This is a genomic window from Devosia naphthalenivorans, from assembly GCF_003056355.1.
Lineage (GTDB): Bacteria > Pseudomonadota > Alphaproteobacteria > Rhizobiales > Devosiaceae > Devosia > Devosia naphthalenivorans.
Window position 1 is genome coordinate 396,959 of the sequence record NZ_PYVW01000002.1, and the last position, 111,492, is coordinate 508,450.

115 protein-coding genes and 1 pseudogene (2 of these 116 only partly in view) are annotated in these 111,492 nt (G+C 61.6%); 57 read left to right on the top strand and 59 right to left on the bottom strand.

The genetic code is table 11. The annotated features are described in order from the left end of the window. Both C8264_RS05010 and C8264_RS05015 read left to right on the top strand, forming a co-directional pair. Window positions 1-228, top strand: the end of a protein-coding gene (locus C8264_RS05010) for an O-antigen ligase family protein (protein WP_245892953.1). The gene continues 1,080 nt to the left of window position 1, outside the view; the window shows 228 of its 1,308 coding nt (coding positions 1,081-1,308); the start codon falls outside the window, past its left edge; the stop codon is at window positions 226-228. Window positions 229-443: 215 nt separating this feature from the next. Continuing rightward, window positions 444-1,436, top strand: coding sequence for a glycosyltransferase family 4 protein (locus C8264_RS05015; protein WP_245892939.1), 993 nt, complete (start codon window positions 444-446; stop codon window positions 1,434-1,436). 90 nt (window positions 1,437-1,526) lie between these two features. On the opposite strand, the gene C8264_RS05020 is transcribed toward C8264_RS05015, so the two are convergent. The 4 genes from C8264_RS05020 to C8264_RS05035 are packed head-to-tail and all read right to left on the bottom strand — an operon-like array spanning window position 1,527 to window position 5,230. Then, window positions 1,527-2,189, bottom strand: coding sequence for a polysaccharide deacetylase family protein (locus C8264_RS05020; RefSeq protein WP_108459858.1), 663 nt, complete (start codon window positions 2,187-2,189; stop codon window positions 1,527-1,529). Window positions 2,190-2,201: 12 nt separating this feature from the next. Next, a complete protein-coding gene (locus C8264_RS05025) occupies window positions 2,202-3,158 on the bottom strand; it encodes a glycosyltransferase (RefSeq protein ID WP_108459994.1) in 957 nt (318 codons plus the stop codon). 12 nt (window positions 3,159-3,170) lie between these two features. Beyond that, complete coding sequence (locus C8264_RS05030) at window positions 3,171-4,142, bottom strand: glycosyltransferase family 2 protein (protein ID WP_342748683.1); 972 nt, start codon at window positions 4,140-4,142, stop codon at window positions 3,171-3,173. After that, a complete protein-coding gene (locus tag C8264_RS05035; RefSeq protein ID WP_245892954.1) occupies window positions 4,070-5,230 on the bottom strand; it encodes a glycosyltransferase family 4 protein in 1,161 nt (386 codons plus the stop codon). The genes C8264_RS05030 and C8264_RS05035 overlap by 73 nt, the downstream gene beginning before the upstream one ends. Here C8264_RS05035 and C8264_RS22055 point away from each other — a divergent pair. Both C8264_RS22055 and C8264_RS05040 read left to right on the top strand, forming a co-directional pair. Continuing rightward, the gene (locus tag C8264_RS22055; RefSeq protein WP_162783429.1) at window positions 5,174-5,347 is read left to right on the top strand and encodes a hypothetical protein; all 174 of its coding nucleotides are present in this window, start codon (window positions 5,174-5,176) and stop codon (window positions 5,345-5,347) included. The two genes, C8264_RS05035 and C8264_RS22055, sit on opposite strands and share 57 nt — an antisense overlap. Before the next feature lie 200 nt (window positions 5,348-5,547). Continuing rightward, a complete protein-coding gene (locus tag C8264_RS05040; RefSeq protein WP_108459860.1) occupies window positions 5,548-7,248 on the top strand; it encodes an FAD-dependent oxidoreductase in 1,701 nt (566 codons plus the stop codon). Here the strand turns inward: C8264_RS05040 and C8264_RS05045 are convergent. Genes C8264_RS05045 through C8264_RS05070 form a run of 6 tightly spaced genes read right to left on the bottom strand, consistent with a single transcriptional unit; the run spans window position 7,164 to window position 12,649 of the window. Continuing rightward, a complete protein-coding gene (locus tag C8264_RS05045) occupies window positions 7,164-8,348 on the bottom strand; it encodes a DegT/DnrJ/EryC1/StrS family aminotransferase (protein ID WP_108459861.1) in 1,185 nt (394 codons plus the stop codon). The two genes, C8264_RS05040 and C8264_RS05045, sit on opposite strands and share 85 nt — an antisense overlap. Beyond that, the gene (locus C8264_RS05050) at window positions 8,330-9,316 is read right to left on the bottom strand and encodes an SDR family oxidoreductase (protein ID WP_108459862.1); all 987 of its coding nucleotides are present in this window, start codon (window positions 9,314-9,316) and stop codon (window positions 8,330-8,332) included. The genes C8264_RS05045 and C8264_RS05050 overlap by 19 nt, the downstream gene beginning before the upstream one ends. Further along, window positions 9,309-10,019 carry an acyltransferase gene (locus C8264_RS05055; protein WP_108459863.1) on the bottom strand — a complete coding sequence of 237 codons (711 nt, stop codon included), beginning with the start codon at window positions 10,017-10,019 and terminating at the stop codon, window positions 9,309-9,311. Before C8264_RS05055 ends, C8264_RS05050 begins: the two co-directional genes overlap by 8 nt. Further along, the gene (locus C8264_RS05060; RefSeq protein WP_108459864.1) at window positions 10,009-11,115 is read right to left on the bottom strand and encodes a DegT/DnrJ/EryC1/StrS family aminotransferase; all 1,107 of its coding nucleotides are present in this window, start codon (window positions 11,113-11,115) and stop codon (window positions 10,009-10,011) included. Before C8264_RS05060 ends, C8264_RS05055 begins: the two co-directional genes overlap by 11 nt. Beyond that, entirely contained in the window at window positions 11,112-12,149 is a 1,038-nt protein-coding gene (locus C8264_RS05065; protein ID WP_108459865.1) for a Gfo/Idh/MocA family protein, read from the bottom strand. Before C8264_RS05065 ends, C8264_RS05060 begins: the two co-directional genes overlap by 4 nt. Beyond that, window positions 12,146-12,649 (bottom strand): acyltransferase, encoded by a 504-nt coding sequence (locus tag C8264_RS05070; protein WP_108459866.1) that lies wholly within the window; start codon window positions 12,647-12,649, stop codon window positions 12,146-12,148. The genes C8264_RS05065 and C8264_RS05070 overlap by 4 nt, the downstream gene beginning before the upstream one ends. Before the next feature lie 329 nt (window positions 12,650-12,978). On the opposite strand from C8264_RS05070, the gene C8264_RS05075 reads away from it, so the two are divergent. From C8264_RS05075 to rfbD, 5 genes are all read left to right on the top strand, one after another. After that, window positions 12,979-13,716, top strand: a complete 738-nt coding sequence (locus C8264_RS05075) for a helix-turn-helix transcriptional regulator (RefSeq protein WP_108459867.1) — start codon at window positions 12,979-12,981, stop codon at window positions 13,714-13,716. Window positions 13,717-13,828: 112 nt separating this feature from the next. Beyond that, entirely contained in the window at window positions 13,829-14,707 is an 879-nt protein-coding gene (gene rfbA, locus C8264_RS05080) for a glucose-1-phosphate thymidylyltransferase RfbA (protein WP_108459868.1), read from the top strand. Continuing rightward, entirely contained in the window at window positions 14,704-15,279 is a 576-nt protein-coding gene (rfbC, locus tag C8264_RS05085) for a dTDP-4-dehydrorhamnose 3,5-epimerase (RefSeq protein ID WP_108459869.1), read from the top strand. The genes rfbA and rfbC overlap by 4 nt, the downstream gene beginning before the upstream one ends. After that, window positions 15,276-16,343 carry a dTDP-glucose 4,6-dehydratase gene (rfbB, locus tag C8264_RS05090; RefSeq protein ID WP_108459870.1) on the top strand — a complete coding sequence of 356 codons (1,068 nt, stop codon included), beginning with the start codon at window positions 15,276-15,278 and terminating at the stop codon, window positions 16,341-16,343. The genes rfbC and rfbB overlap by 4 nt, the downstream gene beginning before the upstream one ends. Further along, the gene (rfbD, locus tag C8264_RS05095) at window positions 16,340-17,206 is read left to right on the top strand and encodes a dTDP-4-dehydrorhamnose reductase (RefSeq protein WP_108459871.1); all 867 of its coding nucleotides are present in this window, start codon (window positions 16,340-16,342) and stop codon (window positions 17,204-17,206) included. The genes rfbB and rfbD overlap by 4 nt, the downstream gene beginning before the upstream one ends. 16 nt (window positions 17,207-17,222) lie before the next feature. Here the strand turns inward: rfbD and C8264_RS05100 are convergent, their stop codons facing one another. From C8264_RS05100 to C8264_RS05115, 4 genes are all read right to left on the bottom strand, one after another. Further along, a complete protein-coding gene (locus C8264_RS05100; protein ID WP_108459872.1) occupies window positions 17,223-17,987 on the bottom strand; it encodes an META domain-containing protein in 765 nt (254 codons plus the stop codon). 60 nt (window positions 17,988-18,047) lie between these two features. Beyond that, complete coding sequence (locus C8264_RS05105) at window positions 18,048-18,539, bottom strand: ureidoglycolate lyase (protein WP_108459873.1); 492 nt, start codon at window positions 18,537-18,539, stop codon at window positions 18,048-18,050. Beyond that, window positions 18,536-19,357, bottom strand: coding sequence for a bifunctional allantoicase/(S)-ureidoglycine aminohydrolase (locus tag C8264_RS05110; protein WP_108459874.1), 822 nt, complete (start codon window positions 19,355-19,357; stop codon window positions 18,536-18,538). The genes C8264_RS05105 and C8264_RS05110 overlap by 4 nt, the downstream gene beginning before the upstream one ends. Window positions 19,358-19,428: 71 nt before the next feature. Continuing rightward, on the bottom strand, window positions 19,429-19,773 hold the full coding sequence (locus tag C8264_RS05115; protein WP_108459875.1) for an ArsR/SmtB family transcription factor: 345 nt from the start codon (window positions 19,771-19,773) through the stop codon (window positions 19,429-19,431). Window positions 19,774-19,824: 51 nt separating this feature from the next. Between C8264_RS05115 and C8264_RS05120 the strand changes: the two genes are divergently transcribed. Beyond that, window positions 19,825-20,286, top strand: a complete 462-nt coding sequence (locus C8264_RS05120) for an SRPBCC family protein (protein WP_108459876.1) — start codon at window positions 19,825-19,827, stop codon at window positions 20,284-20,286. A gap of 232 nt (window positions 20,287-20,518) precedes the next feature. Here the strand turns inward: C8264_RS05120 and puuE are convergent, their stop codons facing one another. Continuing rightward, window positions 20,519-21,934 (bottom strand): allantoinase PuuE, encoded by a 1,416-nt coding sequence (puuE, locus tag C8264_RS05125; protein WP_108459877.1) that lies wholly within the window; start codon window positions 21,932-21,934, stop codon window positions 20,519-20,521. A gap of 150 nt (window positions 21,935-22,084) precedes the next feature. Here puuE and uraH point away from each other — a divergent pair, with 150 nt between their 5' ends. The 11 genes from uraH (at window position 22,085) to C8264_RS05180 (ending at window position 37,219) form a co-directional block, all read left to right on the top strand. Then, on the top strand, window positions 22,085-22,441 hold the full coding sequence (gene uraH, locus C8264_RS05130; RefSeq protein ID WP_108459878.1) for a hydroxyisourate hydrolase: 357 nt from the start codon (window positions 22,085-22,087) through the stop codon (window positions 22,439-22,441). 266 nt (window positions 22,442-22,707) lie between these two features. After that, complete coding sequence (xdhA, locus tag C8264_RS05135; RefSeq protein ID WP_108459879.1) at window positions 22,708-24,165, top strand: xanthine dehydrogenase small subunit; 1,458 nt, start codon at window positions 22,708-22,710, stop codon at window positions 24,163-24,165. Between the two features lie 139 nt (window positions 24,166-24,304). After that, a complete protein-coding gene (xdhB, locus tag C8264_RS05140; RefSeq protein WP_108459880.1) occupies window positions 24,305-26,635 on the top strand; it encodes a xanthine dehydrogenase molybdopterin binding subunit in 2,331 nt (776 codons plus the stop codon). A gap of 241 nt (window positions 26,636-26,876) precedes the next feature. Next, window positions 26,877-27,737, top strand: a complete 861-nt coding sequence (gene xdhC / locus C8264_RS05145; RefSeq protein WP_108459881.1) for a xanthine dehydrogenase accessory protein XdhC — start codon at window positions 26,877-26,879, stop codon at window positions 27,735-27,737. Window position 27,738: 1 nt separating this feature from the next. Continuing rightward, a complete protein-coding gene (locus C8264_RS05150) occupies window positions 27,739-29,271 on the top strand; it encodes an ABC transporter ATP-binding protein (protein WP_108459882.1) in 1,533 nt (510 codons plus the stop codon). After that, window positions 29,255-30,337, top strand: coding sequence for an ABC transporter permease (locus C8264_RS05155; RefSeq protein ID WP_108459883.1), 1,083 nt, complete (start codon window positions 29,255-29,257; stop codon window positions 30,335-30,337). Before C8264_RS05150 ends, C8264_RS05155 begins: the two co-directional genes overlap by 17 nt. After that, window positions 30,337-31,260, top strand: a complete 924-nt coding sequence (locus C8264_RS05160; RefSeq protein ID WP_205245612.1) for an ABC transporter permease — start codon at window positions 30,337-30,339, stop codon at window positions 31,258-31,260. The genes C8264_RS05155 and C8264_RS05160 overlap by 1 nt, the downstream gene beginning before the upstream one ends. A 54-nt stretch (window positions 31,261-31,314) precedes the next feature. Next, complete coding sequence (locus C8264_RS05165; protein WP_205245613.1) at window positions 31,315-32,400, top strand: BMP family ABC transporter substrate-binding protein; 1,086 nt, start codon at window positions 31,315-31,317, stop codon at window positions 32,398-32,400. Window positions 32,401-32,485: 85 nt separating this feature from the next. Continuing rightward, complete coding sequence (locus tag C8264_RS05170; RefSeq protein WP_108459884.1) at window positions 32,486-33,712, top strand: urate hydroxylase PuuD; 1,227 nt, start codon at window positions 32,486-32,488, stop codon at window positions 33,710-33,712. Further along, a complete protein-coding gene (guaD, locus tag C8264_RS05175) occupies window positions 33,709-35,013 on the top strand; it encodes a guanine deaminase (protein ID WP_108459885.1) in 1,305 nt (434 codons plus the stop codon). Before C8264_RS05170 ends, guaD begins: the two co-directional genes overlap by 4 nt. Before the next feature lie 43 nt (window positions 35,014-35,056). Continuing rightward, window positions 35,057-37,219, top strand: coding sequence for a malate synthase G (locus C8264_RS05180; protein ID WP_108459886.1), 2,163 nt, complete (start codon window positions 35,057-35,059; stop codon window positions 37,217-37,219). Window positions 37,220-37,319: 100 nt separating this feature from the next. Here the strand turns inward: C8264_RS05180 and ade are convergent, their stop codons facing one another. After that, window positions 37,320-39,029: an adenine deaminase gene (gene ade / locus C8264_RS05185; RefSeq protein WP_108459887.1), complete on the bottom strand. Its 1,710-nt coding sequence runs from the start codon at window positions 39,027-39,029 to the stop codon at window positions 37,320-37,322. A gap of 116 nt (window positions 39,030-39,145) precedes the next feature. Between ade and C8264_RS22060 the strand changes: the two genes are divergently transcribed. From C8264_RS22060 to C8264_RS05205, 5 genes are all read left to right on the top strand, one after another. Continuing rightward, entirely contained in the window at window positions 39,146-39,304 is a 159-nt protein-coding gene (locus C8264_RS22060) for a hypothetical protein (protein WP_162783470.1), read from the top strand. Between the two features lie 5 nt (window positions 39,305-39,309). Next, a complete protein-coding gene (locus C8264_RS05190; protein ID WP_108459888.1) occupies window positions 39,310-40,305 on the top strand; it encodes a DNA topoisomerase IB in 996 nt (331 codons plus the stop codon). A 100-nt stretch (window positions 40,306-40,405) separates the two neighbouring features. Continuing rightward, window positions 40,406-41,452: an NAD(P)-dependent alcohol dehydrogenase gene (locus tag C8264_RS05195; protein WP_108459889.1), complete on the top strand. Its 1,047-nt coding sequence runs from the start codon at window positions 40,406-40,408 to the stop codon at window positions 41,450-41,452. A gap of 6 nt (window positions 41,453-41,458) precedes the next feature. Beyond that, entirely contained in the window at window positions 41,459-42,241 is a 783-nt protein-coding gene (locus C8264_RS05200) for an SDR family NAD(P)-dependent oxidoreductase (protein WP_108459890.1), read from the top strand. Between the two features lie 88 nt (window positions 42,242-42,329). Further along, entirely contained in the window at window positions 42,330-42,830 is a 501-nt protein-coding gene (locus C8264_RS05205; RefSeq protein WP_108459891.1) for an MgtC/SapB family protein, read from the top strand. Between the two features lie 19 nt (window positions 42,831-42,849). On the opposite strand, the gene C8264_RS05210 is transcribed toward C8264_RS05205, so the two are convergent. The 4 genes from C8264_RS05210 to C8264_RS05225 all read right to left on the bottom strand — a co-directional run bounded on the left by C8264_RS05210 (window position 42,850) and on the right by C8264_RS05225 (window position 46,756). After that, the gene (locus tag C8264_RS05210; protein ID WP_108459892.1) at window positions 42,850-43,182 is read right to left on the bottom strand and encodes an SMR family transporter; all 333 of its coding nucleotides are present in this window, start codon (window positions 43,180-43,182) and stop codon (window positions 42,850-42,852) included. Further along, complete coding sequence (gene murD, locus C8264_RS05215) at window positions 43,179-44,480, bottom strand: UDP-N-acetylmuramoyl-L-alanine--D-glutamate ligase (protein WP_108459893.1); 1,302 nt, start codon at window positions 44,478-44,480, stop codon at window positions 43,179-43,181. The genes C8264_RS05210 and murD overlap by 4 nt, the downstream gene beginning before the upstream one ends. Next, window positions 44,470-45,798: a MurL-like N-terminal domain-containing gene (locus C8264_RS05220; RefSeq protein ID WP_108459894.1), complete on the bottom strand. Its 1,329-nt coding sequence runs from the start codon at window positions 45,796-45,798 to the stop codon at window positions 44,470-44,472. Before C8264_RS05220 ends, murD begins: the two co-directional genes overlap by 11 nt. A gap of 67 nt (window positions 45,799-45,865) precedes the next feature. Then, complete coding sequence (locus C8264_RS05225; RefSeq protein WP_108459895.1) at window positions 45,866-46,756, bottom strand: metallophosphoesterase family protein; 891 nt, start codon at window positions 46,754-46,756, stop codon at window positions 45,866-45,868. A 110-nt stretch (window positions 46,757-46,866) separates the two neighbouring features. Here C8264_RS05225 and C8264_RS05230 point away from each other — a divergent pair, with 110 nt between their 5' ends. Next, on the top strand, window positions 46,867-47,343 hold the full coding sequence (locus C8264_RS05230; RefSeq protein ID WP_108459896.1) for an NUDIX domain-containing protein: 477 nt from the start codon (window positions 46,867-46,869) through the stop codon (window positions 47,341-47,343). A 5-nt stretch (window positions 47,344-47,348) separates the two neighbouring features. Here C8264_RS05230 and C8264_RS05235 read toward each other — a convergent pair whose 3' ends face one another. After that, window positions 47,349-48,308, bottom strand: a complete 960-nt coding sequence (locus C8264_RS05235; protein ID WP_108459897.1) for a glutathione S-transferase family protein — start codon at window positions 48,306-48,308, stop codon at window positions 47,349-47,351. Between the two features lie 351 nt (window positions 48,309-48,659). On the opposite strand from C8264_RS05235, the gene C8264_RS05240 reads away from it, so the two are divergent. The 3 genes from C8264_RS05240 to C8264_RS05250 all read left to right on the top strand — a co-directional run bounded on the left by C8264_RS05240 (window position 48,660) and on the right by C8264_RS05250 (window position 51,097). Continuing rightward, window positions 48,660-49,208 (top strand): GNAT family N-acetyltransferase, encoded by a 549-nt coding sequence (locus C8264_RS05240; protein WP_205245614.1) that lies wholly within the window; start codon window positions 48,660-48,662, stop codon window positions 49,206-49,208. 96 nt (window positions 49,209-49,304) lie between these two features. Further along, window positions 49,305-49,931 (top strand): CoA pyrophosphatase, encoded by a 627-nt coding sequence (locus C8264_RS05245; protein WP_108459898.1) that lies wholly within the window; start codon window positions 49,305-49,307, stop codon window positions 49,929-49,931. After that, the gene (locus C8264_RS05250) at window positions 49,928-51,097 is read left to right on the top strand and encodes a CCA tRNA nucleotidyltransferase (RefSeq protein ID WP_108459899.1); all 1,170 of its coding nucleotides are present in this window, start codon (window positions 49,928-49,930) and stop codon (window positions 51,095-51,097) included. Before C8264_RS05245 ends, C8264_RS05250 begins: the two co-directional genes overlap by 4 nt. Here C8264_RS05250 and C8264_RS05255 read toward each other — a convergent pair. The 4 genes from C8264_RS05255 to C8264_RS05270 form a co-directional block, all read right to left on the bottom strand. Continuing rightward, window positions 51,094-51,294, bottom strand: a complete 201-nt coding sequence (locus C8264_RS05255) for a DUF1059 domain-containing protein (protein ID WP_108459900.1) — start codon at window positions 51,292-51,294, stop codon at window positions 51,094-51,096. The genes C8264_RS05250 and C8264_RS05255 overlap by 4 nt on opposite strands. A 68-nt stretch (window positions 51,295-51,362) precedes the next feature. Beyond that, window positions 51,363-52,475: an AAA family ATPase gene (locus C8264_RS05260; protein ID WP_108459901.1), complete on the bottom strand. Its 1,113-nt coding sequence runs from the start codon at window positions 52,473-52,475 to the stop codon at window positions 51,363-51,365. Between the two features lie 9 nt (window positions 52,476-52,484). Next, on the bottom strand, window positions 52,485-53,381 hold the full coding sequence (gene hemF, locus C8264_RS05265) for an oxygen-dependent coproporphyrinogen oxidase (protein ID WP_211197769.1): 897 nt from the start codon (window positions 53,379-53,381) through the stop codon (window positions 52,485-52,487). Next, complete coding sequence (locus C8264_RS05270) at window positions 53,378-53,848, bottom strand: tRNA (cytidine(34)-2'-O)-methyltransferase (protein ID WP_425430662.1); 471 nt, start codon at window positions 53,846-53,848, stop codon at window positions 53,378-53,380. The genes hemF and C8264_RS05270 overlap by 4 nt, the downstream gene beginning before the upstream one ends. Before the next feature lie 233 nt (window positions 53,849-54,081). On the opposite strand from C8264_RS05270, the gene petA reads away from it, so the two are divergent. The 5 genes from petA (at window position 54,082) to C8264_RS05295 (ending at window position 57,622) form a co-directional block, all read left to right on the top strand. Further along, on the top strand, window positions 54,082-54,606 hold the full coding sequence (gene petA / locus C8264_RS05275; protein WP_245892940.1) for a ubiquinol-cytochrome c reductase iron-sulfur subunit: 525 nt from the start codon (window positions 54,082-54,084) through the stop codon (window positions 54,604-54,606). Between the two features lie 14 nt (window positions 54,607-54,620). After that, the gene (locus C8264_RS05280; protein ID WP_108459904.1) at window positions 54,621-55,871 is read left to right on the top strand and encodes a cytochrome b; all 1,251 of its coding nucleotides are present in this window, start codon (window positions 54,621-54,623) and stop codon (window positions 55,869-55,871) included. 16 nt (window positions 55,872-55,887) lie between these two features. Next, entirely contained in the window at window positions 55,888-56,730 is an 843-nt protein-coding gene (locus C8264_RS05285) for a cytochrome c1 (RefSeq protein ID WP_108459905.1), read from the top strand. Between the two features lie 136 nt (window positions 56,731-56,866). Beyond that, window positions 56,867-57,061: a hypothetical protein gene (locus tag C8264_RS05290; RefSeq protein ID WP_108459906.1), complete on the top strand. Its 195-nt coding sequence runs from the start codon at window positions 56,867-56,869 to the stop codon at window positions 57,059-57,061. A gap of 27 nt (window positions 57,062-57,088) precedes the next feature. After that, window positions 57,089-57,622, top strand: a complete 534-nt coding sequence (locus tag C8264_RS05295; protein WP_108459907.1) for an adenine phosphoribosyltransferase — start codon at window positions 57,089-57,091, stop codon at window positions 57,620-57,622. Window positions 57,623-58,042: 420 nt separating this feature from the next. Here C8264_RS05295 and C8264_RS05300 read toward each other — a convergent pair whose 3' ends face one another. From C8264_RS05300 to C8264_RS05330, 7 genes are all read right to left on the bottom strand, one after another. Further along, window positions 58,043-58,444 carry a GFA family protein gene (locus C8264_RS05300; protein WP_108459908.1) on the bottom strand — a complete coding sequence of 134 codons (402 nt, stop codon included), beginning with the start codon at window positions 58,442-58,444 and terminating at the stop codon, window positions 58,043-58,045. An 88-nt stretch (window positions 58,445-58,532) separates the two neighbouring features. Beyond that, window positions 58,533-58,934, bottom strand: a complete 402-nt coding sequence (locus tag C8264_RS05305; protein ID WP_108459909.1) for a VOC family protein — start codon at window positions 58,932-58,934, stop codon at window positions 58,533-58,535. Between the two features lie 127 nt (window positions 58,935-59,061). Next, window positions 59,062-60,081 (bottom strand): TerC family protein, encoded by a 1,020-nt coding sequence (locus C8264_RS05310; RefSeq protein ID WP_108459910.1) that lies wholly within the window; start codon window positions 60,079-60,081, stop codon window positions 59,062-59,064. 162 nt (window positions 60,082-60,243) lie between these two features. Continuing rightward, window positions 60,244-60,624: a hypothetical protein gene (locus C8264_RS05315; protein ID WP_162783471.1), complete on the bottom strand. Its 381-nt coding sequence runs from the start codon at window positions 60,622-60,624 to the stop codon at window positions 60,244-60,246. After that, window positions 60,621-61,178, bottom strand: a complete 558-nt coding sequence (locus tag C8264_RS05320; protein WP_162783472.1) for a MaoC/PaaZ C-terminal domain-containing protein — start codon at window positions 61,176-61,178, stop codon at window positions 60,621-60,623. Before C8264_RS05320 ends, C8264_RS05315 begins: the two co-directional genes overlap by 4 nt. Further along, complete coding sequence (locus tag C8264_RS05325; RefSeq protein ID WP_108459913.1) at window positions 61,175-61,648, bottom strand: MaoC family dehydratase; 474 nt, start codon at window positions 61,646-61,648, stop codon at window positions 61,175-61,177. The genes C8264_RS05320 and C8264_RS05325 overlap by 4 nt, the downstream gene beginning before the upstream one ends. 177 nt (window positions 61,649-61,825) lie before the next feature. After that, entirely contained in the window at window positions 61,826-62,698 is an 873-nt protein-coding gene (locus C8264_RS05330) for an AraC family transcriptional regulator (RefSeq protein WP_108459914.1), read from the bottom strand. 103 nt (window positions 62,699-62,801) lie between these two features. Between C8264_RS05330 and melA (C8264_RS05335) the strand changes: the two genes are divergently transcribed. Further along, window positions 62,802-64,256 (top strand): alpha-glucosidase/alpha-galactosidase, encoded by a 1,455-nt coding sequence (gene melA, locus C8264_RS05335; protein WP_108459915.1) that lies wholly within the window; start codon window positions 62,802-62,804, stop codon window positions 64,254-64,256. A gap of 837 nt (window positions 64,257-65,093) precedes the next feature. Here the strand turns inward: melA (C8264_RS05335) and C8264_RS05340 are convergent. The 6 genes and pseudogenes from C8264_RS05340 to C8264_RS05365 form a co-directional block, all read right to left on the bottom strand. Next, window positions 65,094-65,291, bottom strand: a pseudogene (locus C8264_RS05340) (helix-turn-helix domain-containing protein); the annotation flags it as partial. A gap of 178 nt (window positions 65,292-65,469) precedes the next feature. Continuing rightward, window positions 65,470-66,837, bottom strand: a complete 1,368-nt coding sequence (melA, locus tag C8264_RS05345; RefSeq protein WP_108459917.1) for an alpha-glucosidase/alpha-galactosidase — start codon at window positions 66,835-66,837, stop codon at window positions 65,470-65,472. Between the two features lie 9 nt (window positions 66,838-66,846). Next, window positions 66,847-68,517, bottom strand: a complete 1,671-nt coding sequence (locus C8264_RS05350) for an ABC transporter ATP-binding protein (protein WP_108459918.1) — start codon at window positions 68,515-68,517, stop codon at window positions 66,847-66,849. Between the two features lie 11 nt (window positions 68,518-68,528). Then, window positions 68,529-69,716 carry an ABC transporter permease gene (locus tag C8264_RS05355; RefSeq protein ID WP_108459919.1) on the bottom strand — a complete coding sequence of 396 codons (1,188 nt, stop codon included), beginning with the start codon at window positions 69,714-69,716 and terminating at the stop codon, window positions 68,529-68,531. Then, window positions 69,713-70,723, bottom strand: a complete 1,011-nt coding sequence (locus tag C8264_RS05360) for an ABC transporter permease (protein WP_108459920.1) — start codon at window positions 70,721-70,723, stop codon at window positions 69,713-69,715. The genes C8264_RS05355 and C8264_RS05360 overlap by 4 nt, the downstream gene beginning before the upstream one ends. 167 nt (window positions 70,724-70,890) lie before the next feature. After that, on the bottom strand, window positions 70,891-72,978 hold the full coding sequence (locus C8264_RS05365; RefSeq protein ID WP_108459921.1) for an ABC transporter substrate-binding protein: 2,088 nt from the start codon (window positions 72,976-72,978) through the stop codon (window positions 70,891-70,893). A 178-nt stretch (window positions 72,979-73,156) separates the two neighbouring features. Here C8264_RS05365 and C8264_RS05370 point away from each other — a divergent pair, with 178 nt between their 5' ends. Beyond that, complete coding sequence (locus C8264_RS05370; RefSeq protein WP_162783473.1) at window positions 73,157-74,062, top strand: helix-turn-helix domain-containing protein; 906 nt, start codon at window positions 73,157-73,159, stop codon at window positions 74,060-74,062. Between the two features lie 242 nt (window positions 74,063-74,304). On the opposite strand, the gene ychF is transcribed toward C8264_RS05370, so the two are convergent. From ychF to lgt, 7 genes are all read right to left on the bottom strand, one after another. Further along, window positions 74,305-75,402: a redox-regulated ATPase YchF gene (ychF, locus tag C8264_RS05375; RefSeq protein ID WP_108459923.1), complete on the bottom strand. Its 1,098-nt coding sequence runs from the start codon at window positions 75,400-75,402 to the stop codon at window positions 74,305-74,307. A gap of 101 nt (window positions 75,403-75,503) precedes the next feature. After that, window positions 75,504-76,205, bottom strand: coding sequence for an aminoacyl-tRNA hydrolase (gene pth, locus C8264_RS05380; protein ID WP_108459924.1), 702 nt, complete (start codon window positions 76,203-76,205; stop codon window positions 75,504-75,506). Between the two features lie 66 nt (window positions 76,206-76,271). Then, window positions 76,272-76,898: a 50S ribosomal protein L25/general stress protein Ctc gene (locus C8264_RS05385; protein WP_108459925.1), complete on the bottom strand. Its 627-nt coding sequence runs from the start codon at window positions 76,896-76,898 to the stop codon at window positions 76,272-76,274. Between the two features lie 155 nt (window positions 76,899-77,053). Then, a complete protein-coding gene (locus C8264_RS05390) occupies window positions 77,054-77,986 on the bottom strand; it encodes a ribose-phosphate pyrophosphokinase (protein WP_108459926.1) in 933 nt (310 codons plus the stop codon). A gap of 114 nt (window positions 77,987-78,100) precedes the next feature. Beyond that, on the bottom strand, window positions 78,101-78,871 hold the full coding sequence (gene pgeF / locus C8264_RS05395; protein WP_108459927.1) for a peptidoglycan editing factor PgeF: 771 nt from the start codon (window positions 78,869-78,871) through the stop codon (window positions 78,101-78,103). Beyond that, window positions 78,868-79,950 (bottom strand): class I SAM-dependent methyltransferase, encoded by a 1,083-nt coding sequence (locus tag C8264_RS05400; RefSeq protein WP_245892941.1) that lies wholly within the window; start codon window positions 79,948-79,950, stop codon window positions 78,868-78,870. Before C8264_RS05400 ends, pgeF begins: the two co-directional genes overlap by 4 nt. 152 nt (window positions 79,951-80,102) lie before the next feature. After that, entirely contained in the window at window positions 80,103-80,927 is an 825-nt protein-coding gene (gene lgt, locus C8264_RS05405) for a prolipoprotein diacylglyceryl transferase (protein WP_205245616.1), read from the bottom strand. A 112-nt stretch (window positions 80,928-81,039) separates the two neighbouring features. On the opposite strand from lgt, the gene C8264_RS05410 reads away from it, so the two are divergent. From C8264_RS05410 to proC, 3 genes are all read left to right on the top strand, one after another. Beyond that, on the top strand, window positions 81,040-81,291 hold the full coding sequence (locus tag C8264_RS05410) for an accessory factor UbiK family protein (RefSeq protein ID WP_108459929.1): 252 nt from the start codon (window positions 81,040-81,042) through the stop codon (window positions 81,289-81,291). Window positions 81,292-82,258: 967 nt separating this feature from the next. Next, window positions 82,259-82,759 carry a type III secretion system chaperone family protein gene (locus C8264_RS05415; protein WP_108459930.1) on the top strand — a complete coding sequence of 167 codons (501 nt, stop codon included), beginning with the start codon at window positions 82,259-82,261 and terminating at the stop codon, window positions 82,757-82,759. Further along, a complete protein-coding gene (proC, locus tag C8264_RS05420; protein WP_245892942.1) occupies window positions 82,756-83,574 on the top strand; it encodes a pyrroline-5-carboxylate reductase in 819 nt (272 codons plus the stop codon). The genes C8264_RS05415 and proC overlap by 4 nt, the downstream gene beginning before the upstream one ends. A 74-nt stretch (window positions 83,575-83,648) precedes the next feature. Here the strand turns inward: proC and C8264_RS05425 are convergent, their stop codons facing one another. Further along, a complete protein-coding gene (locus C8264_RS05425; protein ID WP_108459931.1) occupies window positions 83,649-83,858 on the bottom strand; it encodes a cold-shock protein in 210 nt (69 codons plus the stop codon). 100 nt (window positions 83,859-83,958) lie between these two features. Here C8264_RS05425 and C8264_RS22065 point away from each other — a divergent pair, with 100 nt between their 5' ends. The 3 genes from C8264_RS22065 (at window position 83,959) to ltaE (ending at window position 86,291) form a co-directional block, all read left to right on the top strand. Then, window positions 83,959-84,162 (top strand): hypothetical protein, encoded by a 204-nt coding sequence (locus tag C8264_RS22065; RefSeq protein WP_162783474.1) that lies wholly within the window; start codon window positions 83,959-83,961, stop codon window positions 84,160-84,162. Between the two features lie 73 nt (window positions 84,163-84,235). Further along, window positions 84,236-85,288, top strand: coding sequence for a class I SAM-dependent methyltransferase (locus C8264_RS05430; protein ID WP_108459932.1), 1,053 nt, complete (start codon window positions 84,236-84,238; stop codon window positions 85,286-85,288). Next, a complete protein-coding gene (ltaE, locus tag C8264_RS05435; RefSeq protein WP_108459933.1) occupies window positions 85,269-86,291 on the top strand; it encodes a low-specificity L-threonine aldolase in 1,023 nt (340 codons plus the stop codon). The genes C8264_RS05430 and ltaE overlap by 20 nt, the downstream gene beginning before the upstream one ends. Window positions 86,292-86,351: 60 nt before the next feature. On the opposite strand, the gene carB is transcribed toward ltaE, so the two are convergent. Together carB and C8264_RS05445 are read right to left on the bottom strand one after the other, a co-directional pair. After that, a complete protein-coding gene (gene carB / locus C8264_RS05440; RefSeq protein ID WP_108459934.1) occupies window positions 86,352-89,663 on the bottom strand; it encodes a carbamoyl-phosphate synthase large subunit in 3,312 nt (1,103 codons plus the stop codon). A gap of 205 nt (window positions 89,664-89,868) precedes the next feature. Beyond that, window positions 89,869-90,252: a VOC family protein gene (locus C8264_RS05445; protein WP_108459935.1), complete on the bottom strand. Its 384-nt coding sequence runs from the start codon at window positions 90,250-90,252 to the stop codon at window positions 89,869-89,871. A 216-nt stretch (window positions 90,253-90,468) separates the two neighbouring features. Between C8264_RS05445 and motA the strand changes: the two genes are divergently transcribed. Together motA and C8264_RS05455 are read left to right on the top strand one after the other, a co-directional pair. Beyond that, entirely contained in the window at window positions 90,469-91,329 is an 861-nt protein-coding gene (gene motA / locus C8264_RS05450) for a flagellar motor stator protein MotA (RefSeq protein WP_108459936.1), read from the top strand. 21 nt (window positions 91,330-91,350) lie between these two features. Further along, complete coding sequence (locus C8264_RS05455; RefSeq protein ID WP_108459937.1) at window positions 91,351-92,271, top strand: flagellar motor protein MotB; 921 nt, start codon at window positions 91,351-91,353, stop codon at window positions 92,269-92,271. Here C8264_RS05455 and C8264_RS05460 read toward each other — a convergent pair. The 5 genes from C8264_RS05460 to C8264_RS05480 form a co-directional block, all read right to left on the bottom strand. Beyond that, on the bottom strand, window positions 92,268-92,540 hold the full coding sequence (locus C8264_RS05460) for a DUF2277 domain-containing protein (RefSeq protein ID WP_108459938.1): 273 nt from the start codon (window positions 92,538-92,540) through the stop codon (window positions 92,268-92,270). The two genes, C8264_RS05455 and C8264_RS05460, sit on opposite strands and share 4 nt — an antisense overlap. Before the next feature lie 3 nt (window positions 92,541-92,543). Next, window positions 92,544-92,849, bottom strand: coding sequence for an ATP-dependent Clp protease adapter ClpS (gene clpS / locus C8264_RS05465; RefSeq protein WP_108459939.1), 306 nt, complete (start codon window positions 92,847-92,849; stop codon window positions 92,544-92,546). A gap of 65 nt (window positions 92,850-92,914) precedes the next feature. Next, window positions 92,915-93,382: a GNAT family N-acetyltransferase gene (locus tag C8264_RS05470; RefSeq protein WP_108459940.1), complete on the bottom strand. Its 468-nt coding sequence runs from the start codon at window positions 93,380-93,382 to the stop codon at window positions 92,915-92,917. Continuing rightward, window positions 93,379-94,914 (bottom strand): permease, encoded by a 1,536-nt coding sequence (locus tag C8264_RS05475; RefSeq protein WP_108459941.1) that lies wholly within the window; start codon window positions 94,912-94,914, stop codon window positions 93,379-93,381. The genes C8264_RS05470 and C8264_RS05475 overlap by 4 nt, the downstream gene beginning before the upstream one ends. Further along, entirely contained in the window at window positions 94,911-95,654 is a 744-nt protein-coding gene (locus tag C8264_RS05480; RefSeq protein ID WP_108459942.1) for an ABC transporter ATP-binding protein, read from the bottom strand. The genes C8264_RS05475 and C8264_RS05480 overlap by 4 nt, the downstream gene beginning before the upstream one ends. Before the next feature lie 160 nt (window positions 95,655-95,814). Between C8264_RS05480 and C8264_RS05485 the strand changes: the two genes are divergently transcribed. Continuing rightward, window positions 95,815-96,015, top strand: coding sequence for a hypothetical protein (locus C8264_RS05485; protein WP_108459943.1), 201 nt, complete (start codon window positions 95,815-95,817; stop codon window positions 96,013-96,015). A gap of 61 nt (window positions 96,016-96,076) precedes the next feature. Here C8264_RS05485 and C8264_RS05490 read toward each other — a convergent pair whose 3' ends face one another. Further along, the gene (locus tag C8264_RS05490; protein ID WP_108459944.1) at window positions 96,077-96,511 is read right to left on the bottom strand and encodes an organic hydroperoxide resistance protein; all 435 of its coding nucleotides are present in this window, start codon (window positions 96,509-96,511) and stop codon (window positions 96,077-96,079) included. A 137-nt stretch (window positions 96,512-96,648) separates the two neighbouring features. On the opposite strand from C8264_RS05490, the gene C8264_RS05495 reads away from it, so the two are divergent. After that, window positions 96,649-97,062, top strand: coding sequence for a MarR family winged helix-turn-helix transcriptional regulator (locus tag C8264_RS05495; RefSeq protein ID WP_108460002.1), 414 nt, complete (start codon window positions 96,649-96,651; stop codon window positions 97,060-97,062). A gap of 3 nt (window positions 97,063-97,065) precedes the next feature. On the opposite strand, the gene C8264_RS05500 is transcribed toward C8264_RS05495, so the two are convergent. Together C8264_RS05500 and C8264_RS05505 are read right to left on the bottom strand one after the other, a co-directional pair. After that, complete coding sequence (locus tag C8264_RS05500; RefSeq protein WP_108459945.1) at window positions 97,066-97,779, bottom strand: ribonuclease T2 family protein; 714 nt, start codon at window positions 97,777-97,779, stop codon at window positions 97,066-97,068. A 56-nt stretch (window positions 97,780-97,835) separates the two neighbouring features. After that, a complete protein-coding gene (locus C8264_RS05505) occupies window positions 97,836-99,812 on the bottom strand; it encodes a bifunctional 2',3'-cyclic-nucleotide 2'-phosphodiesterase/3'-nucleotidase (protein ID WP_108459946.1) in 1,977 nt (658 codons plus the stop codon). 579 nt (window positions 99,813-100,391) lie between these two features. Here C8264_RS05505 and ypfJ point away from each other — a divergent pair. Continuing rightward, on the top strand, window positions 100,392-101,321 hold the full coding sequence (gene ypfJ, locus C8264_RS05510; RefSeq protein WP_108459947.1) for a KPN_02809 family neutral zinc metallopeptidase: 930 nt from the start codon (window positions 100,392-100,394) through the stop codon (window positions 101,319-101,321). A gap of 135 nt (window positions 101,322-101,456) precedes the next feature. Here ypfJ and carA read toward each other — a convergent pair whose 3' ends face one another. Then, the gene (gene carA / locus C8264_RS05515) at window positions 101,457-102,707 is read right to left on the bottom strand and encodes a glutamine-hydrolyzing carbamoyl-phosphate synthase small subunit (protein ID WP_108459948.1); all 1,251 of its coding nucleotides are present in this window, start codon (window positions 102,705-102,707) and stop codon (window positions 101,457-101,459) included. 90 nt (window positions 102,708-102,797) lie between these two features. On the opposite strand from carA, the gene C8264_RS05520 reads away from it, so the two are divergent. Continuing rightward, entirely contained in the window at window positions 102,798-103,250 is a 453-nt protein-coding gene (locus tag C8264_RS05520) for a GatB/YqeY domain-containing protein (RefSeq protein ID WP_108459949.1), read from the top strand. 36 nt (window positions 103,251-103,286) lie between these two features. Here the strand turns inward: C8264_RS05520 and C8264_RS05525 are convergent, their stop codons facing one another. Beyond that, window positions 103,287-104,465, bottom strand: coding sequence for an MFS transporter (locus C8264_RS05525; RefSeq protein WP_108460003.1), 1,179 nt, complete (start codon window positions 104,463-104,465; stop codon window positions 103,287-103,289). A gap of 190 nt (window positions 104,466-104,655) precedes the next feature. Here C8264_RS05525 and C8264_RS05530 point away from each other — a divergent pair, with 190 nt between their 5' ends. The 8 genes from C8264_RS05530 (at window position 104,656) to C8264_RS05565 (ending at window position 110,808) form a co-directional block, all read left to right on the top strand. Next, window positions 104,656-105,219 (top strand): HdeD family acid-resistance protein, encoded by a 564-nt coding sequence (locus C8264_RS05530; RefSeq protein WP_108459950.1) that lies wholly within the window; start codon window positions 104,656-104,658, stop codon window positions 105,217-105,219. A 67-nt stretch (window positions 105,220-105,286) separates the two neighbouring features. Then, complete coding sequence (gene dnaG, locus C8264_RS05535; RefSeq protein ID WP_108459951.1) at window positions 105,287-107,221, top strand: DNA primase; 1,935 nt, start codon at window positions 105,287-105,289, stop codon at window positions 107,219-107,221. Between the two features lie 189 nt (window positions 107,222-107,410). After that, a complete protein-coding gene (rpoD, locus tag C8264_RS05540) occupies window positions 107,411-109,480 on the top strand; it encodes an RNA polymerase sigma factor RpoD (protein WP_108459952.1) in 2,070 nt (689 codons plus the stop codon). A 17-nt stretch (window positions 109,481-109,497) separates the two neighbouring features. Then, window positions 109,498-109,698 (top strand): type II toxin-antitoxin system HicB family antitoxin, encoded by a 201-nt coding sequence (locus C8264_RS05545; RefSeq protein WP_108459953.1) that lies wholly within the window; start codon window positions 109,498-109,500, stop codon window positions 109,696-109,698. Beyond that, window positions 109,695-109,904: a type II toxin-antitoxin system HicA family toxin gene (locus C8264_RS05550; protein WP_108459954.1), complete on the top strand. Its 210-nt coding sequence runs from the start codon at window positions 109,695-109,697 to the stop codon at window positions 109,902-109,904. The genes C8264_RS05545 and C8264_RS05550 overlap by 4 nt, the downstream gene beginning before the upstream one ends. Next, complete coding sequence (locus C8264_RS05555; RefSeq protein WP_108459955.1) at window positions 109,891-110,190, top strand: DUF2442 domain-containing protein; 300 nt, start codon at window positions 109,891-109,893, stop codon at window positions 110,188-110,190. Before C8264_RS05550 ends, C8264_RS05555 begins: the two co-directional genes overlap by 14 nt. Window positions 110,191-110,211: 21 nt before the next feature. Beyond that, a complete protein-coding gene (locus C8264_RS05560; RefSeq protein WP_108459956.1) occupies window positions 110,212-110,502 on the top strand; it encodes an HlyU family transcriptional regulator in 291 nt (96 codons plus the stop codon). 84 nt (window positions 110,503-110,586) lie between these two features. Next, window positions 110,587-110,808, top strand: coding sequence for a hypothetical protein (locus C8264_RS05565; RefSeq protein ID WP_108459957.1), 222 nt, complete (start codon window positions 110,587-110,589; stop codon window positions 110,806-110,808). Window positions 110,809-110,913: 105 nt separating this feature from the next. Here the strand turns inward: C8264_RS05565 and C8264_RS05570 are convergent, their stop codons facing one another. Next, a protein-coding gene (locus tag C8264_RS05570; protein WP_108459958.1) for an LLM class flavin-dependent oxidoreductase crosses the window boundary here: on the bottom strand, window positions 110,914-111,492 show its 3' portion. The gene runs 459 nt beyond the window's last position; the window shows 579 of its 1,038 coding nt (coding positions 460-1,038); its start codon lies off the right edge, out of view; the stop codon is at window positions 110,914-110,916.

Below are 111,492 nucleotides of genomic sequence, written 5' to 3' on the forward strand. Positions count from 1 at the left end.
TGGGCAGTGCATTTTTGGAACGCGACCTACGTGTTGTTCACATTTCTACTCGGTAGTGGAATTTGGATTCTGGATGCTTCAGGTGGAGCTGCTGCGAATCCACCGGTGAACGCGCGTCAAGGAAACAGCAATCGACTGGGTAATAGCCGCGTACGCCCAATCAGAGTCTCCCGCCAAAGCTACGTACAAAGTGCAGGAAATCTTTCCTCACACAAGGATCTTGGATGAGAGTGCTTCTTGTTGCGCCGACCTGTGACGGGACCGATGTGGGGGAATCGTGGGTGGCGTGTCAGTGGGCGTCCGGTCTGAGCGCATGTCATGACGTCACGCTATTGACCTATCGAAAGCGGGATCGACCTTCGGCTCGAGATCAATTGAAGAACTGCCGCGTCGTCGAATGGACTGAACCTCCATTCTTGGGCAGAGCCGAACGGCTCAATAGCATGATGGCGCCGGGCTACTTGCCGTTCTATTTCCGTGCCAGGCGCTGGATAGCGGCGGCACTCCGACGCGGAGAACAGTTTGACGTAGCGTTCCAGCCGGTGCCAGTCGCAATGCGCTATCCTTGTCCGGCGGTTGGTTTCGGAATCCCGGTGATCTTGGGACCGGTAGGCGGAGGGCTGAGTTCGCCGCCGGCATTTGCGGCGAAGGAGGGAACCGATCCCTGGTTTGTTCGCTTGCGCCGGCTGGACAGTATGCGGTTGAAGTACGACCCCCTTCTCAAGGGCAGTTATGAGAGCGCAAGCTGCGTATTGGGTATCGCGCCCTATGTCGCTGAAAAGCTCGCTGACCTTTCGCTCAAGCGCTTCGAGATCATGAGCGAAACCGCCATCAATGAGGTTCCGTCCCCGATTGATCGATCGGGACGGCTGGATCCCGTAAGAGCATTGTTTGTGGGTCGACTGGTTCGAACCAAGGGCGCGCGAGAAGCTATCGGGGCTATGGCGCTCTGTCGGGATCTACCCCTCGTGCTCGACATCGTTGGTGATGGTCCCGACCGTGCAGCCTGTGAGGAAATCACGCGGGAAGCTGGTTTGGCAGACCGTGTTCGGTTCTGGGGCTACCAGCCTCGAGAGACGGTGATGCAACACTACAGGATGGCCGACATATTCGTATTTCCTAGCTATAGGGAACCTGGTGGGAACGTGACATTGGAGGCAATGAGCAACAGCCTCCCGCTGGTCGTGTGCGGTCGCGGCGGCCCGGGCGCTGCCGTTGATGAGGCATGCGGTTTCAAGCTGCAGGTCACGACGCCCGATGAACTCACACGTGACGTGGCGGAGGCTCTTCGCAAACTTCTTTCCGACGACGACTTGCGCCACCGCATGGGGCAGGCCGCATGGGAGCATGTTCAGCGCACGGCATTGTGGAAGCACAAGATCGGTCGCATCAATGAAATTTTCGAGGAACTGGTGGTTCGCAGGGATTATGCCTGACACATAACCGGTTGCGCCTCCACATAGGCGCACTCCAATGATGCTGGAGCTGGGGCCGCTAAGCGGGCTGCCACGACAGCTTGCGGCCCTCTAGCTCAATTGTTTGAGTTGCATACCGGCAGCACGTCGTAAGCGCTTCAGGACCGGCAGTCGGCCGCTCAGAGCGCTCTCGATCTCCTGTGGTGACATTTGGTTGCGGATCGAGCGGCGCGGCTTGAGGAAACTTTGTTCGCGAGCGATGCCGCCATCCGAGGTGAAAGCAGCGCTGAAACCGGCTCTGCGTAAGGAGTGCAACACCTCTCGATTGTAGCGTCCAAAGGGAATGGCAAAAGTGTTCACCTCCGAACCGCAAATTTCCTCCAGCATTGCCCTGGACTGTGCCAGTTCGGTGGCAAGCCGCGTGGCGGAAAGCTTTGTGAGGTCGGAGTGATCAACCCCGTGGCTACCGATGGCCATGCCACAGGCATGTAGCTCGGCGACGTCCGCTGCCGCGAGTGAGCCGGGGTGGCCTAGTCGCCCGGTGAGAACGAAGAAGGATGCGGAAAGTCCGCGTTTCAATAGTTCGGGAAGGGCTATAGTCAGGTCCGAAATGTTGCTGTCGTCGAAAGTAATGGCCAGGTTTCCCCGATCGGCGTGGCCGGCAATTTGGTCGAGCAAGAAGCGGAATTGTTCTGTTCCCAGCCAGAAAGGGCCTTCGCCTGGCTCGAGCACGCGCTCCGGACGCCCTACACCGTGAAAATTGATGATCTGCATTGCACGCCTAGCTCACTTCCCGCTTTCCGCATAAACATACGTCCGTACCGGTCGCAGGGGGGATAGAGCTACCTTTAGTACCGCCCGATGGGCGCCGCTGCGCCAGGCTCGCAACAGCCCAAAAGTGGCAAGCGCACCGCGAAACATCGCCGTACTCACGGTGCCGTGATGGCGAGAAAAGTAGCGAATCTGGTTACTGGTCATAATGGAGGTAAGGGCGGAACTTTGTTTGTAGTCCCCGCCGGCGTGAAACACCTGGGCCTCGGGCACGAAGACGATTTGAAGTTCCGCGCATCGGACACGGCGCTGATAGTCTACTTCTTCGCTGTATAAAAAGAAGCTCTCGTCCCAGTCGCCGATGCGCCTGCGGGCGCGGGCGGCCACGAGAAGGATCGCTCCGGTTGCCCAGTCTATGGACCGACCCCGATCGTATGCAGACTTGGCGGTGATCATCTCGCCCAAGCCTATTCGGCTGGCAAGGGTTGGACCGAGCAGCGCCTGCCACCAGGTTGTCGAAAGCGTTGGTTCGCGTCGCAGAGAGTTGGCGCGAGATCCGTCTGCGTTGAGGATCAGGGGAACCACAACGCCGATACTTTCGCCAGTGGCGCGTTCGACCAGCTTCTCCACCGAGCCAGGCAGCAGCCTTATGTCGGGATTGAGTATAAGCATGTTGGCATCGGCCGGCAGCGTGGTGGCAGCCAGATTTATGCCGGCCGCATAGCCTGCATTGGAACTATTGCGAATAACAAGAGCGCCAATCGAATGAGCCTGGGCGATCGCTACTGACCGGTCGCTGGATTTGTTGTCAACGACAACAACCTTGTATGGCCCGGCACCTTCCAGCCCCGCTGCAAGCGAGTTCAGCAGGTCAGGGAGGACATCAGCACTATTATAGGTCACGATTACCACGCCTAGTAGCGCCTGGCTCGCCAGTCCGGACGTTTGACCGGTGTGTTCCGAAACACTCATACACTTATCCATTCAGGACCTGTTCCACCTTGCCGCAGCGCCTGATCCCCCCGCATTTTTCGCTTCGTTCAGCATGGCGATGCCGCGATAGAAGCGGATGCGCGTGACGCCAAGCATGGCCAGGGTACGGGCGCGCAATCCGCTCAGGCGATCAGAGGCGGCAATACGAGGAATTTCGGTGAGGGGGGAAACCAGCACCGCAAAGGCGCGCAAGGTCCAGCGCGAGCGCCAGTTGGCGGATTGCCGGATTTCGCGGAGGTCATGCGCGATGTGGCGGTCCCACTTGTCGACGAGTTCGGCAAAGTTCCGGCGAGCGGGATGCTGCACGATCATCTTGGGTTCGTAGCGGACGCGATAGCCCATGGCGCTGGCGCGTTGACCCCATTCGGTATCCTCGGCGATGTTGATGCCCAGAAAGCCGCCGACTTTGCGGAACACCCAGGCACGTACGGCAAGGTTGCCGCCGCCTGTGAAGCCCTTCTCATCGATGTACTTCTTCATGCGGAAGGCGAAGACGCTTTCATACGCTTCCAGCATGGTGGGACGGCCTGGCTGCTGCTGCAGGATCCGCACGTCACCACCGATGACCGAGGCATCGGGCGCGTTGTGGAAGTGCCCTTCGATCGCTGCAAGCCAGCCTGGGCCCGCCACGCAGTCGGCGTCGATAAAGGCCAGGATGTCGCCTCTCGCCGAGGCAACGCCCAAGTTCCGCGCGGGCCCGGGTCCCGGGACCGGTTGGCTCAGCAACGATACTTGATCATAGGAAGCGCAAATCTGGGTTGGTAGCTGGTGTGAACCATTGTCGACAACGATGATCTCGAAGGGCAGAGAACACCCTTCCTGCCTCTGCAGTGCCGCCAAACCACGCCTCAGGGCTTCGGGTTGGTTCAAGTGCGGTATGATAACGCTGATCATGTGCGTGCCTCCCGAAGGGCGAAGATGGAGTCGATGGCGCTGACATAGCGCTGCGCCTGGGTGGACCATTGGAATTCACGCCCGGCGATATCGCGGGCCGCCCCCGCCATCTGCTTGCGACGAAAGCTGTCGTCGGCAAGGGAAATGATGCTGTCTGCCAGAGCTGAGGCGCTGTGGTCATGGGCGACGAGTGCCGCTCCACCAGCTTCGCTGCGCGCCTGCTTCAGGTCGAACTGCACAATCGGGATCCCGAGCATCATGTACTCGAACACCTTGTTCATGGAGAGTTTCTCGTTGCAGCCATCAGGCGGGTCGGGGATGACGCCGATGTCCAGAGCGGAGAGGTGGCGCATCAGCGCCGTGCCGCTGAGATAGCCAGTGAACTGCACGGCGTTGCCCAACTTCAAGGTTTCGGCCAGTCGGCGCAGCCGCTCGAGCTCCGGCCCGTCTCCGATCAGCACAGCCTTGATATCGGCGCGACCCCGCGCATAAACGATGTGATCCATCGCGCGCACCAGGGTCTCGACCCCATCCTGGATGCCCATGATCCCGATGTAGCCAACAATGCATTTCCCATCGCCCACCAGCGCCGGCTCTGGCGCCTGACGGTGCATCTTGGCGGGATCGGGGTAGCTCTTGACGACAAACACTCGGTCGGCCGGCATGCCCCCGCGCTCTACGGCGATGTCCCGGAAGGTTTCGTTCGTGGCAATGCTGGCATCAGCCAGCCGAAAGGTCTGACGCTCCAGCAGGGTCAAGAACTTGAACAGCAGGTCCCGGCGGCCGAAGCGGCTGAAGTATAGCTCCGGGCTGAGGTCATGGTGATCGAACAGGAAACGTGTACCGAACAGGACCCGATGCACCAGAGCGATCAGGAACAGCAGGTCAGGTGGGTTGCAGGCCTGAATGACGTCGATGTGCTGACGTTCCCGCACGCGAAGCGAAAGTCGGAACTGGCTGATTAGGGCCGTCGTATATTCTGCGGGGTAGCCGCGCGCCGATGTGGCCTCGATCAGGTCGTGGCGGTAGACATGGACGCCTTCCAACACTTCGTATTGTGCGGTGTAGCCTTTTCCCTTCGGGCATATGACCGAGACGACATGACCCGCAGACTTGAGCGCGAGGGCTTCTTGCCAGACCCGCCGGTCAAATGGCACGGGCAGGTTTTCGACCAGAATGAGTATGTGCCGCGACTTGCCGATCTCAGCCTCCCCTGTCTTGCCAAGGAGAGCTCGGGCCGCGTCGCCACGGCCGCGCAGGCTCCTCTTGCATGACGAGGATGCGAAAACCCGCCGCACCGGGCCATAGTCCGTTCGGTATATTCCAGTACCGGGCCATCTAGTTGGACAGTCAGGGACCGCGGCATGGATTTGCCTGAGTGAATAATCACGCTTGAATCGCGCGCTGGTGTTGGGGCCTTCGCTTGGCGATTGCTGGCTGGGTCGATCTTGCCCTACCGAGGGAAGATAATGTCATGACAATACGCGACCTGTCGGATGCGGCAGAAGGCTTGGGCTCAACCAACTACGAATACTGCATCATTGGCGGTGGCATGGCGGGCCTGTTCATAGCGCGACGGCTTGCCGAAGCAGGCCGCCGGGTCGCTGTGCTGGAAAGCGGTAGGCTTGGATTTGATCAGCAAATCCATGAACTCAATACAATTGTCGATTCATATGGGTACTACAGCAGGGCTCTAGACGGCCGGTATCGCGGACTTGGTGGCTCTTCTTCGCGATGGGGTGGGCGCCTTGTCCCGATCTACGGGCATGAGACCGCAAAACGAGATCATCTTGGCCTGGAAGGCTGGCCACTGGATTATCGGGAACTCCAGCCATATGGGCGGGAAATCGAGGCGGCCTTCGGGCTCCCTCCTGGCTCCTTCGGAAAGGAGGCCCTTGAGCGTTCGAAGCTTCATGCGGACTTCCCCACGGATGATCCCGATTTTACCGCACGTTTTGCGAAGTGGATCAACTATAGGCAGTGCAATCTGGGCCAGTTGTGGCGCCGTGCGTTGGAAAAGCTCCAGGGGCTGGATATCTGGCTGGGCGCCACTGTTACCAATTTTGTTTATGACACAGCGCAGGGCAGGCTTGATGGCGTCCAAGCCAGTGACTTCTCCGGCAACAGGATCAGCGTGAATGCCGGGCATTTCATTGTAGCGGCCGGAACGATTGAGACAACGCGGTTGCTGTTGTGGTTGGATGCCCAAACGGCGGGTCGGGCCTTTGGCAAGACCCAGGCGCTTGGACACTATTTCCAGGATCATCTCAAAGCCGAAGCCGCGACCATCGCACGCAACGACGTGGCAGAGAGCAACCGGCTATTCGGCTATCATTATATCGACGGCGCACGTCGCAGCTTGCATATCGACTTGACCCAATCCGCCCAGGAGGCAGATGGTTCAACAAGTGCCTTCGCCTATGCGGCGATGGATCTTTCCAACAGCCCTCTTGTACGAATCAAGGCATTGGTCCGGGCGATGCAGGCGGGGCAGCTAAAGCTGAGCGATGCGATAGCCCTGGTCGACCAATTGCCATTGCTGCTGAACGTTGCCTTCTGGCGGCTGGTGCGCAAACAGGTCTACATGCCGGAGAATGTGCGACTCGGCCTGCAAATTGCCATCGAGCAGCGACCAAACTGGGACAACTACATAAAACTGTCAGCTGAAAGAGACAGGCTTGGCACTCCTAGGGCAGAGCTTTGGTGGCAGCCCAAGGTGGAGGACGAACTGACGTTTCGCGCCACCGCAAAGCGACTGAAGAACTATTGGGAGCGATCCTCGTTCGGACAGGGTTCTCCGCTTTCCTGGCTCGTGGGTGAGGATCGTGACGATTCACGGTTCATTGATGTCGCCAGTGCCTATGCCCATCCTTCCGGCAGCACGCGGATGGGCACGGACCCGACCAGCTCTGTAGTGAGGCCGGATCTAACCTGTCACGGTGTGCCCAATCTTAGCGTGGCAAGCGCGTCAGTATTCCCCTCCGCCGGCAGCGCCAATCCCACCTATACGATCTTGCAACTTGCCCTCTGGCATGCCGACAAACTGTTGAAGGTGAAAAAGGTCGCTGCCGCGACGATTGAACCGGCTCCCTACACCGCCTCGGAGACCCGGACGATGGCCAGTGCTTCTCTCAATACGTCAGCGACCCGGGCAACATCCTCTTCTTCCATCTGAATGGAAAGCGGCAGCATGATCGAACAATCCTGGGCCGCTTCGGAACGGGCGAGGCTCGTGCCGATGCGGGCGCTGGCGGGGGCGGCGTAGGCGGGTTCGCGATGGGCGTTCATCACGCCGCGGCGGGAGGATACTCCGGCATCGAGCAGGAATTGCATGACCGCTCGCTGCTCGACATCCCTTGGCAATGTCACGCAAAAACTCTGCCAATTGCTGCGGGCCCAGGATGGCTCGCCTGGCAAGATGAGTTCCGGAACATCGCCCAGATACTGCCAGTACAAGGCGGCGAGATTCCGGCGTTGGGCGATGATGTCGTCGAGCCGGCGCAGTTGCACGCGTCCGACCGCCGCCTGAATGTCGGTCATGCGGTAATTGTAGCCGACGGATAGATAATTCTCGAAGATTACCGAGCTGGAGCCGTGACGTTCGCGATCCGAGACGCTCATGCCATGCTGGCGCCAGAGCCGGAATTTCTGGTCATACTCGGCGCTGGCGGTGGTCAGCATGCCGCCGTCACCGGTGGTGATCACCTTGCGAGGGTGGAACGAGAAGCAGGCGATGTCGCCGGCGGGCGCGCCGATTTTCTGCGAGCGTCCGCTCCAGTTGAACTCGCTGCCGGCAGCACAGGCCGCATCTTCGATAACGGGCAGGCCAAGGCGCCGGCCGATCTCGACAATAGAGACCATGTCGCACGGCATTCCCAGTTGATGCACGCACAGGATTGCCTTGGTGCGGGAGCCCACGGCTCGCTCGATCAGCAACGGATCGATATTGAACCCGTTGGGCTCGATATCGATGAACACCGGGGTCGCGCCACAGTAGCGAATGGTATTTGCCGTGGCGATGAAGCTGTGGCTGACCGTGATCACCTCATCTCCCTCGCTCACTCCCACGGCAAGAAGGGCCAGATGTAGCGCCGTGGTGCAGTTGGAAACGGCGCAGGCGTGCGGGCTGCCGACATAGTCGGCAAATTCTCGCTCGAAGGCGGCGACTTCCGGACCCTGGGTGACCCAGCCCGAGCGGATAACGCGCGCCGCCGCCTCAGCTTCCTCTTCGCCGAGGACGGGCAGGGCGATCGGGATCATGCCTTTTGAGTCCATGGGAGGACGCCTTTCTGTGCTTGTTCCTGGCGCCACCAGGCCACGAGATCGCTTAAGCCCTGCTCGAGCGAGATCTGGGCGGAGAAGCCGAGCATGTCGCGCGCTTTGCTGGCGTCAGCCAGGCGCCTCGGCACGGGATTGACCTTGCGCTGTTCGGCGAATTCGGGGGCGATATCGACGTCCATCGCGACTGCCAAGGCGCGCGCGAGGTCCGTCAGGCTGGTCTCGGTGCCGGATGCGACGTTGAAGACTTCATCGGAAACGTCCGAAAGCGCTGCAGCGATATTGGCGCGGGCAATGTCACGGACATCCACGAAATCCATGGTTTGGGTTCCATCGCCGAAGATGATGGGTGCCTGGCCACGCTCCAGCCGTTCCATCCAGCGGATCAGTACTTCAGTGTAGGCGCCGAACACATCCATCCGGGGGCCGTAGACATTGAAGTACCGCAGGGCCACGTAGCGCAGGCCGTACATCTCGGCGAAGCTGCGCAGCAGGGCTTCGTTGAAGGCTTTGGCCGCGCCATAGATGGTGCGATTGTTGTAGCTGTGGTGGTTCTCCCCGGTGGGGAAGCTGTCGGCCATGCCAAGCACCGACGCCGAGGAAGCTGCCACGACCTTGCCGACATTGGCCTTGGCTGCCGCTTCGAGCACGTTGAAGGTGCCCGTTGCCAGCACCTCCATTGCAAGCCGAGGTTCTTCGGCGCATTGGGTGATGCGGATTGCCGCCTGGTGGAACAGGATGTCGATGCCATCCATGACTTCGGCCAGTTGTTTGGTGTCGCGAATGTCGCCGTGGATCACGGTCACCTTGCCGCTCGACAGGGCGGTCGTCAGGTTCTCCATGCGTCCGCGCACGAAATTGTCGAAGATGACGATTTCGCGCGGATTGTGGTCGGCGACGAGATCGGCAATGTGCGAGCCGATCAGACCGGCACCGCCGGTAATAAGCACTCTTTTGTCACGCATGATGTCCCCCCTTAGCCTGATCTGCCCCATCGGTGCGCCAGCGCATGAAGCGTGCCGGCACCCCGGCGACGATGGCGAATGGCTCCACGTCGGTGGTCACCACCGCGCCCGCGCCAACGATTGCTCCCTTGCCGATCGTCACGCCTGGCAGGATGACGGCATTGGTGCCGATATCGGCCCAGTCACCGATGCGGACGGGCCGTATATCGAGGTCGGTTTCGATGATCGGCACATCGAGTGGGTAGCCGGTGTGTTCAGACCCCAGCAGCTTGGCGCCGGGGCCCCAGCCGACATGTTCGCCGATCACGAGGTCTCGGGCATCGATGAACGCCTGCGGGCCGATCCAGCTATGGCGCCCGATGCGGCAAGTGCCGTCGTAGCGGCCCTGGATGTTGGCCTGCGCGCCAATGAAAACGCCGTCGCCTATTTCGAAGGTTTCCAGATGCTTGAAGGCAACGCCGCTGCCCACATTGACGCCGCTGCCGCAACTGCGTGCTGCCGCCCGGACGATGGAGCGCCGCATCATGGCGTCCACCATGCCGTCGCCGTTTGCGAAGCGGCCGTAGAGTTCCACTAGGCCTCGGGCTGAATAGTCCTGGCGCAAGGCCTCGGCGAGGCCGGGTTCAAACGCTGCCTCCTGCGCCTTGGCGCGACCGTGTACTGCCCTGACGATGCGCCGCTCCAGCAGCGTTTCAGTGGACATGGATGTCTCGCGCGACAGCGGCGGCCACGGTTTCGATCTGGGCCGGAGTCAGTTCGGGATACATGGGCAGCGACAGCACCTGCCTTGCCGCCGTCTCGGCCTCCGGAAAATCGCCGCGCCGGTAGCCGAGGTCGGCATAAGCGCGCTGCAGGTGAACCGGGATGGGGTAGTGCAGGCCCGTCTGCACGCCCGCGCTGGCGAGCGACGCCTGGAGCGCGTCCCGCTCGCGGCTGCGGACGGCATAGACGTGGTAAACATGGCGCCGGTCGCTCAGAGCCGTGGGCAGTTGCATGGTCGGGTTTCCGCCCAGCAACCGGTCATATGCCCCGGCATGACTGCGCCTGCGCTCCGTCCAATCCTCCAGATGCGTGAGCTTGACGCCGAGCACCGCGCCCTGGATGGCGTCCATCCGGTAGTTGAAGCCCTTGGCGACGTGGTGATAGCGCTCCTGCTGGCCCCAATCGCGCAGGCAGCGCGCGGCGGTGGCGAGTGCCTCGTTGTTGGTGACGAGGATGCCGCCCTCGCCGCAGGCGCCCAAATTCTTGCCGGGATAAAAGCTGAAGCAGCCGGATAGCCCCAGGCTTCCCGCACGCCGCCCCTTGTATTCCGCGCCGTGCGATTGGCAGGCATCCTCGATGACCACCAGCCCATGGCGATCCGCCAGCATCAGCAGCGGGTCCATGTCGGCCATCTGGCCATAAAGATGAACCGGAATGATTGCCTTGGTGGCCGGTGAAATCGCGGCTTCCACCAATGCCGGATCCAGGGTCATCGTCACGGGATCGATGTCGACCAGAACGGGCCTGGCGCCGGCATAAAGAATGGCTGCCACGGTGGCGACGAAGGTGAAGGGGGTGGTGATGACTTCATCCCCGCGCCCAATGCCTGCCGCGACCAGCGACAGGTGAATGGCACTGGTGCCGGTGTTGACGGCAATGCCGTGGCGGACGCCGCAATAGCTGGCGAAGTTGCGCTCGAATTCCGCCACCTCCTCACCCAGGATATACCGGCCCGAACGGAGCACGCGCAGAACCGCCGCTTCAAGATCGGCACCGATCTGTTCGTACTGGGCGTTGAGATCGAGCAGAGGGATCATGCGAGCACCCGTTCCTGTTGCAGTTCGACGACGGCGCCACGCTGCGCCAGCGATTTGGTGGCCGCCTCGAGGATTCTGACGACGCGCAATCCGGCCTGGCCGCTCGCGGTGGGCGCAGTGCCGTCGCCGATGCAGGCGACGAATTCCTTGAGTTCGCGGGAGAGCGCTTCGACGGTATCGAGCTGCGGCGCGGTCATGTCCCCGGTGCGATAGCCCACGCGCATCTGGCGCAGCTTCTCGCCATGCCGGGCCGCAGGCCCCGCCAGCGTGATGCCCTTGTCATAGACCTTGATTTTCTCGCTGGGCTCGAGATCGTCATAGACGATCATCTTCTCGCTGCCCCCGACCAGCGTCCGGCGCACCTTGACCGGCGCCAGCCAGTTGACATGAACATGGGCGATGAAGTGGCTGGCGAAATGCAGGGTCAGATAGGCTATGTTCTCGGGCTCGCCGGGAACATGCCCCATGCCCATGGCGGACACGGCAACCGGGCGCTCCGGCAGCAGATAGTCCATGATGGCGAGGTCGTGGACGGCCAGGTCCCAGATGACGTTCACGTCATGCTGGAAGAGCCCGAGATTGATGCGCACTGAATCGTAATAATAGAGCTGGCCCAGCGAGCCATCGATCAGCTCGCGCATTTTGCGAACGGCTGCCGTATGCACAAAAGTGTGGTCCACCGCCAGGGTCAGTCCGCGCCTTTCGGCTTCCTCCACCAGGCGTTCAGCGTCCTTCGTGCTCGAAGCCATTGGCTTTTCGACAAATACGTGTTTGCCGGCCTCCAGTGCGCGCAGGGCCATGGCGAAGTGGGTCGCCACCGGCGTTGCGATCGCGATGGCGTCCACCAGCGGATCATCGAGCAGGGTCTGGTAGTCTTCGGTGATTTCAACCGAAGGATAGCGGCTGCGCACGCCCGCCAGGCGCTCCGTCGCCAGATCGCACACCCACCGAAGCTTGACGTCGGGCAGCTCGCACAGATTGCGGACCAGGTTCGGACCCCAATAACCGTATCCCACAACGCCGATGCCGATCATGACCGGACTCCCGCGCTGCGCTTGCTGTTCTTCTGCTCGACGGTTTGGCCGACTATTCGCGCCGGCACGCCGACGACGATGGCGCAATCCGGCACGTCGCGGGTGACCACTGAACCAGCGCCGACAAGGGCATATTCTCCGATCGTGATACCCGGCAGGATGGTGGCGTTGCTGCCGATGGAGGCCCCGCGACGGACCAGCGTTGGCTCCAGCGTCCAGTCATTGGCGGACTGCAACTGCCCATCAGTTGCCACGGCGCGCGGATAGCGGTCATTGGTGAACATGACGCCATGACCCAGAAACACGCCGTCCTCGATCGTGACGCCTTCGCAGATGAAGCAGTGGCTCGAAATCTTGCAGCGCGCGCCAATTGCCGCGCCGCGCTGAATCTCGACGAACGTGCCGATCCGCGTTTCAGGGCCGATGCTGCACTCATAGAGGTTGATTAATTCGGGGTGGTAGAGAACGACATCCTTGCCCAGCGCCACATCGGTGATCATCGCATCGCTTCCTTGCATCCGTTGCAGGAAGCTTAGGGAAGGAACAAACGCTTGTTGCTAGCCCTCATGGTCTAGCGATTCCGGGGCGTTGCAGCCGGTACGGCAGGCGGGGTTTGATAGATCCGAAACGTCCCGACGCAGCGAGATCACGATCCTGCGAAAGCGCGGGATACTTCAGTAGACCTACTACGGAAGGCGTAGTCCGGCGATCTTTCTACATACAACTACCCATATTGGGCTAAGGCTTGGCACATCCATCAGGCGAATAGTGCCAATTGGCGACGGTTAATATTGTGTTCCCATAGTTTAGCACTTTGAGGGGCTACATCATGAACTACGTCGCAAGTTTCCCATCTCGCGCTTTCATGCCCAGCCGCCGGGGCCAGGAACGCATGCGCACGATCGTGGTCATCGCGCCAACCGGGACAATGCCGCCAGCATTCAAGCAGGCCGCAGAGGACGCCTTTCCATGGGCGGTTATAGAAGAGGTAGGGCATGTCGATGAGGCAATCCGCATCTTCCCAAACACCGTTTCGCTCCTGCTGGTCCACCCTGATTTCGTCAAGGATGCGGAGCGCAGCGCGTCCGATCTGTTCCGTTATCACCCGATGGCCATGACGGCCGCCATCGATGAAGGAGCTGGTACCCAGCGCGATGCAGCTGTCAGCCTGTTTGCGTCGCCGCTGGTGCGCAGCGTCCTGCCCATCCATGTGCGGAGCGAGATTTCCCTGTCGATCTTGGCGCTGCTGTTGCAGGGGATCGAGTATTTCCCGCGCTCGCTATTGGGCTCGGCACTGGTCCAGGTCGAGCAACCCGCCCCACCGGCGCCTGCCGAAACCGACAATACCATTCCTGCGCATCTGCGTGTCCTGACCAAGCGTGAATTGCAGGTGCTTGAGCTCGTCCAGCGCGGTCTTCAGAACAAGTCCATCGCCTGCGATCTCAACCTTTCGGGCCATACGGTGAAAATCCACCTGCACAACATCATCAGCAAGCTTGGCGCGCGCAATCGTACCGAGGCCGCAGCAATTTACCGCCGGACGGGCAGGGAGGTCGCGCTCCACTAGCCCGAGATCACCGGGTGGCGGCTAGCTCGTGGGAACTATTGCCGAAATGGCTGGCTGGGTGACGATTTCACCCGGTTAACAGGCCAGGGAGATTGCTGGCGGGGAGGGCGCTTTGAAGGGTATCGTTCTGGCCGGCGGCAGTGGAACGCGGCTCTATCCGCTGACACTGGCCATATCCAAGCAGATCTTGCCGATATTCGACAAGCCGATGCTCTATTATCCCTTGAGCATCCTGATGCGCGCGGGCATCCGCGACATCCTGATGATCTCGACACCGCGAGACTTGCCGGTGTTTGAGGCCCTGTTGGGCGATGGCGGCGAGTTCGGCGTTAATTTCAGCTATGCCGTACAGGCGGCGCCTAAAGGGTTGGCTGAAGCCTTCATCATCGGCCGCGAGTTCATTGGCGACGACAGCGTCGCCATGATCCTGGGCGACAATCTCTATTTCGGCGATGGTCTCACCGATCTCTGTCGCGCTGCAGCCGACCGCGACGACGGGGCCAGTGTTTTCGCCTATCAGGTCGAAGATCCGCAGCGCTATGGCGTGGTCAGCTTCGATCCTTGCACCGGCAAGGCCATCCGCATCGTCGAAAAACCCCAGTTCCCCGAGTCCGACTGGGCAGTTACGGGGCTCTATTTCTATAACAATGATGTGGTGCGCATCGCCGCCGGCATCACCCCCTCCGAGCGTGGCGAGCTGGAAATCACAGCGGTCAACAACGCCTATCTTGAGCGTGGTCTGCTGCAGGTGGCGCAACTGGGCCGGGGCTATGCCTGGCTCGATACCGGCACGCACGAAAGCCTGCACGACGCTGCATCTTTTGTTCGCACCATCGAGCACCGGCAGGGCATGCAGATCGCGTGCCTCGAGGAAATCGGGCTGGAGATGGGCTGGCTCGATCCTGATCGAGCCCGGACCCGCGCGGCCATGCTCGGCAATACGCGCTATGCCTCCTACTTGCACAGGCGCATCCGGGATCTGGTGTCATGAGCCTGCAGATCCGCCCGCTAGCGCTACCCGGCGTTCTGGAGATCGTTCCCAAACGGTTTGGCGATGACCGTGGCGTGTTCTGCGAAACCTGGAACGCCGAGAGCTTTCGTGAAGCCGGGCTAGACCTCGACTTTGTCCAGGACAATCATTCCATATCCGCTGCGCGCGGCGTAGTCCGAGGGCTACATTATCAATTGCCGCCGCATGCGCAGGACAAGCTGGTACGCGTGGTGCGCGGTGCCATATTTGACGTTGCCGTCGATATCCGAAGGGACTCGCCCAGTTTTGGCAAATGGGTTGGGCTAGAGCTATCGGCCGACAAGTGGAACCAGCTGCTGGTTCCAAAGGGCTATGCGCATGGCTTCCAGACGCTCCAGCCTGATACCGAGGTAATCTACAAGGTCACCCATCGATATAGCCCGAGCCATGACCGTTCGATCCGCTTCGATGATCCCCAACTGGCTATCGCCTGGCCCATCGGTCCTGCCGAGGTTCAACTGTCGGACAAGGATGCACGGGCGCCACTGCTGGCGGATGCAGAACTGCTCGCGCGCGGCGCGGTGCCGGCATGAAGATCCTTGTGACAGGCGGGGCGGGGTTTATCGGCTCGGCCGTGTGCCGCCTCCTGGCGCAGGACCCCGCCAATACGGTGGTCGTGCTCGACAATCTCACCTACGCGGGCAATCTCAGCTCGCTCGACGCAGTGCGCTCGACGCCACGGTTCTTCTTCGTGCGCGGCGATATCGGCGATGAGGCGCTGGTCAGCAAGACGCTTAACTATCACGGAATCGATCACGTCATGCACCTGGCGGCGGAAACGCATGTGGACCGCTCCATCGATGCGCCCGCCGCCTTTCTCAATACAAATGTGGTCGGCACCTTCCACCTGTTGCAATCGGCGTTGCGCTATTGGCGAAGCCTGCCCGCCGACAGGCGCGAAGAATTCCGCTTCCACCACGTCTCGACCGATGAAGTGTTCGGGGATCTGCCGTTCGACGGAAGCCTCTTCACTGAAACAACACCCTATGCTCCTTCGTCGCCCTATTCGGCGTCCAAGGCCGCCTCGGACCATCTGGTCCGTGCCTGGCACCACACCTTCGGCCTGCCGGTGGTGCTGACCAATTGCTCCAACAATTACGGGCCATACCATTTCCCCGAGAAGCTGGTGCCGCTCACTATTCTCAATGCTCTCGAGGAAAAACCGCTGCCGGTCTATGGCATTGGCAGCAATGTGCGTGACTGGCTCCATGTCGAGGACCACGCCCGCGCCCTGGTGCTGGTCAGCCAATCGGGGCAGGTGGGGGAAAGCTACAATATCGGCGGCCGTGCAGAATGCACCAATCTGCAATTGGTCGAGATGCTGTGCCAGCTGCTTGACATCAAGCAGCCACGCGCCAGCGGCGGACCCTATGGCGATCTCATCAGTTTCGTTGCCGACCGCCCGGGCCATGACCGGCGCTATGCCATGGACATCGGCAAAATCGAACGCGACCTTGGCTGGCAACCGCAGGAGACGCTGCAAACGGGCATGGCGCGAACGGTTGATTGGTACATCGACAATCCCGGCTGGTGGAAGCCCTTGCGGAAAAATCGCTACGCGGGCCAGAGGCTGGGCGTCGGAGTGCCCGCCCAATGAAAATCCTCGTCACCGGCAGAACGGGTCAACTGGCACGATGCCTGGCCCAGATTGCCTGGGACGCTCCGGGGGTAGAGGTGGTGACGGTTGGTCGCCCCCAATTCGATCTGCTTGACGCCGCGAGCATCGCGCGGACGTTTCTCGCGGTACAGCCGGACCTTGTGGTTTCCGCTGCTGCCTATACCGCAGTCGACAAGGCCGAAAGCGAAGAGGAGGAAGCCTTCGCCGTCAATGCCACCGGCGCAGGGCTGGTTGCCGAGGCCGCCTTCCGACACGCCATCCCCATTATTCATATCTCGACGGATTATGTGTTCAACGGCGACAAGGGCGCGCCTTACGAGGAGAGGGACCCCGTGGACCCGCTCAATGTCTATGGGCGCACCAAGCTTGAGGGGGAGTTCAGGGTCGCGTCGGCCAATGACCGGCATGTCATCCTGCGCACGGCATGGGCCTATAGTCCGTTCGGGCGCAATTTCGTGCGCACCATGCTCGATCTTGCCGCCAACCGGGAACACATCAATGTCGTAGCGGACCGGTTTGGCAGCCCGACATCCATGCTGGATCTTGGTGGCGCGATCCTGGCCGCTGCCCGAAATCTCGCACCCGGAAAATACGGCATCTACCATCTGGCGGGCAAAGGCCGCACCAATTGGGCCGATCTAGCCCGGGAGGTGATGGAAGCAAGCCGCGAGCTTGGCGGACCGCACGCCGAAATCGTCGGTATTGCGGCGGCCGATTATCCGACGCCGGCGGTTCGCCCGGTCGACTCCAGCCTCTCCTGTGCCCTGTTCGAGCGCAAGTTCGGCTGGATCATGCCCAATTGGCACCACAGCGTGCGCAATGTCGTGGAACAACTGGTCTAGATCATCAACGCCGGATTTAGGGGCGGCGGACCAGACCCACCAGTGGGACCCCAGCCGCATCCAGCAATTGCAGGGCTGCGCCGTCCTGACGATAGTCTGAGGTGGCGCCCAGGGCCGCAAACAGCGCGGCTTCCTGGTCCATTACGTCGGGTGCGCAGGCCATGCGGGTTGCGGCAACGGCCCCAAAGCTGAGCGGGCTCGCTTCGAAATCGGCCTCGGTGAAGAAATTATTGCAGCCGCCATGGCCGCCCGCCCGATGATCGGGCGCAATGGAAAGTGTCACCCTGGTTTCGGCCAACACCGGCTTGCCGCCAATGCTCGTGACCATCCAGGCAGTATCGAGCAGGGAACTGGACGGGACTTCGGGCACTGCTGTCCTGAGGGGGGGTGGAACTGGCTCGGGCGAGAAGCTGACGATAATGAGCGTTGGTTCGGCCGGCGGAATGTCCACCGGCATCGCCGGCGCATTGCGGAACAGCGTCCGGCCTCCTGAACGGATTTCCGCCACGAGGCCAAACAGGCCACCCGCTTCGACGACATTGCTGCGGACATCGAGGGTGAACTGGAGTGGCACGCCTCCCCGGCTGCCGACAGGGGCGGCGGCGCTGGCGATGACGCTTCCACCCGGTAGGGAAACCAGGCTCACCCAAAGCTCGGCGTCGGCGGGCAACGCGATGCGCTCGCGATAGGTCACGTCGCCGGTAAACGTAAAATCGTCCGCAAGGGCGAAATGCACGAACGACAACAAGGCAAAGGCCGTTAGCACCAGTTTCCTGAACATGGTTTCCTCCTGCCGCAGGGCAAGACTAGCGCGTTTTGTTACCGGAGGCGAGGGGAACGGCTACTGCATCATGACCGTGTGCGGGACATCGAAGTGGTGCTCCTCCAGATTGTTGCCATCGCCCCCGCGGTCCACCACCAGAAACTCGCTGACCCCATGCAACGGCGTCAGCACGCCATGCCAGGTGTTCATGGCAATATTGACGCCTTGCCCCGGCGCCGTGAGGAACGCCCGCGGCACGTCCGGAATGCCCGAAAGATCACCCGCAACAATGACCAGGAACGGCAGATCGCCGAGCGGAAAAAACGCTTGGCTCCCGAGCGGATGACGCTCCACAAGTCTGAGGCTCAGCGGCAGCTCATAAGGCTTACCCCGAAAGATGGAGATCAGCGGCCGCGGATGAACGCCGCCCAGCTCCACGCGCGCGAGATCGTGGTAGCGTTCCGTCATCCCCCCATTGATGGGGTAGTGATTGGCCCCCTCTTTCTGGATCACCTGCCCGAATGGGGCAAAGGCCTCGGGCGTCAGCGGTTCGATCAGGATCGTGCTCATGGCATCAGCTTCATGTGGCGGTTGACGTCCTTGTAGAGCAGATAGCGGAACCGTCCCGGCCCGGCGTAGCAGGCTTGCGGGCAAAACGCGCGCAGCCACATGAAATCCCCGGCCTCCACCTCCACCCAGTCGCGGTTCAGCCGATACACCGCCTTGCCCTCGAGCACGTATAACCCATGCTCCATCACATGGGTTTCCTCGAATGGAATGACCGCGCCCGGCTCCAGCGTCACGATATTGACGTGCATGTCGTGCCGGACATCGTCGGGCTCGACGAAGCGCGTGGTCCCCCAGCGATCGTTCGTTCCCGCCATCCAGTTGATCGGCTGCTCGCGTTCATTGGCCACGAAGGCGCTGGGCGCTTCGATCCCGTCGACCGCTTCATAGCGCTTGCGGACCCAGTGGAAACGCACCGGCGCCGTGCCCTTGTTATACAGGCTCCAACTCACCCCCGGCGGCAAGAACGCATAGCCGCCTTCTTCCAGCAAATGGCTTTGCCCCTCGATGGTCAGCGTCGCCTGGCCGGCGACCACGAACAACACGCCCTCGGCGCCCTTGTCGGGTTCTGGCCGCATGCTGCCGCCGCCGGGCAGCACCTCAACGATGTATTGCGAGAAGGTTTCGGAAAAGCCCGATAGCGGCCGCGCGATCACCCAGGCGCGCGTCTGGTCCCAATGGGGCAGATAGCTGGTGACGATGTCGGTCATCACCCCGCGCGGGATCACGGCATAGGCCTCGGTGAATACCGCCCGGCCGGTATGCAAAGTCGTCTGGCCGGGCAGGCCGGCCGCCGGGGTTGCATAGGTGGAAGTGGACATTGGTCTCCTGACGCGCAGAGCAGTATCGGTAGCCAATGAGATAGCGCAGTTTACCGGCGCCCAAAAGTGGGTCAGGCGCTTCCCTGCTGCTCTGGCGTTTCCAGGTTCCGCTGAAGCTTGCTCAGCATCATGCTGGCATAGGCGGCATAGGGGCCGATCCAGCGTTCGTGGATGGCCTGGATCGGCAGCGCGTCAAGATGGTTCCAGCGCTCGCGCCCACGCCGTTCGGCGATGACGAGCCCCGCCTGCGCCAGCACGCCCAGATGCTGCATCACCGTGCAGCGATCCAGCTCCGGCATCAGCTCGCAGAGCGCTCCGGTCGTGCGCGGCTCAACCTTGAGCAGGTCCAGCAATTGCCGCCGGACGCGGTGGCTCAGGGCCTTGAAAATGAGATCGTCCTGGTCGTCTGTTGACATGTTATGTTTCTATAACATATTGTGTTGCGGGTCAAGTAGAGGATGTGAACGATGGCATATGAATTCACGGTAAGCGGACGCATCGCCAAGCCGGTGCATGAGGTGTTCGAGGCAGTGGCTGATCCCGCCAGCCTCTCGGGCTATTTCACCACCGGCGGCGCCAAGGGGCGTCTCGAAACTGGTGCCACGGTGACCTGGGACTTTGCCGATTTTCCCGGCGCCTTCCCTGTCGAGGTGGTGGAAGTCGAGCAGGACAAGAAGATCGTCCTGCGCTGGGACGCGGACGGGGGTGACAGTCCGGGTGAGGCTGCGACCAAAACGACGATAACGATGACCTTCGCCCCACTCGAAGACGGTCGGACGCGCGTGTCGATCAAGGAGGAAGGCTGGCGCGAAACGCCCGCCGGGCTCAAGTCATCCTACGGCAATTGCGAAGGCTGGACCGGCATGATCTGCGCCATGAAAGCCCGTCTCGAATACGGGATCAACCTGCGCGAAGGCTTGTATGTGTAGGTCTTTCGTTCAGCCGGATCCGGTAGCAGAGTAGCCCTCATGGTGAGCCTGTCGAACCACGAGGGCGTGGCACTGATGCCTCCGCATCAGGATGCGTTCATCCCCACGGTGTCATTCCCGCGAAAGCGGGAACCTCACTACCCCGCCACAGAAAGTGAGATTCCCGCGTTCGCGGGAATGACGCCGTGGGGGAACTGACACCGCATCGCAGCGCGTTGGACTGCGACCGCGCCTACCCCAACAACGCCTGCAACCGCAAAAGCGCGATCCGCTCCACCTGCGTGCTGGCGGTTGCCAGTTCCGCTTCCGCAGAATTGCTCAACCGGCTCTCAAATGCCTGGAGGATGGACGCCTTGGTATTGTCGCGCACCGCAATGATGAACGGAAAGCCGAACTTCTCGACATAGGCGGTATTGAGCCTGTTGAACCGGTCGCGTTCCGCATCAGTCAGGGCGTCAAGTCCGGCAGATGCCTGTTCCGCGCTCGAAGCTTCGGTCAGGCGTTTGGCGGCGGCGAGCTTGCCGGCCAGATCGGGATGGGCGCGCAGCACGCTCAGGCGCTCCTCGGGCGTCGCCATGCGGAACTGCGTGCGCAAGGCAAAATGCAGCCCGATGGCGGTATCATGCGCTGGCCCCAGTTCGCTCTCCCAGGCGCGTTCGGCAATCCATGGCGAGTGTTCGAAGATCGAGCCATAGCGGTGGACGAACTCTGCCTTGTCGAGCGTATGCGGCCGCACTTCGGGCGCAACATAGGGGTGCTCGCCGGCCCAATGCTCGGCGATCTGCAGCCGGGTAGGGGTCCAGACACCATCGAAGCTCCTAATGTATTCAACGAACTTCCTGAGCCCCTGGAAACGTCCGGGCTGGCCCACGAGGCGGCAATGCAGGCCCAGCGACATCATCTTGGGCGAGCCCGCCTGGCCTTCGGCATAAAGGCAATCGAAGGTGTCCTTGAGGAACTGGAAATATTCCTCGCCCGTATCGAAGCCCGGTCCGGTGACGAAGCGCATGTCGTTGGTGGAGAGGGAATAGGGAATGATGAGGTGCGGCCTGCCCTCGAAAACCCGCCAATAGGGCAGGTCGTCATCATAGGTGTCCGAGATATAGGCGAAATTACCGATTTCGCAGACCAGGTCGATGGTGTTGAGCGAGGACCGGCCAGTGTACCAGCCCCTAGGGCGTTCGCCCGTTGCTATGGTGTGAAGGCGGATCGCTTCGGCGATCTGCTCGCGCTCCTGCTCGGGCGTCATGTCCTTGTGCTGCACCCATTTGAGCCCATGGCTGGCAATTTCCCAGCCGGCGTCCTGCATCGCCGCCAGTTGCGCCGGCGCGCGCATCAGGGCCGTGGCCACGCCATAGACCGTCACGGGAACCTGGGTTTCGGTGAACAGGCGGTGCAGCCGCCAGAAACCGGCGCGGGCGCCATATTCATACATGGATTCCACATTGGCGTGGCGCTGGCCGGGCCAGGGCGCCGCGCCCAGCACGTCGACCAGGAACGCTTCGGAAGCGGCGTCGCCATGCAGGATATTGTTTTCGCCACCCTCCTCGTAGTTCAGCACGAACTGCACGGCGATGTGCGCACCCCCGGGCCAATTGGCGTTGGGTGGGTTGGAGCCATAGCCGTGCATGTCGCGGGGATAACGCATTGTTGTCTTCCGGTTTTCCGTTAGGCGAATAGTACGGTTTCGTGCATCGAGAACAAGGTGCACAAAAGTGGACCAGATGGTAAAAAATGGGCATTGCGCAACGGCGGTGATGCGATAGTCTGTTTTTCGGGGACGACGACGGAGCAGCAAATGGCAGGTGGTGCACGCCTAACCACGCATGTGCTGGATACAATGCACGGCAAGCCGGCGCGCGGCATGCGCATCGAATTGTTGTACGTGCATGGCGACCACACGCACCACATCACCGACAGCTACACCAATGCGGATGGCCGCGTGGATCAGCCGCTCCTCGATGAGCAGCAGTTCCAGCATGGCGAGTTCGAGATTCACTTTCATGTCGGTCAGTATTTCGAGCGCCTCGGTGTCGAGCTCGAAACGCAGTTTCTCGACGTGGTGCCGATCCGCTTCACCATATCCGAGGACAAGCACTACCACGTGCCGCTGCTGGTGAGCCCGTTCGCGTATTCAACCTATCGGGGGAGCTGAAACATGGACACCTCTCCCGGCATCGCACCCCTCACCTCAGCCCTCAAGGGCACCGTGTACCTTGGCCCCACGACGTTATTCCCGCGAACGCGGGAATCTCACTTTTGGAGAGCAATGAAGGGAGATTCCCGCGTTCGCGGGAATGACGCCGCGGGTGAATTGGTGATGCAAGAAGCGTTCGACCCAAACACTCCCTCCCTCAGGGGAGGTCCGCCCACCGCGTCATTCCCGCGAAAGCGGGAATCTCACTTCAGTGAGGGGCGCACATGGTAGAGATCACCACCGCCATCCGCTTCATCCTCAACGACGAGGAAATCACCCTCACCGACCTCAAGCCGGAAACCACTTTGCTGGACTGGCTGCGGCTGGAGCGGCGGCTGCGCGGCTCCAAGGAAGGCTGTGCCGAAGGGGATTGCGGCGCCTGTACGGTGTTGGTCGGCCGGTTGATGGACGACGAGATCATCTATGACTCGGTGACGGCCTGTATCCGTTTCGTCGGCAGTCTGCACGGCACCCATGTCGTTACCATCGAGCACCTGCGCGGCAAGGACGGGGCCCTTCATCCCGTGCAGCAGGCAATGGTCGATCATCATGGCTCGCAATGCGGTTTCTGCACGCCGGGGTTCGTGATGAGCCTTTATGGGCTCTGGATGCGCGATCCGCAGCCGGGCCAGCGCGCCATCGAAAAGGCGCTGCAGGGAAATCTCTGCCGCTGCACCGGCTATGCCCCGATCATTCGCGCGGGCAAGGCGATTTCCACCTATGGCCAGCCACAGGGCGACCCGCTCTGGGCGGAGCGCATCGCGCTCAAGAACAAGATCACAGCCATCACCGATGGGCGCCGGGTCGAGATCGGCGGGCAGATCATAGTGCCCGCGACGCTTGACGATTTCGCCCAGGTCTATGAAGCCAATCCCGGCGCAACCATTGTTGCCGGCTCTACCGATGTCGGACTTTGGGTGACCAAGTTCATGCGGTCCATCGGGCCGGTCATCTTTATCGGTCACCTGCCCGAGTTGCGGCGCATCGAGGAACACGAAGGCGCCTTGCGGTTCTATGCGGGTGTTTCCTACTCGGAAGCTTTGCCGCTGCTCACCCGGCATTTCCCTCACATGGCCGAGCTGTGGAACCGCATAGCGGGCGAGCAGATCCGCAATATGGGAACAATCGGCGGCAACATCGCCAATGGCTCGCCCATTGGGGACACGCCGCCGCCGTTTATCGCTCTCGGCGCCCGGCTCCATTTGCGCTGCGGCGAGCAGCGCCGCGAAATCGATCTGGAAGATTACTTCCTGGCCTATGGCAAGCAGGACCGCCAGCCCGGCGAGTTCGTCGAGGCTGTCACCATCCCTCATCTGCCGGTGGGGGACAAATTCGCGGTCTACAAGATCTCCAAGCGTCGCGAAGAAGACATCTCGGCGCTATGCGGGGCTTTCAGGGTATCCCTGGACGAGGCCGGCGTGGTGAGCGCGGTACGGATCGCCTTTGGCGGCATGGCGGCAACGCCCAAGCGTGCAGCGACGGTCGAGGCGGCGTTGATCGGCCAGCCATGGAATTTGGACACGGTCGATGCCGCGATGGCATTGTTCGCCCAGGACTACCAGCCGATCTCCGATATGCGCGCCAGCGCCGAATACCGTTTGTTGACCGCACAGAACTTGCTCAAGCGCTTCTATCTTGAGACAATCGGGGAAGCACAACGCCTCAAGCGGGAGGTTGCATGATGCAGAATGTTCTCGCAAGTCTCGCCCACCCGCGACGTCATTCCCGCGAAAGCGGGAATCTCCCTTCACTGTCCGGTGAACGTGAGATTCCCGCTTTCGCGGGAATGACGTGGTGGTTCCCTGGCGAGGAGTTCAGACCATGAACAAGCACCAGGCCCCCATCGTACTAGCCAGTCTGCATACGCCGGTTCGCCACGATAGCGGGCCCAAGCATGTTGCCGGTTCCGCCGAATATATCGACGACATGATCGAGCCGGCTGGCACCATGCACGCCTATCTGGCGCTCTCGACCAGGCCACATGCCGAGATCGTCTCGATCGACTTCCAGACCGTTGAATCCGCGCCCGGTGTCATCGGCGTTCTGACGGCGGATGATATTCCCGGCGAGAACGACGTCAGCCCCAGCCACAAGCATGACGAACCGATCTTTGCCAGGGGCAAGGTGCATTTCTGGGGGCAGCCGCTCTTTGCCGTGATCGCCGAAACGCGCGACCAGGCGCGGCGTGCAGCGCATCTGGCCAGGGTCGAATATCGCGACCTGCCGTTTGTAACCACAGTCCGGGATGCGCAGGCAGCGGGTCGCAAACTGGTGACAGAGCCACTCAAGCTCGAGCGTGGTGAAGTGGAGGCGGGGCTTGCCGCCGCGCCGCGCCGCGTCAAGGGCAGCATCGAGATCGGCGGTCAGGACCACTTCTATCTCGAAGGCCAGATCGCCATGGCCGTGCCCGGCGAGGATGAAGACGTGACCGTCTATTCCTCCACCCAGCACCCCAGCGAGGTGCAGTTGATGGTGGCGCAGGTGCTCGGCATTCGCCATCACGCCGTGACGATCAACGTGCGCCGCATGGGCGGTGGTTTTGGCGGCAAGGAAACGCAAGGCAACCTTTTTGCCGCCGTCGCGGCGCTCGCCGCGAAAAAGTGGAATCGTACCTGCAAGATCAGGCCGGACCGCGACGACGACATGACGGCGACCGGCAAGCGGCACGATTTCGTGGTCGATTACGACGTCGGTTATGATGACACCGGCAAGATCCATGCGGTGGATGCGGTTTACGGCGCCCGTGCCGGGTTTTCCTCCGACCTTTCAGGCCCGGTGACGGACCGTGCCCTGTTTCATGCCGACAACGCCTATTGGTATCCGGCCGTGCGGGTGCGCTCCGAGCCGCTTTACACCAACACGGTTTCCAACACCGCTTTTCGCGGTTTTGGCGGACCGCAGGGCATGCTGGCGGCCGAGCGCTGGATCGAAGATATCGCCTATGCCCTTGGCAAGGACCCACTCGATATCCGCAAGGCCAATTTCTACGGCACCGATACCGACAACATAACGCCCTATCACCAGCCGGTCGAAGACAACATCATTCATCGGGTCGTGGAAGAACTCGAAACCTCGTCGGACTACCAGGCCCGCCGCCGCGCTATCCTGGAATACAATGCCGGAAGCCCAATCCTCAAAAAAGGTATCGCGCTGACGCCGGTCAAGTTCGGCATCTCCTTCACCGCAACCTGGTACAACCAGGCCGGTGCACTGGTCCATGTCTACAAGGATGGCTCGATCCATTTGAGCCATGGCGGCACTGAAATGGGGCAGGGGCTCTATATCAAGGTGGCGCAGGTCGTGGCCGATGCCTTCGGAGTGGGACTCGACGTGGTCAAGATCATGGCGACCACCACGGGGAAAGTGCCGAACACGTCTGCGACGGCAGCGTCGTCGGGTTCGGACCTCAACGGCATGGCGGCCGCCGACGCGGCGCGCCAGATCAAGGAACGGCTCCTCAAGCATGCAGCCAGGGTGCATGGCGTAAGCGAAAGCGAAGCAAGTTGGGTGCAAGGTGGGGTCCAAACGCAAGCAGGCTTCATACCATTTGCGGAGCTTGCTGCCTCTGCTTATCTCAACCGCGTGCAACTTTCGGCCGCGGGTTTCTATGAAACGCCAAAGATTCATTGGGATCGCGCCACCGGACGCGGGCACCCATTCTACTATTTCGCCTACGGCGCCGCCGCCAGCGAAGTCACCATAGATACATTGACCGGCGAATACACCGTCGACCGCGTGGATATACTCCACGACGTCGGCAAATCCCTCAATCCAGCCATCGATATAGGCCAGATCGAGGGTGGTTTCATTCAAGGCATGGGCTGGCTGACCACCGAAGAACTATGGTGGGACACCAAAGGCCAACTCCGCACCAAAGCCCCCTCCACCTACAAAATCCCCCTAGCCTCCGACACCCCCCCCATTTTCAACGTCCGCCTCGCGGAGTGGTCGACCAACAAGGAACCCACCATTGGCCGCTCCAAGGCAGTAGGCGAACCGCCGCTAATGCTGGCAATGAGCGTCGTTGAGGCGCTGTCGATGGCGGTGGCGAGCGTGGCGGACTACAAAATAGCGCCCGGCCTCAACACTCCCGTCACCCCCGAACGCGTGCTGATGGGCTGCGAGCGGTTGAAGCGGGAGGCGCGGGGGTGATGGTGGTGCGCGTTCCGGCTGCAACACCGCAATCTGGCCTCCCCATGAGAGGGGGCACTATTTACGTTGACCACACAGTGTCATTCCCGCGAAGGCGGGAATCTCACTTCACTTCAGCGCATAAGTGGCGCTTTCGCGGGAATGACGCCGCGGATGAATTGGCAATGCAAGAAGAGTGCGACGTGAACACTCCTCCTGAGGGCCGAGGCTGGATCGGGGTTTTAGGCTCCGGTGCAAAATCATGACCAGCTCCGCCGAACTCGCCAGCTTCTTCATGAAGAATGCCCATGCAATTCTGTGCGAACTCACCTCCGTCCGCGGCTCGTCTCCGCGCGAGCAAGGCACCTTCATGCTGGTGGGGCCGGATGCTCTGTTTGGCACAATTGGGGGTGGTGCACTGGAATACATGGTGATCGACCATGCGCGACGGCTGATCGCGGAGGGGCGGGCCGAAGAGGCCATGGATGTGCCGCTCGGGCCCGAAATCGGCCAATGCTGCGGCGGACGTGTCAGGGTCAGCCTGCGATATGCTGACGGCAAGACGCGCCAGCAACTCACGGACAGGATCGCGGCCGAAGAGGCGGCGCTACCACATGTCTATGTTTTCGGTGCAGGCCATGTGGGGCGGGCGCTGGCGCAATTCCTCGCCATGCTGCCGGTGCAACTCGAAGTCATCGACACAAGACGCGAGGAGCTCGATCTATTGCCGCCAGGTGTAAAGGCGCGGGCCGTCGCCATGCCTGAAGCGGTGGTCCGTTCGGCCCCGGATGGAAGCAGCTACGTTATCCTGACCCACGACCACGCGCTGGATTTCCTGATTGCCCAGGAGGCGATGGCCCGAACTGACAGCCCCTATGTCGGCATGGTGGGTTCGCAGACCAAGCGGGCGCGGTTTGCGAGCTGGTTCCGGGCCGAAGGTGGTGATGGGAAAGCACTGGAGCGGCTCGTCTCGCCGATCGGCAGCCAAGGCATTGGGGATAAACGGCCTGAAGTCATCGCGGCACTGGCGGCAGCCGAAATTATGGTTCACATTGGCAAACGGGAAGCCGAGTTTGCGCGGGCGCGCGCCCCTGGGTCATTGGGGGTGGTCATTGGACGTTAGTATGCCGCATCGGCTTGAATTGACTGGGATTACCAAGCGCTTCCCTGGCGTTCTTGCCAATGACAACGTCTCTTTTGCAGTTCGCCCCGGTGAGATACACGCACTGCTTGGCGAAAATGGCGCGGGCAAGTCCACCCTGGTCAAGATGATCTACGGGATCATGCAGCCTGACGCCGGCGAAATTCGCTGGAACGGACAACCAATTTCCGTTGCCAACCCCAAGGCCGCCCGCAAGCTGGGCATCGGCATGGTGTTCCAGCATTTCTCGCTGTTTGAAGCGCTGACGGTGCTGGAAAACATCGCGCTGGGGATGGATAGCAAGATCCCATCACGGGAACTCGAAGCCCGCATCAGGCAGGTGATGAGCACCTACGGCCTTCTGCTCGACCCGCATCGTACCGTGGCCACCCTCTCGGTGGGCGAGCGGCAGCGGATCGAGATCGTGCGGGCGCTGCTGCTTGACCCGAAGCTGCTGATCATGGACGAGCCCACTTCGGTGCTCACCCCGCAAGAGGTCGAGCAATTGTTCGAGGTGCTGCGCAAGCTCGCGGCACAGGGTTGTTCCATTCTCTACATTTCCCACAAGCTGCACGAGATCAAGGCGCTGTGCGATACGGCGACGATCCTGCGCGGTGGCAAGCTGGTGGACACCTGCGATCCCAGGCAGGAAACCTCGCGCTCCATGGCCGAAAAGATGATCGGCGCGGGGCTCAAGGATATCGTGCGTGCGGCGGGGCGGAGCTTGGGCGAGCCCAAGCTGGTGGTCTCGCGGCTGTCGACCGTCAAGACTGGCCATTTTGAAGTGCCAGTCGATGATGTCAGTTTCACCGTCAGGGTCGGCGAAATCTTCGGAATAGCGGGCGTTGCAGGGAACGGTCAGAACGCGCTGCTGGACGCACTTTCGGGCGAAATCCGCAGCGACGACAAGAATGCGGTCGCCATCGATGGTTATCCGCTGGGCTTGCTCGATACGACGGGGCGCCGCAAGCACGGGCTCTGCGCCGTACCCGAGGAGCGCAATGGCCACGCTGCCGTCAGCGATTTTACCCTCAGCGACAATTCGATCCTGACCGCGCGAGACCGGTTGGGGATGGTCATGCTGGGGCTGATTAATTCGGGTGCTGCCAAAACCTATACCGGCAAGGTCATCGCCGACTTCGCCGTGAAGGCGCTGGGGCCGGCCTCGACGGCAGGTTCCCTGTCTGGCGGCAATCTGCAGAAATACATCATGGGCCGCGAAATCCTGCAGAAACCCAGCGTTCTTGTGGTCAGCCAACCCACCTGGGGGGTCGATGCCGGTGCCGCTGCGGCGATCCATCAGTCTCTGGTGGACCTTGCCGCGGCGGGCTCGGCTATCGTGGTGATCAGCCAGGATCTCGATGAGCTTCGGGCGCTGTGCGATACCTTGGCGGTAATCAATATGGGGCGCCTTTCCGCCGCGCGTCCGGTGAGCGAGGTGAGTGTGGAGGAGATCGGCCTACTGATGGGTGGCGTGCACGGCACTGCGGAGGCGCACGATGCAGTTCCGGCTTGAGAAACGCCAGGAGCCATCGCAGCTGATGGTCTATGCAACGCCCGTGGCGGCGGTGCTGCTGACCATGATCGTGGGCGCCATCATCTTTTCGCTGATCGGCTATGATGGCATCGGCGCGGTTCGGGAAATATTCCTGACGCCACTGACCAATTCCTACAAATGGCAGGATTTGGGGATCAAGGCTGCGCCGCTCATCATCATCGGCGTAGGCCTTTCGATTGCCTATCGCGCCAATGTCTGGAACATCGGTGCGGAGGGGCAGTACGTCATGGGCGGGCTCGCCGGCACCTGGGTGGCGCTGGCGACGTATGGCATGACGGGCCCATGGATCTTGCCATTGATGATCCTGGCTGGCGTGGTGGGCGGGGCGCTCTATGCCGCCATTCCCGCCTTTTTCAAAGTGCGCCTGAACGTCAACGAAATCCTGACCTCGCTGATGCTGACCTATGCCTCGGTGCAATTGATCTATTATCTGATCCGCGCGCCCTGGAAGGACCCGATGGGCATGGGCTTTCCACAAACGCGGTTGTTCTCGGAAGCGGCGCGCCTGCCCACGGTCATACCCGGAACCATCGTGCACCTGGGGGTGCCAATCGCCATCCTCGTCGCATTCGTTGCGTGGTTCATCATGTCCCGCTCGGTCTTTGGCTATCAGATGAAGGTCGTCGGTGCGGCTCCCCATGCCGCGCGCTATGGCGGGTTTTCGGAAAGCAAGACGATCTGGCTGGCCATGCTGGTGAGCGGTGGGTTGGCAGGTCTTGCGGGGATACTGGAAGTCGCTGGACCCTTTCAGCGCATGGTCCCGGGTTTCCCAACCAATTATGGGTTCACCGCGATTATCGTCGCCTTCCTCGGGCGGCTCAATCCGCTGGGGGTGATCTTCGCCGGCGTCGTCATGGCGATAACCTTCGTCGGCGGCGAGGTTGCCCAGACGACGATTGGCCTGCCCAACGCGGCCACCGGCATCTTCCAGGCCATGGTGCTGTTCTTCCTCTTGGCCGGTGATATCCTCGTGCGCTATCGGCTGAGGCGCGTCTCCAGCATTCCAGCGTCCGGGGCGGCGTAATGGACATAACCATTGCCATCTTCATCACTCTTGTCGGTGCCGCCACCCCAATCCTGATTGCCGCACTTGGGGAACTGGTGGTGGAGAAGGCGGGCGTCCTCAATTTGGGCGTCGAAGGCATGATGCTGGTCGGCGCAATCGCAGGATTTGCCGCGCAGTTCTATACCGGCAACCCCTATCTGGCGCTGCTTGCTGGTGCCTTTGCCGGCGCCGCAACCTCGATGATCTTCGGCTTCCTGACGCTGAGCCTTTCGGCCAACCAGACCGCCACGGGACTGGCGCTCACCATATTCGGCACGGGTTTTTCGGCGCTTGCAGGCGCGCCGTTCTCGGCCCGGCCAATCGAGTTGATGCGCCCATTGTTCCCGGCCGAGCTTGCCACCCATCCAATGTGGCGCGTGCTGTTCGGCTATTCGGCGCCGGTTTATTTTTCCTTCTTCATGGTCTTCGCCATCTGGTACTTCCTCAAGAAGACCCGGGCGGGGCTTATCCTGCGCGCCGTTGGTGAAAACGACCTATCTGCCCATTCCATCGGATATTCGGTCAAGGGTGTGCGCTATGCGGCAGTAATGTTCGGTGGTGCGATGGCGGGCATTGCGGGCGCGTGTTTCCCGCTATTGCTGACCCCGCAATGGGCCGAACGCATGACGGCAGGGCGCGGCTGGATAGCGGTGGCGCTGGTGGTCTTTGCTTCGTGGAAACCGTTCCGCCTCCTGGCCGGCGCATATCTCTTCGGCCTTGTGATGACCATGGAACTCTATGCCAAGGCCGGGGGTGGGCCTCTGTCGATCATCCCGTCGGAACTCTGGGCTGCCTTGCCCTATCTTGCGACTATTGTCGTGCTGGTGCTGATTTCGCTTCGGCGCGACGCTTCGACCAATGCACCGGCCTGCCTCGGCAAGCCGTTTCTGCCCAGTAATTGAGATGGCGCCAATGACCGTCTCGATCTGCAACGAGAAGTCACTCAGGAGAGACAGATGACGATTACACGCCGGACTATCCTCAAAACGGGCGCCGCTGCCGCGGCCCTGCCGCTGTTGGGCTCCAGGGCCTTTGCTCAAGGCGAGCCGCTCAAGATCGGCTTTATCTATGTCGGCACGATCAACGACAATGGCTACAACTATGCCCACAATCAGGGACGCCTCTATGTCGAAGAACAACTCGGCGATGCGGTGGAAACCACCTATGTCGAGAACGTGCCGGAAGGCCCCGATTGCGAGCGCGTGCTGCGCGAACTGGCCCAACAGGGCAACAAGCTGATCTTCGCCACCAGCTTCGGCTTCGGCGACTCGGTGATCAAGGTCGCTCAGCAATTCCCGGACGTAAAGTTCGAGCACGCCACAGGCTACCAGAAGGCCGAGAACGTGGGCCTCTACAACGCGCGCTTCTATGAGGGTCGCGCCGTCTGCGGCACCATCGCCGGCCATCTCTCCAAGACCGGCAAGCTTGCCTATATCGGCTCGTTCCCGATCCCCGAAGTGGTGATGGGCATCAATGCGCTGGCCCTGTCGGCCCGCCGCATCAATCCCGACATCACCGTGAAGCCCGTCTATATCTCCACCTGGAATGACCCAGCCAAGGAAGCCGATGCTGCCCGTGCGCTGATCGACCAGGGCGTCGATGTCATCGCCCAGCACACCGACGGCCCGGCGGCCCTGCAGGTTGCTCAGGAACGTGGCATCATCGGCGGCTTTGGCCAGGGTGCGGACATGAGCGCCTTTGCTCCGGAGACGCAGCTGACTGCCATCATCGACAATTGGGGGCCGCATTATCTGGCGTCGGCCCAAGCCGTGATCGATGGCACCTGGGTTGCCGGCGACACCTGGGAAGGCCTCAAGGAAAACGTGGTCGAGATGGGACCGTATAACGAGAAGATCCCCGCCGAAGTCGTTGCCGATGCCGAGAAGGTGCGGACCGGCCAGATCGATGGCTCGTTCCATATATTCACCGGTCCGATCAAGGACAACACCGGTGCCGAGCGTGTCGCTGCAGGTGTCACCATGACCGATGCGGAACTGCTCTCGATGGACTGGTACGTCGAAGGCGTCGAACAGCCGGCGTAAGGGTTTTTGTCGATATGATCGTTGAGGAGGCGGGCCCACGCCCGCCTCTTTTGTGACCAGATGGTCTAGCGAGGGGGACGGTGCGATGCCCGATTATGCGATTGCCTATGAATGGCTTAGTTTCGCCGTGCGCTGGCTGCATGTGATCACGGCCATCGCCTGGATCGGCTCGTCCTTCTATTTCATCGCGCTCGACCTTGGCCTGCGCAAGACGCCCAGCCTTCCGCCACTGGCGCATGGCGAGGAATGGCAGGTGCATGGCGGCGGGTTCTACCACATCCAGAAATACCTGGTTGCGCCCGACTTTTTGCCCGAGCACCTGACCTGGTTCAAATGGGAGAGCTATTGGACCTGGCTTTCGGGCTTCATGCTCATGGTGCTTATCTATTACGTCGGCGCCGACATCTACCTGATCGACCGCAACGTGCTCGACGTGCCCAATTGGGCGGCGATTTTGATTTCCATGGGATCGATCGTGCTGGGCTTCGTCATCTACAACCGCCTGTGCAAGTCGCCGCTGGGCAATTCGCAGAACGGGCTGATGCTGGTGCTGTTCGTGATCCTGACGGCGATGGCCTGGGGCTACACGCAGTTGTTCACGGGCCGTGCGGCGATGCTGCACATGGGCGCGTTTACCGCTTCGATCATGGCGGCGAACGTGGCGATGATCATCATCCCCAACCAGAAAATCGTCGTCGCCGATCTGAAAGCCGGCCGCGTGCCCGATGCAAAATACGGCAAGATCGCCAAGCAGCGCTCGCTGCACAACAACTACCTGACGCTGCCGGTCATCTTCTTCATGCTGTCGTCCCACTATCCGCTGGCTTTCGCCACGCAGTGGAACTGGATCATCGCCTCGCTGATCTTCCTCGTCGGCGTGGTGATCCGGCATTATTTCAACACGCGCCATGCCCGCAAAGGCAATCCGCACTGGACCTGGGCTGTTGCCGTCATCCTGTTCATCGTCATTGCGTGGCTCTCATCGGGCCCCAAGCTTGCCGGTTCGGCGGGAGAGGAGGTAGCGTCTCGTGCGGCCGAACCCTTTCTTGCAGCAGAGCATTTTGCCGCTGCCAGCCTAGCGGTGCAGACACGATGCGCCATGTGCCACAATGCGGAGCCTGTTTGGCCCGGCATTTATGAAGCGCCCAGGAACGTGATCCTCGACAACGACATCGCTATCGCCAACCACGCCAAGGATGTTGCCATGCAGGCAGGCTATTCCCATGCCATGCCGCCAGGCAATGCCAGCGAGATGACCCCCGAAGAACGCGCGCTATTGGTCGCCTGGTTTCGCGAAGGCTCGGGTCAATGAGCCGGACTATTTTGCGTGGGCGGGTGCTGAGCTTCGTCAGCGAGCCCCAGGGCATGGATGACGCGGGCAGCTATCGCTATTGGGAAGATGGCGCGATCACGATCGAAACCGGCAAGATCATTGCCGTCGGCGACTTCGTTGCCACGGACGGTGCCGAGATCATCGATCATCGCCCGCATCTGATCCTGCCCGGCTTTATCGATACGCACCTTCACTATGTGCAGTCGCAGATCATGGCGTCCTATGCAGGCTCGCTGCTGGAATGGCTCAACACCTACACGTTTGTGGAAGAACAAAAGTTCAGCCAGCAGGGACACGCCGAAGTTGTCGCTTCGGCCTTCTATGACGAATTGATCCGCCATGGCACGACGACGGCGGTAGCCTATTGCTCCAGCCATCCGCGGTCGGTAGATGCGTTTTTCGGCGAGGCCGAAAAGCGCAACATGCTGATGGTTGGCGGAAAGGTCATGATGGACCGCAACGCGCCCGAAGCGCTCTGCGACACCGCCCAATCCAGCTATGACGATACCAAGATGCTGATCGAGCGCTGGCATGGTCGGGGCAGGGGGCTCTATGCCATCTCGCCACGCTTCGCGATCACCTCGACGCCCCAACAGCTGGAAGCCGCAAGAGCACTCGTCGCGGAACACCCCGACTGCTATGTGCAGACCCACCTAAGCGAAAACGACGCCGAGATCTCGCTGTCGATGCAGCTTTATCCAAACTCGCCGGACTATACCGGCATTTACGAGGATTATGGGCTGCTGGGCCCCAGGACGCTGCTGGGCCACAGTATCCACCTCAACCATCGTGAAACCCGCGTGCTGGCCGAAACCGGTTCGGTGGCGGTCTTCTGCCCCACCTCCAATCTCTTTCTCGGGTCGGGCCTGTTTGATCGGGAGCGGCTGAGCAAGGCCGGCGTCCGTATCGGGGTGGCAACAGATATCGGCGGAGGCACCAATTTCTGCATGCTGCGCACGCTGGATGAGGCGTACAAGATCCTGCAGTTGCGTGGGCAGCGGATGAACCCATTCGCCTCGTTCTATATGGCGACGCTGGGCAATGCGGGGGCGCTGTCGCTGGAAGGCACCATCGGCGCCATTGCGCCCGGCAATTCCGCCGACCTCATTGTATTGGACGCAGCGGCAACACCAGCCATGGCGCTCCGCAAGCAGACGATTTCCAGCCTTGCGGAGGAGCTGTTCCTGCTGCAAACCCTTGGCGATGATCGCTCGATAGCGGAAGTCTATGTCGCTGGCGCAAGGGCGAAGTCCGTTTTGAGCGGGTTGGCAGCGTCATGATCCTGACTTAAGTCTGGTCAGTCTGCACATAAAGGAAGCACTAATGCCTCAGTATCTGACGAAAGCCGCCCTCTCGGTTCATTCCCTGCTGGTCGATTTCGTCGAGAAGGAAGTGCTGCCGGGAACTGCGGTATCAGCCGATCAGTTCTGGTCGGGCTTTTCTGCACTTGTGGCCGAGCATGCGCCAACCAATGAGCGCTTGCTGCTGCGTCGCGACGAGTTGCAGAGCCAGGTCGATGATTGGCATCGCCGCTATGGTCCGGTGGTCAACAATCCGCAAGGCTACGAGTTTTTCTTGCGCGACATCGGCTATCTCGTTCCGGAACCGGCCGATTTTACCATCGAGACTGAAGGACTTGATCCGGAGATCAGCTCCCTTTGCGGCCCGCAACTCGTGGTGCCGGTTAGCAATGCGCGCTATGCGCTCAACGCCGCCAATGCCCGCTGGGGCAGTCTTTATGACGCGCTATACGGCACCGATGTTATCGCGCGCGATGGCGATCTGGCGCCGGGTGCGGGCTTCAACGCTCAGCGCGGTCAGGCTGTCGTCAGCAAGGCGGCAGAGTTCCTCGACGAAACTTTCCCCCTGCAGACGGGCAGCCATCGCGATGTCACCGGCTATCATGTGGTCAAGCAGGATGGCGTCCACCGCTTCGTCGTGGACACCGCGGCTGGCCGCACCGCGCTCAAGGATGAGGCCGCGTTCGTTGGCTTCGGCGGCACGGAGGCCGCGGGTGAACTGGTGCTGCGCCACAATGGGCTGCATGTCATCCTAGTCATCAATCCCGAGAGCCCGATTGGGCGTACGCACAAGGCCGGTCTCAGCGATGTCGTCGTTGAAGCGGCCCTGACCACCATCCAGGACGGCGAAGATTCGGTCGCTGCCGTCGATGCCGAGGACAAGGTCGGCGTTTATCGCAACTGGCTGGGCCTGATGAATGGCACGCTCGAGGACACCTTCGAGAAGGGCGGCAAGAACGTCACGCGCAAGCTCAATGCCGATCGGACCTACAAGGACATCAACGGCGCGGCGCTCGTGCTCAAGGGCCGCTCCTTGCTGCTGGTGCGCAACGTCGGACACCTGATGACTACCGACGCGGTGCTGTGGAACGACAAGCCCATCGGCGAAGGCCTGATGGATGCTGCCATCACCGCGCTTTGTGCCCTGCAGGACAAGGTCAACAGCACGACCGGCGCCATCTACGTGGTCAAGCCCAAGATGCACGGCCCCGAAGAAGTCGCCTTTGCCTGCGCGATCTTCTCGTCCGTCGAGGCCATGCTGGGGCTCAAGCCCAATACCATCAAGATCGGCATCATGGACGAGGAGCGCCGCACGTCGGCCAATCTCAAGGCCGCCATTTATGAAGCGCGCTCGCGTGTCTTCTTCATCAATACCGGCTTCCTCGATCGCACGGGCGACGAGATCCACACCTCGATGGAGGCGGGCCCGGTGCTGCGCAAGGACGAGATCAAGGCAGAGCGCTGGATCGTGTCCTACGAAGACCGGAACGTGCTGATCGGCCTGGCTTGCGGGCTTTCCGGCCGGGCGCAGATTGGCAAGGGCATGTGGGCTCGCCCCGATGACATGGCCGCCATGATGAGCTCCAAGGCGGGCCACCCTGCGTCGGGCGCAAACACTGCTTGGGTGCCGTCGCCCACGGCGGCAACGCTTCATGCTCTCCACTATCACCAGATCGACGTGTTCGAGGCCCAGCGCCGCAGGCACAACCAGGCAGTGCCGCCGCTTGGTGAACTCTTCTCCATGCCGGTGCAGGCGCCTTTCAGCCTCAGCCGCGAGGAAATCACGCGCGAGCTAGAGAACAATGCGCAGGGTATCTTGGGCTATGTGGTGCGCTGGGTGCAGCAGGGTGTCGGCTGCTCCAAGGTGCCCGATATCAATGATGTCGGCCTGATGGAAGACCGCGCCACCTGCCGCATCTCATCCCAGGCGGTGGCCAATTGGCTGCGTCACGGACTAGTATCGCGGGACGAGGTTACGTCCACGTTCGAGCGCATGGCAGCCGTGGTCGATGCCCAGAACGCGGGCGATCCGCTCTATCGCCCCATGGCGGAAAATTTCCAGTCGGTCGCCTTCCAGGCCGCGCTCGATCTGGCGCTGCATGGTGCCGACCAGCCAAGCGGCTACACCGAGCCGCTGCTGCATGCCGCCCGCCGCAAGGTCAAGGCGCGTGAAGCCGCCCGTTAAAGCGTGTCGCACGGAATGGGATTCACGCAACAGACCTCACCCTGAGCTTGTCGAAGGGCGAGGTCGTGGCATCAAGCCTCCATTCGCTCGACCTGGCGGCTCAGTCCACGAAGTCGAACTTGTCGACGTCAAACAGCCCTCGGTCGGTCATCTTGAGATGCGGGATGACTGGTAGGGCGAGGAACGCCACCTGCAAGAAGGGCTCGGGCAGCACGCATCCCAGGGCATAGGCCGCCTCGCGCAGCGCATGCAGATCGTGCGTAACCGCTTCGAATGGCTCAAGGCTCATTAGCCCAGCCAGCGGCAGGGCCAGTTCGGCGGTGATCTTGCCCTCATCGGCAACAGCGAAGCCGCCGCCGAGTTCGATCAGGCGGTTGACGGCCAGAGCCATATCGGCGTCAGTGGCCCCGATCACCGTGATGTTGTGGCTGTCATGTCCAACTGACGACGCGATGGCACCGCGCTTGAGCCCAAAGCCCTTCACGAACCCGCGGCCGATATTGCCGTTGCGCCCGTGCCGCTCGATCACGGCAACCTTGAGCACGTCGGCTCTGAGATCCGGCAGGGTGCCTCGCTCATCCACGGGAAGCGTTGCGCTTTCCCGGAAGGTCAGGATCAGGCCTGGCTTGACCCCGATCACCGGCGTCTGGTTGCGATCGGCGCGTGCCGGCACGATGAAATCATCTGCCGAGACGTGCCTGGCCTTGACCGAGTGCAGCCCGACCGGCGGCACAGGCACCCGCGCGGCGAAAAGCTCGGGGCCCACCAGCCGGCCTCCGGTCACCACCTCGGAGACGCGGCAGTCTTCAAGGCTATCGAGTAACGCAATATCGGCTCGCCAACCTGGCGCCAGCAGGCCGCGGTCCGTCAAGCCGAAGATGCGTGCTGCCGAGTGGCTCGCGGCACGATAAACATGGTGCAGCGGCCGGCCCATGGCGATCAGCCGCCGGATCGAGCTATCGAGATGACCCTCTTCGGCGATATCGAGCGGGTTCCGGTCGTCGGTACATAGCGCCACGAAGGATGAAGTATTTTCGTCCAGAATCTCGGCCAGCGCCTTGAGATCCTTTGACACCGAACCCTCCCGGATCAGGATCGCCATGCCTTTGGAGAGCTTTTCGCGCGCCTCGGCCGCGGTGGTCGCCTCATGGTCGGTGCGGATTGCTGCCGCGAGATAGCCGTTGAGGTCGATGCCGCGCAGCAGTGGGGCGTGCCCATCGATATGGTGGCCCTGGAACGCGGCGAGCTTGGCGATGATCCCCGGATCGGCATTGAGCACGCCCGGGAAATTCATCATCTCGGCCAGGCCAATTACTTTGGGATGCCCGCGGAACGGCTCTAGGTCTTCAATCTCCAATGCCGCGCCGGAGGTTTCAAACGCCGTTGCCGGGACGCACGAAGAGAGATTAACCCGGACGTCCATGATGGTCTGCTCGGCGCAATCGAGAAAATACTTGATCCCCTCGGCGCCCAACACATTGGCGATCTCATGGGGGTCGCAGAAAACCGTCGTCACGCCATGCGGTAGCACGCAGCGATCGAACTCGAAGGGGATTACCAACGAGGATTCAATATGCAAATGAGTGTCGATGAAGCCGGGCACAGCGAAGCGCCCTTTGCCGTCGATCTCTACCGCTCCTTCATATTCCGCATGCGTGCCCACGATCCTGTCATCGACGATGGCGATATCGGTAAGCGTGACATCGCCCGTGATGACATCGAGCATTTGCACGTTCTTGATCACCAGATCGACTGGCGCCTTCCCTCGTCCGGCCATGATCATGCGGGTGAGCGCCTGGGCTGAAGTCATCGATCCGTCCTGCTGGTGGGCCATCAGCGGACCCTCGTCCGGCGTAGCGCGTGCGTCAAGGGCGGAACCGCCATGGCGGTGTGCACGTTGGCCTGCACAACCCCAGGGAGAATACGATGGAAACCTACGACCCGCAAAAATCGTCGACTGAGGCGCGGCAGGGCAATCCGCGCAAGATGAATTTGCGCGTGCTGATCATGTCCCTGATCGGCATCGTGGTGTTGTTTGCCATTGTCTATCTGATCTTCACAATGAGCCAGCCTAATCCGACCTGATATCCATGAGACTAGTCAAGGTTAGCCGCGACAAGCTTACGATCGTAAGGGAGAAGCGCGGCAGGGGTTTTTGCTATCGGGATGCCGACGGCGCGCTGGTGTGCGACCAGGAAGTGGTCAAGCGCATCAAGGCCCTTGGCATTCCACCTGCATGGCAGAATGTCCGCATAGCGCCGCATGAACGTGCACACATCCAGGTCCTCGGCATCGATGAAGCTGGCCGGGATCAGTACATCTATCATCCGCAATGGGAACTGCGCCGCGATGGCAAGAAGCAGAAGCGGCTGGCGTTGCTCACGAGTGCATTGCCAAGGTTGCGCCGCCAACTCGCCGTGGATCTGACAGCCGAAGCGGGCACGCGAACGCTTGCCCTGGCCATTGCTGTTGGCCTGATCGACAAGACGGCCATGCGGGTTGGCCGGGAAAAATATCTTGAAGCCAGCGGCACACGTGGGGCCGGAACGCTGTTCTCGCGCGACATTCGTGTTTCTGGCGACGAAATCTGGATCGCCTTCGACGCCAAGGGCGGCAAGCGCGCGGAGTATCGCATTGTCGAGCCTGCATTAGCCGATGCGGTGCGACGTATCAAGGAGTTGCCCGGCAAGCGCCTGCTGGTTTATCGCGACGAGACTGGGAAGTCGCGCCCCATAAAGACCGGAGCGATAAACGAATATCTGCGCGAGCTGGCAGGGGTCGACATTTCCGCAAAGGATTTCCGTACGCTGCATGCCAGCGCAATGGCCGGCGAGGCACTGGCGAAACTGGAAGCAGCCGCTTCAGTTGCAGGACGCCGCCGCCAAATGTCCCGCGTTGCGCGGGAGGTGTCCGAAACACTGCGCAACACGCCTGCCATTTGCCGCAAGTCCTATATTGCACCGTGTCTTTTCAAGCTGTTCGATGATGGCAAGCTCAAGCAGCTTTGGGAATCTGCCGGCCGGGGTAGGGTGGGTCTGGCGACGCGCGAAAAAAGGCTTGGCGCCGTGCTGGCAACCATCTCTTAAGCCACCTGAAAAGCTGCGGCGATACTTCCGCTTTGGTGAGCAAATGCGCTATTGATGAGCAGTTGCCTCGTGCTCGTCGCTCTCGGTTCAGGAAAACCAAATGTCCAAAGTCCGTGCCCTTGTTCTTGAACGTCAGCATGAGCTAGCGCTTCGTGACATCGATCTGCCGCTTGAAGTCGGGCCGGGCATGGTCAAGATCGCCATTCATACGGTTGGCGTCTGCGGTTCGGACGTCCACTATTACACCCACGGCAAGATCGGACCCTTCGTGGTCAACGACCCGATGGTGCTTGGTCATGAGGCTGCCGGTACCGTCGTCGAGGTGGGCGAAGGCGTTACGCATCTCAAGGTGGGCGATCGCGTCTGCATGGAGCCCGGCATTCCCGACCCCAATTCCCGCGCCAGCCGCCTGGGCATGTACAATGTCGACCCTGCGGTAACCTTCTGGGCCACACCGCCTGTCCATGGCGTGCTCACGTCCGAGGTCGTTCACCCCGCCAACTACACCTTCAAGCTGCCTGACAATGTGAGTTTTGCCGAAGGCGCGATGGTCGAGCCATTCGCCGTCGGCATGCAGGCGGCGACCAAGGCCCGCATCACGCCCGGCGATACCGCCGTGGTTCTGGGCGCGGGCCCCATCGGCACCATGGTCGCCCTTGCTGCGCTTGCCGGGGGCTGTGCGCGCGTGATCGTGGCGGATCTGGCGCAGCCAAAGCTCGATATCGCCGCCAAATACCAGGGCATCATCCCGGTCAATATCCGCGAAAAGGACATCGTCGCCGAAGTCGATCGTTTGACCGATGGCTGGGGCGCCGATGTCGTTTTTGAATGCTCTGGGTCCCCACACGCCTGGAAGACCATCATGAGCTTGCCCCGCCCCGGTGGCGTAATCGTCGCGGTCGGCTTGCCCGTTGATCCGGTTCCGGTCGACATTGCCTCCGCATCGACCAAGGAATTGCGGATCGAGAACGTTTTCCGCTACGCTCATCAATATGATCGAGCCATCGCGCTGATCGCTTCCGGCAAGGTCGACCTCAAGCCGCTGATCTCCGAGACCTTCGATTTCGAGGATTCGGTTAAGGCGTTTGACCGGGCCGTCGAAGCGCGGCCGAGCGATGTGAAGCTGCAGATCAGGGTCGCGAAGTAGGGGCACATGGATTTAAATCTGCGAGATAAGGTTGCAGTCATCACTGGTGGAACTGTCGGCATCGGCTACGCCATCGCCGAAGGACTCGCGGCGGAGGGCACCAATCTGGTGCTGGTCGGCCGCAACAGGGAGCGGGCAGATGATGCTGCCGCTCAAATCGCCGACAAATTCGGCGTCATCACCACAGCCATAGCGGCCGACGTCGCCACGGCCGAAGGATGCGCTGCCGTCATAGCCGGCACGCACAAGGCTTTCGGCGGCGTCGATATCCTCATAAACAACGCCGGCACCGGGTCAAACGAGACCATTGCCGAAGCGGACGATGCGCGCTGGCAGTATTACTGGGATCTGCACGTCATGGCGGCAGTGCGGCTGGCCCGCGGCTTGCTGCCTGCCATGAAGCGGCGTGGCGGCGGTGTCATCCTCCACAACGCGTCCATCTGCGCCGTGCAGCCCCTTTGGTACGAGCCGATCTACAACACTACCAAGGCCGCCTTGATGATGTTTTCCAAGACCCTCGCCAACGAGGTGGTCGGTGACAACATCCGGGTCAATACGATCAACCCCGGTCTCGTGCTCACCCCCGATTGGGTCAAGACTGCCAAGCAGATTGCCGGTGATGATTGGGAGGCGCACCTGCAAGGGGTGGCCAACGAGGCGGGCGGCATGAAGCGTTTTGCAACGCCCGAGGAATTGGCAAACTTCTTTGTCTTCATGTGCTCGGACAAAGCGAGTTATTCGACCGGCTCAACCTATTTCGTGGATGGCGGCTGGCTCAAGACAGTCTGACGCTGCCGCCCGCAGATCCCAACCTGGCTGGAACGATCCGCCCTCAAATCCGGTTATGACTCATTCGTCAGAATGGGAATCGATACGCATGGATGCCGGCAATGATTTTGGGTTTGTTCAGACCTATTTGCCTCAGCACATCATTGCCATCCGCCTGCTGATTGCCGCGGTACTGGGCGCCATGATCGGCTTCGAGCGAGAGGTCAATACCGCCCAGGCAGGTTTGCGGACACACATCTTGGTTGCCACTGCGGCGACGTTGTTCACCATTCTCGCCTTTGAAATTTTCCACACCATCGGCGAGGGCGGTGGCGCCTCCCAGGCGGACCCAGTTCGCGCGGTCGAAGCTGTCACCGCAGGTATCGCATTCCTGGGCGCCGGGGCGATTTTCCGCGATGGCGGGGGTGTTCAGGGTCTCACCACCGGCGCCGGCATGTGGCTGGCGGGGGCGGTAGGTGTGGCCACGGCCCTCGGTTATTATATAATTGCCTTTGGCACCGCATTGCTGGCCGTTGTCGTGCTGGCGCTGCTCCGCGCCTTTGCGCACAAGGTATTGCGGCATGAAGCCTCGCCGGAATCGGACCGCTGATCTCGCGAGCGAAATGCTTCTAGTGTGCCGAGCTTTGCGAGAAAACGTTGATGACCAGAACGCCTGCCAGGATCAGCCCGATGCCGATCAGGGCTGCCAGGTCCAGCGTCTGGCCATAGACGAAAAAAGCAATGATCGAAATCAGGACGATGCCGACCCCTGACCAGATAGCATAGCCAATGCCGACTGGAATGGTCTGCAGCGCCAGCGAGAAGAAGTAGAAGGTGACGCCATAGCCGACCACCACCACAACGGACGGCACAAGCTGGGTGAAGCCAGCCGAGGCACGCAGGAACGAGGTGGCGATCACTTCCCCAACGATGGCGATCAGTAGATAGATGGCGCCGTTCATGGCTGCTCTGTCCCGAAGATTGTCCGAGCGAGATCAACGAAGCGCCGGCCGCGCTCTTCGAAATTCTTGAACTGATTATAGGATGGCGCGCCCGGCGACATGATAATGGCGTCAAAGGCGTGCCGCAGATCGTAGAGGGCGTGCATGGCGCGATCGAGATCCGGTTCTGTTAGAACCGTGATCTGTGGCGCTGCGGCCTGCGTGGCGCTGGCGAGCCGTGCCCCGGTGACCGGCAGGCATGCCAGCGTCGTCACCCCGAAGCCGGCCAGCAGCCCCGCGAGTTCGGTATAATCCTGCTCCCGTTCGTGACCACCGGCGATCAATGCAATGCGGCAGCCGCGATAGGCAGCCAACGCTGCCTTGGTCGCCTCGGGGGTCGTCGAGATGGAATCATTGACGAAGACCATGCCGCCGAACTGGTGTTCCTCAAGCCGGTGCGGCAGGGGCACGAATACTGCGATGCCGCGGACGACCCCATTGAGCGATCCGCCCGCTGCGAGCGCGATCCGTGCGGCAAGCCGCGCATTATCCAGATTGTGGCTGCCCTTGAGCCGCGAGGTGGAAACTGCCCTATCGATGGCCACCAGTTCGTCCTTGTCTAGATCCCGTAGCAGGCGCCGGTGATCGCGCACGGCTTGCGCCACCAGTGCATTCCCCACGGCTCCGGCACCGAGTGCAACGGCGAAGCTGCCTTCGCGGTCGATCAGGTGCAGCTTGTCGCGATAATAGCGTTCCACCGAGCCATGCCAATCGACATGCTCGGGGTAGAGATTGGTCACCGCAGCAATGTCGGGCAGGAACGACATGTCGGCGGTCTGGTAACTCGATAGCTCGAAGATCACGGTGGCGTGCTTGTCGGCGATCTCCAGCGGAGCCAGCCCGACATTTCCCGCCAGCCCTGCATCGACGCCCGATTGGCTCAGCATCAGATGGGTCAGCGTTGCCGTGGTGGATTTGCCTTTGGTGCCGGTGATGGCGATCACCGTGCGACCATGCCGATAGGTTGTTCCCCACAGATTGAGGTTGGACGTGAGGGGAATTCCAGCCGTCCGAGCCGCGTCGAGAATGGGCTTGTAGCGCGACACACCCGGGCTTTTGACGATCAGCCCGAAGCGGCGGTTCGCGATAGCGTCCGGCAAGTCTTCCGGCTTAATGACCTCGACGTCGGGGATATCGGCGCTGCCGCTATCCACCGTGACGAAGACTTTCAGGTCAGGCTGCTGCGCCTTGAGGAAAGCGCGGGTGGATTGCGCCTCTCGCCCGGCTCCGTAGAGCAGGACCGGTTCATCAAACCGCATAGGCGGCGACCTTGGCGGCAAGGGTGGGCGGAATGTGATGGTCGTGGCTATCGGTCAGGCATTCCGCCATGGCAGCCTGCAGGGCCGGCTCGCCATACTGGGAGAACAGGTCGGCCTTGACCGCGCGGACCACGGCGGTTTCGTGCCAGTCGGCATGCCGGGTCAGCGTATAAAGGCATGCGGCGGCCTCAAGAATCTCGCCCACGCATTCCCATGGCTTTTGCCCGGCAAGGCCAGCCAGTTCGCGGAACGATCCTTCGTGGGCGGGATCGTCCAGCAAGTCCCTGCCGAAGATCGACAGCAGCCGGTCCTTGGGCATGAAGGGCGCAAAGATCAGGAAGACGAAGTGGCACTTGGGGCATTCGCCGCACCACAACGGACCATCATGTCCCGCGAGCCTGAAGTTGCGGTTGCAGCTGGAAAAAACGTGGTCGAACTTGGTTTCGTGCGTGAAGAGCGACGCGATGCGCGCTTCCGAATAGGGGCGCAGCAGGGAAAAATACTTCAGCGCGCCGCCGGTCGCATCGCTCAGGATGGAGGCGATCAGCAGTTCGAAGCCGAGCGATTTGGAATATTGGTGATTGGTCTCGCGGCCGTCGAACTCGACATTGCCCTCGCTGGCAGATCGTTCATTGCTGAGTACGATCTGGTTGTACCCATAAAGCAGGGCACAGAGCGAGGCGATCATCGAGTTGATTGCCGTGGATGGGACATGGCCATTGTAGTAGCCGGGCTCCTTGCCGAGCCGGATCATCTCCGGGTCGAGCGTGCGGGTCACATAGACCGGCGCCGTACCGATCTTCTCAACCGAGGTCAGGATCGGTCCCTTGGGATTGACCGCAAAGGGGCTGAAAGTCACGCCCGTGTGGCTCAGCAGGTCCACGCTCACCAGCGAATCCTTGCCGCCTCCAATAGGCAGCAGCGTTCTGTTCGGCAGGCTTGGGGCCGGGCGTACCTGCACGTCGTGCGGGGTATGCAGTACCAGCTTGCCGAAACGCATGAGATTGTTGCGGGCATAGAACTCGCCCAGACCGTTCTCATAAACGTCGATCGCGAAAGCCTGCTCGGCTTCGGTCAGCGCGATATTGGGCGCGGCGATCTCGAAGGGGGCCTTGAGCTTGAAATAGCTCACACCCAGGACGATGGCGGTCAGGTCCAGCAGCTTGAGAAATGATGGACTTGCCGCCGCTGCCGCGCTGGCGCCGGGGGGCAGCAGCAGGGTTTCGACGAACCGCAGCCCGTCCAGACCGTAGGCAAATTCAGCCTTGCCGGTGGCTACGTCAAAGCTTGGGCGCTCGATAAGGAATTGATCGGTCAAGGGCAAGCACTCGTGAGGTCCACCATCATATAGGTGATTTGCGCGCCAGGCGGGAGTGGGTTGCTGATCAGGAGATGCGCATCTGCAGGCGCATGACGATATCGGTGCCCAGGCGCTGGTAGCCATATTCGCGCATGGTGCAACTCCAGCCGTCTCCCGAGCGCTCGATACGGAACAGATTGTAGCGCGCCGGATCGTCCAGCGTTCCACCCTGCGCCGCGCTTGCTGCGGCAACGCCGACCACCGGCACCTCGTGCTTGTTGCCGGGAATGGAATGGATCGAGGAGCGGTGCGTATGCCCGTGCAGGATCAGTTCTGCGCCATTTTCCGCGATGACCTGCCGGAACAGCTTGTTGCCTTTGAGGCCGAACGAGGGGTGCTGCAGTTCGGCATTGGGCGGATGGTGGATCATCACCACGCGGAAATAGTCGGCTTCGCCCATGACCTTGAGGATGCGCGCCAGGCGCTCCGCCTGCGCTTCATCGAAGCGGCCGATGGCCAGAAACGGCCGGGTCGGCACCGCACTGGAGCAAGAGATGACCGCCAGCTCGCCAATGCGGCGCACGAACGGGAACACATGCCCGTCCAGCGTCTCGCCATGCATGTAGTTGCCCCAGGCGCGTTGCGCACTCTCCAGCGCGCCCGCCACATAGGCATCGTGATTGCCGGGGCAAACCGCCACCTTGTCGGCTCCGCCCAGCGCCTGCAGCCATTTTGCGGCGCGGTCCATCTCGAAGTCGAGGGCAAGGTTGACCAGATCACCTGTTACCGCGGTGAAGTCGGCGTTCTGGCCTTGCAGATGTGCCACCAGGCTGGCGAGCGTTTCGCTGTTCAGCTCTTCATTGCGACGCAGTTTCCAGTTGAGGTAACCGGTCAGGCGCTTGCCCACCAGATCACGCAGGGCGATTGGCGGCATGGGCGAAAGGTGGATGTCGGAAATATGGGCGAGGGTGATCATTGGGGGCGTAATGCCAGAAGGGAAGCGCCAAGAAAACGGACAATCGGACCTAACGTCAATTTTGTCGCCATCAAGTTCCTGCTACCCATGTGCGCAAAGAGAGATTCCCAATGCAGATGAACCGCACCCAGCAGGCAATTTCCAGGTTGTTCCTCACCGTCAAGGGCTTCTGGCACCGCATGACCATCGGCACCCGCACCATGGTGGTGGATGGCGACAAGGTCTTGCTGATCCGCCATACCTATGTGCCGGGCTGGCAATTCCCCGGTGGCGGGGTCGACCCTGGCGAGACCATGCCCGAAGCCGCGGCCCGCGAAGTGCTGGAGGAAACCGGCTACCGGGTAACCGGACCGCTCCAGCTTTTCGGCATGTATCACAATTCGAGCCCGGTCACGAACCGGGACCATGTTGCCTTCTACGTGGCGACGAGTTGCGAGAAGGTCTTCGAGCGCAAGCCGGACCGCGAGATTGCCGAAGTCGGCTGGTTCCACCGCTCGGCATTGCCGCAGAAGGTCACCCCAGCCACCTCGCAGCGCATCGACGAATATTTCGACGGCGCGCCGCGGCGAGATATCTGGGGCTATTAGACCAGCTATTTCAGGAACTCGAGCTCTGGCCCAACCGGCACGATCCGCGTCGGGTTGATGGTCTTGTGGCTCCAGTAATAATGGGTCTTGATATGGTCGAGATCCACCGTCTCCTTGACGCCGGGTACTTCGTAGAGTGCCTTGAGATAGTGCGAGATGTTGGGGTAGTCCGCGATGCGGCGGATGTTGCACTTGAAGTGGCCGAAATAGACGGCATCGAACCGCACCAGCGTCGTGAACAGGCGCCAATCAGCTTCGGTGATCTCCTCGCCGGCGAGGTAAGCGGTCTGCCCAAGCAGGCCCTCAACCCAATCCAGCGCCGAGAATAGCTCGGTTACCGCGCTTTCATAGGCCTCCTGCGTGGTGGCAAATCCGGACTTGTAGACGCCATTGTTGATACCATCATAAACGCGTGCGTTGATCTCGTCGATCGCGCCCCGCTGCGCTTCGGGGTAGTAGTCATCCGTGTTGCCGGTCAACTCGTTGAATGCCGAGTTGAACATGCGGATGATCTCGGCGCTTTCGTTGGATACGATGCTGCCGGTCTGCTTGTCCCAAAGCAGGGGCACGGTGACGCGGCCTGTGTAGTCCGGCACCGCCTGGGTATAGACCTGCCACAGGGTATCCTTGCCAAACAACTCGTCGCCGGTCGAACCCGTCGCCTTGTCAAAGCTCCAGCCGGTCTCGTCCGGCATGCGGGGTGACACCACCGAAACCGAGATGAGATCTTCGAGGTTCTTCAGCTTGCGGAATATCAGCGTGCGGTGCGCCCAAGGGCATGCGAGGGAAACATAGAGGTGGTAGCGTCCGGCCTCCGCCTTGAAGCCGCCTTCGCCTGATGGGCCCGCGCTGCCGTCCGGCGTGATCCAGTTGCGGAAACCTGCCTTGGAGCGCTCGAATTTACCGCCGGTCGATTTTGTGTCGTACCACTCGGTGGACCATTTTCCGTCGATCAATTGACCCATGATCTCAACCTTTCCGTCATGTTGTGGACGTGTTGAGAGGCATAATCCTCGCCGTCCGCTTCTGTTGCCTGACACATAGAGGCCGGCGTGACGAGCGATAAGGCACCTTCCGCGCAACGAAGCGTTGTGCATTTCAAACACAGACGTCCGGACATCTTGCAATTTGAGGTCAGCGCCATGACTTTTTGTTTACGCGACGCCCATGCGGTGCTAATGCGGATATCAGGCGTGGAGGCGCCCAGGATGCTAAAGGTTTTGCTGGTGACACGACGACCGTAAGCGGTCCTTTTTGAGCGGTGCTTCGTGTGAAGCGCCCGGTTGTCCTTGCATTTCTTTTTCGGGATACCTCCCATGACGTCTGTCACCGCTACGCCGGCTGATGCCGCTTCCATGCCCTCGCGTGTCCCCACTGTTCGCCCCGCCACTGCCGAGGATACCGTGTTCATCGACGACCTGCAGGCCATCGCCTTCGGTCCCGGCCGGTTCGCGCGCACTGCCTTTCGCATCCGCGAGCGGTTCCCGATCGACACCAGCCTGAGCCTTGTCGCCGAAGTCGATGGCGTGGCCTGTGGTTCGGTGTGGATGACGCCGATCAGCATTGGCGGCAAGAATGGTTACATGCTGGGACCACTCGCCACCCACCCCAACTACCGCAAGCTGGGCGCCGGAAAACTCCTGGCCCGCGAAGTCACCAAACGCGCCTTGGCGCGTGGCGAAGGCGAGTTCGTGATGCTGGTTGGTGATCGGGATTACTATTGCCCGCTCGGGTGGGAGCCGACCACCCTGGGCAATATCCAGTTCCCTGGTCCGGTCGATCCCACGCGCGTGCTGCTGTTCGCCGAGGACCGGACGCTGGCATCGACGCTGACCGGTCCAATCGAAGCCTGGCAAGAACGCTAGTCGGTTCGCCAGGTCGCACCAAGCTTGCGCCAACGCAGGTGCAGTCTTTAGCATCATGGCTTAAGCTGCACCTCACCCAACCATGGTGGTGACTTCTTGTCGGCCGACGACACAATCATCGAGCGTTTGTCCAAGCGTTTGCTCAGCATGCCTCCAGCAATTCCAGAGCAAAACACGCTCGTGCCCGACTGGAAACCGGAGCAGGCTTTCTCGCGTCCTCCGGTGCCGGCCGCGGTTTTGATCGCCTTGATTCGGCGTCCGGAGGGCGTAACCGTGCTCTACACCGAGCGTTCCCCCGACCTGCGCTCCCACTCGGGACAGGTAGCATTTCCGGGTGGGAAGGTGGATCCAGCCGATCTGGACGCCGCCGCCGCCGCCCTGCGCGAAGCCTATGAGGAAGTGTCCCTCGAACCCCAGGACGCCCGCGTTCTGGGCTTCATGCCGACCTATTTCACCGGCACCAACTACCTGATCACCCCCGTGGTCGCGACCGTCACGCCGCGCGGGCCCTTTGTTCCCAATCCGGGGGAGGTGCATTCCGTGTTCGAAGTGCCGCTCCAGCGCATCCTTGATGCGGGCACCTATGGGGAGTTCCGCATCAAGCGAAATGGCGAGGAGCATCGCACCTGGCAGATCGATCATGATGGCCACCGGATCTGGGGCATCACGGCCAACCTCACCCGCCGCTTCCGCGACCTTGCAATCAGCGAGGAAGTGACATGAGCGTTGCCGACCTCGCCAATGCTGAATGGCTGCAGGGGCCCGACACGCAGGCGATCTTTGCTGCCCTGGATGGCAGCCGACGCCGGACGCGGGCCGTGGGCGGTGTCGTGCGCGATACGATCATGGGCCGTCAGCGCGACAATCCCGATATCGATCTTGCAACAGAGCTGGTGCCGGACGAAGTGATCGCGCGCGCTGAAGCTGCCGAGATCGCCTGGTATCCGACCGGCATCGAGCATGGGACCGTGACGCTAAGGCTGGGTGACACCCTCGCCGAAGTGACGACGCTCCGGCGTGACGCAGAAACTGACGGGCGGCACGCCACAGTGGTTTTCGGGACCGACTGGACGGAAGACGCAAGCCGGCGCGACTTCACGCTCAATGCGCTTTATTGCGCCGCTGACGGCACCCTGTTCGATCCGCTCGGCAATATCGATGATGCCCTAGAGGGGCGAATCCGCTTCATCGGCAATCCCGATGAGCGGATCACCGAGGATGGGCTGCGCGTCTATCGCTTCTTCCGCTTCTGCGCCAGCCATGGCGGCGAAACATTCGATGCCGATGGGCTTGCGGCCTGTGAGCGGGCAGTTGGAAGGCTTTCACACCTTTCGGCGGAGCGCATTGGTGCAGAAATGCTGCGAATGTTGGCCGCGCCCAAGATAGCGCGCACGCTAACGGAAATGGCCGCGATCAACCTTCTCGCTGTGCAGGCTGATCAGTTGAGCGCGTTGGCAACCTATGAGCAACTTGGCGGGCATTCTGCGGTGGCCCGGTTGGCGCTGTTTGACGATGTCGAGCGTTTTCGTGAGCAGTGGCGGCTATCCAATGATCTGGTCGCCACTGCCAAGAAGGCCCAAGCGGCGGCAGAATTGTTTGCGGCCGGCCGGGTGGGGGAGGCCGCCTATAGGCACGGTGAGCTAGCGGTCGAGGGGTTGGCGATAGCGGCAGCGCGGGAAAACTGGGGTCATGCCCGGCTCGCCGAAACGGCACGGGAGCTCGCTTCTATCGTGGTGCCGAAGTTTCCGGTGTCCGGACATGATCTTGCCGGCCTCGGCATGGTGCCGGGACCGGCTCTCGGTCAGGAACTGGCGCGCCTTGAGCGCGCCTGGGTCGATAGTGGCTTCGCTCTTGGCAAAGCCGAATTGTTGACGCTTGTCAGGCCCTAGTGCTTGGTCTGCTGCCCGGTGCTGTCGACATCGACGATACGCTCCTTGATGCGATCGATCATGTCTGGCCGCACTTCGGTTTCGCCGTGCATGGATTTGAGGTTTTCGACGGCGCGCCGGATGACCTCGGCTTCGCTCTCGGCCTCCGCGTGCCAGGTGGCGCCGGGAATCAGTGAGCCGGATTCAAAGCGTTTCATGCCTCATCTCCCTTTCGTGGATATGCCGAGGCATAATGCATCTCAGCAGGCAGGGGTTCCGACAGGTCTCAGTCGTCGACGAACATTCCCAGCTGATTGAGGCCCTGCAGCCAAGTCCCGCCGTCCTTGCGAATGACTTCCCTGGGCAGCACGCCTGTTTCCTGAGCCAGTGCGTCGGCCAGAACGTGCGAGTGGGTCACCACCCAGATTTGGGTGCGTTGGGCGGCTTTGGCGATGATCCGGGCCAGCGCAGGAAGCAGCTCCGGATGAAGGCTCGCTTCGGGTTCATTGAGAGCAATCAGCGGCGGCAGCCGGTAGGACAGCAGTGCGCCCATCAACGCCAGGAACTGCAGCGTGCCATCGGACAGCTCGGATGCGCCGAATGCGCGCTTGGGCATATCGGGGAAGGTGAGCGTGAAGCTGGCGTAGCGCTGTGGCAGGGGAACGTCGAGCCGGGCGCCGGGAAAGGCGTCCTCGATCGCGGCGTTGAGATCGGCGGTGTCCTGCCGGATATGGCGGACGGTGGCGAATACCGCCGCGAGATTGCTGCCGTCGGCGGCGAGGAACGGTGACGTAATGGCCAATGCGGGCTGGCGCAGGGGGGAGGCTGCGTCGGTTCGGAAGCCGTGGAAGAAGCGCCAGGCGGCGAGGCTCTCCCTGACGGCGTCGATCTCGGGATAGCCGCGCAGTTCGGACAGTGCTGTCTCGCTGGACAGTAGATTTTCGTGTGCCAGCAGGCGTTTACCGTCTGAATCTCTTGCCCAGGCGCTGATGGATTTGCGGTCCATCAGGACGGTTGGGCGCTTTCCCAGCAGGGTCAGGGCTTCTGACTTGATCTGGGCTTCTTCGGGGAAGGCGGCGTCTGTTGGGGCGGGAAATCCGGCTGAGATTTCATAGCGATACGCTAGTCCCGCATCGAGCGTGGAGCCGACCGCCAGGGTCAGCTTGGGCTGATCGCGCAACGACCTTTCGCCGGCCCACATGACCGAAGCAAGCCCGCCTTCTGCTGCGAGCTTGCTTGCGATTTGCCCGGTTCCTGCTGCATGAATGAGCTCAAGTGCTCGATAAAGATTGGTCTTGCCCACGCCATTGGCACCCACCAGCACGGAAAGTTGCCGGACGGGAAAATGGATGGAGCGGACCGACCGGTAGCCGGCGATGTGGATATCGGTCAGTCCCATCGAGTTCCCCTACGGCCAGCGCACTTCCGGCGGCATGGAGGAGAGGATCGAGTTGACGTTGCCACCGGTCCTGAGCCCGAACATGGTGCCCCGGTCGTAGAGCAGGTTGAACTCCACGTAGCGCCCGCGCCGCACCAGTTGCTCGTGGCGGTCGGCCTCGGTCCAAGGGGTCTCGAAATTGCGGCGCACCAGCTTGGGGTAGGTGTCGAGGAACGCCTCGCCGACCGCCTGGGTGAACGCGAAATCGGCGTCCCAGTCGCCCGAATTGTGGTGGTCATAGAATATGCCGCCAGTGCCGCGATGCTCGTTGCGGTGGGGCAGGAAGAAATATTCGTCGCACCATGCCTTGTAGCGATCGTAATCCACGCCGGGACGGCCTTCGCAGGCCGCGCGCATCGCGGCGTGGAAGTCTTGCGTATCCGGGTCGTCCTGCGTCCGCCGCCGATCCAGGACCGGGGTCAAATCGGCGCCGCCGCCGAACCACTGGCGGCCCGTAACGATCATGCGGGTGTTCATGTGCACCGCGGGGACGTGCGGATTGCATGGGTGCACGATGAGGGAAATGCCCGAGCTCCAGAACTGCGCGCCTTCCTCGGTGCCCGGCATCTGCTTGGCGAAATCGGCCGAGAACTCGCCATGCACGGTCGAGATGTGGACGCCGGCCTTTTCGAACACCCGGCCATGCAGCATGCCCATTTCGCCCCCGCCACCGGCGGGCCGGTCCCAAGGAGTGATCTCGAATTTGCCGGGGGGCAGGTGAGCGTTCGGGCCGGTGACGTCGGCCTCGATCTGCTCGAAGGCGGCAAGGATGCGGTCGCGCAAGGCGCGGAACCAGCTTTCCGCCGTCGCCTGTTTGTCTTTGATTTCGGGAGGGAGTGTCATGGGAGAAGTGAAATGGACTTTCATTGGAGGTCTGTAAACCCGTCGGTCTGCCTTTTTGCCTCACCCAGAATAAGCGTTGCAGCCAGGGCTACATTGATGGAGCGCAAATTCTCGCGCATCGGGATGCGCACCAAGACATCGCAGGCCTCGGCGACATTTGGCGGGACGCCGGCACTTTCCCGCCCTACCATCAGGATGTCGTTTGCCTCGTATTCCGTCTGGTAGGCAGAATGTCGCGCCTTGGTGCTCAGCAGCACGAGCCGGTGTCCCTGCTCGATCCGCCATGAATTGAACTGGGCCCAGCTGTCATGCTCGCGCACCGCGGCATGGTCGAGATAGTCCAGCCCAGCGCGAGCAAGGGATTTCGCCGAGAACGGGAAACCCGTCGGGTGAATGATGTGAATCGTGGTGCCAAGACACGCGCCAAGCCGGATCAAGGTGCCGGTATTGTTGGCAATATCAGGTTGATAAAGCGCAAGGGCTATCGGCATGGCTTCCCATCTTGTCGTGTCGTCCCGGCGGCTTTGGCGGGGAGGGGGTGGGTAATAGTATCGCAGTTGATCCATGTCACCGCCTGGGTCACTGGACAAGTTCCTGTGACAGTGCAAAAAGGACGCAGACTGACGGGCCGCTTGAGGGCGGACGGCTGCCGATTCCACCTATCCTGGAAAATGGTTTGCCAATGCCGGCCCCGTCTGAAGTGATAGTACGGGGATACGCGACCTTGGCCACGCAAGCTCAACATTCAACGACACGGCGGGATTTCCTGTTCGTCGCAACCGGTGCGGTGGGGGCGGTTGGTGCCGCCGCCGTGGTTTGGCCGCTGATAAACCAGCTCAATCCGGATGCGTCGACACTGGCCCTGGCCAGCATCGAGTTCGATCTTTCCGCGATCGAAGAAGGCCAGTCGGTGACCATCACCTGGCGCGGCCTGCCGGTCTTCGTGCGGCACCGCACGCCAGCGGAGATCGAGGAAGCCAAGGCTGTACCCCTCAGCGATCTCAAGGATCCGCAGACTGACGAAGAGCGCACCAAGGAAGGCCATGAACAATGGCTCATCATGGTCGCCAATTGCACCCATCTAGGATGCGTTCCAACTGGTGAATCGGGTGACTTTGACGGCTGGTTCTGCCCGTGCCATGGGTCGCACTACGACACGGCCGGCCGCATCCGGCAGGGTCCGGCGCCAAAGAATCTCGTGGTGCCACCTTATGAATTCATCAGCGATACGCTGGTCCAGATCGGCTAGTGGGGGCTTTTCAGATGTCAGAACATTCGACTTACGTTCCTGGAAGTGCCGCTGAAAAGTGGCTGGATGAGCGTCTCCCGGTTGCCAGGTTTGCCAAAGAGCACCTGATGGACTTCCCCACGCCCAAGAACCTCAACTACTGGTGGACGTTCGGGGCGATCCTCGTGATGTGCCTGGGCGTCCAGATCGTCACCGGCATCATCTTGGCGATGCACTATACGCCCAATGTGGCGATGGCCTTCGACTCGGTCGAGCACATTCGCCGTAACGTCAATGGCGGCCGCATCATCCAGGCAACCCACGCGGTTGGCGCCTCGATGTTCTTTGCGGCGCTTTATATCCATATCTTCCGTGGCATGTTCTACGGCTCCTACAAGGCGCCGCGCGAGATCTTGTGGATCCTGGGTGTCATCATCTTCATCCTCACCATGGCCACCGCCTTCATGGGCTATGTGCTGCCTTGGGGCCAGATGAGCTTCTGGGGCGCCACCGTCATCACCAATATCTTCTCGGCCATCCCGATCGTGGGCGAGAGCGTGCTGCAGCTGCTGCGCGGCGGGTTTGCCGTGGGTAATCCCACGCTCAACCGCTTCTTCTCGCTGCATTACCTGCTGCCATTCGTGATTGCGGCCGTGGTTGCGCTCCACATCTGGGCCTTGCACGTGCCCGGCAACAATAATCCGACCGGTGTCGACGTGAAGTCGAGCCGCGATACGTTGCCCTTCCACCCGTACTACACGATGAAGGATCTCTACGGCATGGTGCTGTTCATGATCCCGTTTGCGTGGTTCATCTTCTTTGCGCCCGACATCCTGGGTCACCCGGATAACTACATCCAGGCCAATTCGCAGGTTACCCCGGCCCATATCGTTCCGGAATGGTATCTGCTGCCGTTCTACACCATCCTGCGCGCCATCGACTTCAACGTGCTGTTCATCAACTCGCAGCTTGGCGGCGTCATCGCCATGGGCCTGTCGATGGTGGCGCTGCTGGTCGTGCCGTGGCTGGACACCGGCCGCGTGCGTTCGGGTCTGTTCCGCCCCATGTTCAAATGGTTCTACCTGCTGTTCGTGATCAACTTCATCGGGCTGACCTATCTGGGCGCGCAGCCGGCGGAGGGCATCTATACCCTCCTCGCCAAAGTCTGCACGGCGTACTACTTCATCCATTTCTTCGTGGTGCTTCCAGTGCTGTCGCGGATCGAAAAGCCCTTGCCTCTCCCCACCAGCATTTCCGAGAGCGTTCTCGGCAAAGCGCACGCGTGAGGACGAAAGAGTGACCATGATCAAGACCAAGACCATTCTTGTGGCCCTCACACTGGCCCTGGGCCTGTCGGCCCCGGCACTGGCGCAGGACCATTCGGCCCCGCATATCGAAAAGCAGAACTGGTCCTTTGCCGGCATTTTCGGCACCTATGACCAGAACCAGTTGCAGCGCGGCTTCCAGGTTTTCCGGGAAGTCTGCGCAAGCTGCCACGGTGCCCGCCTGATTTCGTTCCGCAACCTTGCTGAAAACGGCGGTCCCGGCTTCTCCGAAGAGCAGGTCAAGGCGCTGGCTGCAGAATACGAAGTGGTTGACCCCACGGCCGAAGGCGGCGTCCGCGCCGGCGTGCCTGCAGATCGCTGGCCTTCACCATTCCCGAGCGAGCAGGATGCTCGCGATGCGAACGGCGGCTCGCTGCCACCTGACTTTTCCGTGCTGGCCAAGGCTCGCGGCCTGACAGATCCATTCCCGTTCTGGATCTTCAACTACTTCACCGGGTATTCCGAAGGCGGCGTGGACTACATTCACGCCTTGCTCAACGGCTACCATGAAGAGGCACCGGAAGGCTTCGACCTGCCCGAAGGCAAGTACTACAACGACTACTTCCCGGGACATGCCATCGGCATGGCGCCGCCTCTTTCGGACGGCCAGATCACCTACGAAGTTGCCGAGGGCCAGACGGAAGTGCCGCTGACGCTTGAGCAGTATTCCACTGACGTTTCCGCATTCATGATGTGGATGGCAGAACCAGGCCTGGTTTCGCGCAAGGAAACCGGCTTCAAGGTCCTGCTGTTCCTGGTGCTGTTTGCAGGCCTGATGTGGGCCACCAAGCGCCGGATCTGGGCTGGCATCGAGCACTAAGGCTCGTCAAGATCAGGCAAGGGGCCCCGTTGGGGCCCTTTGTGTTTGTGCGTACTGCGACAGATCAAGTCTTGCCATTCAGGGCGGCGCCCGCAATATGATATGGCCTGTCAGTTCAGCGCCGAAGGGAATTGTCATGTCCGCCATTCGCATCGCCGTGACCGTGGTTGGCGCCGCCATCACCATGACACGCCATCCTGTCGTTCGCGCCGGCATCCGTGCCGTGGCCGCCAATCCCAAGGCGCGCGAAACGGCCATCACCATGACGCGGAACGCGGCCTATAATGCCGGCGTCGTCGCCAGGCATCTGGTCGGCCGCCGCGCCCCCTGATCCGATTTCCACCCAACCAGGTTTGCCATGCCGCTCGACCTTCAATCCCTCGTGCGCACGATTCCGGACTATCCAAAAAAGGGCGTCCAGTTTCGTGACATCACCACTCTGATCGAGCACCCGGAGGGGTTCAAGGAAAGCGTCGAGCGCATCGCCAGCACCTATCGGGGCCGGGGGATTACCCATGTTGCGGGTATCGAGGCTCGCGGGTTCATCTTCGGAGCAGGGGTCGCTATCGCGCTCGGCGTAGGCTTCATCCCCGTGCGCAAGAAGGGCAAGCTGCCCGGCGAAACCATCGGGCAAAACTATGCGCTGGAATATGGCGTCGACACGATCGAGATTCACGCCGACGTACTCGACGGCAACGACACCGTCCTGCTGGTCGATGACTTGATCGCCACGGGCGGCACGGCCATCGCCGCAGTGGGCTTGCTGCGACGCACGGGCGCCAAGGTCAATGACGCGGCTTTCGTGATCGATCTGCCCGCGCTCAGCGGGGCCAGCAGGCTCCAGGCCGAGGGCGTTACTGTTTCGTCGCTGATGGCTTTTGAGGGGCATTGAGGGCGAGCAGTTCGGCACTGCGGCAGGGAGAGTCGGACTCTGCCCGTCTTTTCAATTTCACCTCGTCATTCCCGTCCACGTCGTCATTCCCGCGAAAGCGGGAATCTCACTTCCCTTCGGCACAACAGTGGGATTCCCGCTTTCGCGGGAATGACGACGTGGCTTGGACGCTGCACGCAGAGTCCGATCCAGACACTCCCGCGAAAAAAGGCAGTACAGTGGCCCGCGCGCGTTGCGCTTGATGGCCCCAGGTGCCGAATTCTGGAAGACCAAGTGGTGAGCCAGTCGAACCACGAGACCGGGCGAGTGGAGGTCAGGGTGCCACAGACCTCGTGGTTCGACAGGCTCACCATGAGGTCTGTTGCGGGACCTCTGTTCTGCGCGCGTGTGTGGGAGGTCACACAGCGGTTGTGTCGTCACTCACCAGCTATTGCGTCCATCCACCTGGGTCACCGCGATCTTGCTCCAATCCAGATCGTCGATGAGTCGAAGGTTGATGGCATAGGTTCGGGTCGTCGGCATGGCGTTGGGATCGCCATTCTTGGACGTGCCGTCATTGTTGTACATCGATGCCCAATCGGGGGAGTCGCCCCAGGTCTGCATGCCGCATTGGCCGCAGAAATGGTGCTGGTTCATGCCACCGCTGGCTGAATAGACCTTGTCGCCCTCCTGCGAGAGGAATTGCATCTCGCCTGGGCCGAAATACCCCCATACCGCGCCAGTGCGGGCGCAATAGCTGCAGTTGCACTGCGTTGCGGCTTCCGGCAGGCGCGGCAGCTCGATCCTGGTCGCGCCGCAGTGGCAGGTTGCGGTAAGGCTCATGGCGGATTCCCTCAAATCTGTGATGCGCCACACCTAGTGGCAGGCGTTGTCAGATGCTGTCAGCAGCAGGGCGCCGTGGGATGCTGGCTCACGCTGCGACGGCGGCTGCCTGCTCCTGTGCATCGATAAGGCAGAACTGGTTGCCTTCGGGATCGCGCATCACGGTGTAGGTCGGGAGCACGCGGACCGGCTCGGCGCCCAGTTCCTTGAGGCGTTCCACCTCGCCGGAGCGGTCGGTCACTTCGATATCGAAATGAACGCGATTGTTGTCGTAGCGCCGGCCATCGACGTTCTGGAAGCAGATCGAGGGGCCCGGTCCATCCATCATGACGGTGGGGTCGGTTTCGGGCGTCAGGCCCAGTGCGACCAGTCGCGCCATCTCGGCTTCGCCGTAGTCCCGGATGGTATAACCATCCAGCAGTTCGGCCCAGAATGCGGCCAGCTTTGCCGGCTTGTCACAGTCGAATACGATCTCGTGGATCCTACCCATGGGTGGTCTCCTGATTGTCCTTGCCAATTGAGCTAGACCGCAAATGCGGCAAGACTGGCGCAGACCGGGCATTCGGCACGACCGTGAATGTCAACGGGCGCCCGTGGGCGCCCGTCAATGAGGTGGTTCAGGGTTCCAGCTGGCCCGTTTGCGGTGCCACTTCGGCGCCGACATCGGGTTCGTTCCTGGTCTTGTAGAGCGAATAGATCACCCCGCCGGCCAGTATGCCGATCGTCACCAGCAGCGAGAGCAGCGTGTCGATCTTGATGTCCATGGGCACGAGGAAGATCTTGATGCCGACCAGCACGAGGATGATCGCCAGCGAGATCTGCAGATAGCGGAACCGGTTCATCGCCGCTGCCAGGGCGAAGTAGAGGGCGCGCAGGCCCAGGATGGCAAAGATGTTGGACGTGTAGACGATGAAAGTGTCCTGCGTGACTGCGAACACGGCTGGAACCGAATCGACGGCGAAGATCAAATCGACCGTCTCCACCATGATCAGGGCGACGCCCAGCGGGGTCAGCCAGGTGACGAGCTTGCCGGTCTTGGTGTCGGGCAGCTTGGCAATGAAATCATGGCCGTGCAGTTCCTTGGTGACGCGGAAGCGCTTGGTCAGGAACGCGAAAACCGGGTTGTGCTCGATATCCGGCTTGTCGTCCTTGTGGCTGAACATCCGGATGCCGGTGAACACCAGGAAGGCGCCAAAGCCGAACAGGATCCAGCTGAACTGATAAACCAGCGCGGCACCCAGCCCGATCAGAACAGCGCGGAACGCGATGACGCCCAGGATACCCCAGAAGAGTACCCTGTGCTGATAGATGCGGGGAATGGCGAGAAAGCCGAAGATCGTGGCGATGACGAACATGTTGTCCATCGCCAGGGATTGCTCGATCAGATAGCCGGTGAAGAATTCGAGGCCGGCTTCCGCGCCGCGCTGCCACCAGACCCAGCCACCGAACGCGGTGGCGATGGCAACGTAGAAGCCATAGAGGAACAGGCTTTCCTTGGCCGAGATCTCCTTTTCTTCCTTGTGCAGAATGCCAAGGTCGAAGACGAGCAGAGCTATGACGACCGCGATGAACGCGATCCAGAAATATACAGGGGTACCTAAAAAATCGCCCGAAAGGGCGGCAAGAAGCGATTCCATCGCCGGACCATCTCCATTTTTTGTTGGAGCAGCTCCGACATCACGAGAGCATAGGAGCTCTCGCCAGAGGGGCCCGGCGCCGCACCCCTAAAATGCTGATCGCAAAGAAAAGTTCAACCCCCTCACGCGGGTGTTTATCGTCGCGCCAGCGGGGTTAGCGGCCTAGTGCGGCGTGCACAGCATCACGATGGCGTCCGAGGTTTCGAGCTGGATCGCGGTGCCGAAATTGGGGTCGGGGATGAGCCGTCCGGCCTGAACCTCGCGGGCCGTCTTGAGCCCGCCATCGTTGAAACCCACGCCGTCCTGGTAGGGGGTAATGGTTCCGGTGCCCGAGCTTTTATCGCCCACGACGGTGGAGGCAAAGCCATAGACCTGGCCATAGATGGTCAGGATGCCGGCTTTGCCGGCGGTGGCATCACGGCAGCCCCAATTGCCCTCGAAACCCTGGGCAAGGGCAGGGGTGGCGGAGAGGGCGATGAGGCTGGCAGTCAGGGCGATTCGGAGCATGGGCGATAGAGTGCCGATACGCTCGCGGGCTTTCAAGCGGCACGCTTGAGCATTGGCCCGATCAACGGAAGTTTGATGAGCGCGAGCAACACTCTGGTGCGCAGGGAAGGGCGATAGTCGCGCAGCTTGGAGAAGCCGACGAACTCGGAGAGGTAGACCTGCTCGCCGCGCTGATTGCGGGCGGTGACCCGGTTGAACAGCAGGCCCCAGCCCGGCAGCGAGTTGGAGTGGCGCTTGTCATAGACGACGAGTTCGTAGCGGACCGTGTCGCCGGGGCGGACGGGCACCGAGAATTCGATTTTGCTGCCGCCCGGGGAAGGGCCGGACACGCCGGGCTCTTCGCCCAGACCGCGCAACCGGTCTTCCTCGGCTTCGAGCGCATCGACCATTTTGCGATGGCCGACGGCAGCGGTGTGCCAGCCGCTGGCGATGATGCCGCCGAAATGGCTGTGCACGGCCAGATCCGGATCGACGTGGAAATATTGCGGATCGTACGCCTTGGCGAAGCGGATGATCTCATCCTCGGTGAACTGGTGTTCGCCGAGATCGAAGACTTCGTCGAGCACGATGTTCTCGAACCAGCGGGTCATGCGCCGGTCTCCCGCACGTCCACCAGATTGCTCAGCCGCAGTGTCATGACCTGCTGGTCCTTCTGGTTGCGGATATCGAAGTCGATGCCGACAATGCCCCATTGCGGCTGGGTGGCCGAGCGGCGCAGTTCGGCGATAGTCGCCTTGCCGCCGATGGTGTCATCGACCATGACGGGCGTTTTCCATTTGAGGTTGGTGAACCCCAGGCCACCGGCCGACGCGATGGTGGAGAGGAAGCTATCGACCAGCATGCGCAGGCTCAGCGCACCGGTTTGCCAGCCGCTCGCTGCAAGCCCACCGAGCAGGCTCGCCTTGGCGGCTTTTTCATCGAGGTGAAAGGGCAGCGGATCGAACTCGCGCGCGAAGCTGAGGATCATTTCGCGGGTCACCTTGGTGTGGCCCAGTTCGATCACTTCGCCGACGCGCAGATCTTCGAAGTGGCGCCGATCTTTGGTGACAGGATTGGTCATTGCTTGCCCTATACGTCAAGCATGGGTTTTGCCCGCTTTGTGAAGGGAAGGCAAGCGCGGTTGCGGCATGGCACGTGCCACGACCTCGTCCTTCGACAAGCTCAGGATGAGGTCTGCTGCGAGTTCTCAGTAGACCTCATGGTGAGCTTGTCGAACCACGAGGTCGTGGCCCGACCATCATGTGCCCGATGCCAGGCGCTGGGCGGAGCGATATTCCAGTGGGGCCATGCCGCGGCGGCGGCGGAAGGCCTTGGAGAGATAATTGGCGTCGGCGAACCCCGTAGCGGCGGCGATGGCGACGACACTCATGTCGGTGGCCAGGAGCAGGCGCTCGATACGTTCGAGGCGCCGCTCCAGCACGTATTCGGAGGGGGCGCGGCCGGTGGCGGCGGTGAACTGGCGCACGAAATGGGCGCGGCTCATCTCGGCAATGGCGGCGAGGCGCTCGACCTGCAGCGGCTGGGCCAGATTGTTTTCGACATGTGCCGCCACCCGCGACAGGGCCGGCGGCATTTCTGGCGTAGGGGCAACGCTGGTGCCGAAGACGCCGTCATAGAGGGCGGCTATGGCTGCATAGGCCGATGCGGACGCTTCGCCGGGGGTGATCTGCTCCCGCTCGATCAGCGTGAGGCAGGCGGCGGCGAGGCGGTCGACCACGCCAGCGGAGAGGCTGACCACCGGCCCCGCCGCGTCGATGATTTCCCGCACGAGCCGCAAAGCTTCGCGGCCGTTGAGGACCATCCAGAAATATTCCCAGTGTCCGCCACGCTCCAGCCAGTAGCGGTGTGCGTGCGGCATGGAGAGGACCATGGTCTGCCCCGGAACGAGGCGATGCTGCACGCCGGCGAAGTCGAGCCTGCCCTCGCCCACAAGGGTGTGCTGGATGACCAGGAATGGCGCGGTGCCACGCTGCAGACCGTCCCAGGAATAGACTTCGTTGCGGCGCTGCTCGTAGCCGGCGCTGATCGGCATGGCGTGGAGCGGCACGACGCTCTTGGCCAGATTGAGCACGCGAACGTCATGGCCGTGTTCGAGAAGGTGGGAGAGCACAAAATTACCCGCAATGGCACAAGCTTTCTCTAGCACTCATGCGGCGCTCAACGCTAGCAATGTGTCAACGCATTCGGGGCGTCATCATCCCCAAGGAGGATACATGTCATTCAAGGTCACGGTTATCGGCGCGGGCTCTATCGGCTTCACCAAGACCCTAATTTCGGACCTGCTCAAGGTGCCCGAGTTCGTTGATTGCGAGTTCGCGCTGACCGACGTCAATCCGGCCAACCTGGACATGGTGCGACAGGTGATCGAGACGATCGTTTCGGTCAACAAGCTGCCCGCCAAGGTGACGGCAACGACCGACCGGCGCGAGGCGATCAGCGGCGCCCGATACATCATGAGCTGCGTCCGTGTCGGCGGGCTTGAGGCCTTTGCCACCGATATTTCCATCCCGCTGAAATACGGCGTCGATCAGTGCGTCGGTGACACCATCTGCGCCGGCGGCATCCTTTATGGCCAGCGCAACATCCCGGTGATCCTCGATTTCTGCAAGGATATCCGCGAGGTCGCGGAGCCCGGCGCGCTATTCCTCAACTATGCCAACCCCATGGCGATGAACACTTGGGCCGCCGAGATGTATGGCGGGGTCAATGTGGTCGGACTCTGCCACGGCGTGCAGCATGGCGCGCACCAGATCGCCAATGTGCTGGGCGTTCGGGATGACGAACTCGACTACGTTTGCTCGGGCATCAATCACCAGACCTGGTACATCGATATTCGCGCCAAGGGCCGCAAGATCGAGGCGGATGAACTGATTGCCGGCTTCGAGAAGCACCCGGTCTATTCGCGCCAAGAGAAGGTGCGCATCGACGTGCTGAAGCGCTTCGGTGTGTACTCGACGGAGTCCAACGGGCACCTCAGCGAATATCTGCCCTGGTATCGCAAGCGCCCCGAAGAGATCGGCCGCTGGATCGACATGAGTGACTGGATTCATGGCGAAACCGGCGGCTATCTGCGCTACTCGACCGAGCGCCGCAACTGGTTCGAGACCGATTTCCCGATGTTCAAGGAGCAGGCCAACAAGCCGCTTTCCGAGCACAAGCGCACCAGCGAGCACGCCAGCTACATCATCGAAGCCATGGAAACTGGCCGGTCCTATCGAGGCCATTTCAACCGCCGCAACAATGGCATCATCACCAATCTGCCTGATGACGCGATCATCGAAAGCCCCGGCTATGTCGATCGCTTCGGCATCAACATGATCGAGGGCATCACCCTGCCGACGGCTTGCGCGGCGACGTGCTCGGTTTCGGTTTCGGTGCAGCGCCTTTCGGTGGAAGCGGCGATGACAGGCGACATCAATACGCTCAAGCTCGCCGTGCTGCATGACCCGCTGGTCGGCGCCATCTGCACGCCCGACGAGGTGTGGGCGATGGTGGACGAGATGGTGGTGGCCCAGGCCAAGTGGCTGCCGCAATATGCCGATGCAGTGCCGGCCGCCAAGGAACGGATTGTCAAGTCGACGGTCAAGACGCGCGATTGGGATGGCGCTGCGCGCAAGAAGGTGCGCTCGGTTGAGGAACTGCGCGAGGTAGTGGGCGGTCACCACTAGGGTTTTGGTGGGGCTCTGATCGGCCCCACCGATGGCCTCCCCACAAGGGGTTGACCCTTTTCCACCGGGTCATTCCCGCGAAAGAGGGAACCTGCGTTGACGATGGTTGGGGGGGAACAGAGGTTCCCGCTTTCGCGGGAATGACGTTGTGGTTTAGATCGACCTCCACCTCACCCGGCATTCCCGCACCCTAGATGAGGGTTTTACCCCTCACCTCCACATCCACTGTTGCTTCCCTCGGGCTTGGCCCAAGGGTCTCTCGTCGCTTGTGCCGTGGGGAGAGTGGCCCTCGGGTCGAGCCCGAGGGAAACGCGGTGGGTGGGGGAGGTGGTGCCGTACACGGGCGGGCGGCGAGGGTGTGAGATGGTGCCACATACTCGATCGTCACCCTTGGGCTTGACCCAAGGGGAGTGTTTACTTTGTGCGCTTTTCCCACCGGGTCATTCCCGCGAAAGCGGGAACCTCCGTTGGCGATGGTTGCAAGGGGAAACAGAGGTTCCCGCTTTCGCGGGAATGACGTTGTGGTTTAGATGGAGATGAGGGTTTTTACCCTTCGCCCCTTCACCCACTGTGCTTCCCTCGGGGTTGGCCGAGGGTCTCTCGTCGCTTGTACCGTGGGGAGAGTGGCCCTCGGGTCGAGCCCGAGGGAAACGCGGTGGGTGGGGGAGGTGGTGCCGTACACGGGTGGCGAGGGGGTGAGACGGTGCCAGATATCGGTGGATGGTTCGAACCAGCTTGCGGCTGTGGCGGGATCTCGGGATGGATCCCGGCTCAAGGCCGGGATGACATCGGGGGTGGTGGTGGGCAGCGGTAACAGGCTGGACGTTTCGGCGGGGCTCACCCCTCCTGCGTCGCGCTGAGCGGCACATCCATGCCCTGGTCGGCGTATTCACGCAGTTTGTTGCGCATGGTGCGGATGGAAATGCCCAGGATTTGGGCGGCGTGGGTTCGGTTGCCCTCGGTTTGTTGCAGGGTGGCGAGGATCAGGTCGCGTTCGACATCGCTGGCACGCAGGCCGACAAGGGCCTGGGTGACGCTGGGGTCGGGTTCGAAGTCGTACATTTCAGTCGCTTTCTGAGCCCCCAAACTTGAACTCAGATGCCGACAAGGCTGGGCCCTTATGGTTAAGGCGAGGTTAATGAAAACCCAACGGCCCCGACGCTTTTCGCATCGGGGCCGCATTTGGAAGCAGGGGAGGAGGTTGCGCCGCGAATTACGCCACGCGCTGCTTCCGGGAACCACGGGCCCATTCCGGCAACCAGGTGCCGTGGGCTTCGGTGAGGTCGTCGACCAAATTCCAGATCTGCTCGAGATCCAGTTCGGCGGCGGTGTGTGGGTCCATCATCGCGGCATGGTAGATGTGCTCGCGGTTTTCCTCAATCAGTGCGCGAACGGTGAGTTCCTGCACGTTGATGTTGGTGCGGATGAGTGCCGTCAGCTGCGGCGGCAATTCGCCAATATAGGTCGGCTGCAGGCCGTTTTCGTCAACCAGGCACGGCACTTCAACCGCTGCGTTGTTAGGCAACGAGGTGATCACGCCATTGTTGCGCAGATTGCCGTAGATTACGGAGGGCTCGCCCGTCCACACCGAATTGACGATGGAGGAGGCGTATTCCTTGGACTGCTTGACCTCGATGCGGTCGGCCTTGCGGTAGTCCTCGGAGGTCTTTTTCCACTTGGCGATCTGCTCGACGCAGCGCTTGGGATATTCATCGAGCGGAATGCCAAACTTCTCGATCAGGTCCTCGCGGCCTTCCTTGATGAAATAGGGCGTGTACTCGGCGAAGTGCTCGGAGCTTTCGGTGACGAAATAGCCCAGGCGCGTCATCATCTCGTAGCGCACCTTGTTCGGGCAGCGCGGGTTCCAGGTCGGCTTGGGGGCCTTGCCCGACGCATAGGCCTTGAGCAGCTCGGGATAGAGATCCTTGTAGGAGCCGTCGGGCTGGCGATGCTCAAACTTGAGGTAGAACGCCATGTGGTTGATGCCGGCGGAACGGTAGCGGATTTCCTCGTAGGGAATGTCGAGGTCGTTCGCCAATTCCATTGCGGTGCCCTGCACGGAGTGGCAGAGGCCAACCTGCTTGATGGTGGGGTATTTTTCCGAGATGGCCCAGGTGTTGATGGCCATGGGGTTGACGTATTGCAGCATGATCGCTTCGGGCGCGACCTGCAGCATGTCTTCGCAGATGCTCCACAGATGGGGCACGGTGCGCAGGCCGCGCATGATGCCGCCGACGCCCAGGGTGTCGGCGATGGTCTGGCGCAAATTATACTTCTTGGGGACTTCGAAATCGACCACGGTCGAGGGCTCGTAGCCGCCGATCTGGAAGCAGACGACCACGAAATTGGTGCCGTCCAGCGCCTGGCGCTGGTTGGAGTAGGTTTCGACGGTTGCCGAAACACCCAGCGTGGCGATCAGTTTTTTTGCGATCACTTCGCTTTCTTCGAGGCGGGTCGGATTGATGTCCATCAAGCGGATGGTGGCGCCGGCCAGAGCCGGGCGCTGCAGGATATCGCCGACGATGTTCTTCATGAACACGGCAGAGCCGGCGCCGATAAAGGTGATCTTTGGATTTGCCATTAATTGCTCCTAGGCGGCTATTTCGAACGCGGCGCGGACAAGGCGGCGCGTGTAATCGGTTTGTGGGTTGGTGAGGACATCGGCCACCGGGCCCTGTTCCACGATCTTGCCGTGTTGCATGACCATGACGCGGTGACAAAGGGCGCGCACGACCTTGAGGTCGTGGCTGATGAAGAGGTAGCTGAGGCCCTTTTCGTCCTGCAGCTTGCGCAGCAGGTCGATGATCTGGGCCTGCACGGACAGGTCGAGCGCCGAAGTGGGTTCGTCGAGCAGGATGAACTCGGGCTCGAGCGCGATGGCCCGGGCAATGGCGATACGCTGGCGCTGGCCGCCCGAGAACTCGTGCGGGAAGCGGTTGAGGATGGTGTCGGGCATGCCGGCGTCGCGCAGGGCCTGGCGGACGCGATCACCGCGCTCGGTACGGTTGGCGCCGATATTATTGACGATCAGCCCCTCCTCGATGATCTGGCGGATCGACATGCGCGGATTGAGCGAGGCGAACGGGTCCTGGAACACGATCTGCATGCGGCTGCGCAGGGGGCGCATGGCCTGGCGGTCCTTGGTGTCGATGCGCTCGCCATCAAAGAAGATCTGCCCGCCCTGATTGCCGATGAGGCGGATCAGCGCCTGGCCGAACGTGGTCTTGCCGGAACCGGATTCGCCAACGATCCCCAGCGTCTCGTGGCGCATCAGCTGGATATCGAGGTTGTCGACGGCCTTGAGCTCGAAGAAATCGGGCTTGAAGAAGCCACCGCGCTTGAGGGTGAAGCTGACCTTTACGTCCTTGCCTTCCAGCACCGTCTCATGCACGCCCTCTCCAAGCGGCAGCGCCGTGCCCTTCGGTTCGGACGCCAGCAAATGCTTGGTATAGGCGTGGGTGGGGTTGGCGAACAGCGCTTCGGTGGCGTTGTGCTCCTGCACGCGGCCGTTCTGCATGACGTAGACATACTCGCTGAACTGGCGGACGACCGTCAGGTCATGGGTGATCAGGATCACTGCCATGCCGTATTTGTCCTTGAGATCCTTGATGAGGTTCAGGATCTGGGCCTGCACGGTGACGTCGAGCGCAGTGGTGGGTTCGTCGGCGATCAGCACGTCGGGCCGGTTGGCGAGGGCCATGGCGATCATCACGCGCTGGCGCTGGCCGCCCGAGAGCTGGTGCGGGTAGTTGTTGAGACGCGCCTTGGGCTCGGGGATCTGCACTTCGGCCAGCAGGGCTTCCGCCTTTTCCATCGCCGCCTTGGTGCTCATGCGGTTGTGCAGCTGGATGATCTCGCAGATCTGCTGGCCCACGGTATAGACCGGGTTCAGCGAGCTCATGGGCTCCTGGAAGATCATCGCGATGTCGTTGCCCCGCAGCTTGCGCATATCGCGATCGCTCATGGCGACAATGTTCTTGCCGCTCAGCGTGATCTGCGTGTCCGGCAGGATGGTCGCGCGCTTGGTGAGCAGTTTCATCAGCGTGCGGGCGGTGACGGATTTGCCCGAGCCGCTCTCCCCAACAAGGGCAATGGTTTCGCCCTTGTGGAGCTGGAAGGACACATCGCGCACGGCGTTAACGGTGCCGCCCTCGACCTTGAAGTCGACGCCGATATTGCGCGCATCAAGGATCAGTTCGCGGCCGTGGCTGCCCAGGTCGTGGCGGGTGTCGGAGACGGGCGTGTAGCTTGTTTGGCTCATGTGCCGGCTCCTCAATAGGGGTCGATTGCGTCGCGCAGGCCATCGCCCAGCGCATTGAACGCAAAGACGGTGATCAGCACGAAGACAACGGGGGACAGGATCCACGGATAGGAGCCGATCACCGAAAAAGTGCCGGTATCCTGCAGCATCAGGCCCCAGGAGATCAGCGGCGGCTTCACGGCAAAGCCGAGGAAGCCGAGGAAGCTTTCGAGCAGCACCACGCTCGGGATGGCCAGGGTGACGGCCACGATGATGTGGCTGAGCACGTTGGGCAGGATGTGGCGGGTGATGATGCGGCTATCGGTGGCGCCCACGGCGATGGCGGCGCGCACATAATCGATGCGGGCCAGCGACAGCGTCTTGGAACGCACCTCGCGGCTCAATTGCGCCCAGCCCAGCACCGCCATCACGAAAATGACGAAGGTGAGGAAGACGTTGGAGGGCGCCGTTACCGGGATCAGCGAGGTGAGCGCGAGATAAAGCGGCAGTTGCGGGAAGGCGAGGACGAAATCGACGAACCGCTGCACCCAGCTATCGAAGCGACCCCCGATATAGCCCGAGGTGATGCCCACCAGCGTGCCGACGATGGTGGTGAGGGTCACGACGGCCAACGCGATCATCAGCGAGATGCGCGAGCCGATGATGCCGCGCGAAAGAATATCGCGGCCGAATTTGTCGGTCCCCAGCAATTGGATCGGCCGCCCATCGGTGGAGCCGAAGAAGTGGATATTGGACGGAATGAACCAGAAGAATTTATAGGCGTGGCCTCTAACGAAGAAGCCGGTTGGCGTCGGGTTGTCCTTGATCAGGCCGGTCAGGGGCTGGAAAGTGATGGGGTCGAACTCACCCGTGTCCCCGATGGGGTAGACATAGGGGATAAGGCTGAAATTGCCGTCGGGATCCTCGAAGGCGATAACGTCGGGTGGCGCAAACGGCAGGTTCGCCTGCTTGGGGTCCATCGGCGCGAAGAAATCGGCAAAGATCGAGATCACCAGCATGAGGACGACCAGGATCAGCCCGATCATGCCCATGGGCGAGCGCTTGAAGCGGCGCCATACCAGGGTAGCATAGCCTTCGTTGCCGGAGCCGTAGCGGGACGCGGCGGGTGCGTTGTCCGCTTCCTGGGCCGGAGTGGGGGCTGGGCCGCCGCCGGCATCGGTGGGCAGGGGAATGGAGGGGCGGGACTCGATATCGGTCATTCGTTGCCTCCTCCCAGGCGCACCCGGGGATCAAGCGCCACCAGCAGGATGTCGGAAATGATGTTGCCGATGATCAGCGTGGCGGCGAGGACCAGCATGAAGGTTGCGGTGACGTACACGTCGCCCACACCCATGGAGCCCACGATGGCAGGGCCGACGGTGGCAAGGCCGAAGACGATGGCGACTTCGATTTCGCCAGTCAGCATATAGGGCAGCACCACGCCCTGGTAGGCGACGAGCGGATGGAGCGCGTTGGGCACGGCGTGCTTCATGATCACGGCGCCTTCGGGCAGGCCCTTGGCTCGCGCTGTCTCGATATATTGGGAATTGAGCACGTCGAGCAGATTGGCCCGCATGACGCGCATATTGTAGGCGAGGCCGCCGAACGTGGCGATGAAGATTACCGGCCAGATGTGGGTCATCAGGTTGACGAACTTGTCCCAGCTCCAGGGCGCGCCCCCATAGCGGGCGGAGAAGAACATGCCCACTTCCGAAACGTTCATGCGGAAGACCAGGACATAGAGGATGACGATCGCGAGGAGAAAACGCGGGATGGTCATGCCCAGGAAGGAAATGATCCCCAGGCCCGTGTCGATCCAGGAATACTGGCGGGTCGCCGCGACGATGCCCAGGCCAATGCCGAGCAGGGATGCCAGCAGGTGGCAGACCAGCGCCAAGGCGATGGTTGCGGGCAGGCGCTCGGCGACGACCTGGCCGACTTCCTTGTTGTAGTAGAAGGAATGGCCGAAATCGAAGCGGGTGACGATGCCGGTGATCCAGCGGAAATACTGCACGATCATCGGATCGTTGAGGCCATTGGCTTGGCGATAGAGCTCGGCCTGAATCTCGGCCTGCTCGGGAGTGGCGCCGCCCTGGTTCACGGCCATCGCCCGGATGTAGTCGCCATAATCGCCGGGAGGCGCCTGGATGATTGCGAAGGTCACGATGCTGAGCAGAAACAGCAGCGGGATCGCGCCCAGTATGCGCATGGTCAGAAATCGAAGCATGTGGCCTCCAGATAGGGCGGGATCGCTTCGCAATCACCGGACGGTACCTCCCCCTTGACGGGGGAGGCTAGGAGGGGGTGCGAGAGCCCGCATATATGGGCCAACCAACCCCCACCCCTTGATCCCTCCCCGCAAGGGGGAGGGTGTCGACTGCGACATTAGCTAAATCAAACCGGACCGGCGCCGCCGGGCTCGCCCGGCAGGGTTTCGGGGTGCAGTTCGTAGTCGCCCTGCTTGTCTTCAGGAACGAACAGGCGTTCACGCATGACGCTGTCTTCAGCCCAGTTGAACTGGAAGATCGGGGCGCCCGCCGGAATATTGGCGAAACGCTTGTTGATGATCAGCGCACCTGGGTACTGGGTCAGCCCGACCGAGTAGACGTTCTCGGTGAAGAGCTTCTGGTACTGCTTCATCAGTTCGGCACGTTCGGTGGTGTCGCTGGAGGCGATGAACTTGTTCACCACGTCCACCAGTTCCTGCTCGAAGGGGAGCAGGTCCACCGTGCCGTCCGTTCCCGCCTTGTGGAACGTGTGGGTGCGTGGGCCGACGGGGGCGAGGGTGGTCGTGCCCTGGACAACGGAGACCATTTCGGCGCCCTGGCGTTCCACACCCCAGTCGAACTGGCCGGACTGGGCCATGTCGTCGCGGGCCGTGCCCGTCTGGAAGTTCGCGATGACGCGGATGCCGAGCGGCTCCATCATCGCGATCACGCCTTCGGCAAGGTTGGTATCGGTGCCGTAGTCGGTGTTGGCGAGCAGGGTAATTTCGACGTCCGCGCCACCAGCCTTGTCGGCCGGGAAGTTGCGGATGCCGTTGCCGTCCGTATCAGTCAGCCCCAGGCCATCGAGCAACGCGTTGGCCGCTTCTAAATTATAGGGATAATAGACGGTGGACGCCTTGTCGTAATAGGTCGTGCCGGCATAGAGGCCACCGGGATAGATGGCGGTGAACGGACCACGCACCAGAGAGTCGCCCAGGCGCTGGCGATCAACGGCGATCGAGACGGCCTTGCGGAAGTCCAGCTCGCGATTGAGTTCGCGGACGGCCTGGCCGCGGGCATCGGGCTCACCCCAGCCATTGGCCGAGAGGTTCATGCGCAGGGCATAGCCGATGGTGCGGGCACCGAACTGCAGGCGGGCGGGAGCGCTGTCCTCGGCGGAACGCTTGAGCGATTCCACGAAGCTTTCGGCCTGTTCGAGGTTGGCGAAATCGCCTGAACCGGCAACAGCCTGAACGTCGCGGTCCGCCCAGGTCGAGAGGCGATAGTGCATCTCGTTGAGGTAGGGGAGCTGGTTGCCGTTCTCGTCGACCTTCCAGTAGTAGGGGTTGCGGCGCATGACGATGATGTCGTCAGCCCGATATTCCACCGGCACCCAGGCGCCCATCACGGGCATGTTCATGAATTCGGGCGGGAAGGCGTTCTTGTATTCCTGGTAGGTATTGTCCGGATTGTACTTGGGATGCTGGGGCTTGAGAATGTGGCTCGGGCCCGGGCAGAAGGAGTCATAGGCCATCGCGTAGAGATATTGCGTCGGCCGGACTTCTTCGAAGGTCCACTTGACGGTGTACTCGTCGATTGCCTCGAGCGTCGTGCCGACGCCGAAACGTTCAGGCGTTCCGGTGCCCGAAGGCACGGCGCTGACATTGGGGTCGTTGACGTTGTCTTCCCAATAAAACATCAGGTCTTCGGAATCGAAGGGGTCGCCGTCGGACCATTTTGCGCCTTCGATCAGGTGCATGGTCAGCTCGTGGCCGTCCTCGGACCATTCCCAGCTCTTGGCCAGGTTCGGCAGGGGCTCAAGCTCCTCAGCCTTGATCTGGAACAGGGGGCCGTTCCGCGTCAAACATTCTGAAAGGCCGATATCGATGCCACCCCAACCCTGGGACTGGCCACCGATATAGTTCCAGCCTTCGGGCCGGCCGCCGATGACGTGGCGCATGGTGTCGCCATAGACGCCGATGCCGTCAGGCATGTTGCCGGTCTTGAAAACCAGCGGCTCCTTGGGCAGGCGCTCGGCGACGGGCGGCAAAGTGCCGGCCTCGACATATTTCGAGGTTACCCAATCGGGTTCATGGTATTCTGGAAGCGCCTTGAATTCGAGCATGTCGCCGACGCTCACGAATACCGGTTCGCTCTGGGCGGCGAACTCCGGCGGATCCGGAAGCTCACCGGTCAATTCCTGGGCCGAAATCGCCATAAGCGAAACGCCCAGCATCAAGCCTGCCCCGCCAAGGGCAAATGCGTGCTTTTTCATAAAACCTCCCATTAGCAACAGGACGGCTGGCCGCCGCAGGCCGGACGTGCTTCCGGCCTCGCTCTGTGCTGACAGGAGCAAATGGTACGCCTTGCCATCGGTGAAGCAATCCGGAATGATAGAGACTTATTCCGGTTTTCTAAGATTATAACGGATAAGTATGATTGATGAGAAGCCCGTGGCAGGGCGATCCAGACGCGGCAGTCCACCCAAGCCCACGCCAAGGCCGGACCGGAGCTTCTACTCCTCCGGCAAGGCGTTCGGGCGGTTCGGCATCCGCTCGTTTCCGCCCCAGATCATGCCGGAACCGCACAGCCACGGTCATATCGAATTCAACTGGTTGACCCGTGGCAGGATGGACTACCAGTTCGACGGCGGCCCCTGCAGCATCGGTCAGGAGCGGCTGGTGGCCTTCTGGGCCGGCATTCCACACCAGACAATCGGCCTCGATGGTGCCGACGAGGCCAGGCAGATCAACATCTACCTGCCCATGGATGCGTTTCTCGAAATGCCGCAACTGGGGCGCCTCACCGAAACGCTGATGGGAGGCGGGGTGATCCAGCTCAGCCCCGATTGCATCGGGCTGGAAACGCTGGAGCGTTGGCACCAGGATTATCGCAGCGGCAATTCGCTGCGGACCGATATCGTGCGCACCGAGATTGGCACCATGTTCCGGCGGGCGGCGATCACCGGATGGGATTTGCTGCTGCCGGCCTGGGTGGAAGAGGGGACGGGAACGCGCACCCGCACGGGTTCGCCGGTGCGCTATGTGGTGCGCATGGTGCGCCATATCGTGGAGAACATCGCCGATCCGCTCAGCGCCGAAAGCATCGCCGAAGTGGTGGGGCTGCATCCCAACTACGCCACCAACCTCTTCACCAAGGTGATGCGCATATCGGTGCAGAAATTCGTGGTCCGCATGCGCTTGATCCGCGCCCGCTCACTGCTGTTCGACGGCAGCCTTTCCATCGCCAACGTGGCGTTTCAATCGGGGTTCGTGAGCCAGACGCAGTTCTACGAGCACTTTCGCAAGGCATATGGGATGACGCCGAGCCAAATGCGCAAGGATACGATAGAGGGGTGAGGGGTGTTGTCGGGGCACAGGGCTTCCGAAACCACGGTGTCATCCCGGCCTTGAGCCGGGATCCATCTTGAGATGTTGGACTGGTCGGTAGGCGCTCTATCCACCTAAAACTTGTCGCAGTGGATAGGATTGACGCAGTAGACCTCATCCTGAGCCTGTCGAAGGACGAGGTCGTGGCACGCACCCTCCACTCGCTCGACCTCGTGGTTCGACAGGCTCACCATGAGGTCTAATGGACTGGTTCAGGTATTAAACCTGAACAGCATCACGTCACCGTCCTTAACCACGTATTCCTTGCCTTCGTCGCGGGCCTTGCCGGCTTCCTTGGCGGGGACTTCGCCGCCCAATGTTACGAAATCCTCGAACCCAATCGTCTGGGCGCGGATGAAGCCGCGCTCGAAATCGGAGTGGATGACGCCAGCGGCGGCGGGAGCCTTGTCGCCCTTGTGGATGGTCCAGGCGCGGGTTTCCTTGGGGCCGACGGTGAAATAGGTCTGCAGGCCCAGAAGGTCATAGGCTTCGCGGATCAGCCGGTTCAGGCCGGGCTCGTGCAGGCCAAGCGATTCCAGGTATTCAGCCTGTTCCTCGTCGGGCAATTGGGCCAGCTGGCTCTCGATTTCGGCCGAGATGATGACGACGCCGGCGCCATTGGCATGGGCGTAGTCTTCGACGGCCTTGCTCATGGCATTGCCGTTTTCGGCCGAGCCTTCGTCCACGTTGCAGACATAGAGCACGGGCTTGCTGGTCAGCAGCTGCAGTTCCCCGAAGGCTTTTTCTTCTTCGGCGGAGCGTTCGACGAACCGGGCGGACTTGCCTTCGCGCAGCAGCACCAGGGCGCGGTCGATCAGGTCGAGCGTGATCTTGGCGTCCTTGTCGTTGCCCTTGGCCTTTTTCTCGACGCCGGTGCGGCGCTTTTCGAGGCTTTCGAGATCGGCCAGCATCAGTTCGGTCTCGACGACTTCGGCGTCGGCGAGCGGATCAACCTTGTTGGCGACGTGGATGATGTTGCCGTCTTCAAAGCAGCGCAGCACATAGGCGATGGCGTCGCATTCGCGGATATTGGCGAGGAACTGGTTGCCCAGGCCTTCGCCCTTGGAGGCGCCCTTCACGAGGCCCGCGATATCCACGAAGCTCATGCGGGCGGGCAGTACGTTCACGGACTTGCCGATGGTGGCGAGCTTTTGCAGGCGCTCGTCCGGCACTGGCACGTCGCCCACATTGGGCTCGATGGTGCAGAACGGGAAATTGGCGGCGGCTGCGGCGGCGGTGCGTGTCAGCGCGTTGAAAAGGGTCGACTTGCCGACATTGGGCAAGCCGACAATGCCCATCTTGAAACCCATGGGGATGCTCCGGAAACAGTTAGCCCCCAATTGGGTCGGATGGGCTGAGATGTCAATGCGAAGTGGCGCAACCGAGCCATCCAGAGGCAATCGAGGCGGGATTACTCGCTCTTGAACAGCTTTTTGAGCATGTCGGCCATGGGGCCGCTGCCGGGCAGCTTCACTTCCGGCTTGGCGGGCCGCGCCTGGCGGATATGGCTCTGCGCCTTGGGTGCGGGCTTTTCCGCGGTGTCGTCGGCGGGCTTGAGCGTGAGGGCCAGCTTGTTCATGAAGCCAGCGTCATCGCCCTTGAGCAGCAGGGCCACATGCTTGCCGATGCCATCGAGCAGGGGGGTGAGCCAGCTCTGGTCGGCCTTGGCGAAATCGCCCAGCACGTGGGGCGTGACGAATTCCTTGCCGGGATGGCCGATGCCGAGCCGCACGCGCTTGTAGTCGAGGCCGATCTGCGGATCGATGGAGCGCAGGCCGTTGTGCCCGCCATTGCCGCCGCCGACCTTGACCCGCACCTTGCCGGGCGCCAGGTCGAGCTCGTCATAAAAGACGATGATGTCGGATGGCTCGATCTTGTAGAATTTCGCCACCTGCTGCACGCTGTCGCCGGAGCGGTTCATGAAGGTTTGCGGCTTGAGCAGCAGCACCTTTTCGCCCGCAATGCTGCCTTCGGCCAGCAGGCCCGCATGCTTGGAGCGGAATTGGGTAATGCCATGCTCGCGCGCGATGGCATCGAGCGCCATGAAACCGATATTGTGGCGATTGCCTTCATATTGGTTGCCCGGATTGCCCAGGCCGACAAGCAGCTTCATTCACCCACTCCAAACGAAAGAGGCGACCCGGGGGCCGCCTCCAATTTTCAACAAAGCCTGGCGCGATTACTCGGCCTCGGCTTCGCCCTCGGCAGCTGCCTCGTCCTCGGTGCCAGCGGACTTCAGGGCCGATGGAGCAACGATGGTGGCAATGGTCACGTCTTCTTCGTGGCTGTGGTCGACGGCGCCGGCCGGCAGCTTGACGTTGGAGATGTGGATGGTGTCGCCGATATCAAGGCCCGTCAGGTCGACGGTGACTTCCTCGGGGATATTGTCGGCAGCAACGGTCAGGTCCAGCGTGTGGTGCACGATGTTCAGCGTACCGCCGCGCTTCAGGCCGGGGCTTGCTTCTTCATTGATGAAGTTCACATGCACCTGGACGTTGATCTTGGAGCCCTTGCCGATGCGCAGGAAGTCGACATGCAGGGGGAAGTCCTTGACGGGGTCAAGCTGGTAATCGCGGGGGATCACGCGGTGCTTGGTGCCGTCCACATCGAGCTCGATGATGTGGCTCAGGAAACCGCCAGCATAGATGTGCTTGTAGGCATCCTTGTAAGCGAGCGCGATGGTGACGGGGGGCTTCTTGTCACCGTAGATAACTGCGGGAACGAGTCCCTGACGACGCATTTCGCGAGCGGCCCCCTTGCCAACTCCGTCACGCGCCTGTGCCTTGAGCACCTTAGTTTCAGCCATGGAAAAATCCACTCTGGTTGGTGTATGGCGTCATCACAACGGCATACGCGCCCGTCCTCCAGGGGTGACGAGCGCTTCATGGCCGCGGCTATAGCTCAAAGGCGTGCGGGCGGCAAGGGATTCAGAGCAAACCTCATCCTGAGGGCCGTTGCCAATCAGTCGAAAAGGCTCGAGACGCTCTGTTCGCTGGCGGTGCGGGCGATGGCTTCCCCGATCAGGGGCGCGATGGTGACGCGGCGGATATTGGCCGTTTCACGTTGCGCGTCGGTTTCCTCGATCGAATCGGTCACCACAAGCTCCTTGAGCTTGCTGGCGCCGACACGCGCGCAGGCGCCTTCGGAGAGCACGCCGTGGGTGATATAGGCGGATACTTCCTTGGCGCCGGCATTGAGCAGGGCTTCGGCCGCGTTGATCAGCGTGCCGCCGCTGTCGACAATGTCGTCGATCAGCAGGCAGCTTTGCCCCGACACATCGCCGATGATGTTCATCACTTCGGAAACGCCGGCGCGTGGGCGGCGCTTGTCGACGATGGCGAGGTCGGCGCCGATGCGCTGGGCGATCGCGCGGGCACGGGCCACGCCGCCGACGTCGGGCGACACGATCATCAAATTCTTGGTGTCATAGTGCTCTTCGATGTCCCGGGTCATGACCGGTGCCGAATAGAGGTTGTCGGTCGGGATATCGAAGAAGCCCTGGATCTGGGCGGCATGCAGGTCCAGCGTAATGACGCGGTTGACGCCGGCGCCGGTAATCAGATTGGCCACCAGCTTGGCCGAAATCGGGGTGCGGCCGGCGGCGCGGCGATCCTGGCGGGCATAGCCGAAATAGGGCAGCACGGCGGTGATCCGGCGGGCCGATGAGCGGCGCAGCGCATCGGTCAGGATCAGCAGTTCCATCAGATTGTCGTTGGCCGGAAAGCTCGTCGACTGGAGAATGAACACGTCCTCGCCGCGCACATTCTCATGGATTTCGACGTAGATTTCCTTGTCCGCGAAGCGCTTGACCGTACAGTCTGTGAGGGGGAGTTCCAAATAGCTGGTGATGGCTTGGGCAAGGGCGCGGTTGGAGTTACCGGTCACCAGCTTCATGGGAGCGATCCTGTCTCAACGGGCCGACAAGGGGTGGGCGGCCTCCAGTTTCGGGGGTTGTTTAGCGGGTGCGGCGGGGACTAGCAACGCAACAAACGTCGAAGGCTTAAAGATTTACGTCAGGCCGATGACGGCGACCTGCCGGCCCGTGGTTGTGCCCTGGTGGGTGGCATAGCGGTGGGAGAAGTAGCGGTCTGGTTCGGCATAGGTGCAGCCGCCAACCCGTTCGATGGTGCCGATGCCGCTTTGGCGCAGCTGTGCCTCGACGAATCGGGGCAGATCGAAGTGGACTGGTTTGCCGGGCGGCACGAAGAAATGGCCTGCGCCATCGGGCTGGAGTGCCAGGAAATCGGCCTTGAACCGCTCGCCGACCTCGTAGTTGGCGCCGGATATGGTGGGGCCGATTGCGGCGATGATGTTTTGTGGCGTGGCGCCAAGCGCCACCATGGCGTCCACCGTCGCGCCGCAGATGCCGTCTACCGCGCCGCGCCAACCGGCATGAGAAGCCCCGATGACGCCTGCCTCGGGGTCGGCAAAGAGAATCGGCGTGCAGTCGGCGGTAAGAATGCCCAGCGCGAGCACCGGCAGGCGCGTGACCATGGCGTCGGCTTCGACTGGCTCGTTGTTGTCGGGATATTCGGTCAGCGTGCGAACGCGGGCGGAGTGGACCTGCTTGAGGAGATATAGGTTCTTGCGCAGAAAGCCGAGTGCCTGTGCCGCTCCGGCGCGGTTGGCCTCGACCAGATGCGGCTTGTCGCCGGTGGCGATGGACATGTTGTTGGCTGCGAACTGGCCTTCCGAATAGCCGCCTTCGCGGCCGAAGAAGCCATGCCGCAAGGGTGATATAGCCGCCAGCGCCGGGCTCTGCTCGAATGGCGGGGTCATGAGGTAAATCCGGGTGGTGCAAGGCCGGGGCTCGCGGCGCAGAACACCTTGAACAGTTCGCCCATCTGCTCTGGAGTAACGAGCCGGTCACGCGCGGCGGCGATGTCGCCGGCCAGTTGCGGATTGGCGCCGCTGAGGGCGCGGGCGCGCTCATTGATGCCCATGCGCACCAGCCAGTCGCCCTGTGTCGCCAGGGGCTGGATGGCAAGGCCCGCCTTGGCCGCCACGCTGCCCAAGGCTTCGAAATCCACATGCACCGAAAGGTCGGCCGCGCCGGGTTCGGCCAGCACGTCGGAATATTTGTGGTCGCGCACGGCCTGAAGGGTTTCTCCCGTCTGGGTCTGGGCATAGCCGTAATCGATGACGAGAATGGCGCCGCCTTGGGCCGAGACGGTGCGCGCGAGGCGCGACATGACCTCGCCATTGGCCAGCCCGACCTCGAAGACGGCATTTTCCGCCGCATTGGCCACCCGTTCGGGCATGGAGGCGATCGGAATGGGCGTGGGATTGAGCCCGAACTGGCGCTTGCCCTCGCTCAGGCCCACCATGCGTTCGTGCCAGCCTTCCTTGCCGCGCACGAATTGGCGGATCGGCAGGGCGTCGAGGAATTCGTTGGCAACAACCAGCAGCGGGCCAGGGCCGACCTTCTCAAAGCTGTCCACCCATTTGGGGCCATAGGGCTCCAGCCGGGCGTTCTGTTCGGCGATCAATGCCGGGTTGGTTTCGAAGAGGCGCAAATCCAGTCCGTCGCGGAAGCCTTCGGCGCGGCAGGCGACACGCAGAATATCGGCCATCAACGTGCCGCGGCCGGGGCCAAGTTCGAGCAGGGTGAACTCTTTGGGGCTGCCCATCTGCTGCCAAATATTGACGAAGAAGAAGCCGATCAGCTCGCCGAACATCTGGGAGATTTCGGGCGCGGTGATGAAGTCGCCCTTGGCGCCCAGCGGATCGGGACCTTTGTAATAGCCCTTGCTGGGATGGGTAAGGCAGAGGCCCATATAGGTTGCGATCGACATCGGACCCGTGGTGCGGATCTGCATGTCGATGAGTTCGGGCAGGGAGGGGGATGGTTCAGTCATCTTCGCCGTCTCGTCCCAACCACCGCGCGGTACCTCCCCCTTGACGGGGGAGGCTAGGAGGGGGTGTCGAGAGCCCCGATATCCGGGCTTTCCTCCCCCACCCTTGATCCCTCCCCGCAAGGGGGAGGGTGTCGACTGCGGAATTGGTCACCCTAAACACGTAATGCACTCTCTTTTCTCGTCGATGCGTAGGCGACAAGCCCGATGCCGCCCAGCACCAGGGGCAGGCTCAGCACCATGCCCATGGTCAGCCAGCCGCCATAGAGATAGCCGATCTGAGCGTCCGGCAGGCGCACGAATTCCACCGCAATGCGCGACAGACCATAGCCGATGCCGAAAATGCCTGCGGCCATGCCCGGCCGGCGCAGCGCATAGAAGACATGGGTGAACAGGCGAATGACGAGGAACAGCACCAGCCCCTCGAGCACGGCTTCATAAAGTTGGCTCGGGTGGCGCGGCAATTGCTCGGGGTCGGTGGGAAACACCACGCCCCAGGGCAGACTGGTCGGTGCGCCATAAAGCTCGGCATTGATGTAGTTCGCGATGCGGACCAGGAATATGCCGATGGTCGAGACCGAGGCGATCAGGTCGAGCCCGCTCAGCCAATTGCCGCCCTTCTTGCGGGTGAACAGGATCACCGCCAGCATCAGCCCCAGCATGCCGCCATGGTAGGACATGCCGCCATCGAGCGTGTTGAGGATCTGGGCCGGGTTGGCGAGGTAATAGGGTAAATTGTAGAACAGCACATAGCCGACGCGCCCGCCCACGACAATTGCCAGCATGGTCCAGAACGCAAAGTCCCAGATGTCCTTGGCCGGAAAAGGCGGCTGGCCGCGATGCCAGAGGCGCGAATTGGCCAGCAGCATGGAGCCATAGACGGCGCCCAGGCCCACGCCGAACAGATAGCCCAGCGCATACCAGCGTATTGCAAAGGGGCCGATGGCAAAGGCGATGGGATCGATATCGGGAAAAAGCAAAACCGGCTCCTGCGGCAATCGCGCGGACCATTGCCGCTTCCGCCTCTCTGGTCAAGTCGGCACCCATCGCCTAAGTATCAAGCCAGTCAATCGACGTGAACAGGTGAATGCCATGAACCAGAATAACCGCATTTTCGACGGTTTGGGACGCGTGATGAACGAAGCGGCCGGTGTTGCCGACGGCGTGCGCCGGGAAGTCGAAACAGTCGTCAAGTCCCAGGCCCACCGCATCGTGGCCGACATGGACCTGGTCAAGCGCGAAGATTTCGACGCGCTGCGCGAACTGGTGCAGGTGCAGGGCGAAGAAATCGACGCGCTCCGCAAGGAGATTGCCGCGCTCAAGGGTGCGGCCGATACGATTTGATTGGTGGGGGGAACAACGCCCTGCTGCACATCGCGCCACGCCCCTCTTCGACAAGCTCAGGATGAGGGTGGTTCGAGGCTTGCAAGAACTCGCACCTCACCATGAGGGCTACTGGAATATCGCACCAAGAGTAGCCCTCATGGTGAGGTGCGAGTTCTTCACGAGCCTCGAACCACGAGGGCGTGGCACCGCCACCCTCACCCTGTCCATCCAAGGGCAGGGCTATCGCAGATGGCATGGCAGGCACCGGTTCACCTCGCCCCTTAGGGGAGAGGTCGGCGCGCAGCGCCGGGTGAGGGGTGCGATGCTTCCACATGGGTGATGTCCCAGCATCGCACCCCTCACCCTAGCTCTGCCAAGTCGCTGGCGCTCCTGGCGGTGCTACCCTCTCCCCTGAGGGGCGAGGGGACGATGGAACCTTAAACATCTTCCCCAATCTATCCATCTTCTCCCCCGCCATCTCCCACACACTATCCTCCCCATACCAACCTCACGCCCAGCGGGTCGCGCGAACCGGCTAGTGTTGTTGTCAGATGGGGCGGGGAATGTCGTGATCCCTGCAGGCAAGCGGAAGTGTCGCCGGGGCTATTGACGCTCCGAGACCAGAGTCGCGCGCGCCGCAAATCCCATCGCATGTGGCGAGGCTCTGTCTCACACACTAAAACTTACCGGGGCAGGGCCTCGCCACGTGCACGCTGATCAAAACCGCAGGGGAGGCGGCGCCTCGGCACGCCGGTCCGCAGGCTTAACTCTTCATTAACCATTTGGGCTCGATCATCTTCCACAAGAGATTACTGTCCTTTGCCCGCGTTGCGTCCCCTGAATCAAAAGGGACGTGTAGGGTTCACTGGTCAGGACGATTCGTAAGCCATTGTGCGTGCGGCATGTTCCCTGAGTACCCCATGATTGCCGGCCTATCCGGGCCGCATTTGAAAGATCACTCGCGTTGTCAGGACGGAACTCGTCGATGTCACTTCTCCAAGTCGAGCCCGATCGGAATGTCCATCCGGTGGACATCATCGAACACATCGCCTCGATCAATGACTGGACGTTCGAGCGGCAGGATGCCGACGAAATTTCCATTTCCGTTCGTGGCGGCTGGAGCGACTACCATGTCTCCTTCAACTGGATGGAAGACCTGGAAAGCCTCCACATTGCTTCGGCGTTCGATCTGCGGGTGCCCGAGGGGCGGCGCAACGAGGTCAAGCAGTTGATCTCGCTGATCAACGAGCAGCTCTGGATCGGCCATTTCGATATCTGGAACAAGGAAGGCGTGGTGCTGTTCCGCAACTCGCACCTGTTGACCGGTGGCGCCGATGTGTCGCCACAGCAATGCGAGGCGCTGCTGCGCTCGGCGACCGATAGCTGCGATCTGTATTACCAGGCGTTCCAGTTCGTGGTCTGGGCCGGCAAGACGGCAGCGGACGCGTTGAGCCATGTCATGTTCGAAACGGTGGGCGAGGCGTGAGCGCGTCGCTTCGCAGCATCGGGCCCGTCATGCTGGTCGGCGCCGGCAAGATGGGCGTGGCGCTGGCGCGCGGCTGGCTCGATGCCGGCCTGCCACCCACCAATCTGCTGGTGGTCGATCCCGCACCCGGGCAGGGCGCGCTTGACCTCGCCGAGGATTATGGCCTGACGCTCAGCAGCAGCGCGCAGGGGCTTCAGCCCAATGTGCTGGTGCTGGCAGTCAAGCCGCAGATCATCGACGACGTGCTGGAAACGCTGGCGCCGGTGATCGGCCCGAACACGCTCGCCCTCTCGATTGCCGCGGGGATCGATATCGCGCGGCTGTCGCGTGGCCTGGGAATGGGACGCGTCGTGCGGACCATGCCCAATACGCCGGCGCAGATCGGCAAGGGGATCACCGGGGCGGTTGCCGGGCCGGACGTGAGTGCTGGAGATCGCGACGCAGTTTCGGCGCTGCTTTCCGCTGCGGGGCCGGTGGTCTGGTTCGATGACGAGCGGCAGCTTGATGTGGTGACGGCCATTTCGGGTTCCGGCCCGGCCTATGTCTTCCATCTGGTGGAAGCGCTGGCGGCTGCGGGCAAGAAGATGGGCTTGTCCGACGCCAATGCGGAATTGTTGGCACGCCAGACCGTGATCGGCTCTGCCGCTTTGCTGGAGGCCGATCCGGCGCCACCGGCAGTGTTGCGGGCCAATGTGACGTCCCCCAATGGCACGACGGCCGCGGGGCTTGCCGTGCTGATGGAGGGCCTGACGCCACTGATCGAACAAACCACGGAAGCGGCGCGCCGCCGTAGCGAAGAATTGGGCCGCTCATAGCTGCTCGCGACAAATAAAAAAGGCGCATCCCTCCCTGGACGCGCCCCTCCTGATCGTTGGGTAGTAAGTGGTCTTTAGCCAGCTACCAGATTGTCGGCGGCGGATTTACCGGTCCGCTTGTCCTTGACGATCTCGTAGTTGATCTTCTGGCCCTCATCCAGGCCATTGAGGCCCGAACGCTGGACGGCGGAGATGTGCACGAACACATCTGCCCCGCCCTCGTCGGGCTGGATGAAGCCATAACCTTTTTGGCCGTTGAACCACTTTACGGTGCCAGTTGCCATGATGCGCGTTCCCTCGTGCAGTCTGCTGTAGGCGGTCCCGGTCACGATTGACCAAGACGGTAGTGATCGAAATATCGTTGAGTGACGTCAGCAGAGGCGAATGAAGTTCGCGTTTTCAGATCGGTCGGCCGCAATATTCGATCACACGAGCTTAGCGGCAAAAAAAACGCCGTTCAATATCTGTTTACTTGGGGCAAAAAGCCCGGCCGATCTGCTGTTTAGCCGGGATATTTTGCCGCGCGCTCAACCATTTGGGCCGGATCGATCGAACCCGATGGCGCAGGGCATTTGCCTGGCAACCTAGCCCTAATGGCCGGGTAGCGTTCCGGAACTGTCATCAATTCACATTCTTGCATCTCTGCCAGATCCCGAGAGGCATGCACTATCCGTCACTTGCTTTTGCCCCAATTTTCCGCCACATCCTCGCCGCCGGACGCATCGATCCGGTGACCTTCCGAGATATCATCGTCTTGACCAAGACGTTTCACTCCTCTGGCGATGCCATCGCCGATCGCCGCGCGGGTTATGCAAAATTGCTGGCCGAGGGCGGCGACTTCGTTGCTGCCGCAGACCTCATCAGCCAGGCACTTGAGCTGACACCCGAATGGGTGGCGGGCTGGGACCTGCTCGGCGGCTATCATGAAAAGGCGGGCAATCTGTCCGGTGCCATCTCGGCCTGGCGGCACCTTGAAGCTCTCGACGATGACGGCACGTTCGGCGCCAAGCTGAAGCTGGCCGTGCATGGAGCGGGTGCAGCCGATGCCGGTACGGCGATCAGCTATGTGGAAGCATTGTTCGACCAATATGCGCCCAAGTTCGAAAGCGCGCTGGTCGACAAGCTGGGCTACCGCGTTCCGGCGCTGCTGGACGAACTTCTAGTGCAGGTGATGGCGGAAACCGGCGTCCTCCACTTCACCCGGGCGCTCGATCTGGGATGCGGGACGGGGCTCATGGGCGAGCGCTTGCGCAACAAGGTGACGGTGCTTGAAGGCATCGACCTCAGCGCCGCCATGATCGCTGAAACCGGCCGCAAGGGCCTTTATGATCGGCTGGAAAAGGCGGAACTGGTGCAGTTTCTGCAGCGCCAACCCGGAGAAGTGGATCTCGTTACGGCGGCGGATGTGTTCATCTATTGTGGTGCGCTGCCGCCCGTGCTCGCCGCGGTTGTGCCGGTGATCCGGCCGGGTGGCTTCCTCACCTTTTCGCTTGAAGCCCATGATGGTGAGGAGGCGGTGTTCCTGCGCCCCTCACTCCGCTACGCTCATGGGATCGAGGCGGCGCGGCAAGCCGCTACGAAGGCCGGGCTCGAGATCTTGCGCTTCGAGACGGCGGTTCTGCGTCAGGATCGTGGCGCACCTATCGAGGGCCTGCTGATCGTGGCCCGCAAACCTGAACAGGCTGAAGGCAGAGATGAACACCATCCGCTATGACTTTCGTTCCGACACTGTAACCAAGCCGTCGGCCGCGATGCGCACCGCCATGGCGGAAGCGGAGGTGGGGGACGATGTCTATGGCGACGACCCCACGGTAAATCGGCTGGAGCAGCGCATGGCAGCGATGCTGGGTAAGGATGCTGCGATCTTCGTGGCATCGGGCACGCAGTCGAACCTTCTGGCACTGATGAGCTATTGCGGGCGTGGCGACGAGTTCATGGCGGGTCAGGACGCGCATTGCTACAAATATGAGGCCGGTGGCGCGGCCGTGCTTGGCTCGATCCAGCCGCAGCCGATTGCGCATCAGGCGGACGGCACTATGGCGCTGAACGATATCGAAGCCGCCATCAAATCGGGCGATATCCATTTCGCGACCACAAAGGTTATCGCGCTGGAAAACACCCTTGGCGGGCGCGTGCTGCCGGTGGACTACATGGAAGCCGTGGGCGAAATCGCCGCCCGCCACGGGCTTGGCCTGCATCTGGATGGTGCGCGAGCCTTCAATGCCTCTGTTGCTCTTGGCATGAACATCAAGGATTTCACTGCGGCATTCGACAGCGTTTCCATCTGCCTGTCCAAGGGCCTGGGTGCGCCGGTGGGCTCGGTTCTCGTCGGCCGTTCGGACCTGATCGAAACGGCCCGGCGGCATCGGAAGATGCTGGGTGGCGGCATGCGGCAGTCCGGGATTTTGGCGGCGGCGGGACTTTATGCGCTGGACCACAATATTGTGCGGTTGAGCGAGGACCATCGCCGGGCCAAGCAACTGGCTCATGGGCTGGCGCGGTATGATGCGCTGTCGGTTACCCAGCCGAACACCAACATCATCTTTGTCGAGATCGATAGGAGAGTTGGCGACAGCTTTACCGATTTCCTGGTGCAGAGGGGCGTCGGCATCACCGGACGCTATGGCCAGCAGCGCTGGGTGACGCATCTGAATATCGATGACGAGGCCGTTGATGGCGCGTTGGAGTTGGTCGCCGAGTTCTTCCAGAGGCACTAAACAAGAAGGGCAGGAGAGGTGATCCTGTCCCGCCCTTTGCATATCTGGGGTCGCGAACCTCTAAGCGGCGAAATAGCTCTGTAGGGAGCGCACGACCAGGCTGCCCTTTTGCAGCGCCACGATGCCTTCCACTGCGGCCAGCGCACCGTCGATCGTGGTGTAGTACGGGATCTTTCCCATCAGCGCCGTCCGCCGAAGGTCGCGGCTGTCGCTGATCGACTTCATGCCGTCGGTGGTGTTGATCACGAGCTGCACGCCGCCATTCTTCATGGAATCGACGATGTGCGGGCGTCCTTCGAGCACCTTGTTGATCTTGGTGGCGGCCACGCCGTTTTCGACCAGGTACTTTTGCGTGCCGCCAGTGGCCAAAATGGTGAAACCACCTTCGACCAGGTGCCGCGCCATATCCACGATGTATTCCTTGTCGGCATCGCGGACCGAAATGAACGCAGCGCCCGCCTGAGGCACCTTGGAACCCGCGCCCATCTGTGACTTGGCGAAGGCAAGGGCGAAATCATTGTCCAGACCGATCACTTCGCCCGTCGACTTCATTTCGGGGCCCAGCACTGTGTCCACGCCCGGGAAGCGGTTGAAGGGGAACACGGCTTCCTTGACGGCGACGTGCTTGAAGGTCTTTTCCTGCAGGCCGAAGCTGGCAAGGCTTTCGCCGGCCATGATCCGCGACGCGATCTTGGCGATGGGTTCGCCGATCACCTTGGCCACGAAGGGCACGGTGCGCGAAGCGCGAGGATTGACTTCGAGCAGGTAGATCACGCCGTCCTTGAGCGCATATTGCACGTTCATCAGGCCGCCGACCTTGAGCGCGAAAGCGAGCTCACGGGTCTGGCGCTTGAGTTCGGCCATGACCTCTGGCGACAGGTTCTGCGGGGGCAGGGAGCAGGCGGAGTCCCCGGAGTGAATGCCGGCTTCCTCGATGTGCTCCATGATGCCAGCGACATACACGTCCTTGCCATCGCATAGAGCATCAACGTCGATTTCCGTCGCGCCGGACAGATAAGCATCGAACAGCAGCGGGTTATCGGACAGCACCGAGTTGATCTGGCCGGTCCTGTCGTTGGGATAACGCTGCAGGATATCGGGCGGCACGAGGCCGGTCAGGGTGTCCTGCACATAGCGCTCGAACTCGTTGGCCGAGTGGACGATGGCCATTGCGCGGCCGCCCAGCACGTAGGACGGGCGGATCACCAGCGGGTAGCCGAGGCGTTCGGCGACAAGGCGAGCCTGTTCGAGGCTATAGGCAATGCCGTTCTTGGGCTGGGTCAGTTCCAGCTTGTTGAGCAGCTTGGAGAACAGGTCGCGATCTTCGGCCAGATCGATGGCGTCGGGCTGGGTGCCCAGAATCGGCACGCCGGCCTTGAGCACGGCTTCGGCCAGGTTGAGCGGGGTCTGGCCGCCAAACTGAACGATCACGCCATGCAGCGTGCCGTTTTGCTTTTCGGTCAGCAGGATTTCGAGCACGTCCTCTTCGGTCAGCGGCTCGAAATAGAGACGATCCGAGGTGTCATAGTCGGTCGAGACGGTTTCGGGATTGCAGTTGACCATGATGGTTTCGTAGCCGGCATCGCTCAGTGCGAAGGCGGCGTGGCAACAGCAATAGTCGAACTCGATGCCTTGGCCGATGCGGTTGGGGCCGCCGCCCAGAATCACGACCTTCTTGCGGTCGGAGGGGCGCGCTTCGTCGTCCACCTTGCCGCCGAACGGCACTTCATAGGTCGAGTACATATAGGCGGTGGGGGAGGCGAACTCGGCGGCCGAGGTGTCGATGCGCTTGAACGCGGGGCGAACGTCGAGCGAGTGGCGCAGCTTGCGCACGTCCGACGGCTTCAAATTGGCAAGTTGGGCCAGACGCGCATCAGAGAAGCCCATGGCCTTGAGCGAGCGCAGATTTGCCGAATCCTGGGGCAGGCCGAATTGCTTGACCTTGTTCTCGGTCTCAACAATTCCGTGCATCTGTTCGAGGAACCACGGGTCGATCTTGCAGGCCTCGAAGATGTCTTCAAGGCTCATGCCCAGCCGCATAGCTTCGGCGACATGCAGCAGGCGATCTGGCGTGGGCGTGCCGAGTGCGGCCTTGATGGCGTTCTTGTCCTCGCCTTCGCCCAGGCCCGGAATGCCGATCTCGTTGAGCCCGGTGAGGCCGGTTTCGAGCGAGCGCAGCGCTTTTTGCAGCGATTCCTGGAAGGTACGGCCGATAGCCATGGCTTCGCCAACCGACTTCATGGCGGTGGTCAGGCGATTGTCGGCACCCGGGAATTTCTCGAACGCGAAGCGCGGAATTTTTACCACGACATAGTCGATGCTGGGCTCGAACGAGGCGGGGGTCATGCCGCCGGTGATGTCGTTGTCCAATTCATCGAGGGTGTAACCAACGGCCAGGCGTGCCGCGACCTTGGCGATCGGGAAGCCCGTCGCCTTGGAGGCCAGCGCCGAGGAGCGAGAGACGCGCGGGTTCATCTCGATCACCACCATGCGCCCGTCAGCCGGGTTGATGCCAAACTGCACGTTGGAGCCGCCGGTTTCGACGCCGATCTCGCGCAGCACCGCCAGCGAGGCGTCGCGCATGATCTGGTATTCCTTGTCGGTCAGGGTCAGCGCGGGTGCCACGGTAATCGAGTCGCCGGTGTGCACGCCCATAGGGTCGATGTTCTCGATCGAGCAAACGATGATGCAGTTGTCTTTCTTGTCGCGGACAACTTCCATCTCGTACTCTTTCCAGCCGAGCACGCTTTCCTCGACCAGCACCTCGTTGGTTGGCGAGGCGTCGATGCCGCTTTCGCAGATGTTGAGGTATTCTTCGCGGTTATAGGCAATGCCGCCGCCCGTGCCGCCCAGGGTGAACGAGGGGCGGATGATGCAGGGCAGGCCGATCACTTCGAGCGCCTGGAGAGCCTCGATCGTGTTGTGCGCCAGCATGGAGCGGGGCGTTTCCAGCCCGATCTTCTTCATGGCGTCGCGGAACAGCTCGCGATCCTCGGCCTTGTCGATGGCTTCGGCGGTGGCGCCGATCATCTCGACGCCGAACTTTTCCAGCACACCCATCTTGCGCAGCGAGAGCGCGCAGTTAAGAGCCGTCTGGCCGCCCATGGTGGGGAGCAGCGCGTCGGGGCGCTCCTTTTCGATGATCTTGGCGACGACCTCGGGAGTGATCGGCTCCATGTAGGTGGCGTCAGCAAGGTCCGGATCGGTCATGATCGTCGCCGGATTGCTGTTCACCAGGATGATCCGGTAGCCCTCTTCCTTGAGCGCCTTGCAAGCCTGGGTGCCTGAGTAGTCGAACTCGCACGCCTGCCCGATAATGATCGGACCCGCACCGATAATGAGGATCGATTTAATGTCGGTACGTTTTGGCATGGCGCTCGCTCAACTTGTCTAATTGGTCGGGCGAGAGGAAAGAATCGCCCGGACAGCACCTGTCTCGCGGCAAACCGCGCAGCAACTGAGCGCTGCGGCGCGGGGTCAGGTTCGGACATGGTGGTTAGGTGGGCTGTCTAGCGGAGAAGATGGCGAAAGGAAAGGGGGTGCAGCTTTGCATTACGTGCAAAGCGAATGGGCTTGCTCAGATTTCCTGCGCCACCTCCCACACATGACCCGAAGGATCTGCGAAGGCTGCGGTGCGACGGCCCCAGGGCCGGTCGATAGGACCATTCAGCGGGGACAGGCCGAGGGACGCCAGATCCGCGCAGACTTGGTCGACATTGCCGACCTTGATGGTCAAAAGCACGCGCGGCCCCGCAGATGATGGCGCTACCGGCAGCGGTGCCACGAGTTCCGGCGCTTGGGTGTGCTGCAGGAGATTGATCATGAGCGTGCCGAATTCGAGCACCGCCGATACCTCGTCCTCGTAGATGATCCGGGGCGCGAAGACCCTGGCATAGAAGGTCTTTGCTGCGCCGATGTCATCGACAAAGAGAGTCAGTACCTCAACGGTGTTGGCAATCATGGCATTCTCCTCGGGATTGGAGACTAGTCCCGCCGATGCTTTCTGCGCAACGATCTACCGGTCGAGCGGTGTGAATACACCCAGCGTTAAGCTTAATGCGCCAATAGTGCGCTGTCGGAGCCGATGTTCATTGCTCCAACCAGTTTCAAGCGGGCGCGTCCAGCGGCAGCGGCAAGTTGCGGCTCGCCAGCGCCCCCAACATGAGTGTGTGCCTTCATGCGCCTCCTAGTGGGTATCCTGATCGTCGTCGGCAGCGTCATGGGTGGCTATGCCGGCGTGGGCGGGCACTTTCAGGTATTGTGGCAGCCGTTCGAGTTCATCATCATCCTGGGCGCGGCCATCGGGGCCTTTGTCATCGGCAATACCGGTCCAGTCATCAAGGGTACGCTGAGCGCCCTTGGCACGTTGTTCAAAGGCCCCAAATACAACAAGGCCGCTTATGTGGAATTGCTCGGCATGCAGTTCACGCTGTTCAAGCTGGTGCAGTCGAAGGGCATCCTGGCGCTGGAGCAGCACATCGAGAATCCGCGTGAGTCGGCGCTGTTCAATCGCTTCCCGACCTTTGCCAATAACCATCACGCCGTGGAGTTCGTCTGCGATTATCTGAGGATGGTGACGCTGGGCTCCAACAATGTCCATGAGATGGAAGCGCTGATGGACGAGGAGTTGGAAACCCACCACCAGGAGCAGCACCGTATCGTATCGGCCATGCAGGCACTGGCAGACGGCACGCCGGCGCTGGGCATCGTGGCCGCCGTTCTGGGTGTGATTCACACCATGGGCGCCATCAGCGAGCCGCCGGAAGTGCTCGGCCATATGATCGGCGGTGCCTTGGTCGGCACGTTCTTTGGCGTGTTCGTCGCCTATGGCTTCTTTGCGCCGTTCGCGCAATCGCTGAACAATATCTACCAAGCGGAAGCGAAGTATTTCCTGTCGCTCAAGGTGGGTCTGCTCGCTCATATTTCGGGGCAGGTGCCTGTGATGGCAATCGAATTTGCCCGCAAGGCGCTGCTGTCCGAAGACCGGCCGACCTTTGCCGAGGTCGATGAGGCCACGGCCAATCTGTCGGCCGCCTGAACGGGAAAAGAGCGCTAGAGCATGGCCCAATACGATCAGCCGATCATCATCAAGAAGGTCAAGAAGGCTGCCCATGCCCATCATGGCGGCGCATGGAAGATCGCCTATGCGGATTTCGTGACGGCCATGATGGCGTTCTTCCTGTTGCTTTGGCTGATCAGCATGACCACGCCCGAACAGAAGGAAGGCTTGGCCGATTATTTCGCTCCACCCAACGTTGCGCCAACCACGAGCGGCTCGGGCGGGATGCTGGGCGGCACGGCGATGGACACTTCGGGCGCGAAGATGGCCGGTTCATCCATGGCGGCGAACCAGGATGCCACCAATGCTCCCGCCAGCATGACGGCCGGCGCAGAAGACAAGGGCACCGGCGGCAATGAGGGTGAGACGGGTGCGACCGACACAGCCAGCGGGGTTGCCGAGCGCGAAATGAAGGCGGTCCGGGACCAGGTATTTCACAGTGCTGCCGCCAGCATAAGGCAGGCGTGGCAGGCGCTGCCCGACATTTCCGAGATGTCCGATAATCTTCTGGTCGAGGAAACTGACGAAGGGCTCAATATCCAGATCATCGATCAGGAGGGCACGCCGATGTTCCCCGAGGGATCGAAGTATCCGACAGAGCAGGCGCGCCAGGCCATCGCCGTGCTGGGGCCGATTCTGCAGAAGCTGTCCAACCAGATCACGATCTCGGGTCACACGGCGGCGGGCGGGACCTATGCCAATCCGCGCTATGGTTCCTGGGAGTTGTCGAGCGATCGCGCCAATGTGGTGCGGGCGCTGTTGGGTGAGTTCGGGCTGTCCGATGACAAGGTCACCTCGGTAAGCGGACGGGCAAGCGCCGATCCGTTTTTCCCGAACGATCCGTATCAGGCGGCCAATGAGCGCATCAAGATCGTCGTGCTGAACCAGGCGCCGCCGGTGCCGCCGGATATGGGACTCTAAGCAGCGCCATATCGCTCACGGGCGCGCGCCTTTGCCTTGGCGGCCACGATCTCGCGGTCCTTGGGCGGGGCGTGGGTTTCGAGCGACTTCAGCAGCTGACGGACGCTGGCCTCGATATCTTCGACCGCGTGGTGGAACGCCGCTTCGTTGGCTTTTGATGGCGCGTTGTAGCCCGAGATCTTGCGCACGAACTGCAGCGCCGCGTCGTGGATCTCGTTGCGGCTGGCGGGTGGTTCGAAATTGAACAGCGGCTTGATGTTGCGGCACATCGGCTATTCCTCCGGTTCGGTGGTGAAAAGGAGCGGAAAGCCGTTCTGCTTGGCAAAGTCGGTGGCGCGAGTGGCTTTTTCCTCGGCGATTTCCCTGGTGAAGACTGCAACCACGCAGGCGCCCTTGGTGTGGGCGGTCAGCATGATTCCCAAGGCCTGGGCTTCGGGCACCCTGAATTCGGACTTCAGCAGACGCACCACGAATTCGCGCGGCGTGTAGTCGTCGTTAAGCAGGATTACCTTGTGCAGCGGCGGCTTGGCTGGCTTCAGGACGGTGTCGGTGCGGGGTTTGGTGCCGGTTTCTGCCATGATCAATTCTCCTGCAGCAGCAAGGGGCATTTTACCGGAATTGATCGGCTCATGCACCAGTCTCGTCAGAGCATAAGCTTGAAGCCTTCGTGGCTCTGCTCGAAGCCGAGCTTCATGTAGAAGCGGTGGGCATCCTTGCGGACCTTGTTGGAGGTCAGTTGGACCATGCCGCAGCCCACTTCACGGCAGCGCTCGATCGCCCATTGCACCATCTGCGTGCCAAGGCCGGTTCCGCGCTGGTCGGCGCGGATATGGACGTTTTCGAGGACGCCGCGCTTCATGCCGAAACGCGGCAGGCCGGGAATGACGCTGATCTGGAGCGTGCCGATCACCTCGCCATCTTTCTCCGCCACGATCAGGCGATGATTGGGATCGGCGGCGATTTCGTCAAACGCGGCGCGGTAGCGGGAATCAGCGAGGCTCGCGGGATCGAGCGGTGGCGTTTCGCTGCCGCGCCAGTCACCGGCATGACTGAGGGTGAGCATAGCTGCGATGTCGTCAGGCGTTGCGTCGCGGAAGGTGAGTTGGCTCATGGGTTTCGTCTTGGGCTGATAAGCTTGGCCAGAAGGAGTACGAGAACTGCCACGATGGCGGGACCTACGGCAAGCCATGGCTGGGCCACGAGCAGCGCGCCAGTGCCCGCCCACATGATGGACGCGAAAGCCTCGCTCAAGGTGGCGGCGCGGGAAGCAACCTGCCGGCGGCGGAACATGGAGCGCTTGGCGGCGACGCGGAACCAGAGCTGGATGGCGGTGGCGGAACCGGCCGACAGCGTGGCGCAGAATGCGGTGACCAGCGCTGCATAGGGCGACGTCAGCGCCATCAGCGCAAGGAGCGGCAGGAGCACGATGGCAATCACGATCAGGACAGCTTCGATCTTGGCGCGGAGCACGGTGCGGGGATGCACCGGGGCTGTCACCACTAGGTCGTGCGCATCCTCGCCCGAAATGGCGAGCCAGGAGAGACCTCCCGCCAATTGGCCTGCGGCCATGACCAGCACGGGCACGACGACGACGAGAGCGCCGGCACTGTCGCCAAAATTCATCCAGAGCAACAGGGCTGGCGGCACCAGATAGAGGATCTGCATCAGGGTCTGTGACAATAGCCATGGGTCGCGCTGCAGCAGCCGCCATTCCTTGAGGCGGAGTACGTGGCGCTGCGATCCGGAGCGAAAGGCGCGCCTGGAGGGCCGGCGCTGGCTGCGTATGTGGTTGAGCCCCGCAGCGGAGATGGCATGATGGCCGAAGCTGGATGCCGTGAGCGCAATGGTGAGCAACAGGGTACCGAGGCCGGTCACCAGTACCAGCGCGAGGGCAGGCCAATCGCCCATGGCGGCTTGGGCGGGGAGCCAGAGCGGGCTGCCGAGCGCGGGTGCGGAGGCTACCAAGTCAGCGGATTGGAACAGGGCAAAGCGGGACATGTTGCCATAGTGGAGGATTGCTGCGGCCTGAACGCCGATGACGAAGCCAGCGCCTACAAGGGCCGCAACGATTTGCGCGATGAGGCGGGTTCGTTTGGGGCCGACGAAGCGGAACAGGGCCATGGTGATGGTCAGCGCAATGGCGGTCGATAGAGCACCCAGTCCCGCAAGAACCCCGTAGGCTGCCAGCCAGTGGGGACCATCGAGGAAGACCAGCATGTTGATCAGGGGACTTGCCAGCATGCCGGTGAGCACGATCGTCGTCAGCGCCACTGATGACGTGCGGACGGCGAAGAGCTTGCGGGAGGAGGCGGGGGAAGAGAGGATGAGATCGAGATCGGAGCGCGCATAATAGACGCGGGTGACCGACTCCAGCGCCTGCGACAGCATCACCGTCCAAAACAGCATGCCGGTTCCGGTGAGCATGACGAGGGTAGTTTTGTCGGCGACGATGCCGCTCTTGACCCAGGGCAGGACCAGCCCGAACGCCATGAGATGCAGCACGACGGTGACAGCCGCGAGGAAGACCGCCAGGCCGATGCCGCGAGCACGGCGGCCGCCGGTCATCATGGCGATCCATTCGCGCCAGGCCAGGTTCAGTTCGTGGCGAACGAACCAGCCAAAGCTTGCCGGTGCGATGCTCATGCGGCTGCCGCACCGTGGGCGACCAGATCGAGAAATATGTCCTCGAGACTCGATTGCTTGCCGATGCGGGCGCGCAGTTCGCCGAGGGTGCCTTCGGCGATCAGCTGGCCGCCAGCGATGACGCCGATGCGTTCTGCCATGCGTTCGGCAACTTCGAGAATATGGGTGGTCATGATGACTGTGACGCCATCGCGGACCTTGCCGAGCAGGACATCCTTGACCTGCCGGGCGGAGCCGGCGTCTAGCCCGGTAAGGGGTTCGTCGAGGATGATGAGCCTGGGGTCGTGGACCAGGGCGCCGGCGAGGGCGACTTTCTGCAGCATGCCCTTGGAGAACCCGCCGCAGAGTTCGTTGGCGTGGGGGCTAAGACCCAGCCAGTCGATCAACTCGTTTGCCTTGGCCTGGGCGGTCGCTGCATCGATCTGCCAGAGACCGGCGACGAATTCGAGATATTCGAGCGGGGTTAGCCGGTCGTAGACCATGGGTTCATCGGAAACCCAGGCGACGATGCGCTTGGCGGCAAGGGGATCGCGGCGGGCATCGATGCCGAAGATGGAAATATCACCGGCGTCTGGCTGCAGCAGGCCCGCGACCATGCGGAGGATGGTGGTCTTGCCGGCGCCGTTGGGGCCGAGCAGTGCATAGAACTCGCCGGCTCTTACGGTGAGGTCCAGTGCATCGACGACCTTGCGGTCAAAGCTCTTGGACAGGGTCGATATGGCAAGGGCAGGGGTGGACATGCGGGCACTCCGGCAGGGTCGGTCCAGGATAGCGCTGACGTCTTTCGTCGCGGTGAAGGGGGATCGTTAAGATTTACCCTAAACGCGTCGGCTGTACGGAAGACGGAACGGACGGCATTGCTGATCGTTGATGCTCCAAATCAAAACCGGAGTTGAATAGATGGCGCCTCTAGATCGTGAAACTGTCGTTGTAGACCGTGGTGGCCCGGGTGCGGGGGGGATCATTATCGGCCTGATCGTGGCCATTGCCCTGATCGCGATCGCCTATCTGGTGTTCTTCAACAACAATGGCGGCGGTGGCGGCACGGTGGACGTGGACGTTCCCGCGGTCAGCGTCGATGTGGCGCCAGACGGGCAGTAGCTCTGCCGATCAAATAAAAAGGGCGCCCAGCAAGGCGCCCTTTTTTATTGGCGATTGATACTCAGGCGACGGTCAGCTTGACGTCGACATTGCCGCGGGTGGCGTTGGAATAGGGGCAGACCGTGTGGGCCTTTTCCACCAGCGCCTGGGCTTGGTCGTGTTCCATGCCGGGGACATTGACCTTCAGCTCGACCGCGATGTTGAAGCCCGATCCATTGGCATTGTCACCAAAGGAAACGGCTGCGTCGATGGTGGTTTCGTCTGGAATCTTGACCTTTTCGCCGCGGGCCACAGCCTTGAGGGCGCCCAGGAAGCAGGCCGAATAGCCAGCTGCGAACAACTGCTCGGGATTGGTGCCGGGGCCGCCATTGCCGCCCATTTCCTTGGGCGTATCGAGGGTGACCGACAGGCGGCCATCATCGGTGGCGCTGGTGCCGGTGCGGCCGCCAGTGGTGTGGGCATGGGCGGTGTAGACTGCGGATTTAATCGACGACATCGGAAGCTCCTCAGCTTGTGTTCGCAGTACCAATAGCGAACAATTCAATTGTGTGCAATAGAAATTTCTGTCATATTGCTGATGTCCCTTCGTGGAGGTGCTTCGTGGCACAGGCTGATCCGCTCAAACTCGATTCCATGCTGTGCTTTGCCGTTTATGCGGCCGAGCATGCGTTCACCCGGTTCTACAAGCCCCGGCTTGAAGCACTCGAACTGACCTATCCGCAGTACCTGGTGTTCCTGGTGCTATGGGAGACAGATGGTATCACCGTCAAAGCGCTGGGGGATAAATTGTTCCTCGATAGCGGCACGATCACGCCGCTGGTCAAGCGGCTTGAAGCGCGCGGCTTGCTGCGGCGCGAGCGGGACAAGCAGGATGAGCGGCAGGTGCGGATTTATCTGACCGAAGAGGGTAGGGCTCTGCGGGAGAAGGCGCTGGCGGTGCCGCTGGCTGTCGGCAAGGCGCTGGGTGGTGATGGGGAAGCTGCCGGAATGCTGCGCGAAAGCCTGCATCGGTTGCGCGAACAGCTGGATGCCTCCAGCGACAGCTGAGCTCTATTGCAAGCCGGCGGCGTCCACCATGCCGCCGTCGCAGCCGCCATTTGTGGGGCGGGCATCCATGATGCGGTCGGCAAAGCTGTCCGGGCCATCGATGTCGCCGGTGAGGCCAATGGTCAATTCGTTGATCAGCCGGCGATTGCCGTCGTTTGTGCAACTGAGCCTGACCCGGTCTCCGGCGCCCGGCCCGAAGGCAGTGTCGAACGCGGCACGCACGTCGCCCTGCGTCAGCCGCTCGCCGATGGCGCCGGCGAAGAGATCCCGCACGGCCGAGGCGTTGAGGGCGGCAAGCATATCCACGGAGTCCTGGAAATATTCCTCCGCATCGGTCCGGTAGCAGGTGCCGTGCGTGATCCATTCGTGCCGGTCAAGCGCCGATTGGGTGCCAGGCATGACCTGATCCAGTTCCTTGCGCAGCGCGGCGGATATTCTGGGCTCGGGCAGTTCGAACCAGTCGCCGTCTTCGTCGAGAGCGACCGTGCGTGCGTCCACGCCGCAATAGTCACGGGAGCGCGGCTGCGGCCAAAGACCGTGCAGGGCGAAGTTGCCGGCGTCGAAGCGGGCAGTGGTTTGGGTCTGGCACTCCGGACGGCCGGGCCGGGTCTCGCAGAAGGCGGGTTGCCAGCTGACCGCCAGCACATACTGCGTGCGCTCCTGCGCCATTGCTGCAGTGGCGAAGAAGGTCAGCAGCAGGGCAAGAAAAGTGCGCATGAACGAGGTCTCGAACTGGAGGAGAAGGGGACGGTCCGAAGACCGCCCCCAGAGGGTTAGAGCGTGATGCGATAGATGCCGAAACCGTCGGGGTCAGTCTCGCCGGTGGCTTCGATCTTGATGGCGGTGACATCGTCCACGAAGTCGGCCGCCTTGGGACCGGTGGCAAACAGCACCGTTGTATCTGGGATGGGCGCAAGCGACCAATTGCTGTCGGCCTTGGGGTCGATCGTGCCGTTCTCCACGATATAGCGGACGATGATGTCCCGGTTGGTATCGGGCCCCTTGAAGACGATGACGTCCGGCCCGATGCCGGGGAAGGTACCGCCGCCGCCAGCGCGGTAATTGTTGGTGGCAACGACGAATTTGGCGGCCGGATCGATCGGGGCGCCGTCATACATCAGGTCCACGATGCGGTTGGCATCGGGGTTGAGCTCTTCCTTGCCATCCGAGGAGTATTTGGACGGCTGGGTGAGATCGATCTTGTAGGTGACCCCATCGATCACGTCGTAATTATAGGACGGGAAATCGGGGTTGATGAGTTCGGCGTCGGTGGCGCCAGCCTCGATCTGGTTGAAGATGCCGGCCGAGCGTTCCAGCCAGTTCTTGACGTCCGCTCCGGTGATGGCGACGGCCTGGATGGTGTTGGGATAGAGGTAAAGGTCAGCCACATTCTTGATGGCGACAGGGCCGACAGGAACGTCGGTGTAATAGTCCGGGCCGCCACGACCGCCGGCCTTGAAGGGGGCAGCGGCCGACAGGATCGGCAGGCTTTCCCATTCGGTGCCCTTCATCATCTGTTCGATGTACCAAATCTGGGCTTGCGAGACGATCTGCACCGACGGATCGTCTGCGACGAGGGCGAAGTAGGAATAGAGCGGGGCGGCAGTTTCGCCGACGGGCCGGCGAATATAGTCGATGGTTTCCTCGTGATCGGTCTGCGCGGCGGCGGCGACCTCGGCCTCGTCTTCCACGAGCGCATTGACCTTGCCCTCGACGCGTTCGGAGATCGGGCGGGCTTCGGCGGTGTGAGACACGACCGTCCATTTGCCGTCTGCATCCTGCTCGAGCAGCAGGTCGATCAGGCCCATGTGCGAACCCCAGAAGCCGGCCATGACGGCGGGCTTGCCGCTGAGCGTGCCCGCTTCGATATCGGCGCCTTCGATGCCCTCATAGTCGGGGCCGGGGAAGACCAGGTGGTGGTGGCCGGTGAGGACCACATCGATGCCATCAACGGCCGCGAGTTGCAGCGACGCGTTTTCGGCGCCGGTCGTCTGGTCAGCAGCAATGCCGGAATGCGACAGGGCGATGATGATTTCGGCGCCTTCTTCGCGCATCCTGGGCACGTAGGCGGTCGCGGTTTCGACGATGTCGCGGGTGTTGACCTTGCCGGTGAGGTGGGTTGCGTCCCAGGTCATGATCTGGGGCGGCAGGAAACCGATGATGCCGACCTTGATGGTCTTGGTGGCGCCCGAGCCGTCGGTCAGTTCCTTTTCGACGATCAGATAGGGCTGGATATAGGTGTCGTCGCTCAGCGGCTCGGCCGCCAGTTCACCACGCACCAGATTGGCCGAAACGAACGGGAATTCGGCGCCGCCCAATGCCTTGTCGAGATATTCAAGGCCGTAGTTGAATTCGTGGTTGCCCAAGGTCGCGGCTTCATAGCCCAGCGTGTTCATCGCGGCGATGATGGGGTGGACATTGCCTTCGAGACCCTTTTCGTAGGCGATGTAGTCGCCCATCGGATTGCCCTGGATGATGTCGCCATTGTCGAGCAGCATGGAATTGCCCGCTTCGGCGCGAAGGGCTTCGATCAACGAGGCGGTACGGGCCAGGCCCATCGTGTCGTTGGGCGCATCGGCGTAATAATCATAGGCGAACACGGCGACGTGCAGGTCCGTGGTCTCGATGATGCGCAAATGGGCCTGGTTGGCCTGCGCCATTGCGGCAAACGGGTGCATCGCTGCCATGGCTCCTATGCTGGCGGAACCTGCGAGGAATGTACGGCGCGATATCTTGGGCAGGAAATTCATGGATCGTCTCCCGGGTGGTAGTGTTTGGCTGAACCGAAATAGCGCCCGGGGGCCCCGCGCTCCCGGACAGCCGGATCAGCGATCCGGCGGGTTGGCTCTTGCCGTCCAGAGGTGACGTTCAGATGACGGCGGCGCGGTGACGGTAAGAAGTTTTGACCGTTCGGTCAATTTGTGACGATGGACGTGCGGAAGCGCCGCCTGGGTGCGGTTTTGGGTCAGCGTGCACGTGGCGAGGCCCTGCCCCGGTAAGTTTTAGTGTGTGAGACAAAGCCTCGCCACATGCGATGGGATTTGCGGCGCGCACGACTCTGGCTCCGGGCCGCCATAGACCCGATAACACTTCCGCTTGCCTGCAGGGATCACGACATCCCCGCCCCATCTGACAACAACACTAGCCGGTTCGCGCGACCCGCTGGGCGTGAGGTTGGTATGGGGGAGGATAGCGCAGGGTTTTGGTGCGGGGAGAAGATGGATAGTTTGTCGGGGTTCCATGGATTGTAGATGCAGCTAGCGTGCAGGGAACTGATGGGCATGTGGCCGACTTGTTGCTAGGGTCGGGGGTAACGGGAGAGTGTTCCAATGAAGTGGCGTGGCAGGCAGCAGAGTTCCAACATTGATGATCGCCGTGGACGCACGGGCGGCGGCTTGGGGGGACTTGGTGGTCTTGGCCGTGGCGGTGGGATACGGCTGCCCATGGGCGGCGGGCGCGGCTCGCGTGGCGGTATCGGAAGCCTGATCGGGATTGTGGTGGTGCTCGGCATCATCTGGGTCGTCACCGGCACCAACCCAATGGATATTCTGAGCGGAGGCTCGAGCAGCGGGCCATCATCTTCGGCCAGTTCATCAAGCCAGTTGCCGGCGAGTGGCGAGGAAGCCGAACTGCGCGATTTCGTGGGCGTCGTGGTCAAGGAAACCGAGGATCTGTGGAGCGAAGTGTTCGCGCAGCAGAACGAGGATTATCCCGAACCCACAGTGGTGCTGTTTAGCGGCGCTGTGAGCACCGGGTGCGGCGAGGCTGATTCCAGCACCGGACCGTTTTACTGCCCGAATGACCAGCAGGTTTATATCGACCTGGGCTTTTACGACCAATTGCGCGAGCAGTTCGGCGCGCCGGGCGATTTTGCCCAGGCCTATGTGCTGGCGCATGAAGTGGGCCATCATATCCAGAACATCACCGGGGTGTTGCCCCAATTCAACCAGCGGCGCCAGGCGATGAGCGCCGAAGACGCCAATGCCTATTCGGTGCGCATCGAGTTGCAGGCAGATTGCTATGCTGGCGTGTGGGCAAATTATGCCGGGCAGCAAAACCTGGTTGAGCAGGGCGATTTCGAGGAGGCGCTGAATGCGGCCGACCAGATCGGTGATGATACGCTGCAAAAGCGCATGCAGGGTTTTGCCGTGCCCAAGACGTTCAACCATGGCACTTCGGCGCAGCGCAAGACCTGGTTCGAGCGCGGATATCAGTCCGGCAATCCGGGGGATTGCGACACGTTCTCGGGGAATGTGTAGGCTGGCTATTTTCCCGATGCAACCCCAACTGCAGCGCTTCCCTCGGACTTGATCCGAGGGCCTCTTCCAGCTCGGCACAAGCGGCAAATGGCCCTCGGATCAAGTCCGAGGGCAACCCGGTGATTATGCTACGCCTCAGGCGGCCGCTGGCTTGTGCTCGGGCAGCTTTTCGAGGCCCTTCTGCTCGCGGACGTGGTTGAGGAACCGCGTGAAGAGATAATGGCTGTCGCGTGGGCCGGGGCTTGCTTCGGGGTGATACTGCACCGAGAAGATCGGCTTGCCTTCGACGCTGAGGCCGGCGTTCGTGTCGTCGAACAGCGAGATGTGGGTTTCGGTGACGCCGGCGGGCAGGCTCGCCTTGTCCACGGCGAAACCGTGATTCATCGAGGTGATCTCGACCTTGCCGGTGGTCAGATCCTTGACCGGGTGGTTGGCGCCATGGTGGCCCTGGTGCATCTTGGACGTCTTACCGCCCAGGGCAAGGCCGAGCAATTGATGGCCAAGGCAGATGCCGAACACGGGCTTGCCGGTGTCCATCAGCTTCTGGATGGTGGGAACGGCGTATTTACCGGTCGCCGCCGGATCGCCGGGGCCGTTGGACAGGAAGATGCCGTCGGGATTGTGCGCCAGCACGTCTTCGGCCGTGGCCGTTGCCGGCACGACGGTGACCTTGGCGCCCTGATCGGCGAGGCAACGCAGGATGTTGCGCTTGGCGCCGTAGTCGATGGCCACGATATGGAACTGCGGGTCTTCGAGCTTGCCGTAGCCCTTGTCCCACTGCCAGCCGGTCTGGTCCCAGTGATAGGTCTGGGCGGTGGTCACTTCCTTGGCGAGGTCCAAGCCCTCAAGGCCCGGGAAGGCATTGAGTTCGGCCTTGATCGAGGCGTCGTCGAACATGCCGGTCGGCTCGTGAGCGATGACGCCGTTGGGCATGCCGTTTTCACGAATCTGGGCGGTCAGGGCGCGGGTGTCGATACCTGTGATGCCGATGATGTTGCGCTTTTTCAGCCAGGCATCGAGCTTTTCGGCGGCGCGGTAATTGGATGGGTTGGTGATATCGGCCTTGAGCACGACGCCGCGGACGCCGGACAGGGCGGCCATGTTGACCGTCTCGATGTCCTCGTCATTGGTGCCGACATTGCCGATATGGGGGAAGGTGAAGGTGATGATCTGGCCCGCATAGGAGGGATCGGTCAGCACCTCCTGGTAGCCGGTCATGGCGGTATTGAAGCACACTTCGCCGGCCGCATGGCCGATGGCGCCGATACCGCGGCCTTCCAGGCGCGTACCGTCTGCAAGGATCAGAACTGCGGTCGCGGGGGATTGCTGCCAGCCGGTCACGGTGGGTCTCCAAGGTTTGGGGTATGTCGGTTGAGGCCTCGTCATAGAAGCCTAGGTCGTCCAGCGCAAGTGGCGCGACCTCAAGTTTATGCCTATATGGGCACCAGAAACGCAAAGCCAAGAGGATGAAAACCCATGCGCGAACAGTTCAGCGAAGGTCTCAAGACCGCCCTCAAGGCCCGCGATCAGCGGCGCACGGCAACGCTTCGCGCCATCACCGCGGCCATCCAGGACAAGGATATCGCCATCCGCCAGGAGAACCGGGGTCCCGCCACAAACGAGGAGATTCTGGCCATCGTGCAAAAGATGGTGAAGCAGCGCGAAGAGAGCTTTGCCATCTATGCCCAGGCCGGCCGCGCGGATCTGGCGACGGTGGAAAAGGAAGAAATCGACATCCTCAACGAGTTTCTGCCCAAGGCGCTCAGCGATGAAGAGGTGGAAGCTGCCATCAATGCCGCCATCGCGGCCACGGGGGCCGAAGGGCCCAAGGACATGGGCAAGGTCATTGCCCAGTTGAAGGTCGACTATCCCGGCCGGATCGATTTCGGCAAGGCGAGCGGCAAGGTGCGGGCTGCACTGGCAGGCTGAGGAACAAGCAAAGGGAGCGGCAGACGCTCCCTTTCGCTATTCGGCCGGGCTGGAGATGGCCTGCGGCATGCGCAATTCGGCCCAATGGGACGCGATGGCGACCAGCGCTGCGGCAATGAGGCAAACGATGCCGATCAGCGGCAGGCTGCCATAGCCGGTGCCGCTTTCGATGGCGGCAGCGCCGATCATGGCGCCAATGGCGATGCCGATATTATAGCCGGTCGGGATCAGCGCCGATGCCAGGTTTGGCGCATCGCTGGCCGTGGTGAGCACCCGGGCCTGGATCGGCGTGCCGACTGCGAAATTGGCGCCGCCCCAGATGACCACGGCTACGGCCATGATGAGCGGATGCGGAGCGGCAACAAAGAGCAGTATGAAGGCCAGCACCTGGACGATCAGTATGGTGATGACAGCAGGCATCAGCTTCCAGTCGGACAGACGCCCGCCGATGAAGACGCCGATGGTCGAGCCGACGCCATAAAGCAGCAGCACCCATGGCACGACGCCCGAATCTAGCCCGGTCACTTCGATCAGCAGCGGGGCGATATAGGTGAAGACGCTGTATTGCGCGATCATGGCGAGGATGGCGATTATCAGCGAAGTAATGATCTGCTGGCGGGCCAGCGCCTTGAACTCGCGCCTGAAGCTGCCGCCGGTGCTTGCCTCGCCCGCGCGGGCCGGGAGGAACAGGGCGATGGCCAGGGTTGCGATGAGGCTGAGGATGCCTACGGCCCAGAACGTTGCGCGCCAGCCGAACATATTGCCGATGGCGGTGCCGCCGGGCACGCCCAGAATGTTGGAGACGGTGAGTCCCGAAAGGATCAGCGCCACGGCGAAGCCGCGCTTGTCACGAGGCACAAGGCTGACTGCCACGATGGCCGCGATGCCGAAATAGGTGCCGTGCATGACGGCGACCAGCACGCGGGCCGCGAGGAGTATCTCCAGCGTAGGCGCGATGGCGCACAGAACCTGCCCGATGGTGAAGCCACCGCCCAGCAACAGGATCAGCGTCTTGCGCGAAAGTTTCTTGGTCGCCACCGCCAGGAGGGGCCCGCCGATCGCAATGCCGATGGCGTAACCGGTCACCAGATATCCGGCGACGGGGATGGTCACGCCCAGGCCCGTGGCGACGTCGGGCAGGACGCCGGCAATCACGAACTCGGCGGTGCCGAAGGCAAAAGCCGCCAGGAACAGGGCGATAAGGGGGAGTGACATGATTGAAACCGCGTGGAGGCGGGCCTTCAAGTTAAAGCAGTCTCAAACCACAGCGGGGAGAACTGAGCAATCAACAAATTAGCCGCAGCATTGTAGAAAATGTAAATTGGCTAGGCGCTTGGCTGCATTCCGAAATGGAGTACACTCGTCTTGAGGCAGGCGCATCGGGCGCACAGGCGGGGGGATATAGATGAGCGTTTCGGCGAAAACCAAACGGCGATTTGCGGCGGCTACGGCATTGCGGGCCGTGTTCATGCTGGTCGCGGGGCTTTATGCCATTATCTGGCCGACAGAAGCGCTGGGTGTGCTGGTGCTTGCGGGCGGTATCCTGCTCATCGTGGATGGCGCGCTCGGCCTGTGGAGCCTGACCTTTGGTGGCGGCAAGAGCGGGAACTACTGGTTCGACGTGGTGTCCAACGCGTTGTCGCTGCTGCTCGGCGTATTGATTCTGCTCAGCCCGTTCCTCGCGACAATCCTGACGATAGCCTTCCTCGGCACCCTGATCGGTATCGCGGCGCTGATCGTGGGCATCATGCAGATCGTGGTGATCACGCGGGAACGCGAACACTATGCCCGCATCTGGCCGGTGGTGCTGTCGGGCATCTCCTATATTTTGCTGGGCCTGGTGTTCCTGTTCGTGCCGCTCGTGAGCATCACGGTCGCCATGATCTTTGGTGGCGTCATGCTGGTGATCTTTGCGTTTGGCCTGTTTGGCTGGGCTTGGCGGCTGTATGAGCGCAGCAAGGTAGCTTGAGCTATCCTCTCTGTGGATAAGTCGGCGCCCCGTGACTTGGGCGCCGTGAATGCCTATCTAACAACCCATGCGCTTTTCGGATCAGTTCCTCGATGAAATCCGCCAACGCCTGTCGATCACGCAGGTGGTGGGCGAGCATGTGCTTTGGGACAAGCGCAAATCGCAGCCGGCCAAGGGCGATATGTGGGCGTGCTGCCCGTTTCACGGCGAGAAAAGCCCCAGTTTTCATGCCGATGACCGGCGCGGCATTTACCATTGCTTTGGCTGTGGGGTGTCGGGGGATCATTTCCGGTTTCTGACCGAAAAGGCCGGCATGAGCTTTCCCGAAGCGGTTGAAAAGCTTGCGGGAATGGCCGGTGTGCCGATGCCGGCGCGAGACGAGCGACAGGAGAAACGCGAGGCCGAGCGCAAGTCGCTGATCGACGTCATGGAACTGGCGACGAAGTATTTCGAGGCGGCGCTGCAGCACAATATCGGGGCGCGTGCCCGGGGTTATCTCTTCGAACGCGGCGTTTCTGCGCAAAGCCAGACTCGCTTTCGCATCGGGTTTGCTCCCGATAGCCGCAATGGGCTCAAGGAACATCTGGCGCAGAACGGTGTGTCGGCGCAGGACATGATCGACACCGGGCTGGTCGCCAGCCGCGACAATGATCCGCTGACCTATGACCGTTTCCGCAACCGCGTCATGTTTCCGATCATGGATTTTCGTGGCCGGGTGATCGCCTTTGGCGGCCGGGCGCTGTCTGCCGACGTGCCAGCCAAGTATCTCAACTCGCCCGAGACCGAACTCTTCCACAAGCGGCAGACGCTGTACAATGGACAGACTGCACGGCAGGCGGCGCGGGATGGCAGCTCGGTCGTGGTGGTCGAGGGCTATCTCGATGTGATCGCGGCCGTTGCCGCTGGCTTCGAGGGCACGGTGGCACCGCTCGGCACGGCGCTGACGGAAGAGCATTTGCAACTACTCTGGCGCATGAGCCCTGATCCGATCCTGTGCTTTGATGGCGACAAGGCGGGCCTGAAGGCAGCGGAGCGTGCAGCCGACATCGTGATGCCGCACCTCAAGCCGGGGTTTACGGTCAGAATCGCGACTTTGCCCGAGGGGCAGGACCCCGACGATCTGATCAAGGCGCAGGGCAGGGGCGCTTTTGCGGATGTGCTGGACCGGGCCCGCTCGCTGTCGGACGTGATCTGGAGCATGGAAACCGGCGGGCTGGTGCCGGAAACTCCAGAGGCGCGGGCGGCGCTGCAGGTGCGTTTGCGCGAGCGGGCCAACTCCATACAGGATTCCTCGGTGCGCTTTCACTATGCGCAGGCGTTCGACGAGAAACTGCGCGCGTTTCTGGCGCCGGTGCGGCAGAACCGGTTCGAGCCGCGCGGTGGCCAGCAGCGCTACGGGCAGAGTGGCGCCTATGGCTTTCCCGGGCGTGGCACGCCGCGCCTGGTGGTCAGCGACACCTTGCGGAATTCCCGCCTGCTCAAGCCGGGCAATATGGCAACTGCCACGCCACGCGAGGCTACGATCATCCTGAGCCTGGTCAATCATCCGGCTTTGGTCGATGACAAGTTCGAGAACCTGGCGGCGCTGGATTTCGAAACGCCGGTAGCGCAGAAGGTGATGAGCGAAATTCTGAGCCTTGTGGTGCGCCATCACGATATTTCAGCGGATGATCTCAAGGCGGCATTGGGAGTGCGGGGGCATGGTCCGGCGCTCGAACAGATGCGCGATGTGCTGAACAGGCAGGGGGTGTGGCAGATTGGTGCCGAGATCGCCCTAATGGACGCCCAGATCGGATTGAGTCACGCGCTGGCCTTGCATAACAAGAAAGTTCAGCTAAATAAGGAACTCAAAGCAGCCGAAGCCGCGCTGGGCGAAGACCCAAGCGAAGAAACCTTTGAAAGGCTGCGAGACATCAAGAACCAGATTACCACTGTCGATGGCACAGAGGCATTGATCGAAGGATTTGGTTCGTTATCGGGACGCGCGACTCGCAGTTTTTAGGGAATGTTCCCTGAAGCCTGTGTGTACGCGCGATTTTGCGTATGACGATATGCTAAATTTTTCCTGAGACGAACTGGTAGCTGCTCGAGGCGTTAACACCTCGGTTACCTATCCTTTACCTTGCTTTGAGGTGTCACCACTTAAAGCCTTATTCGGACCCGGGCGCTACGGGTTCCGACGGAGTACCAGATGGCCACCAAGGCAGCTGCAAAGACCACGACCAAAGACAACGAGAAGCCGGAAGCCGGCGCCCCAGAGGCGACGAACGATAGCCCGCTGCTCGACGTCAACGATGCCGCCGTTAAAAAGCTCATCAAAGTCGCGAAGAAACGCGGCTATGTGACCTATGAAGAGCTGAACGCCGTGATGCCGTCGGACGAAGTTTCGTCCGAACAGATCGAGGACTTCATGTCCATGTTCTCGGACATGGGCATCAATGTCGTCGATGAAGACGAGGTCGAAGAGACCGAGGTCGAGAAGGACGAAGAAGACCAGGGCCAGGAAGTGGCCACCTCCAGCAGCAGCACGGCTGTCGCGACCACGTCCAACACCAAGGCCGGTGCAGACCGTACCGACGACCCCGTTCGCATGTATTTGCGCGAAATGGGCTCGGTCGAACTGCTCAGCCGCGAGGGCGAAATCGCCATCGCCAAGCGCATCGAGGCTGGTCGCGAGACCATGATCGAGGGCCTGTGCGAATCGCCGCTGACCTTCCAGGCCATCATCATCTGGCGTGACCAGCTCGCGCAGGGCGAAATTCTGCTGCGTGATATTATCGACCTTGAAGCCACCTATGCCGGACCCGACGCCAAGCAGGCGGCGCCCGACATGTCGGCTGCCTACCAGGCACCCAAGGCCGAAGCGGTTGCTGAGAAGCCGAAGGCGGCTCCGGCACCCCGTCGTGCTACCGGCAATGCCGAAGACGACTATGTTCCCGAGGAGCCGCAGGCGCCCCAGGACCCGGCACCGGATGATGACGACGACGAGTTCGAGAACGCCCTGTCGCTTTCGGCAATGGAAGCCGAACTCAAGCCGCAGGTCGTTGAAACCTTCGATCGCATCGCCGAGGCCTATGGCAAGATGCGCGAGATCCAGGATCGTCACGCCGAGGATCTGGGTGCTGCCGTCAGCGATGCCGACCGCAAGAAGATCGACGCTTTCCGCGCCGAAGTGATCGCCGACGTCAAATCGCTGTCGCTCAACAATGGCCGTATCGAGAACCTCGTCGAGCAGCTTTACGACATCAACAAGCGCCTGGTGAAGCTGGAAGGGCGCCTGCTGCGCCTGGCCGAAAGCTATGGCGTGAAGCGCGAGAAATTCCTCGAAAGCTATTACGGCCAGGAAGTGAACCCGGCCTGGGAAGCTAACCTTGCCAGTTTCGAAGGCAAGGGCTGGGCCGAATTTGCCCGTCGCGAAGCCGACACCGTGCGCGAAATCCGTGGTGATGTCGCAACGCTGGCGAGCGAAGCGGGCCTCAATATCGGGGAATACCGCCGCATCGTGCACAAGGTGCAGAAGGGCGAACGGGAAGCAGCCATTGCCAAGAAGGAAATGGTGGAAGCCAACCTTCGCCTCGTGATCTCGATTGCCAAGAAGTACACCAATCGCGGCCTGCAGTTCCTGGACCTGATCCAGGAAGGCAATATCGGGCTGATGAAGGCCGTCGATAAGTTCGAATATCGCCGCGGCTACAAGTTCTCGACCTATGCGACGTGGTGGATCCGCCAGGCGATCACCCGCTCGATCGCCGATCAGGCCCGCACCATCCGTATTCCGGTGCACATGATCGAGACGATCAACAAGATCGTCCGCACGTCGCGCCAGATGCTGCATGAAATCGGCCGCGAGCCGACGCCCGAGGAACTCAGCGAAAAGCTGCAGATGCCCTTGGACAAGGTCCGCAAGGTGCTCAAGATCGCCAAGGAGCCAATCTCGCTCGAAACGCCAATTGGCGACGAGGAAGATTCCAACCTCGGCGATTTCATCCAGGACGTGAACGCGATCCAGCCGATCGACGCCGCGATCCAGAGCAATTTGCGCGAGACCACGACCCGCGTGCTGGCGTCGCTGACGCCGCGCGAGGAACGCGTGCTGCGCATGCGCTTCGGCATCGGCATGAACACCGATCACACGCTGGAGGAAGTCGGCCAGCAGTTCTCGGTGACGCGCGAGCGTATCCGCCAGATCGAAGCCAAGGCGCTGCGCAAGCTCAAGCACCCAAGCCGGAGCCGGAAGCTGCGCAGCTTCCTGGATAATTAGGAGCGTCAGGATCAGCGATGAAAATCAAGATCGTCGTCCACGAAGCTGAAGAAGGTGGGTATTGGGCCGAGGTTCCTGCCATTCCTGGTTGTGTCAGCCAGGGGGAAACGCTTGAGGAGCTTGACGACAATATACGCGAGGCGATTGCGGGCTGCCTGATGGTAGACCCGGAACAAACAGATGGCGGTTTCGAACGTGAGTTGGATATCGCTGTATGAAATCAATCTCCGGCCGCGACTTTGCGCGCATGATCGAACGGCGCGGCTGGACCTTGCTTCGAATAAACGGTAGCCACCACATCTATGGGCGCTCGGGAAGTCCGGTGAGAATATCGTTGCCGGTTCACGGCAACACACCATTGAAAGCTGGTTTGCTTCGTCATCTGGCTAAACTGGCGGGTATCCCAGACGATGAGCTCAGATAGCAAGCCCCGCCTCAAGCTCACTGGCATCAGGGCCATCGTGCCTTTCAAGCTGGTGGTGACGTTCAACGATGGCTCATATGGGACTTTCGATGCGGCGCCGATGATCGGCGAGCGCGGGGAAGGGACCGAGCCGTTGCGGGATCGGCGGTTCTTTGGCACCGTGGAGCTCAAGAACGGGGTGCCGACCTGGCCCAACCACTTCGACCTCTCGCCCGATTGGCTGCGTGAGGAAATGGAAAAACGCGGCGAACTGCAATTGCCGCTGCCGGTCCGCCGCAGGCGCTGACCAAACGAAAGGAGACGGACCATGTCGTTCTGGAAAAATCTGTTCGGTGGTGGTTCGTCGACCGCAGAGCCCGCCGGGGACAAGGTGCTGGGGGAGGAAAGCCACAAGGGCTTCCTGATCAAGGCCATCGAGATGAAGGCCGGCAGCGAATTGCAGCTGGCCGGCACGATCGAAAAAGAAGTCGGCGGCGAGCTCAAGACTTACCGCTTCGTGCGCGCCGACCGCATGAGTTCCCGCGATGACCTGATCGTCCTGGCAATCGCCAAGGGCCGCCAGATCATCGACGAGCAGGGCGAAGCGATTTTCCGCTAGCCCTCTAGCCTTATTCATTTGTTTTTGCGGCCCTTGCGGACATCACTGTCCTGCGAGGCCGGCCTTACGCACAGGAGAATACCCATGGCCAGGAAGCCAACTGCACGCAGCGAATTCGTGATGTTCGACGTCATCTATGAAGATGGCAGCCAGCGTTCCAACCGCAAGGTGGATGCCAGCCTACTTGGCGGTCTTGACGGCGACGAGCCGGCACGTGGCGCAATCATGGAGCAGGATCGCGCCATTTCCGAGAAATCCGGCCTGCCACCGCTCGAGATCAAGTCGCTCAAGCGGTCGGGGAAGTAGGGGGCGGCACTCACGGCGTCATTCCCGCGAAAGCGGGAACCTCCTCTTGTGATGAAGTGAGGTTCCCGCTTTCGCGGGAATGACGCTGTGGACGGCGCAGAACTATCAGGCCAACGCCTTGTCCACGGCTGGCTTCACGACCGTGCCATAGAGCTCGATGGCTTTCATGATTTTGTCGTGGGGCAGGGTGCCGACGCTGAATTGCAGGCCGAAGCGGTCGTGCTTGAACCATTCGTGCTGCATCAGGATCTTGTCGATGATCTCCTGCGGCGAGCCCATGAAATAGGCGCCGTTGGGGGATGCGCTCGCGTCGAACTGGGCGCGGGTGCTGGGCGGCCAGCCGCGTTCCTTGCCGATGCGGCCCATTGCTTCGCTGTGCGCCGGGAAGGCGATGTCGCGTGCATCCTGGCTGTCTTGGGCGATGAAGCCATGCGAGGAAATGCCGACCGGCAGCGTTGCCGCGTTCTTTCCGGCTTTGGTAGCGGTTTCGCGATAGAAATCCACCAGCGGCGCGAACTGACGCGGCTGGCCGCCGATGATGGCGATCATCAGGGGCAGGCCGTAATAGGCCGCGCGGGCCACTGAATTGGGCGTGCCGCCTACCGCGATCCACAATGGCAATGGCTGCTGCACGGGCACCGGATAGATGGCCAGCCCCGGAATGGGCTTGGTGTGCTGCCCGCC

Excerpts from the sequence above, each read along its gene's own strand:
- C8264_RS05015 (WP_245892939.1), top strand. The coding sequence starts at position 444 with ATGATGGCGCCGGGCTACTTGCCGTTCTATTTCCGTGCCAGGCGCTGG.
- C8264_RS05020 (WP_108459858.1), bottom strand. The coding sequence starts at position 2,189 with ATGCAGATCATCAATTTTCACGGTGTAGGGCGTCCGGAGCGCGTGCTC.
- C8264_RS05025 (WP_108459994.1), bottom strand. The coding sequence starts at position 3,158 with ATGAGTGTTTCGGAACACACCGGTCAAACGTCCGGACTGGCGAGCCAG.
- C8264_RS05030 (WP_342748683.1), bottom strand. The coding sequence starts at position 4,142 with ATGGTCCACCCAGGCGCAGCGCTATGTCAGCGCCATCGACTCCATCTT.
- C8264_RS22055 (WP_162783429.1), top strand. The coding sequence starts at position 5,174 with ATGACCCGCAGACTTGAGCGCGAGGGCTTCTTGCCAGACCCGCCGGTC.
- C8264_RS05040 (WP_108459860.1), top strand. The coding sequence starts at position 5,548 with ATGACAATACGCGACCTGTCGGATGCGGCAGAAGGCTTGGGCTCAACC.
- C8264_RS05045 (WP_108459861.1), bottom strand. The coding sequence starts at position 8,348 with ATGGACTCAAAAGGCATGATCCCGATCGCCCTGCCCGTCCTCGGCGAA.
- C8264_RS05050 (WP_108459862.1), bottom strand. The coding sequence starts at position 9,316 with ATGCGTGACAAAAGAGTGCTTATTACCGGCGGTGCCGGTCTGATCGGC.
- C8264_RS05055 (WP_108459863.1), bottom strand. The coding sequence starts at position 10,019 with ATGTCCACTGAAACGCTGCTGGAGCGGCGCATCGTCAGGGCAGTACAC.
- C8264_RS05060 (WP_108459864.1), bottom strand. The coding sequence starts at position 11,115 with ATGATCCCTCTGCTCGATCTCAACGCCCAGTACGAACAGATCGGTGCC.
- C8264_RS05065 (WP_108459865.1), bottom strand. The coding sequence starts at position 12,149 with ATGATCGGCATCGGCGTTGTGGGATACGGTTATTGGGGTCCGAACCTG.
- C8264_RS05070 (WP_108459866.1), bottom strand. The coding sequence starts at position 12,649 with ATGATCACCGATGTGGCGCTGGGCAAGGATGTCGTTCTCTACCACCCC.
- C8264_RS05075 (WP_108459867.1), top strand. The coding sequence starts at position 12,979 with ATGAACTACGTCGCAAGTTTCCCATCTCGCGCTTTCATGCCCAGCCGC.
- rfbC (WP_108459869.1), top strand. The coding sequence starts at position 14,704 with ATGAGCCTGCAGATCCGCCCGCTAGCGCTACCCGGCGTTCTGGAGATC.
- rfbB (WP_108459870.1), top strand. The coding sequence starts at position 15,276 with ATGAAGATCCTTGTGACAGGCGGGGCGGGGTTTATCGGCTCGGCCGTG.
- rfbD (WP_108459871.1), top strand. The coding sequence starts at position 16,340 with ATGAAAATCCTCGTCACCGGCAGAACGGGTCAACTGGCACGATGCCTG.
- C8264_RS05100 (WP_108459872.1), bottom strand. The coding sequence starts at position 17,987 with ATGTTCAGGAAACTGGTGCTAACGGCCTTTGCCTTGTTGTCGTTCGTG.
- C8264_RS05105 (WP_108459873.1), bottom strand. The coding sequence starts at position 18,539 with ATGAGCACGATCCTGATCGAACCGCTGACGCCCGAGGCCTTTGCCCCA.
- C8264_RS05110 (WP_108459874.1), bottom strand. The coding sequence starts at position 19,357 with ATGTCCACTTCCACCTATGCAACCCCGGCGGCCGGCCTGCCCGGCCAG.
- C8264_RS05115 (WP_108459875.1), bottom strand. The coding sequence starts at position 19,773 with ATGTCAACAGACGACCAGGACGATCTCATTTTCAAGGCCCTGAGCCAC.
- C8264_RS05120 (WP_108459876.1), top strand. The coding sequence starts at position 19,825 with ATGGCATATGAATTCACGGTAAGCGGACGCATCGCCAAGCCGGTGCAT.
- puuE (WP_108459877.1), bottom strand. The coding sequence starts at position 21,934 with ATGCGTTATCCCCGCGACATGCACGGCTATGGCTCCAACCCACCCAAC.
- uraH (WP_108459878.1), top strand. The coding sequence starts at position 22,085 with ATGGCAGGTGGTGCACGCCTAACCACGCATGTGCTGGATACAATGCAC.
- xdhA (WP_108459879.1), top strand. The coding sequence starts at position 22,708 with ATGGTAGAGATCACCACCGCCATCCGCTTCATCCTCAACGACGAGGAA.
- xdhB (WP_108459880.1), top strand. The coding sequence starts at position 24,305 with ATGAACAAGCACCAGGCCCCCATCGTACTAGCCAGTCTGCATACGCCG.
- xdhC (WP_108459881.1), top strand. The coding sequence starts at position 26,877 with ATGACCAGCTCCGCCGAACTCGCCAGCTTCTTCATGAAGAATGCCCAT.
- C8264_RS05150 (WP_108459882.1), top strand. The coding sequence starts at position 27,739 with ATGCCGCATCGGCTTGAATTGACTGGGATTACCAAGCGCTTCCCTGGC.
- C8264_RS05155 (WP_108459883.1), top strand. The coding sequence starts at position 29,255 with ATGCAGTTCCGGCTTGAGAAACGCCAGGAGCCATCGCAGCTGATGGTC.
- C8264_RS05160 (WP_205245612.1), top strand. The coding sequence starts at position 30,337 with ATGGACATAACCATTGCCATCTTCATCACTCTTGTCGGTGCCGCCACC.
- C8264_RS05165 (WP_205245613.1), top strand. The coding sequence starts at position 31,315 with ATGACGATTACACGCCGGACTATCCTCAAAACGGGCGCCGCTGCCGCG.
- C8264_RS05170 (WP_108459884.1), top strand. The coding sequence starts at position 32,486 with ATGCCCGATTATGCGATTGCCTATGAATGGCTTAGTTTCGCCGTGCGC.
- guaD (WP_108459885.1), top strand. The coding sequence starts at position 33,709 with ATGAGCCGGACTATTTTGCGTGGGCGGGTGCTGAGCTTCGTCAGCGAG.
- C8264_RS05180 (WP_108459886.1), top strand. The coding sequence starts at position 35,057 with ATGCCTCAGTATCTGACGAAAGCCGCCCTCTCGGTTCATTCCCTGCTG.
- ade (WP_108459887.1), bottom strand. The coding sequence starts at position 39,029 with ATGACTTCAGCCCAGGCGCTCACCCGCATGATCATGGCCGGACGAGGG.
- C8264_RS22060 (WP_162783470.1), top strand. The coding sequence starts at position 39,146 with ATGGAAACCTACGACCCGCAAAAATCGTCGACTGAGGCGCGGCAGGGC.
- C8264_RS05190 (WP_108459888.1), top strand. The coding sequence starts at position 39,310 with ATGAGACTAGTCAAGGTTAGCCGCGACAAGCTTACGATCGTAAGGGAG.
- C8264_RS05195 (WP_108459889.1), top strand. The coding sequence starts at position 40,406 with ATGTCCAAAGTCCGTGCCCTTGTTCTTGAACGTCAGCATGAGCTAGCG.
- C8264_RS05200 (WP_108459890.1), top strand. The coding sequence starts at position 41,459 with ATGGATTTAAATCTGCGAGATAAGGTTGCAGTCATCACTGGTGGAACT.
- C8264_RS05205 (WP_108459891.1), top strand. The coding sequence starts at position 42,330 with ATGGATGCCGGCAATGATTTTGGGTTTGTTCAGACCTATTTGCCTCAG.
- C8264_RS05210 (WP_108459892.1), bottom strand. The coding sequence starts at position 43,182 with ATGAACGGCGCCATCTATCTACTGATCGCCATCGTTGGGGAAGTGATC.
- murD (WP_108459893.1), bottom strand. The coding sequence starts at position 44,480 with ATGCGGTTTGATGAACCGGTCCTGCTCTACGGAGCCGGGCGAGAGGCG.
- C8264_RS05225 (WP_108459895.1), bottom strand. The coding sequence starts at position 46,756 with ATGATCACCCTCGCCCATATTTCCGACATCCACCTTTCGCCCATGCCG.
- C8264_RS05230 (WP_108459896.1), top strand. The coding sequence starts at position 46,867 with ATGCAGATGAACCGCACCCAGCAGGCAATTTCCAGGTTGTTCCTCACC.
- C8264_RS05235 (WP_108459897.1), bottom strand. The coding sequence starts at position 48,308 with ATGGGTCAATTGATCGACGGAAAATGGTCCACCGAGTGGTACGACACA.
- C8264_RS05240 (WP_205245614.1), top strand. The coding sequence starts at position 48,660 with ATGACGTCTGTCACCGCTACGCCGGCTGATGCCGCTTCCATGCCCTCG.
- C8264_RS05250 (WP_108459899.1), top strand. The coding sequence starts at position 49,928 with ATGAGCGTTGCCGACCTCGCCAATGCTGAATGGCTGCAGGGGCCCGAC.
- C8264_RS05255 (WP_108459900.1), bottom strand. The coding sequence starts at position 51,294 with ATGAAACGCTTTGAATCCGGCTCACTGATTCCCGGCGCCACCTGGCAC.
- C8264_RS05260 (WP_108459901.1), bottom strand. The coding sequence starts at position 52,475 with ATGGGACTGACCGATATCCACATCGCCGGCTACCGGTCGGTCCGCTCC.
- hemF (WP_211197769.1), bottom strand. The coding sequence starts at position 53,381 with ATGAAAGTCCATTTCACTTCTCCCATGACACTCCCTCCCGAAATCAAA.
- C8264_RS05270 (WP_425430662.1), bottom strand. The coding sequence starts at position 53,848 with ATGCCGATAGCCCTTGCGCTTTATCAACCTGATATTGCCAACAATACC.
- C8264_RS05280 (WP_108459904.1), top strand. The coding sequence starts at position 54,621 with ATGTCAGAACATTCGACTTACGTTCCTGGAAGTGCCGCTGAAAAGTGG.
- C8264_RS05285 (WP_108459905.1), top strand. The coding sequence starts at position 55,888 with ATGATCAAGACCAAGACCATTCTTGTGGCCCTCACACTGGCCCTGGGC.
- C8264_RS05290 (WP_108459906.1), top strand. The coding sequence starts at position 56,867 with ATGTCCGCCATTCGCATCGCCGTGACCGTGGTTGGCGCCGCCATCACC.
- C8264_RS05295 (WP_108459907.1), top strand. The coding sequence starts at position 57,089 with ATGCCGCTCGACCTTCAATCCCTCGTGCGCACGATTCCGGACTATCCA.
- C8264_RS05300 (WP_108459908.1), bottom strand. The coding sequence starts at position 58,444 with ATGAGCCTTACCGCAACCTGCCACTGCGGCGCGACCAGGATCGAGCTG.
- C8264_RS05305 (WP_108459909.1), bottom strand. The coding sequence starts at position 58,934 with ATGGGTAGGATCCACGAGATCGTATTCGACTGTGACAAGCCGGCAAAG.
- C8264_RS05310 (WP_108459910.1), bottom strand. The coding sequence starts at position 60,081 with ATGGAATCGCTTCTTGCCGCCCTTTCGGGCGATTTTTTAGGTACCCCT.
- C8264_RS05320 (WP_162783472.1), bottom strand. The coding sequence starts at position 61,178 with ATGACCCGCTGGTTCGAGAACATCGTGCTCGACGAAGTCTTCGATCTC.
- C8264_RS05325 (WP_108459913.1), bottom strand. The coding sequence starts at position 61,648 with ATGACCAATCCTGTCACCAAAGATCGGCGCCACTTCGAAGATCTGCGC.
- melA (WP_108459915.1), top strand. The coding sequence starts at position 62,802 with ATGTCATTCAAGGTCACGGTTATCGGCGCGGGCTCTATCGGCTTCACC.
- melA (WP_108459917.1), bottom strand. The coding sequence starts at position 66,837 with ATGGCAAATCCAAAGATCACCTTTATCGGCGCCGGCTCTGCCGTGTTC.
- C8264_RS05350 (WP_108459918.1), bottom strand. The coding sequence starts at position 68,517 with ATGAGCCAAACAAGCTACACGCCCGTCTCCGACACCCGCCACGACCTG.
- C8264_RS05355 (WP_108459919.1), bottom strand. The coding sequence starts at position 69,716 with ATGACCGATATCGAGTCCCGCCCCTCCATTCCCCTGCCCACCGATGCC.
- C8264_RS05360 (WP_108459920.1), bottom strand. The coding sequence starts at position 70,723 with ATGCTTCGATTTCTGACCATGCGCATACTGGGCGCGATCCCGCTGCTG.
- C8264_RS05365 (WP_108459921.1), bottom strand. The coding sequence starts at position 72,978 with ATGAAAAAGCACGCATTTGCCCTTGGCGGGGCAGGCTTGATGCTGGGC.
- ychF (WP_108459923.1), bottom strand. The coding sequence starts at position 75,402 with ATGGGTTTCAAGATGGGCATTGTCGGCTTGCCCAATGTCGGCAAGTCG.
- pth (WP_108459924.1), bottom strand. The coding sequence starts at position 76,205 with ATGAAGCTGCTTGTCGGCCTGGGCAATCCGGGCAACCAATATGAAGGC.
- C8264_RS05385 (WP_108459925.1), bottom strand. The coding sequence starts at position 76,898 with ATGGCTGAAACTAAGGTGCTCAAGGCACAGGCGCGTGACGGAGTTGGC.
- C8264_RS05390 (WP_108459926.1), bottom strand. The coding sequence starts at position 77,986 with ATGAAGCTGGTGACCGGTAACTCCAACCGCGCCCTTGCCCAAGCCATC.
- pgeF (WP_108459927.1), bottom strand. The coding sequence starts at position 78,871 with ATGACCCCGCCATTCGAGCAGAGCCCGGCGCTGGCGGCTATATCACCC.
- C8264_RS05400 (WP_245892941.1), bottom strand. The coding sequence starts at position 79,950 with ATGACTGAACCATCCCCCTCCCTGCCCGAACTCATCGACATGCAGATC.
- C8264_RS05410 (WP_108459929.1), top strand. The coding sequence starts at position 81,040 with ATGAACCAGAATAACCGCATTTTCGACGGTTTGGGACGCGTGATGAAC.
- C8264_RS05415 (WP_108459930.1), top strand. The coding sequence starts at position 82,259 with ATGTCACTTCTCCAAGTCGAGCCCGATCGGAATGTCCATCCGGTGGAC.
- C8264_RS05425 (WP_108459931.1), bottom strand. The coding sequence starts at position 83,858 with ATGGCAACTGGCACCGTAAAGTGGTTCAACGGCCAAAAAGGTTATGGC.
- C8264_RS22065 (WP_162783474.1), top strand. The coding sequence starts at position 83,959 with ATGAAGTTCGCGTTTTCAGATCGGTCGGCCGCAATATTCGATCACACG.
- C8264_RS05430 (WP_108459932.1), top strand. The coding sequence starts at position 84,236 with ATGCACTATCCGTCACTTGCTTTTGCCCCAATTTTCCGCCACATCCTC.
- ltaE (WP_108459933.1), top strand. The coding sequence starts at position 85,269 with ATGAACACCATCCGCTATGACTTTCGTTCCGACACTGTAACCAAGCCG.
- carB (WP_108459934.1), bottom strand. The coding sequence starts at position 89,663 with ATGCCAAAACGTACCGACATTAAATCGATCCTCATTATCGGTGCGGGT.
- C8264_RS05445 (WP_108459935.1), bottom strand. The coding sequence starts at position 90,252 with ATGATTGCCAACACCGTTGAGGTACTGACTCTCTTTGTCGATGACATC.
- motA (WP_108459936.1), top strand. The coding sequence starts at position 90,469 with ATGCGCCTCCTAGTGGGTATCCTGATCGTCGTCGGCAGCGTCATGGGT.
- C8264_RS05455 (WP_108459937.1), top strand. The coding sequence starts at position 91,351 with ATGGCCCAATACGATCAGCCGATCATCATCAAGAAGGTCAAGAAGGCT.
- C8264_RS05460 (WP_108459938.1), bottom strand. The coding sequence starts at position 92,540 with ATGTGCCGCAACATCAAGCCGCTGTTCAATTTCGAACCACCCGCCAGC.
- clpS (WP_108459939.1), bottom strand. The coding sequence starts at position 92,849 with ATGGCAGAAACCGGCACCAAACCCCGCACCGACACCGTCCTGAAGCCA.
- C8264_RS05470 (WP_108459940.1), bottom strand. The coding sequence starts at position 93,382 with ATGAGCCAACTCACCTTCCGCGACGCAACGCCTGACGACATCGCAGCT.
- C8264_RS05475 (WP_108459941.1), bottom strand. The coding sequence starts at position 94,914 with ATGAGCATCGCACCGGCAAGCTTTGGCTGGTTCGTTCGCCACGAACTG.
- C8264_RS05480 (WP_108459942.1), bottom strand. The coding sequence starts at position 95,654 with ATGTCCACCCCTGCCCTTGCCATATCGACCCTGTCCAAGAGCTTTGAC.
- C8264_RS05485 (WP_108459943.1), top strand. The coding sequence starts at position 95,815 with ATGGCGCCTCTAGATCGTGAAACTGTCGTTGTAGACCGTGGTGGCCCG.
- C8264_RS05490 (WP_108459944.1), bottom strand. The coding sequence starts at position 96,511 with ATGTCGTCGATTAAATCCGCAGTCTACACCGCCCATGCCCACACCACT.
- C8264_RS05495 (WP_108460002.1), top strand. The coding sequence starts at position 96,649 with ATGCTGTGCTTTGCCGTTTATGCGGCCGAGCATGCGTTCACCCGGTTC.
- C8264_RS05500 (WP_108459945.1), bottom strand. The coding sequence starts at position 97,779 with ATGCGCACTTTTCTTGCCCTGCTGCTGACCTTCTTCGCCACTGCAGCA.
- C8264_RS05505 (WP_108459946.1), bottom strand. The coding sequence starts at position 99,812 with ATGAATTTCCTGCCCAAGATATCGCGCCGTACATTCCTCGCAGGTTCC.
- ypfJ (WP_108459947.1), top strand. The coding sequence starts at position 100,392 with ATGAAGTGGCGTGGCAGGCAGCAGAGTTCCAACATTGATGATCGCCGT.
- carA (WP_108459948.1), bottom strand. The coding sequence starts at position 102,707 with ATGACGAGGCCTCAACCGACATACCCCAAACCTTGGAGACCCACCGTG.
- C8264_RS05520 (WP_108459949.1), top strand. The coding sequence starts at position 102,798 with ATGCGCGAACAGTTCAGCGAAGGTCTCAAGACCGCCCTCAAGGCCCGC.
- C8264_RS05525 (WP_108460003.1), bottom strand. The coding sequence starts at position 104,465 with ATGTCACTCCCCCTTATCGCCCTGTTCCTGGCGGCTTTTGCCTTCGGC.
- C8264_RS05530 (WP_108459950.1), top strand. The coding sequence starts at position 104,656 with ATGAGCGTTTCGGCGAAAACCAAACGGCGATTTGCGGCGGCTACGGCA.
- dnaG (WP_108459951.1), top strand. The coding sequence starts at position 105,287 with ATGCGCTTTTCGGATCAGTTCCTCGATGAAATCCGCCAACGCCTGTCG.
- rpoD (WP_108459952.1), top strand. The coding sequence starts at position 107,411 with ATGGCCACCAAGGCAGCTGCAAAGACCACGACCAAAGACAACGAGAAG.
- C8264_RS05545 (WP_108459953.1), top strand. The coding sequence starts at position 109,498 with ATGAAAATCAAGATCGTCGTCCACGAAGCTGAAGAAGGTGGGTATTGG.
- C8264_RS05550 (WP_108459954.1), top strand. The coding sequence starts at position 109,695 with ATGAAATCAATCTCCGGCCGCGACTTTGCGCGCATGATCGAACGGCGC.
- C8264_RS05555 (WP_108459955.1), top strand. The coding sequence starts at position 109,891 with ATGAGCTCAGATAGCAAGCCCCGCCTCAAGCTCACTGGCATCAGGGCC.
- C8264_RS05560 (WP_108459956.1), top strand. The coding sequence starts at position 110,212 with ATGTCGTTCTGGAAAAATCTGTTCGGTGGTGGTTCGTCGACCGCAGAG.
- C8264_RS05565 (WP_108459957.1), top strand. The coding sequence starts at position 110,587 with ATGGCCAGGAAGCCAACTGCACGCAGCGAATTCGTGATGTTCGACGTC.